A 115,343-nucleotide genomic window follows, 5' to 3' on the forward strand; every position below is an offset into this window, starting at 1 on the left:
AGTAGGTCGCCGCCTTTCTTTAAACCTCAATTCTTACGAATTGAGGTTTTTTTTTGTGCTAAACTCAAAGTAGAATGCCTAACTGTGTGAAAACGGATTATCTGTGACGGTACTCGTTACAAACGAGCACTAGCCTTGCGTGAATCTTTATTTTTTATCGATCTTAATTTATTATAGGTTTACCTTAATTCTATGGAATTGAGTTTTTTATGTGCTAAAATGAAAGCATAGTCTTTTTTTTTATCACATTATATAAAACTATTTAAATGGTCATTTCGACGGCAAGAGATATCTCATATCTTTGATTACAGAATACTTTACATTGTTAGATGATTTCTCTTTACATTGTTAGATGTTTAGTCTTTTGGTAGTATTTAATTGAAGACTAAACAGCTTTTAAATAGTTTTTATATCCTTGCTTTCTTTCAACAACATTAGTTTTCATGAAACATTAACTGATATTGGTTTTTAATTTAGAAAAAACAAGTTAATTAAAAGACAAATACCCTTTATAAATGATCTCGTATTAGTAATAAAACATAGATATGCTTTACTACAAACAAATGGTTAAATATAATTCTTTAGTAGGTCTATTGTATATGATTTGTTATGGGAAACTTATTTTGAATCTGAAGAAGATTTAAAAGAAGAAATTTCATAATATTAGTGCCATTATAATCAGGAAAGACGACAGCAATGTATAAAAACGGTGCAAGAACTAGTAAATTTAATGAAATCTGTCTACGAATTAGTTAAATTTACAGTACTGATTTATTTTTTATTCGCATTGCTACTAATAAACATTTCGTTTTTTTCTTCGGAAATAATAGCTAAAAGTCTTTCGTAATGTTTGAGGGCATCAGAAATTAGTTCATCTTTAGTAAAAAGGCGTACGTCATATCCTTTTCTGTAATCACCAAAATAAGTTATAGGAAGGTACGAACAATCTTCTTCAAACCCTCCAAGGTTGTCTTCATCAATTAAATATTGAGAAACTAATTTTGATTGATTTTTTACACCATATACAAAATTATTAACGACATCATACTTAATTTCAATCTCTACGCTTTTGGGTTTTTCGGAAAAATGAACAGTTGCTTCAATTCCATTATTTACAAATTCTTGTTGTAGTTCTTTAAAGGCTGGTTTAACCGTATTTTCTATAAATTCATTAACAGATTTTTGATCATCATAAGAAATAATTTGTTTTAAACGTTCTTTCCAAAATAAACCAGACCATGGAGTTACTTGAAAATCACGTTTGTAATAATCATTATCTATAGCGAGTGCTTTTACAAGGCTTACAACAAATAAAAGAATTATTATGGAAAACGGTAGTGCTGTAATAAGCGTCATGCTTTGTAAGGCTTCAAGTCCACCAGCATTTAATAAAAATAGAGCCAGAACAGCAAGTAGAATTCCCCATCCTGCAGTTTGCCATTTTGGTGAATTTTGTGAGTTCTTACTAGAGATACTATTCATTACAAACATCCCTGAATCTGCAGATGTTACAAAGAAAATAAGAATGATAGAAATAGCTAATAAACTAATTAACTTAGTGAATGGAAGGTATTCTAAAAAATTAAACATCAAGGCATCAGGATTACTAGATAATTCACTAAGTAGTCCATTTGCGACATTCATATCAAACCAAATAGCACTATTTCCGAATACAGACATCCAAATAAAATTGAATAATGTTGGTATAATTAATACTGCTGAAATAAATTCTCGTATAGTTCTTCCTTTAGAAATTTTAGCAATAAAAAGTCCAACATAAGGAGACCAAGAAATCCACCACGCCCAGTAAAGTATGGTCCAATCGTAAAACCAAGGCAGTGTTTCTTCTTCATAAATATGTGTGTTAAATGTTAGTTTAAAAAAGTTATGAATATAACTTCCCATTCCTTCGGTAAAACTGCTTATTATATAAACAGTTGGGCCTAGAAATAAAACAAATAATAATAAAATAACAACACTAATAATATTAATATTACTCAGTATTTTAACACCTTTATCTACGCCGGTTACAGCAGAAATAATGGAAATAGAAACCAATACACCTACTATTATAATTTGATAGATAAAACTACTTTCGGGTACTATGTTTAGGGTTTCTAATCCGGAATTTATTTGAACAACACCAAAACCAAGTGTGGTTGTTATTCCAAAAAAGGTACTACAAAGAGCGAATACATCAATTGCGTTACCCCATTTTCCTTTAACCTTATCTTTTAGTATTGGATATAAACAGCTTCGTAATGAAAGTGGAAGTTTGTATCGATATGCGAAGTAGGATAATGATAATCCTACAGTACCATAGATAGCCCAGGCATGAATTCCCCAATGGAAAAAAGTATATAATTGAGCATTTTTTGCAGTACTAATGTTACTATTGCCCATTAATACTTCATTGGAGTAATGTTGCATCGGTTCTGCTACACTAAAATACATCAACCCAATTCCCATGCCTGCGGAAAATAACATTGAAACCCAAGAAAAGTAAGAATAGTCTGGTTTGCTATCGTTACTTCCTAGCTTAATGTTTCCGTACTTACTAAACATTAAATAAATTAAGAAAATAACAAATATTGTAACAGACCAAACGTATACCCAGTTAAAGTTAACAAATATGAAGTTTTTAACCTTATCCAGCAGGGTTTCTGTAAATTCAGGGAAAATAGCAGAAATTAGACAAATGGAGATTATAAAAATCAGACTAGGTATAGTTACGCCTTTATCTAAGGTAGTTTTGGATCTAAAAGAATTACTCATATTGTAGTTTTCGTAAAATATATAGGTTAATTTATTTAGTGGCTTGTTTAATACTGTTTTTAAGAGGTAAACTTTAATGTGTAGTCAAGATAAAACTTATAAGAAACAATAAATGTAGAAAAACAGTTGTATGGACGAAAATACAATAAATAATAAGGAATCAAAAATATTTCAGTACTCAATAGCCTTTGTTTTTAATAAAGTATAGTTGATTTTCTTAGTTTTGAAGCGTTTAATATAATATGTATTCAGAATAAGTGGCTGTCTCAATATTATACTTTGTACTGTACCTTTTAAAGATAAATATTATATGCAATTTATATTTTTAGAAAATTGAGTAAAGAAATATAATAGGTCTTATGTGTCTGTTGAGTATCAAAATTAATTATTATGAAATTATAAATATTTCTCACGAATAATATTCAGGATTATTTAATAATGATATTTATATGAAAATATTTTATAGTTTTAAATAGTAATTTTTATGATGCTACAACGTTATAAAGTATATTTGTAAATTGAAACTAAATTAGTTAATGATTAAATTATTTTTTATTTCTATTTTATTTTTTTCTATCTCTTTAACTGCTCAAGTTGGAGGAGAAGAAGTGTATCAGTTTTTAAATATTTCTACTTCTGCGAGACAAGTAGCTTTAGGTGGTGAGGTTTTAACACTTTTAGATGATGTAAACCAACCTATTTGGAATCCTTCTGTGATTAGTGTTGAACTTGATAATAAAATATCTGCAAATTACACGAGTTATTTAGCTGGTATAAATATTGGGTCTTTAGCATTTGCAAAGACTATTTCTAGAAGGTTTGGAACGATACATGGAAGTATTAAATATATAGATTATGGTTCTTTAATAGGAGCTGATGAGCAAGGAAAAGAAACAGGTAATTTTAATGCAAGTGATATTGCAGTTTCAGCTGGTTATGCTTTAAATATACCAGAATCAAATATTTTTGTTGGTGCTAACCTAAGGTTTATAAATTCTAATATAGACAGTTATAGTTCTGTTGGTGTTTCTGCAGATTTAGCCATTTTATACAATAACCCTTACAAACCTTATACATTTACTTTAGTTGCTAGAAATATTGGTACTCAGTTACAAACATATAATGGTGTAAAAGAAAAAATGCCATTTAAAGTTGCATTAGGAGGTTCTTATAAATTAGAATACGTACCATTAAAATGGTATGCAACTATAGATAACTTACAAAAATGGGATATTTCTGTAGCAAATCCTTCTGATCAAATAGCCGATTTTGAAGGTAATGCTACTAATGAAGACGTAGGTTTTATAGGAAATACTTTTAGACATTTTGTAATAGGAGGTGAATTGTTTCCTGAGAGTTTAATTAATTTAAGATTGGGATATAATTTTAGAAGAGCAGCAGAATTAAAATTACAAAACGCTAGAACTTTTAGTGGTTTTTCTTATGGGTTTGGAATTCAATTGAACAGATTAAAGTTTAATTATGCATATTCTAAATTTCATTCTGCAGCAAATACAAGTACTTTTAGTTTATTAATAGATTTAGATAGTAGAAGGTAATATGAATAAAAAAATTATAATAGCTATTGATGGTTTTTCATCAACAGGAAAAAGCACCATTGCTAAATTATTAGCAAAAAAATACAATTATATTTATGTAGATACAGGTGCAATGTACAGAGCGGTTACTCTGTTTGCTATGAATAATAATTTTGTAAGTAAAACTCATTTAGATGAAAAAGGACTTCTTTTAAACCTTAAAAATATTTCTCTTACTTTTCAATTTAATAAAGATTTAGGTTTTGCAGAAATGTTTTTAAATGCTATTAATGTAGAAAAAGAGATTAGAACCTTAGAAGTTTCTCAACTAGTTAGTAAAGTATCTACTATTTCTGAAGTAAGAAAAAAGTTAGTTGCAGAACAGCAACTTATGGGAGTAAACAGCGGTATTGTTATGGACGGTAGAGATATTGGAACAGTTGTTTTTCCGAAGGCTGAATTAAAATTATTTATGACTGCTTCTGCAGATAAAAGAGCTACAAGGCGTTATAAAGAATTAATTGATAGAGGAGATAATGTAAAATTTGAAGATATTCTTTTTAATGTTGAAGAACGAGATAGAATAGATTCTACAAGAGAAGATTCTCCTTTAATGAAAGCGAGTGATGCAATTGGTTTTGATAATTCTGATATGGGAATTACAGAGCAATTTGAGAGAATTTGTACCTTAGTAGATAAAAAACTCACTGATTAGTTATTGTTTTATAAATACGCTTAGCCCTGATTGAAATGGCATCCTTTTTATAGCCTTTTAAATGTGATGATATGTTACCTTAAAGGAGATAGCCACAGTTTACAAAAAAGTAAACCTGGCAATGATAGTTATAAAAAGATATAATGAAAAGCAGGAAACAGCTTCTAATAAAAATATAAAGTACCTGAATATTATGGAATATTCAGGTATTTGTGTGTTTGTAAAGAAATTTTCCATTTTGGATTTTTCATTACATATTCTACAATTTCTGCTGTCATTTTTTCTTTTTTACTCCATTCTGGTTGTAAATAAAGTTGACATTTTTCTCCGACCTTAGCAGCTTCTTGTTCTGCAAAATCAAAATCAGATTTGTTATGAATTATCATTTTAAGCTCATCTGCTTCTGGATAACATTCTGCTAAAGGCATTTTTGTTTTCTTTGGCGATAGGCAAAACCAATTCCATTTACCCGAAAAAGAATACGCACCAGAAGTTTCTATATGCGTTCTAATATTGTTTTTTTGAAGTAAATCTGTAATATAATCCATAGACCACATTAAAGGCTCACCACCAGTTATAACAACGGTTTCTGCATATTTTTTAACATTATCTACAATAGTGTCTGCTAAAGTTGGTGGGTGCAATTCTGCATTCCAACTTTCTTTAACATCGCACCAATGGCAACCTACATCGCAACCACCAACTCTAATAAAATAAGCGGCAGTACCTGTATGAGCACCTTCTCCTTGTATGGTATAGAACTCTTCCATTAACGGAAGCATTATTCCTTTATCTACTAAATCTTTTGTATTTTTATCCATCTTCATTAAAATCTACCTAAAAGGTTTTAAGGGTGCAAAGGTAGTTTTTTGTATATCAACAATAAAAGGAATAATAAATTAATTGTAAAGTGTTATAAATCAAAACATTTTTGTAAATTTGCACTCCTTTTTACGAGAACAGATTTATAAAAGGAATATTTAAAACAATTTATAAAAACAACTCTTTGCGTTTATATCGTTAAAATCTGATAAACAATAAGATACAAAATTATTATTCAGAAATGTCTGAAGAAACAAAAAACACTGAAGAGCAAGTAGTTGCTGCTGAAGTACAAGAAACAGCGACTCCTGCTGTAGATCCAACACAATTTTTAGCTGATTTTAACTGGCACAAATACGAACAAGGTATTGAAGCTGTTGATGAAGAAAAATTACAAGCATTTGAAAAAGCGTTAGAAGGAACTGTAGGTTTTGTAAACGAGCGTGACGTAATTGAAGGAACTGTAATCAGAATTACTGATAGAGATGCAATCATCGATATCAACTCTAAATCTGAAGGAGTTATTTCTTTAAACGAATTTCGTTACAACCAAGGTTTAAAAGAAGGAGATACTGTAGAAGTATTAGTTGACAAAAGAGAAGATTCTTCTGGTCAATTAGTATTATCTCACAAAAAAGCAAGAGTTATTAAAGCATGGGAACGTGTTAACAATGCTCATGAAACTGGTGAAGTAGTTAACGGTTTCGTTAAATGTAGAACTAGAGGTGGTATGATTGTAGATGTTTTCGGAATTGAAGCATTCTTACCAGGATCTCAAATTGACGTTAAGCCAATTAGAGATTACGATCAGTATGTTGAGAAAACAATGGAATTTAAAGTTGTTAAAATCAACCACGAATTTAAAAACGTTGTTGTATCTCATAAAGCTCTTATTGAAGCTGATATTGAATTACAGAAAAAAGAAATTATTGGTCAATTAGAAAAAGGACAAGTATTAGAAGGTATTGTTAAAAATATTACTTCTTATGGTGTCTTTGTTGATTTAGGTGGTGTAGACGGATTAGTACATATTACTGATTTATCTTGGTCTAGAATCAATCATCCAAATGAGGTTGTTGAGTTAGATCAAAAATTAAACGTTGTAATTTTAGACTTTGATGATAACAAATCTAGAATTCAATTAGGATTAAAACAATTATCTGCTCACCCTTGGGAAGCTTTAAACAACGAATTAAAAGTTGGTGATAAAGTAAATGGTGAAGTTGTTGTTTTAGCTGATTATGGTGCGTTTGTAGAAGTAGAACAAGGAGTAGAAGGGTTAATTCACGTTTCTGAAATGTCTTGGTCAACTCACTTACGTTCTGCACAAGATTTCGTGAAAGTAGGAGATAAAGTTGAAGCTCAAATTTTAACTTTAGACCGTGAAGACCGTAAAATGTCTTTAGGTATCAAACAATTACACCCAGATCCTTGGACAGATATTACTACTAAATATCCTGTAGGTTCTACTCACACTGGTACAGTTCGTAACTATACTAACTTTGGTGTATTCGTAGAATTAGAAGAAGGTATTGATGGTTTAGTTTATATCTCAGACTTATCTTGGACTAAGAAAGTGAAGCATCCATCAGATTTTGTAACTGTTGGTGATAAACTTGAAGTACAAGTATTAGAATTAGATGTAGAGAACAGAAAGTTAAACTTAGGTCATAAGCAAACTCAAGATAACCCTTGGGATGCACATGAAGCTACGTATGCAATCGGTTCTAAACATGAAGGAACAATCAAAGAAAAGAATGATAAAGGAGCAGTTGTAACTTTCGCTGATGGCGTAGAAGGATTTGCACCAACAAGATTCTTAGAAAAAGAAGATGGTTCTAAATTAGAAAAAGGAGACAAAATCGAATTTGTAGTTTTAGAATTCTCTAAAGAATACAGAAGAGTTGTTGTTTCTCATACATCTTTATTTAAAGAGCAAGAGAAAAGAAATGTGAAAGTTGCCGTTAAGAAAGCAGCAGACGCAGAAAAAACTACCTTAGGAGATATTGGTGGTCTTGCAGCATTAAAGAAAAAAATGGAAGAAGGTAAATAATCATTTACATTTCTAATATATTTTAAAAGCCGATACAATTTGTATCGGCTTTTTTTGTGCTTTAAAATTTCTAATAACTTTGTAGATTTCCAGTATTCAAAAAATAAATTTTTTGAATACTGGATACTGGATACTGGATACTGAATACTGAATACTGCCAACTCTTTTCTGGGTGTTCCCTAAAAAGGTCGGTCTTTCCACTATATCTTTTTATAGCTGTCATTACGAAGTTTATTTTTTTTGTAAACTGTGGCAATCTCATCATTAATTAACAGTTTGCTTCGTTCCTCGCAATGACGCTTTTTAATAAGTGCTATAAAAAGGATGCCGTTGCAATCCCTAACGCACATTTTTGCCAACCAAAAGCAAATCAAAATTTACTACCTACTAATTTATTTTATCATTTAATAGAATTATATTTGTCCCGCTTAAAAAGACAACCAAAAATTATGACATTAATAAAATCAATTTCAGGAATTAGAGGAACCATTGGCGGAAAAACTGCTGATAATTTAACACCAATAGACGCAGTAAAATTTGCTTCTGCATACGGAGCATTTATTAAGGCTAGAAATCCTGGTAAGAAAAAAATAAAAGTAGTAGTTGGTAGAGACGCTCGTATTTCTGGTAAAATGATTTCTAGTTTAGTTGCCAATACTTTAGTAGGTTTAGGAATAGATGTAATAGATTTAGGTTTATCTACAACACCAACAGTAGAAGTTGCAGTACCTTTAGAAAAAGCAGATGGAGGAATTATTTTAACAGCATCTCACAATCCGAAAGAATGGAATGCTTTAAAACTTTTAAATGAAAAAGGAGAGTTCTTAAACGGAGAAGAAGGAGAGCAAATTTTAGCTTTAGCAGAAAGTGAAGATTTTTCATTTGCAGAAGTAGATGATTTAGGTTCTTATAAAAAGAATAAAAAATACTTAAAGAAGCACATTAAAGAAGTTTTAAAACTAGATTTAGTAGATGTTAAGGCTATTAAAAAAGCAAAATTTAAAGTAGTTGTAGATGGTGTAAATTCTACAGGAGGAATCTTTATTCCTGCTTTATTAAAAGAATTAGGAGTAAAGTGTGTAGAGTTATATTGTACACCAAACGGTGAGTTTCCTCACAATCCAGAACCTTTAAAAGAGCACTTAACAGATATCTCTGAATTGGTGGTAAAGAAAAAAGCAGATTTCGGAATTGTAGTAGATCCAGATGTAGATCGTTTGGCTTTAATTTCTGAAGACGGTTCTATGTTCGGAGAAGAATATACTTTAGTTGCTTGTGCAGATTATGTTTTAGGGAAATTAGGTGGTGGAAACACGGTTTCTAATTTATCATCTTCTAGAGCATTAAGAGATGTAACAGAAAAGCATGGAGGAACGTATACAGCTTCAGCAGTTGGAGAAGTAAATGTGGTTATCAAAATGAAAGAAACCAATACAGTAATTGGTGGAGAAGGAAATGGTGGAATCATTTATCCAGCTTCTCATTATGGTAGAGATTCTCTAGTGGGTGTCGCTTTATTTTTATCGCATTTAGCAAACAAAAAAATATCTTGTAAAGAGCTAAGAGATTCATACCCTAGTTACTTTATGAGTAAAAATAAAATTCAGTTAACACCAGAAATAGATGTAGACAAGATTTTAGAAACAATGGCGTCTACCTATTCTAACGAAGATGTAAATACAATAGATGGTGTAAAGATAGATTTTGCAGAAGAGTGGATTCATTTACGTAAATCTAATACAGAGCCAATTATTAGAATCTACACAGAAGCAAAATCTCAGCAAGCTGCAGATAATTTAGCAGTAAGATTTATCAATGAAATTAAAGCAATAATAGCGTAGTATTTTGAAAACAAAAATAATTATAGGTTCATTTTTATTAATGAGTATCTGCTCTTTTTCACAAGAAAATAGCACAGAGAATATTGATAATTTAAAAAGTGTAGATAAGATTACCAATAAGGGAAAATTCTTTTTTTATTGGGGATGGAACAGGGCTAATTATTCTGATTCTGATATTCACTTTACAGGAGATAATGGTAGTTATGATTTTACCTTACGTAATGTAAAAGCAAAAGACAGGCAAACGCCATTTAGTTTTAACGATTATTTAAATCCGGGTAGAATTACCATTCCTCAAAATAATTATAGAATAGGGTACTTTTTAAAAGAAAATTATACGATTTCTATAGGAGTAGACCACATGAAATATGTAATGGTTGCAGATCAAACTGTAAAAATTGACGGAAAGATAAATGCAGGAACGCCATTTGATGGTGTTTATAATAATGATAATCAAATATTATCTGAAGATTTTTTACAACTAGAACATACCGATGGTTTAAATTATGTAAATGTTGAGTTTAGAAGATTTGATGAAATTGGTCATTTAATAGGTCTAAACCATAAAAACTTTCAAATAAACCTTACGGAAGGTTTTGGTGCAGGTATTTTATATCCAAGAACAGATGTAACCTTATTTAACCAAGAAAGACATGATGAGTTTCATATTGCAGGTTATGGTAGTTCTGCTGTTGTTGGACTAGATTTTACATTTTTTAAATATTTCTATATTCAATCAGATTTAAAGTTTGGTTATATTTATATGCCAGATGTTCAAACAACTTATAATCCAAATGATGGAGCTTCTCAAAGTTTTACTTTTTTCCAAAGAAATATTTTAATTGGTGGAAGATTTAATTTGTAAAAGAAAAAAAAATCTACTAAAAGTGCCAAAAGGATTATAAAAATTCTTTTGGCACTTTGTCTTTATGTTTAAAACGTTTGTGAGACCATAAATATAATTCTGGTTGTTGTCTTATATTTTCTTCTGTTATTTTGGTATATTTATCTGTAATTTTATAATCATCAAAATCTTTAGGGGTTTCAGTTATTAATTGAAATTCAACTTCATAATAACCTCTCTTTACTTTTCTTGCTACATAGTTAATTACAACAAAGTCGAATTTTTTTGCAAGCATTTCTGCACCCGTATGTATTGGTACTTTTACACCAAAAAACTCGCTCCAATAATACGTTTTATGCGGTTGTGGAGATTGATCACTTAGTAAAATATAAGCAGCTTGTAGGTTATTATCAATATTTTTTTGAATATTAAGAATTGTTTCAGAGGTTTTATAACCATCAATTCCAAATCGCTTTCTACTTTTTTTAATAGCTTTTTCGTAATACTTGTTTTGTATTTTAGAGTATGCACCTAAAATAGTTGTTTCTAAAGCAAGTGGCATACTTGTAGACCATTCCCAGTTTGCCTGGTGTGCACCAACAATTATAATACCTCTTTTCTTTTTGTTATAATTATCTACTAATTCAGGATTTAGATACTTATAACGTTTTTTAATCTCTTTCTCACTAATAGAAAAGTATTTAACGCTTTCTACAACTAAGTCTGTAAAATGTTTAAAGAATTTTTTAGAAATTAATTTTATTTCATTCTCCGATTTTTCAGGGAAAGCAAGATGTAAGTTTGCCAAAACTACCTTTTTTCTGTAACGAAAGACATAATATACTAGAAAGAAGAAAAAATCTGAAATAATATATAAAACTCTCATAGGTAAAATAGAGAGTAGTATAATTAAGGGATAGGTAAATGCAAAACTTAAAAACTGCATATTTTTATTATTTATGATGTAGATGCCGGAACTTTATCTCTATGTTTAAAACGTTTGTGAGACCATAAGTACACTTCAGGCTGGTTTCTTATATTTCTTTCCGTTATTTCTAAAAATTTATCTGTAAGTTGGTAATCTTTATATTCTTTTGGGTTTTCTGTTATCAATTCAAATTCAACTTCATAATAACCTCTTTTAATTTTTCTTGTTGTCCAATATACAAAAGACATGTCATATCTTTTAGATAAAGTTTCTGCACCTGTGTGAATAGGTACTTTTACTCCCATAAATTCTGCCCAATAATGGGTATTCTTTATTTGTGGAGATTGATCGCTTAATAAAATATAAATACCCTGTTTTTTATTTACAAAATTTCTATGAAGATTTCTTATCGTGTCTGAAGTTCTATATAAGGTTCCACCAAACTTTGAACGAGACATTTTAATTACTTTTTCAAAATGTTTATTTTGTACTTTGGTATATGCAGCATAGAAATCTGGTTTTTTAATTTGTAAAGGTAAACCGGTAAGCCACTCCCAATTTGCTTGATGAATTCCTACTAAAGAAATACTTTTTCCATTTTTAGCAACCTCTTTTAATAAATCAATATTTTTATATGTAATTCTTTTAGAAATTTCTTTTTCAGAAATTGTAAAGGTCTTTATACTTTCTACAATAAAATCTGTTAAATGTTTAAGAAAACCTTTTTGAATTTTTTTAAGTTCTTCTTCTTCTTTCTCTGGAAAAGCTAATTTTAAGTTCTCTAAAACTACCTCTTTTCTATAGCCAATAATGTAGTAATTTAATAAGTATAATCCATCTGAAATGATGTATAATACCTTCATAGGAAGTTTAGATATTAACCAAATAAATGGGTATATAAGACTAAAAACAATTAAATGCATGGAGTATTATTTTGAGTGCAAATATCCGATATATATTTAAAATGAAGTAGCATTAGTAAATCAGATTTCAGTAATTTTGCTTTATGATGAACAATATAAATCAAGCAGTATTAATACTGATTATTGCCAATGTTTTGGTTTCTATGAAAGGGTTTAAGGATTATTCTTTTTTAGATAAATATAAGTTTCAAGTAGGTAAAGTTTTATCTGGAGAAAAAATAAGAACACTTACCTCTGGTTTTTTACATGTAGACTGGCTGCATTTAGGTTTTAATATGTATGCTTTATATCTTTTTGGAGATATTGTAGCTCATATTTTAGGGATACCAAATTTTTTAATGATCTATTTCGGGAGTTTATTAGCGGGCAGTTTGTATTCACTAAAATATCATAAAAATGAACCTTATTATAGTGCGGTAGGAGCTTCTGGAGCCGTTTCTGGTATTGTGTATGCTTCGATACTTTTATATCCTGCAATGGAATTGTATTTGTTTTTTATTCCAATACCAATTCCTGGTTATATTTTTGGAGTTGGGTATTTATTATATTCAATTTACGGAATGAAAAAGCAATTGGGTAATGTTGGGCATTCTGCACATTTAGGTGGAGCTATTGGTGGTTTTGCAATAACATTGTTGCTAAATCCGTCTTTATTTGAAACAAATAAAATCTTAGTAATCTCATTAGGAATTCCAATTATACTATTATTACTTTTTGGGGATAAATTAAAAAATTTATAAAAAAAGAATCTATTGCTTACTATGAAGAACTGCTGATATAATGATCTTGTTTCTGTATCTTAATGCATTAAATTTTAGTAGTTACAAGAATCTGAAATAAATTCAGATTGACAAACAAAAGTCTTTTGTATAGCTTTTTTTTTAAAGTGGGATATTGATACTATTTTAAATAATCAGAATTTATACCTATTTTAGAGAGAAACCTTTTTCATCTTGTTATTTTTGCAACAAATATACTTTCTGAAAAAAGCGATAATAAAATTAAGTCAAAATAAATAATGAGTTTAAAAATTGGAAATAAAGTAGCTGTTTTAGATGATGTTCTAAAAGGAAAAGTCATCGGGATTAATGGTGATGATATTTCTGTAGAAACTACCGATGGTATGATTTTTAAATTCAATGCATCAGAATTAGTACGAATTGATGTGGAGCAACATGAATTATCTAAGTTTAGTGATATTAATAATTCGATATTAAAAGAGAAGATATCGCAAAATAAACCTAAGAAAAGTTTATTTAAAAAAGAAAAGAAAGAAGTGATTTTAGAAGTCGATTTACATATTAGTAAACTGACTAAGTCTACAAGAAACATGGATAATTACGATATGTTAAACCTACAATTAGATACCGCAAAAAGTAAAATTGAGTTTGCCATATCTAAAAGAATCGCTAAAGTTGTTTTTATACATGGAGTTGGAGAAGGTGTTTTAAGATCTGAACTTTTAAGATTATTAAATAAATATCCTGTGAAATTTTACGATGCTTCTTACAAGAAATATGGCTTAGGAGCTACAGAAGTTTATATTTTTCAAAACCCTATTTAATTTTAAGTTATGAAAACCGTTTATTTAGATAACGCAGCAACCACTCAAATAGATGACCAAGTTATAGATGTAATGCATACGTCTATGAAAAATAATTATGGTAATCCATCCTCTATTCATCAATTTGGTAGAAAAGCAAAATCGGCTGTAGAAACTGCAAGAAAAAATATAGCAAAGCATTTTAATGTAACGGCGAGCGAAATTATTTTTACTGCAGGAGGTACAGAAGCAGATAATTTAATTTTACACAATGCTGTTTTTAATCTCGGCGTAAAAAGAATTATTACTACAAAAATAGAACATCATGCCGTTTTACATACGTGTTATCATTTAGAAAAAGCACATAACATACTTGTAGAGTATGTAAATCTTAATGAATTTGGAACTATTGATACTGTTCATTTAGAGCAACTTTTATCAGCAACAGAAGATAAAACATTGGTTAGTTTAATGTTTATAAATAATGAAATAGGAAATATTTTAGATGTTGATGTTGTTTCTACAATCTGTAAAAATAATAAAGCCTTATTTCATTCGGATACCGTACAAGCGATAGGTCATTATAATATTGATTTACAGAAAATACCGTTAGATTTTATGGTAGCTAGTTCACACAAGTTCCATGGACCAAAAGGAGTAGGGTTTGCCTTTTTTAGAAAAGGGTTTGGAATTTTACCGATGCTTCATGGTGGTGATCAAGAAATGGGTGCAAGGTCTAGTACAGAAAATGTTCATGCTATTTTGGGCATGGAAGAAGCATTGGAAATTGGTGTTTCTAATCTTGAAAAGGATCAAAAAGAAATAGGGGAGTTAAAAGAATACTTTATTTCAGAATTAAAAGGATTTTCAAAAGACATTGAGTTTAACGGACTTTCATCAGACATAGAAAAAAGTAGTTACACCATTTTAAATGTACGTTTTCCTTTTACCAACGACATGCTTTTATTTAGTTTAGATATGGCAGGAATAGCTATTTCAGGAGGAAGTGCTTGCCAAAGTGGTAGCAATAAAGGTTCACACGTTTTAAGAGAGATTTTAAATGATACTGATGCAGATAAAACTTCGGTTCGTTTTTCTTTTTCTAAATACACTACAAAACAAGAAATTGATTTTGTTGTAAATTATTTAAAAGAAAATATTTAGTTAGCAATGCAACTAACGTGTTTGACGATTAAATTATTTATAAAATTTATCCTCATTCCACATTAAAGGGTTGTTTGTAATGTAATTCTGAATGTTATTAAAAGAGATATTATTACGAATAATATGATCATGAAAACGAGATTGCCAACCAAAATATGGGTCAATTTTTCGGGCATTTTTTGACACAACAGATTTATAAGATCGTATAATGGTAGAAATAGAACCTGGTTTTGGTGAAATTTTTGCCATTTGTTCGTTTTTGGCACCAATATTTTTATCCCCCGTAGAAACGTTGCACTGCAACGTTTCAATTTGTTTGTCAATAATTTGTTTGTCAATAATTAGAATTCCATGGGTATGATTGGGCATTATCACAAAATTACCCAGTTCCACAAATGGAAAATGTTCAGGAATTTCCATCCAATATTTTTCTGCCAATTTTCCTATTTCATTCAATTGCATTGTAGGTAAATTGCTGGGCAATTTTTTTACAATTTCACCAAATAAATGTTGTCGATTGGAGGTACAAATTGTTATAAAATATGCACCATTGTTCCTGTAGTCCCAAGATTGCAAACGGGTAGAGGAAACGCGGTATTTATTTTTAAATTTGTCCAATTTTTTTGATTGATGTTTAATTTGTTTTTAATCAAGGAGACAATGCAATGTTTCCAAGAGAGAGACCTTGCAATGCAAGGTCTTTACGATATTATTTCAACTTTAAAAAAGAGATGTTATACTTTAAACCGAGGTTGATAAACGGGCTGCTTAGTTCTCCTCCTTTTGCTTTTACATAACCAGCAGCAGCTCTTAAATTTAAGGTTTTAGAAAGCTCATAATCGAATCCTAAACTTGGTTTAATAATAAATCCTTGTCCTGTACTTATATTTCCTCCACCTGCGGCACCTCCTAAAACTTGTATAAATAAAGAAGTAGAATTATTAAATAAAGGATTCGTTTTTAAACCTGCACCAACTAAACCTTCTGCATAAGCACCTGCATTACCAAAGTTTGCAAAAGAAGTTTGACCAGCAACATATACATTTTTATTTAAATCTAAATTTACTTGCAAAGAAATCTGATGCATATGTTCCGTTGGATCTTCCATTCTTTTTGCATTAAAGTACATGTCTTGTTTTACAATTACCTCTAAACCTTTAAATTTTCCTTGTGAAAAAGAAGTGTTCTCTGTTTTGCTACCATTTCTCTCTATATAATATTTAATTCCCACCCCAAAAGTAGAGGTGTAAAAATCCTTATTCGGAGTTAATAAATATCCCTTATTAACAGAAACATAAATGTCCTTAAATAATTGTTGTTCTATAGATAAATCAGGATATAATAAGAATCCACCTTTACTATCTACACCGCCACCGCCACCTGCACCAATACCAAATTTGGCTAAAATGTTGGTTCTGTTTCTGTTCATTGATAAATGATATCCTCCACCTAAAAGTACATCCATATAACCTGCTCTAATACCATCGTAAGCACCATCTACTTTTAAAAATGTAAACCAATTTTTGTTTAAATAAGAAGTGTATTCAAATCCGGCTAATTTTATGGTTTTACCTTCTAAAATTTTATCATCTGTAGATCTAGCCGTACTTAAAACTTTTAAGTTATTAAAGTGAACCATTAAGGAATTTCTTTTGGGATTTTGATTCCAACTTGTATTTTTAAACTGTTCTAAATCTATTTCTTTTTCTGCCGATTTATAATCTGCATATTCAAAATCTAAAGGAATTTCTAAAGCAACATTTAGTTGATGCCCTTTAATTTCTCCACCATCAAAAAAGTTAACATAACTCCAACCTCCATTTATTGAAAAATCTTTAAAGTCATAACCTAAATTCAAATGAGGTAATATAAAAGCACCACCACCATCTGGAGCACCTGCACCACCACCGCCACCAAAGTGAAAGCCGGTATCTACATATAATTTATTAGAAAAATATTTTTTAAGACCTGCATTTACTCCCAATGTAAAAAATCCGCCTCTAATACCGGAAACAGAACCATAAAGTCCAACACCTGTATAGAATTCCTCACCTAATAATAAATTATAATGAATCCCGGTAAATCCCATGTTTGGCTCATTAAAATTTAGTGGAGTTGTCTCTGTGATAGGCATATCTATGGAAAGGAAATCTATTTTGGCAAATCCTTTTTGTATAATTTTCTTCGGAATATTTTCTGACTGAGAAAATAATAGTTGATTTGAAATAAGAAGTATAAGTAAAAAAGTAATCTTTTTCATAAGGTAATTTTTATCTTTTTTTGATGGTAATAATTACTGTTTTAGAAGTAGGTGTATTGCTAATATCTGCCTTACTTTTTAAAGGGACTAATACATTTGCTTCCGGAAAATAAGTAGCTGTACATTGTTTAGGTATACTATAAGGAATCACTAAAAATCCTTTAGCTTCTCTTTCTTCATCATTAAAATGACTTGTTAAATCTACCAAATCTAATTTTTCTAAATGTAAAGATTTCATATCATCTTCATTCATAAAAATAACTCTTCTTTCATTTAAAACACCTCTGTACCTGTCGTCTAAACCATAAATAGTGGTGTTGTATTGATCATGAGTTCTAATGGTCATCATCATAAATTGATTTTTCTTTAATTCAATTTCGGAAGGTTTATTGATACTAAAATTTGCTTTACCAGTTTTTGTTGGAGTAAAATCATTTTCACGTGCATTATTTGGTAAGTAGAATCCGCCTTTAATTCTTACACGTTTATTAAAATCACTAAAACCAGGAATAGTTACTTCAATTTTATCACGAATATTATCATAATCAGAAATTAGTTCCGTCCAATTTGTAGTTGTATTTTTTATTGTTGCATTTGCAACTCCTGCTACAATTGCAGCTTCACTTAATAAATTTTTAGAACAAGGTTGCAATGTACCATGAGATTGTTGTACAACTCCCATAGAATTTTCTATAGATACAAATTGCTCTCCTTTTGTTTGAAAGTCTTTTTCTGTTCTGCCTAAACATGGTAAGATTAATGCTTTTTTACCTGTAATTAAATGACTGCGATTCAATTTGGTTGATACTTGTACGGTTAAGCTGCAATTTTGCAATGCTTTTGCAGTAAAAACAGTATCTGGTGTTGCGGAAATAAAATTGCCACCCATTCCAAAAAATACTTTGGCTTCTTTTTTATGCATGGCATCAATAGCTTCTACCACGTCAAAACCAAATTTTCTAGGTGCTTTAAACTGAAATTCTTTTTCTAAATTGTCTAGAAATGAAGCGGGAGGTCTTTCCCAAATACCCATAGTTCTATCTCCCTGAACATTTGAGTGCCCACGCACCGGACACGTACCTGCTCCTTTTTTACCAATACTTCCTTTTAATAATAAAATGTTTACAATTTCACGGATATTATCAACCCCATTTTTATGCTGTGTTAAACCCATTGCCCAACAAATAATAATATTTTTATTGTTGATAATGAGTGCTGTAGTTTCTTTAATTTGATCTAAAGTTAGTCCTGTTTGCGGTAATAACTCGGCTATAGAATAGGTGTCTAAATCTTTTAAAAGAGCTTCTAAACCCGCTGTTTTTTCTTTTATAAATTGATGATCAAAAACACTATTTGGCTCAGCATCTTCTTTTTCTTTCATTAACTTTAAGATGATTTTTAACAAAGCAACATCACCATTTATTTTTACGGGTAAAAATAAATCAGTTAAATCTTGACCAGATCCAACCCATTTTAATGGATTTTGTGGGTCTTTATAATTCATTAAACCTACTTCAGGAAGTGGGTTTATGGTAATTATCTTTCCACCTTGTTTTTTTGTTTCCCCTAAAGCTGTTAACATTCTTGGGTGATTTGTTCCAGGGTTTTGCCCCATAACAATTACTAAATCGGCATGATTAAAATCGTCTAAGGTAACAGAACCTTTTCCTATGCCGAGTGTTTGTGAAAGTGCAACACCACTAGATTCATGACACATATTAGAGCAATCTGGTAAGTTATTTGTACCAAACTGGCGGACAAATAATTGATATAAAAAAGCTGCTTCATTACTAGTTCTTCCAGAAGTATAAAAGATAGCTTCGTTAGGAGAGTCTAAAGAATTTAATTCTTCACCAATCATTTTAAAAGCATTTTTCCAAGAAATTTCTTCGTAATGCGTTGCGCCTTCTGGCAAATACATTGGGTGTGTAATTCGTCCACTTTTACCAATTTCATAATCAGAAAATTCTGATAGCTCTTGTACAGAATGTGTTGCAAAGAATATTGGAGAAACTTTGTTTTTAGTAGCTTCTTCTGCAACAGCTTTGGCGCCATTCTCACAATACTCAGCTAAAAAAGCTCTTTTCTCATCAGGATCTGGCCATGCGCAACCTGGGCAATCAAAACCATCTTTTTGATTTAATTTTGACAATAATTTAATTCCTTTTACAACACCAACTTCATTCTTAATATGCGTTAATGCAGAAACAATTGCTTTAACACCAACTGCAGATTTAGGAACGTCTGTTAATTGAATTCCTGTTCGTTTTTCCGGCGGTTGTTCTTTTATTTTTTTAGACATCGCTTTTTGTTGTTTTAACAAATGATGGATTAGAATAAATAGTCATTTTTTGTTCTCTTGTAAAACCTATTAAGCAAATACCAAATTCTTTTGCAAAATCTACGGCTAAAGAAGAACAAGCAGAAACTGCTACTATAATTGGTATTTTTGCAATAAATGCTTTTGAAACAATTTCGTAAGAAACGCGTCCGCTTACCAATAAGTATTTAGCATGCTTTAAATAGTCTTTTATCAACAAATCTCCAATTACTTTATCTACAGCATTATGTCTACCAATATCTTCTTTAACGGTTAAAAACTCATGGTTTTTATTAAAAAGTGCTGCTGCATGACTACCACCAGAGTTTTTAAAGGTATGCTGAAAACTATTCATTTTTAAAAACATTTCATGTAAAACAGTACTAGAAAAAGTAGTTGTTTGAGTTAGTTTTTCTCCTTCAACATTAATATCTTTTAGCTCTTTTTTTCCACAAATTCCGCAGGAAGAAACAGAGAGTAATGTTCTTTTATTTAAATATCCTTTACCTAATAGCTCTTTAGAAATAGTAACGTTTATAATCGTCGGAATTTCATTTTCTTCTTCAACTACTTCAAAAATTAAAGTTTTGTCACTTTTATAAATATCTTCAGCAAAAAGCAATCCTCTTATTAATGCTTTGTCATTATCTGGTGTTCTCATAACCACAGTATAAGGGGCATCATTAATGTTAATTTGTAAAGCAGCTTCTACAACCAAAACATCCTGAATTGAAGTCTGTGTATTTTGATTAATTTTTAGTGCTTGATAAGTGCTTGTTTGCATGTTTAGAAAGTTAAGCTTTCCTTACAAAATTACTGAAAAAAGTAGTGTAAAAAAACAAAAGTCTCGAAAGTGAATTCGAGACTTTTTATTTAAGTGTTTTAAGCCCCTATTCAAAAAACACTTAAAGCATTTGTAAATTTAATGAAAAAAGTTAATAAAATGTTAAATAATTAGGTTAATTTATTAACATTTAGTTGTTTAGTTTGATTTTAATCTGTTTTCTTCTTACAGCTAATAACAATATAATCATTGGTATTGTGTGTGGTGAAAAATAGGTATGAATTTCCGCCGTCTTTAATTTTGGTTTCTTTTCTGATTTGAGCTACCGTTTTTGGAAAATTTCTTGTGGTAATATTTGCTTTGTTTTCTACAACTAATTTTTTAAGTTTCTTTTTATCGTAACTTAAAACATTCTCTATTTTGAATGTCCTTCCAGGAAAATCAATGATTTCATCAGAAGTATATAAATGAGAATGTTGTTGTAATTTAAAAACCTTTAATTGTTGTGAAATTTCATGAAAACCTCCAGATTTTAAAATAGCAGCATTGGGTTCGTATAAATAGGAGCGTGGGTCAGAATATTCAGAATTTACTGCTTCTTTATAATTAAAGTTAAAAGTTTGTATTTCTTTTTTACCAATATTTACGGTTTTAATTTTTATTGGATCACTGTACTCTTTTTCCAATAAAAATAATAATTCTTTCACTTCATTATTCACCGCAATAATATGAATTTCTTTTACAAATTTTAATTCATTTATTGTGCTTGTAATATCTAAAATAGGTGAATTTTTAATGAGTATTTGATTGGTTTTTGTAAAAAGGAAATCGATGTTGTCGGGTACATTCGGCAAACAGTCATTTAGTAAGAAGACCTTTCCTTTTAGATCATTTCTTCTTGATGGATCTATGTAAATACAATCAAAATTTTCTTTGTAATTTTTCAGATATTCAAGTCCATCACCCGAAAATGTAGTTATATTTTTTACTTGTAGTTTCTGATAATTGTGTTTTACAATTTCAGATAGATCTTCATTAATTTCACAATGAATAACTTCTTTAAATTGTTTTGAAAAATAATAACAATCTACTCCAAAACCTCCTGTAATGTCTATAATTGAATTGCCTGAAACTAGCTTGCTTTTATAAGCAGCCGTAATTTCTGAAGAGGTTTGTTCTATACTTATTTTAGGCGGATAATAAATATTTTCTGTAGAAAACCAGCTTTTAAGTTTGTGTTCAGATTTTTGTTTAGCCACAATTTGATTGGCTAATTCTTGTACAGAAACATCTTTAAATGGACTTCCTTTTAAAATCAGTTTTGTAATGTTTGATTTTAAATTATCAGTAATAAATTGCTGAATTTCTGGACTTAAAATGGCTTTATTCAAAAGAAATTAGAGATCTTTAGTTAATGATTTTACTATTTTATTATCAGATAAAAACTCTTTTAAAATTACTTTTAACGCAGTGTATAAAGGTACAGCAGTAATCATACCTACAACACCAAAAAGGAGGCCTCCAATAATTATTATTAAGAAAATTTCTAACGGATGAGATTTTGTTGTCTTAGAAAATATGATTGGCTGACTCGCAAAATTATCAATTAATTGCGCTATTAAATAACCGATCATTACATACATGGTCGTTGGTAAAATTTCCGATTGAAAATCGAGTCCAATATTACTTGTCATCGATAAAATAAACATAATTACAGCGCCAATTAATGGTCCAACATACGGAATTAGGTTTAACAAAGCACATAAAAAAGCAATGACTACTGCATTATCAATTCCAAAAATTAGTAAGATAATTGTGTATATGATAAAGAGGATTGTAATTTGAGAAATTAGTCCGATAAAATATCTAGACAGTAAATTATTAATGGTATCTAAAGATTTAGAGAATCTGTTTTCATTGCCTTCTGGGACTATTGCCATCACGCCATTTTTAAGCAAGTGACTATCTTTCATAAAAAAGAAAGAGATAAATAAAACAGAAAATAACCCAACACTTATAGAACCTACAGCGCCTAAAACAGCATTTAAGAAATCAGGGATTTCTTTAAATTGAGAAATAAAATCTAGATTTTTTAATTCTCCTAAAACATCTATTCCTCTAGAAGAAAAATAGCTTGTTATTTGGTTGAAAATTTCTTGAATATTTGATTCTAATTTATCTACTTCTAACAAAGATAAATTTTGACCTTGCTCTGTAATTAAAGGGATAAACATTACAATTAACCCTGTTAATAGGCTTAACATAAAAATCATGGTAAATACAACAGCAAGGGTGTTAGGAAACTTTAATTTTGTTCTAAGAAAAATAATGATGGGTCTTGCAACCAATGATAAAATACCTGCAATTATAATATAGATAATTACAGATTGAATGGTGTATAAGAAATAGCCAAGAAGAAAAATTCCTAATAGTATTCCTATAGCCCTTAAAATTCCGTTGGCAATTATTTTAGATTTCATTAATTATATCCTTTTACAGCACCCATACTTAAATTTCTATCATTTTCAAAAATATGATTTGTAGGCAATAATGTACCACTTTTTGTGGTAACCCAATCTTGCCAAGTAGCAGAAACCCCGTTCATATTCATGCTTGGTACAAACATTTTATAGCTTTTAGGAATGTAGTTTTTATCTACAAACCAAAGGTAAGAGTCTCCTGGAGTTGTACCACCAGTGGTATATTTCACTAATAAAGCATCTTTGTCATCTACTTTTTGAATAGTTCTAATAGTTCCATTATCAAATAATTTATGAGGAGCAACCAACCAAAAAGAGTCATTATTAAAAATATCCCAAGCTTTTTTTACAATAATTGTATCTGCTTTTTCTTGGTGTATATTATTGATAAACACACTGCTATTTTCTTTATTTCTAGGATATAAATGGACACGAATGCTATCCCAAGAAACGTCTACAATATGTTTTTCTTTGTCCCATTTAAAATGTCTTTTTCCTCCAAAGCTCCATTCTATAAAACGAGTGTTTTTGTAAGCTTTATGTTTTATCGCTTTTAAAATATTATGAGCAAGAATATCTGCTTTACTATTTTCCGACGTTACTTCTCCCATGTCTATTTCTAAACCAAATAAAGAAAGTTTGTGTTTAGTTGGTAATTTGATACCCGTTTTGGTGTCTTTTAAATCAGACCAAGTGGCAGAAACACCACCAATAGGAATTATTGAAGTCCACATTTTAAAAGAAGTTGGTAAATAGTTTTCATCTAAAAACCATAAATAAGAATCTCCTGGAGTAGAGCCTCCTGAAGTGTACGTTATTAATAAGGCATCTTTATCATTGTGTTTTACAAGACGTCTTTCTGTTCCTGCATCAAAAACTTTGTAAGGAGCTACTAGCCAAAAAGAATCGTTATTAAAAAAGTCTTGTGCCTGTTTTATAATTTTTGGATCAGGATTTTTAACCTCAATTCCTTTAAAGTCCACAAGGCTTTTTTGCGGCTCATTTAAGAACAAATGAACGGTGTTTTCATCCCATTTTACAACAACAACATTATTGCTTTTATTCCATTTATAATGATGTTCATTTCTAAAACTCCATTCTAGTATTTCTGTGTTTTTGTAGGCATCAATATTTAATGCATTTAACATTTTATTTGCCAAAGCATCGGCTTCTTTACCTTGTTTTCCTTCTGGTAAAGGCTCATTGCTGGTAAAATAATAGACTCCTGCAGAAACAATTATTAGTAATAAAATAATTCCAATAATTTTAAAAAGCTTCTTCATTTTGTGATTTTATAATAAGTGGCTAAATTAATCTTTTTAGAATGAAGAAACTATGTGTTGCCTTTATTAAAAGTTAAAGAGGTTTTTAAAACGATAGTTCATTAAAAATTTTATTAAATTTCTTTGGAAGTTCTTTTGATATAGAAATTGGTGTTTTTGTAAAAGGATGTATAAAATCTAAAGTTGCTGCATGTAAATACAACCCTTTTCCGTTTAAAACTTTACCTTCTAAAAAATATTCTTTATCTCCTAAAATAGGATTTCCTAAAGAAAATAAATGTTTTCTAAGTTGGTGTTTTCTTCCTGTTTTAGGTGATAATTTTACCAAGTTTAAATGCTCAAAACGTTCTGAAATTACAGATTGTAAAACTTCAAATGCTGTTTCAGATTCTTTTTCATCAATAGGAAGTTTTATGGTTCCTTCTGAGTTCATTTTACCAATAGTAACGGCAAAATAGGTCTTCTGAATTTCTTTCTCTTTAAATAATTTTCCTAATACATTAATTGCTGTACTTGTTTTACCAACTAATAAGAGTCCGCTTGTAGGATAATCTAACCGATGAATTGGTTGTGGTTTTACAGCATCAGCTAAAGTGCTTTTTTTTAGGTTTTGTGCCAATCCATTTGCAATGGTCACAAACTTATTACCACTCACTAAAATACCGGCAGGTTTGTATACTATGGCTAACGTTTCGTCTTCAAATAAAACTTCAATATCTAGTTCTAACCTTTCAAATGTAGATGAGTTTTCAGATTCAAATAATTCTATTTTTTCTCCTCCAGAAATGTATTTGGATGTGCTAGCTAAACTTCCATCAATAAAAATAAGTCCTTTTTTAATCGCTTTTTTAATACCAGATTTTGTGGGGATTGTGTTAAAAATACCAACGCTATATTCTTGAAAACGAATTGGTTTTTCTAGCTTTTCAACAATATGAGTTTCTACTAATTGCATTATTTGAGATGTCTGGTTTAGCACAGTTGAAACGGATTTGTATTTTGTTACTTGTAAATTAACCTCTCGACTGCGCTCGAGGGGACATTTTATAATCTATTTTAAGAACCTTTTTACTTAGCAAATAATTGACTCATATCTTGAAATGCTTTAAACTCTAAAGCATTGTTTTCTGGATCTTTAAAAAACATGGTTGCTTGTTCACCTACTTTTCCTTTAAAACGTATACAAGGAGCAATTTCAAATTTTGTGTTAACAGACTTTAAACGCTCTGCTAAAGAATGCCAATCTTCCCAAGTTAAAACAACGCCAAAATGCGGAACCGGAACATCATGACCATCAACAGGGTTTGTAACAGCTTCTGTTGGTATATATTCTTCTTTCTGATGAATCACCAATTGATGTCCGAAGAAATTAAAATCTACCCATTGTTCTGTGCTTCTGCCTTCTTCACAATTTAAAATATCTCTGTAAAAAGTTCTACATTTTTCTAAGTCCTGAACAGGAATCGCTAAGTGAAATGGTTGTACTTGCATACGTTTAAAAGTTTTGTTGATTTATTATTTTGTCGACAATTTCTTTAGTCTCAATATTTTTACTTTTGCTAACTGCTAACTGCTAACTGCTAACTGCTAACTGCTAACTGCTAACTGTCAATTAAAATCCTACAGCAGTGTCATCTCCACGTTTGTCTGCTCCACCTTCTAAAGTAGCGTCGGGTAAAACCAAAATGGCAGAAACTTTACCAATAATTCTAGAAGTAGTTTCATCAATGGTGTATCCAATGTCTTTTAATTCGGTTATTACTTGTTTATCAAAACTATTCGGTTCCATTTTAACTACATCTGGCAACCATTGGTGGTGAAATCTCGCAGCATTTACAGCTTCTTGCATTCCCATTTTATATTCATGTACATTTAAGATAGTTTGTAAAACAGACGTTATTATGGTAGACCCACCAGGAGTTCCGACAACCATAAATAGTTTGCCGTTTTTTTCTACAATAGTTGGTGTCATAGAACTCAACATTCTTTTTTCTGGATGAATTTCATTGGCTTTTGCACCAATTAAACCAAACATATTTGGGACACCAGGTTTGCTGCTAAAATCGTCCATTTCATTATTGAAAAAGAAACCTAATTCAGGTGAATATAATTTAGATCCATAAGCACCGTTTAAGGTTGTAGTTACAGAAACTGCATTTCCGAATTGATCTATAATTGAATAATGGGTAGTTTCATCACTTTCTATAATTTCTATATTTCCATGAGAAACATCGGCTGATTTTGTTGCTTTTTCAAAAGAAAAATCAGACATTCTTTCTGTTGCATATGCTTTAGAAATTAATTTTTGTTGTGGTACGGTAACAAAGTCTGGATCTCCTAAAAAGAAACTTCTATCTGCATACGCACGTCTTTCTGCTTCTGTAATAACTTGAATAGATTTTGTTGTGTTATGTCCAAATTTATCTACATCAAAAGGCTCAATGGCTTTCATTATTTGTGCTAATGCAACACCACCGCTAGATGGAGGAGACATAGAAATAATTTTTAAATCATCATAGGTAAAAGTAACGGGAGTTCTCCATTTAGCCTCATATTTTGCTAAATCTTCTAACGTGATGATTCCTCCATTGGCTTGAATAAAATCGACTATTTTTTGAGCAGTTTCCCCTTTGTAAAATTCATCTAATCCATTTTGTTGAATACGGATTAACGTTTCTGCTAACGCAGGATATTTAATAGTGTCATTTTCTTTCCAGTTTTTATTAAAAGGAATGGAATCTTTATTTGCTTTTAAAAATAAAGATTGATAATTTTTGATTCTATCTTCTTGCTTTTTAGTTACAACAACACCTCGTTTAGCTAATGCGATAACAGGCTTTAAAATTTCTGACATTGGCATTGTTCCGAATTTTTTATGAGCAGTAAAAATACCTGCTAACGTACCGGGAACTCCAACAGCCATTGCGCCTAGAGTACTTTTTTCATTTACAACATTACCTTCATTATCTAAATACATATCTCTGCTGGAAGCTAACGGGGCTTTTTCTCTATAATCTAAAGCGCCAATTTCTCCATCAGCTTTTCGGTAGACCATAAAACCACCACCACCAAGGTTTCCTGCAAATGGGTATGCAACTGCCAAAGCTAAATCTGTTGCCGCCATTGCATCAAAAGCATTACCGCCTTTTTTAAGAATATCAGAGCCAATTTTAGAAGCTTCAATTCTTGCAGAAACAACCATAGCCTTTTGAGTGATTAAACCTGTAGTATGCTCTTTTTTCTCTGCAGTCTTACAGTTTATCATTAAAAGTGAAAGACTTAAAAGTAAAATTGTTTTTTTCATAAGGTTGGTATTAAGTTCTTTAATTTTTATTTAGATGGTCTTTTTAATCGGCTCTCTGCTTTGATTTTTTTTAGAAGGAATGATACTTCAATTTAAAAATTCTTCGTATTAGTTATGCAAAATGTATTCAACAAATATTACTCTTGAATTTCATTTGTATTAGAAACGCTAGTTATTTCTTTAAACTTATGATTTGTATGCTCAATTAAATCTTTAAAAAATAAGGTAAAATCTTCTTGAAGTTCATCTTCTAAAAGATTTAAATCTTCGATAGCTAAATTCATTTGAGATTTTCCTTTTGTTCTGGTATTCATTCCGTTTAAAACCTTTGCGATTCCTTCTTTATTCTGATAATTGAATAGAATGTTATATTCAATCATATATTTAATAAAGTTTTGAGATTTTATAGGCAATTCGTTAGCTATTTTACCAAACATTTTATTGATGCCATCTGTGTAAACCTCTAGAGGAACGTCTGAATAATCGGACCAATTCTTTGCTAAGAAATAATCATAAAAGATATCGATAATTACACCATCGTAATGTCTGTATCGTTCGTGCAAACGTCGTTTGCTTTTTCTTACAATTTTATGTGCGTCTGTAAACGTGTCTATTTCTCTATGTAAGAAAATACCTTGCTGAATTTCTTTAGAAAAACCTTCGTAATTATTACCTCTAATATGATCTGCAATAAAATTACCAATCATAATATTGGTGTCGTTTTGTGATAAATATAAATGTGCTAGGAAATTCATAAGGTAAATGTAAAGAAAAAACCACAATTAATTTTTAATCAATTGTGGTCTTAAATATTATAGATTCTTGTTTGTACAAGAAAGATATTTTTTTGTAATAAAAAAAGGTGTGTCTTAACTATTCAACATTACTGGCATTACCAACATAGTAACTTGTTCACCTTCGTCTGTTCCATCAATAGGCGTTAAAATACCTGCTCTGTTTGGTAAAGACATTTCAATTAAAACATCGTTAGAACTTAAATTGTTTAACATTTCGCTTAAAAAACGAGAGTTAAACCCAATTTGCATATCATCACCTTGGTAATCACAGCTTAAACGTTCGTCTGCTTTGTTAGAAAAATCTAAATCTTCTGCAGAAATATTTAATTCTGTACCCGCCATTTTTAAACGAATCTGGTGTGTTGTTTTACTAGAGAAAATAGAAACACGTCTTACAGAGTTTAAGAAAGAAGCTCTGTCTACTGTTAATTTATTTGGATTCTCTTTAGGAATAACTGCTTCGTAGTTTGGATATTTTCCATCAATTAAACGACATACTAAAACTACGTTATCAAATGTAAATTTTGCATTTGCGTCATTATATTCAATAGTAACATCACTTTCAGAACCACCTAAAATTCCTTTTAATAAATTTAAAGGTTTCTTTGGCATAATGAATTCTGCAGTTTGATCTGCAGTAACATCCGTTCTAGTGTATTTTACTAATTTATGAGCATCCGTTGCAACAAAAGTTAAGCTTTGTGAACTAAATTGAAAAAACACTCCACTCATTACTGGGCGTAAATCGTCGTTTCCGGCAGCAAATATTGTTTTAGAAATTGCAGTTCCTAAAATACTTGCAGGAACCACTGTTTTACTTGGTGATGGTAAAGAAACCGCTTTAGGGAATTCATCTCCACCAAAATAAGCCATGTCATATTTACCTTGATCAGAACTAATTTCAATTGCATTGTCACCTTCCGTTTTAAACGTTAAAGGTTGGTCTGGAAACGTCTTTAAGGTATCTAATAATAAACGTGCAGAAACAGCTATAGAACCAGAACTATCACTTTCTACATCTATTACAGAACTCATAGTTGTTTCTAAATCTGATGCAGAAACTTTTAATTGGTTTTCAGATAATTCAAACAAAAAGTTATCTAAAATTGGTAAGGTATTGTTGCTATTTATAACGCCGCCTAAAACTTGTAATTGTTTTAATAATTGCGAACTCGATACAATAAATTTCATTGATTTTTTATCTTAATTAGTCTTACAAATATAACCTTATTAAGTGATTCTGAAAATTAATTTATTAACAGGTTATGAGCATTTTGTTAATGAAATTAGAAACGTTATAATTATGTTAACAAATTTTAAAAACCCTCATAAAAAACTACATTTGTTTTTACATCAATCTTTTTTTTAAGATTGTCTCCTCGTGCGCAGATAAGAGATTTCTATTAAGTTTCACCTGCGTGCTACCGTACAACAATTGACCAATATCTAAATATGAAGAAATTTTTACTTTCTACACTAGCTTTTTTACTGATTTCTATTTCAGTATTTGCACAAAAACCTCAAAAATTAACCTCAAATCAGATTTACGAGAAAATTCAGAAACTGAATTTTCTAGGAACTGCGCTCTATATTGCTGCGCATCCAGATGATGAAAACACGCGCTTAATCTCTTATTTATCAAATAATGTAAAAGCAAGAACTGGTTATTTGTCTTTAACAAGAGGAGATGGAGGTCAGAATTTAATTGGCTCAGAACTTAGAGAATTATTAGGAGTTATTAGAACACAAGAATTATTAGCGGCAAGACGCATTGATGGTGGAGAGCAACTATTTACAAGGGCCAATGATTTTGGATTTTCTAAACACCCAGATGAAACGTTAAAAATCTGGAATAAAGAAGCTGTTTTAAGTGATGTTGTTTGGGCAATTAGAACTTTTAAGCCAGATGTAATTATTAATAGATTCGATCATAGAACGCCAGGTACAACACACGGGCACCATACAAGTTCAGCAATGTTAAGTGTAGAAGCATTTGATATGGTGGGAGATTCTACAAAATATACAGATCAATTAAAATATACCAAAACTTGGCAACCAAAACGTTTGTTTCATAATATTTCTACGTATTCTTTTAAAAGTCAGGCAGCATTTAATGAAGCAGCAAAAGATTTAATGTCTGTTGATGTTGGTGAGTATTATGCTTTAAAGGGCCTATCTAATAACGAGATTGCATCTATAGCTAGTAGCCAACATTTAAGTCAAGGTTTTGGGCGTTTAACAACCAGAGGATCTCAAAAAGAGTATGTGGAGTTTTTAAAAGGAGATTCTTTAAAAGTAGATAGTGATATTTTTTCTGGAATTAATACTACTTGGAGTCGTTTAAAAAATGGAGCTTCCATTGGAAAAATTTTAAAGGATGTTGAAGATAATTTCGATTTTGTAAATCCGTCTAAACACTTATCTAAATTAATGTTAGCGTATAGCATGATGAGCGATTTAGAAGATAATTACTGGAAAACAATAAAAGAAAAGCAAATTAAAGAAATTATAGCAGCTTGTGCTGGGTTGTATATAGAAGCTTCTGCAAATAGTTCTTCTGGGACCCCAAATTCTAAAATTGATATCAATTTTGAAGTCTTAAATAGAAGTGATGTAAACATGCAATTAACATCTATTGTTTCTGAATTGGATAGCGTTGAGATTTTTAAAGGATTTAATTTAACAAAGAATAAGAAATTTACATTTAAAGAAACAGTTACTTTAAAAACAGACACGTACACAGATCCTTACTGGTTGCGTAAAGAACCTAGTTTAGGTATGTACACCGTAGACAATCAAGAATTAATTGGGTTGCCAGAAACACCAAGTATTTCTAAAATAACCTATAAATTAATTATAGATTTTATTCCCATAACCTTTACTAAAAACATTGTAAGAAGATATGCAGAAAGAGATAAAGGAGAAATTTATGAGCCTTATGAGGTTTTACCAGAAGTAACTACACGAATTAAAAACAAAGTACTTGTTTTTTCTGATAGCATACCTAAAAATATCAATGTAGAAATTAGAGCAGGTATTAGTTTTGTACAAGGAAAGGTGAGTTTAAAAGTTCCAGAAAATTGGACTGTAACTCCTACAGAAATTAATTTTAATATTGAGCAAAAGGAAGATTTACAAACGGTTTCATTTTTAGTAACACCTCCAAATAATCCATCTGAAGGACTATTAGAAGTTATTGCAGTTTCTAAAGGAAAGAGTTATACGAAAGAATTAGTAGAAATTAATTACAACCATATTCCTAAACAAAGTGTTTTATTAAATTCTGAAGCAAAAGTTGTTCGTTTAAATATTAAAAAAGTAGGAAATATAATTGGTTATATAAAAGGAGCAGGAGATGCGGTTCCAGAAAGTTTACGTCAGATTGGTTATAAAGTAGAGTTGATAAAACCTATTGATATTAATGGCGAAAATTTATTAAAATATGATGCTATTGTTTTAGGTATTAGAGCTTATAATGTGGTTGATGAACTAAAGTTTAAACAAAAATTCTTGTTAGAATATGTAGCAAAAGGAGGAAATATGATTGTACAATACAACACCAACAGAGGTGTAGATGTTGCAGCACCTTATCCTTTACAATTGTCTAGAGATAGAGTAACAGATGAATCTGCAGATGTTTTAATATTGGCAGAAGACAATCCTTTAATGAATTTTCCTAATAAAATTACTAACGACGATTTTAATGGTTGGGTGCAAGAACGTGGCTTGTATTTTCCTAATATGTGGCACGAAGCTTATACACCTGTTTTATCGATGCATGATAAAGGAGAAAACATGAAATTGGGTAGCTTGCTAATTGCAAAATATGGGAAAGGAAATTATATGTATACAGGTTTAAGTTTCTTTAGAGAATTGCCTGCTGGTGTTTCTGGTGCGTACAAATTATTTGCAAATATGTTGTCTGTAGGAAAAGAGGTTTCTAAGTAGGTTTTTAGAGTTTCAAAGGTTCAAAGGGGCAAAGTTACAAAGGTGTTGGAGTACTGAGTTGTAGGTTGAATTATAAGATGTTCCTAGAGCACAGTTGAGAGGTTTATTTAGTGCGCGATTCTGATAGAACTGACGGTGAGTTGGCAAACAGGTTTAGCCCTGATTGAAACGGCATCCTTTTTTGAGGGACGAAAAAAAGATATAGTGGAAAGCAGGAAATAGCTTCTAATAAAAACAAGATAAAATGAAAGGACAGAAATACATTTGGAAAAAAGAATATTCAATGGTTTTAATTGCCAATGTAATTTACATTATTGCGTTTTATTTTATTTCAAATTATTTTACGGTTTAGTCTATGGAAATTGAAAGTAAATTACATTATATAGATTGGATTATTCTGTCTGTAACGCTTATTTTTATTGTGGCTTATGGTACGTATGTTACGCGTAAAAATGACAATGTAACCGATTATATAAAGGGTGGAAGTGACTCTAAATGGTGGACGATTGGTTTGTCTGTTATGGCAACACAAGCGAGTGCAATTACGTTTTTATCTACACCAGGGCAAGCGTTTCATAGTGGTATGGGGTTTGTACAGTTTTACTTCGGATTGCCCATTGCAATGATTATTATTTGCGTGGTTTTTATACCGATTTATCACAAATTAAAAGTCTATACAGCCTACGAGTTTTTAGAAGGAAGATTCGATTTAAAGACAAGGAGTTTAGCGGCAATTTTGTTTCTAGTTCAGCGTGGATTGGCCGCAGGAATTACCATTTTTGCGCCTGCAATTATTTTAAGTGCTGTACTAGATTGGGATTTGTTAACGCTAAATATTATCATTGGTTTCTTAGTGATTATTTACACGGTTTCTGGAGGAACAAAAGCTGTAAACGTAACGCAAAAACAACAAATGATTATCATTTTTATTGGAATGCTAATTGCGTTTTTTATGATTATGAGTCAGCTTCCGGAGAATATTACGTTTACAAACGCATTAGAAATTGCGGGTGCAAGTAATAAAATGGACGTGTTAGATTTTTCTTTCGATTTAAGTAATAGATACACCGTTTGGACGGGGATTTTAGGAGGTACTTTTTTAATGTTATCCTATTTTGGAACAGACCAAAGTCAGGTGCAGCGTTATTTGTCGGGGAAATCGGTTCGTGAAAGTCAATTAGGTTTAATTTTTAATGGATTGTTAAAGGTACCAATGCAGTTCTTTATCCTGTTAATTGGGGTAATGGTTTTTGTTTTTTATCAATTTAATGCATCGCCTTTAAACTTTAGCCCTACGGCAAATGATGCAGTTCATAACTCTGAATATTTAGCAGAATATCAAGAACTAGAAGCAGAACATACCATTATAGAAAACGATAAAAGACTGTTGTTTTCTGATGGATTTCAGGCTGAAGAAAAAGAACGAATTCAAGAATTAAATGCAAGAGATTTAGAATTAAAAGAATCGGCAAAAGAAATTATTAAAAAAGTTGATGAGAAGTCGATTAAAAAAATAGAATCGAACGACAAAGATTATGTGTTTATTCATTTTATTTTAAACAACTTACCAAGAGGATTAATCGGGTTATTATTAGCTGTAATTTTATCTGCAGCAATGTCTTCTACCGCGTCAGAATTAAACGCGTTGGCAAGCACAACTGCTATAGATTTATACAAACGAAATGTAAGAGAAGACAAAAGTGAAGAGCATTATGTAAAGGCCTCTAAATGGTTTACTTTACTTTGGGGAATTATAGCTATTTCGGTGGCTTGTGTGGCTAATTTATTCGATAATTTAATTCAGCTTGTAAATATTATTGGGTCTATTTTTTACGGAAATGTCTTGGGTATTTTCTTGTTGGCGTTTTTTGTTAAATTTGTTAGAGGAAATGCTGTTTTTGTAGCAGCATTAATTACACAAGCATTAATTATTACTGTATTTTTACTTGATTGGTTGCCGTATTTATGGCTTAACTTATTAGGGTGTGCGTTAGTAATGGGAATTGCAATTATTATTCAAACATTTATTCCTGTGGATAAATCCACAAGCTATTCGTAAATTCACAGGCTATTCACACAGATAAATTAAAGATTATATTCAATAGACATGGGCTTTAGCCTGTGTTAACAAAGAATTACATGATATTGGCTTTAGCCAAATTTAAAAATGTCAAAATTTAAAAATGTCAAAATTTAAAAATGTTAAAATGGAAAAAAAAACGATTAAATGGGGAATTATAGGGTTAGGTAATATTGCTCATAAATTTGCTGAAGATCTAGCAACAGTAGAAAATGCAGAATTAGTTGCTGTGGCGTCTAGAAGTCAAGAAAAAGCAGATAAGTTTGCACTAAAATACAACTCAAAAAAAGCCTATGCTTCTTATTCAGATTTAGCGAATGATGCTGAGGTAGATGCGGTTTATATTGCAACTCCACACAGTTTTCATAAGGAGAACGCGATACTTTGTTTACAAAACAAAAAAGCGGTTTTATGCGAGAAACCTTTTGCAATGAATTTACAAGAGGTAGAAGAAATGATTGCGGTTGCCAGAGAGAATAACGTTTTGCTAATGGAAGCATTGTGGACTTATTTTTTACCACATTATACTTATGTTTTAGAAAGTCTTAAAAATGAGAAATTTGGAAAGGTATTAAAACTAGAAGCAGATTTTGGTTTTTCTAGCACATTTGATAATGAGAGTAGATTATTTAAAAAAGAAGTGGGTGGAGGTAGTTTGTTAGATATTGGTGTTTATACAATTTTTGCAGCATTATCTACTTTAGGAGTTCCTAATTCTATAGAAGCAGATGCTACTTTTTTTGATAACGGAGCAGACTCTGCGTGTAATATGTTGTTTACTTATAATAACCAAAAAGCAATTTTAAAAACTACATTGATAGAAGATGCTGCTACAGAAGCAATTTTTACTTGCGAAAGAGGTATTATAAAAATAAACACGATGTTTCATATGCCTACAACTGTAACTATTACAGAAAATGGTAAAGAGGAAACCATCGATTTTAATTACAAAACGATTGGTTATAATTTTGAAACGGAACACTTTAATAACCTTTTAAGAGCAGGTAAAAAAGAAAGTGATATAATGACGTTTGATTTCTCTAAAAACTTGATTAAAACCTTAGATGAGGTAAGAGATCTTATTGGATTAGAATATTAGTATTTTTTTAATATGTATTTTCAATTAGAAGAGCTATAAAAATCAAAAATATACATAATATAATTTTGATTTTTATAGCTCTTTTTAATGTTTTAAAAGGTGTTTTTACCTAAGAAAGTAGTTCTCTAAATTTTAGGTTGCCTTTTTTATCTAAACGAGACATTATTTTTAAAAAGATAATTGCTGTAATAAAAGCATCTCCACTTGCGGTGTGTCTATCGCTTTTAGAAACATTTAATTCATCGCACAATTTATCTAAAGTATAACGCTCTTCTGGCAATGTGTTTTTATAAATAGTATGTTTAGATTTTCTATACAAATACTCTGTGTCTAGCGTTTTGTTTTTAAGACCTGGTAAGTTATTTCTTAACAATATTTGGTTAATCATAGCAACATCAAAACCAACATGATGACCTACCAATACCGAGTTGCCAATATATTTTAAAAACTGTTTTAAAGCTTCTAATTCTGTAATTTTTGTAGTGTTACCTTCCTTTAAAATTCCATGAATGTGTACCGTTTCTGGATTAAATATTTCTTGTTTTAAATACACTTCAAAGCTATCATTTACATTTAAAGTATTATTAATTAAAGCTACGGCACCAATAGATAGAACTCTGTCTTTTTTCTTGTCTAGGCCAGTTGTTTCTGTATCAAAAACTACAAACCGAGTTTCATTAATTGGCAGTTTTTCTGTGTTTAAAATACATTTTTCATATTCTAAAAAGAAGGCAGGTGGCACTTTTTTGTTTTTTTTACGAAACCAATTAAAATTCATAATTATATGATATTGGATAAGTTAAATTTAACGCTAAGTACTTCTTGAATCTCTCTAATTGGTTTAAAGCATCCTTTTAGTTGTAACTTTTCTTCTTTTGTTAAAGATTCTAATTGAATAAATTTACCAGAATCGTTGTGTAATATTCCTTGTTTTGTTTTAAATTTTAGCAAAGCTTTAAAAGCATAAGAGCAAGATTGATACAACTCTTTATTTTGAGGTTCTATTTCTGCTAATCTTTCAAAACGGAGAGCAGTATTGTTAATCTCGAAAATATTATTGGAGAGTGTTAAAAGTCTTGCGGCATTAATTAACGGCATTAAGGCTCTTTGTTTTATATTAAAAGAATCTTTGTGGTCTCCATTATTTTCTAATAAAAATTGTTTAAAAAAGCCTAAAGGCGATGGACTTGCAACGGCTTCTTTTGCTAAAAAAACAAATAAAAGACTCCTTTCATTTAGTGTTTTAAAAATGCTTTTGGTTAGCGCTCTTGCCATTGAGAAGTCGCCATAAATAGCATTAAAATCAAAGAAAATAGACGATAATAAAATGGCTTCTCCATCAATATTTAAAATCCATTCGTTAAATTGATCTTTCCATTCAGACAATGATAAACACCATTTAGGGTTGCTTGCCATCATTTCTGCAGGACAATATTCATAGCCAATCTTATGCAATGATTTAGTGATATGACCTGCTAGTTTTAAAAAATATTCTTTTGTTTCTGCGTACTGTTCTTTGCTAACATCTTCAAAAATAAGAGCGTTGTCTTGGTCTGTATATAAAAGCTGTTCTTTTCTACCCTGACTACCTAATGTTAACCAAGTAAATTTAGCCGGTGCAGGCGTTTCCATCTTTTCTAAAGAAAGCTCAATAACTCTCATGGCAACTCCATCATTTATTTCTGATATTATCTTAGAAATATGCGATAACGGAATATTTAGCTCTAAATAAGATTTTAAAAGTAGGTTTGCTTTGTTTCTAATTTCACGAATTTCTTTCGTTTTTTTAGCACGTTTAATTTCCTTTAAAATAATGATAGGGTTATTCCCTAGTGAAGTTAAAACATCATGGTTCGTTAAAATTCCTAGCAGTTTAGAATTACTAGTTCCATCTGCGGTAATACATAAATGGCCTACCTTGTGTTTTATCATTTGTAACTGAGCATCTAAAACAGTAAGATTTTTAGATTGTGTAATTACTGGAGATGACATAATTTCTTTTACAGAGGTATCTATAGAAAAAAGGCCTGTTGCTATTTTGCTTTTAAGATCTCCATTTGTAATAATCCCTAAAGGAACGCAAGCCTCATCAACCACAATAATATAGCCAATTTTTTGATTGCTCATTTTTATTGCCGCTTCTTTAACTGTAGATTTAATGGTACAGTTTAAAGGTTTTTTGGTGTAATTTACAGAATGTAAATTAGAATAAGCCAAATTATCATTCTCTATATAATCTGTAAAAACATTGTTATTTTGTTCATTTGTATAGGGATCAAAAGAATTAGAAGCAAAAGAAGTTAATAGGTATTTATTAATCTTTAAACTTTTTTCTGAGACAGCTTCAAAAATTTCAATAGGAATAGCATAAACAATAGATTCTTCATTGGCAATTGCGTCTAGTAAATAGTTTTCTTTACTAATTAAGGGTCTTAAGCCAAAAATGTCTCCACTATCACAAATATCTACCAGTACTTTTTTGTCATTAGAATTTTTATACAAGCTAATTCCGCCATTTCTTACAATGTAAAAATGTTTGTGAATTTTATCATTTTCGTTTAAAATAACTTTTCCTTTTTCTAAATAGATGATGGAAACTTCAGTAGCAATTTCAAGTATTTTTTTAGGAGCTAATAAGTTAAAAGGAGGGTAGTTTTTTAAAAAATCATACACACGTTCTGCAATTGAATTTTTCATCTTTTTTTTAGTTTTTGATGCGCTTTTTATACTACAAACAACAATACGTATGAAATCTAGAAGGTTAAATACTTTTGTTTAGAATTCGCTTTTGCTAACGGGTGATTTTTCTAAATCAAAAACAGCTGTAGAAATAGTCACTTCAAACCATTTTTTAAACATTTTGTAATTACGTCTTTGAGGCCATTCTGTTTTGTTTGTATGCCAACCCTCTAATTCGAGCATAAAATATTTATCAAATTTCTTTTTTAGATGTGCCTCAATATCTGCATAACTAGTGCTGTTAATTAAATAGATATTTATATCATTTAAGTCTGTTGTATCAATGGTAGCGTCTGTATAAATAGCATTGTGCCAATCTATAAAAGGTTGCAAGGGTTTAATAGAAATTGCAGATCTATTGATGTAGTTTTCATCAAACTCGTCTTCCGTGAGTTCTGTTTCTGAAGATTGAAGTAACACATTAGTCATGTATGTCTCTTCATTTTCTGTAACTACGGTTATAGAGAGTTTTTTATTTGTTGTTTTTATATCAAAGTCAATTATAAAATTAGAAAACTCTTCAAAATTTAGACTTTTATATGCAATCATCTTTCGCAATAAATCATAATTAATAGCATCATCTTTTGCATTAGATATTATTTCCTCGAACTCATCATTATCAAGAATAGAACTCATATTCCCAAAATTCCAAGCATTAATGGCAAACTCAAAAATATCTTCTTGATATTCAAAATTCACAAACTCTTTTGCAAATGGCGACATAAATTTTTCAAGTAATGCAGAATATTTTACTGCTGCATTTTTAATGTCTTTGTTGTTTCCAAATAAATTGATAACCTTATTTTTTTTCATTTTGATATACCTTTTTAAATGTAATTTATAATTTTATCATAAACCGAACAATAATACGCATGAAATCTAGGGAGTAAAACATTTTCTAGATTTTCGGTATTCTTTAAAGTTGATAAATCATCTAATTTGATAGCATCAACTTCTTCTTCTTGAATAGTTAATGTTGATAAAGGAACTTTTAATTCTGCGATAAAAACATGATGATGCTCGTTATCTTGAATTCCGTTTGCATGAGAAACTTGATGAATTCTTGTGCCAATTTTAATAAGGTCTTTAGTCTCTAATTGTAACCCGATTTCTTCAAAAACTTCTCTTTTTGCCGAGGTTAAAATATCTTCACCAGCAGCAACATGTCCTGCAACAGAAATATCCCACAGACCAGGAAATACTTTTTTTGTCGACGCTCTTTTTTGAAGCAATATTTTTTCATCCGAAGTAAATAACCAAATATGAACCGTGGCATGAAACCAACCGTTTTTATGTGCTTCAGATTTTAAAGCAGTTTTTCCTGTAGGTTGTCCTTCGGGAGTTAATATGTCTAAGAGTTCGTCCATAATTATAAGACACGAATTTCACTAATTATCACTAAATAGAGCTTTATAAGAACCCGTTTGTCATTTCTAAATGAGCTTTTTTAAGCCTTTCTACTTTGCTAAAGATAAACTAATGAGAAATCTCATAACCATTCTATGTAATTATAAGATTCCTCCTCATTCTTCGTTCGGAATGATAAAACGGAATTTTATCAGTGTGAATCCGTGAAATTCGTGTCAGTATTTTATTTATTCAAAATAAGAAAAAGTTTCTCCTCCTTTAATGTTCAATAATGTTTCATAAATCATTTTAATCACATTTTCTACATCATCTCTGTGTACCATTTCTACAGTGGTGTGCATGTATCTTAACGGTAAAGAAATTAAAGCAGAAGCAACCCCACCATTGCTATAAGCAAAAGCATCTGTATCTGTACCAGTTGCTCTAGAAAGTGCAGAACGTTGAAAAGGAATATTTTCTTTTTCGGCAGTTTCTGTAATTAAATCACGTAATTTTTGTTGTACAGCTGGTGCGTAAGCAATAACCGGACCTTTACCTAATTCTAAAAGACCAGCAGATTTTTTCTCAATCATTGGAGTTGTAGTATCATGTGTTACGTCGGTAACAATAGCAACATTTGGTTTTATGGTTTGTGTAATCATTTCTGCACCACGTAACCCAATTTCTTCTTGTACAGAGTTTGTTATGTACAATCCAAAAGGTAATTCTTTATTATTTTCTTTTAATAAACGAGCAACTTCGGCAATCATAAAACCACCCATTCTGTTGTCTAAAGCTCTACAAACAAATTTATCTCCGTTTAAGATGTGAAATTCATCTGGATAGGTAATTACACAACCAACATGAACGCCTAAAGCTTCTACTTCTGCTTTGGTAGCACAACCTGTATCAATAAAAATATTGTCTGGTTTTGGTGCTTGTTCATTTGCTTTGTCTCTTGTATGAATTGCTGGCCATCCAAAAACACCTTTTACAATGCCGTTTTTTGTATGAATGTTTACAATTTTACTAGGTGCAATTTGATGATCAGAACCTCCGTTTCTAATCACGTAAATCAATCCATTATCAGAAATATAATTTACATACCAAGAAATTTCATCTGCATGCCCTTCTATAACTACCTTGTATTTTGCGTCTGGGTTTATAACCCCAACAGCAGTTCCGTAAGTGTCTGTAATAAAAGTGTCTACATAGGGTTTTAGATAGTCCATCCAAATTTTCTGACCTTCCCATTCGTAACCAGTTGGAGCCGCATTATTTAGATATTTTTCTAAAAATGTAAGTGACTCTTTATTTAATATTGATTTTTTTGCCATTATATATGTTTATAAGTGTGAAAAGTATTTAAAAATTAAAATGTCTGTTTGTAGGTTTTCTTTTTATGGATTTGAAAAAGAAAAAGTATGGAGAGCATTTTGTATTTCCAATTGTAAAAATAATACGATTTTTTAGGAATTCCATTAAAATAATCACAAAAAAGTGTAACAAAAGTGCTTACTTTTACACTAATCACCAAACGAATATCACTAAAAGCAACAATATGAAGTTAGTAATTGAAAATTTAACCAAGACTTATAAAAACGGCGTAAAAGCAATCGATAATCTAAGTATCGAAATTGGTACAGGAATGTTTGGTTTGTTAGGCCCAAATGGAGCAGGTAAATCATCTTTAATGAGAACCATAGCAACGTTACAAAGTCCAGATTCTGGTTCAATTACTTTTGGTGATATTAATGTTTTAGAAGACAATATGTCTTTACGTAAAGTGCTAGGGTATTTACCGCAATCTTTTGGAGTGTATCCAAAAATGTCTGCAGAAGAATTATTAGATTATTTTGCTACTTTAAAAGGAATTTCAAAAAAAGACGAGAGAAAAGCGATTGTAAAAGAGGTGTTAGAAATTACCAATTTATATGATGTAAGACATAAACATGTTGCAGGATATTCTGGCGGAATGAAACAACGTTTTGGTATTGCACAATTACTTTTAAACAACCCAAAATTAATTATTGTTGATGAACCAACAGCCGGATTAGATCCTGCAGAAAGACATCGTTTTTTAAATGTTTTACGAGAAGTTGGTAGTAATTGTACGGTTATTTTTTCTACACATATTGTAGAAGATGTAAAAGAGCTGTGTAATGAAATGGCAATTTTAAACGGAGGTAAAATATTAAAACATTCTACACCACAGAAAGCAACAGAAGAATTAGAAAATACTATTTGGACAAAAATTATAGAGAGAGACGCATTGGAAGAAAATGAGAAAAACTACAATATTTTATCTTCTAATTACAATCAAGATAATACGTTAAATATTAGAGTACATGCTGCCGAAAAACCTTCGGATGATTTTATTGCTGCAACTCCACAATTAGATGATGTGTATTTTATCGCTTTAAAACAAGATGAACCCGTAATTGCATAATTAGAATGTCCGTTCGAGCGCAGTCGAGAACTAAAACTAAACAATTTAACAGTTCAACTTTTACATATCAAAATTATGTTTTCAACTATTTTTAAACAAGAATTAAAATACTGGTTTAACAAGCCTGTCTTTTATATTTACATAGCAATATTTTTACTAATTTCTTTCTTTTTATCCGCAACATCTGCAGGTATTTGGGATGGAGTTACAGGAACTACAGGTTCTTCTAGAATTGTAAATTCGCCAATTGGTGTTACAGGAATTATTAATGCATTTACGGTTTTAATATTCTTTTTATTTCCATCAATAATCGGAGTTTCTATTTATAGAGATTTTAAGAGTGAAATGCATACCATTTTGTATTCGTATCCGTTTACAAAAGCCAATTATTTATTCGCGAAATTTTTTAGCGGTATTGTAGTGGTTTCTGCTATTGTTTTGGTGGTTGCCTTTGGGATGATTATTGGTTTTAGATTTCCAGGAACCAACTCAGACATTGTGGGCGATTTTAATATAATGACGTATTTAACAACTTACTTGGTGTACATTTTACCCAATATATTGTTTTTTGGAGCAGTTGTTTTTGCGGTTGTTACTTTTTCTAGAAATGTAGCTGCTGGTTTTATTACCGTAATTATTTTAATGTTTGTACAAGGTGCAATTTCTAGTATTTTATCTGAACCAGAACACGCAACTTTGTTGGCAATTTTAGATCCTTTTGGGGCTTCGGCATCTTCTTATTATACTAAATACTGGACCGTTTCTGAACAAAATGAATTGCAAATTCCTATTAAAGAATTCGTTGTTTATAACCGTTTGCTTTGGTTGGTAATTTCTTCTTTAGTTTTTGGCTTGGTGTTTAAGTACTTTAAATTCAGTCAGAATGCAATTACAATTTCTTTTAGAAAAGCAAAATCAGAAAGAGTTATAAAATCTAACTTTAGGGGAATTACTAGAATTAGTTTACCAAAAGTAACACACGATTATTCTTTTATTCAGAATTTAAAAGTGATGTGGAGGTTGTCTAACATCGACTTTAAATACATCTTTAAAAGTTTACCATTTATTTGTATTCTTATTGTAGGACTATTAATGTTATTTGGAACCTTATTTGTTTCTAGTGAAATTTTTGGAACAGATACACTGCCCGTAACTTGGCAAATGTTAGGCGGAGGTAGTATTTTTAGCTTATTTGTTATAAATGTTTGTACTTTTTTATATGCAGGTATGTTGGTACAAAGAGCTAGAACAGCAAAAATAAACCACTTGGTAGATAGTACTCCAATACCAAATTGGACGTTATTATTCTCTAAATTAATTGCTATTTTAAAAATGCAATTGGTTTTATTGGCAGTCATTATGGTTTCTGGTATGTTGTTTCAGGCGTATCAAGGATATTATAATTTTGAGATTGGTCATTACATAAAAGAGTTATTTGGGTTAAAATTTTTAAACTATGTAATTTGGGCTTTCTTGGCAATATTTGTACAAACCTTATTTAAAAATCAATATTTAGGTTTACTAGTTTTATTGATTGTTGCAATCGGAATTCCGTTTTTAGATTTAATAGGAATTGAGTTAGCTATCTTTAAATATAATGAAGGACCAGGTTTTAGTTATTCGGATATGAATGGTTACGGTTCTGCATTGTCTAGATATTTATGGTACAAATTATACTGGATTTTAGGTGGGTCATTATTACTGATAGCAAGTGTTTTATTTTGGGTTAGAGGTTTACCAAGTTCTTTTAAAGAAAGAATAGAAATAGCCGAAGCAAGATTTAAAACACCTCAAAAAATTAGTTTAGCAGTTATTTTAGTGGCTTTTTTAACTTTAGGAGTTACTATTTATCAAGCAACAAAATCTGATGAAGAAAATACAGCATCTAAACAAGCCGAATTGAATGCGGTAGAATGGGAGAAAAAATATAAAAAATACGAAGATTATAAACAACCAAGAATTGTAGCAGTAAATGCCGATGTTGCTATTTATCCGAAGAAAAGAATGTACAAAGCCAGTGCTGTTTTTACAATGATAAATAAAACGGATAAAGCAATTGATAGTATTTTCTTAAATCATAATTCATTAGAAAGTACGTTTGAGTTTAATAAACCAAACAATTTGGTTTTAGAAGACACTATTTTCAATTTTGATATTTACAAATTTGATAATAGAATACAACCAGGAGATTCTTTGCAATTAACAGTGCATTTAAAAAGTGATAAAAATACCATGTTTCAGCAAAAATCTCCAATAAGAGAAAACGGAACATTTATAAACAGTAGTATGTTTCCTTCTTTAGGATATTCTGCAGGAGGAGAACTTACAGATAATAAAACACGTGAAAAATACGATTTACCACCAAATAATTTACAAGCACAACCAACCGATTCTTCAGCTTTAGGAAATACGTATATTTCTAAAGATTCTGATTGGATAGATTTTGAAGCAACCGTTTCTACATCCGAAGACCAGATTGCAATTGCACCTGGTTATTTGCAAAAAGAATGGACAGCAGAAGGGCGTAAATATTTCCATTATAAAATGGATAGTAAAATGTTGAATTTCTATGCATTTAATTCGGCAAGATATCAGGTTAAAAAAGAAATGTGGAATGGCATTAGTTTAGAAATTTACTATCACAAACCGCATGATTATAATTTAGATAGAATGATGAAAGGGATGAAAGCTTCGGTTACTTATAACGAGAAAAATTTTAGTCCTTATCAGCATAAACAATTAAGAATTATAGAGTTTCCAAGAACTCAAGGTACTTTTGCGCAGTCATTTGCAAATACAATTCCGTTTTCTGAAGGTTTTGGGTTTATTGCTGCTGTAGATGATACAAATGATGATGGCGTAGATTATCCTTTTGCAGTTACTGTTCACGAAGTTGCGCATCAATGGTGGGCGCATCAAGTAATAGGAGCAGACGTTTTGGGAGCAACAATGTTATCGGAAAGTTTGTCGGAATATGTTTCTTTAAAAGTGTTAGAACATCAAAATGGAAAACCTAAAATGCGTACATTTTTAAAAGAAGCTTTAGATGGTTATTTAATGCAAAGAACCATGGAGAGAAAACGTGAAAAAGCGTTAATGTATAATGACGGACAAGGGTATATCCGTTATCAAAAAGGTTCTTTGGTTTTTTATGCTTTGAGTGATTATATAGGTGAAGAAAACTTAAATGGCGCTTTAAAAAAGTATGTAGAAAAAGTAAAGTTTCAAGAAGCACCTTACACAACTTCTGTAGAAATGGTAAATTATATAAGAAAGGTAACTCCAGATTCGTTACAATATATAATTAAAGATATGTTTGAAACAATTACGCTTTATAAAAATAGAATTGTAGACGTAAAATCTACCCAATTAGCAAATGGAAAATATCAAGTAGACATAGAATTTGAAGTTTCTAAATATAGAAATGATGAAAAAGGAAAGAAGTTTTACGGAGAAAAAGTAGGAGATACTTTACGTTATCAAACCGAAAAAATGAGCAAACCAATTTTATCTCTTCCTTTGCAAGATTATATAGATATTGGTGTTTTTGCTAAAGAAGAAGTAGATGGAAAAACGAAGGAAAAAGAACTGTATTTAAAGAAACATAAGATTACACAAATTAATAATAAGATTACAATTATTGTTAATGAAAAACCGGTTGAAGTAGGCGTGGACCCTTATAATAAATTAATAGATACGCAGTCTGACGACAACAGAAGAAAATTATAATAAAATGAAAAAAGTAATATTTGGTGTGCTACTTACAAGTCTTTTTTTCTCTTGTAAAAATACGAAGCAGACGCAGTTAAATTTTTTAGATGAATTTGTTTTAGCAGATTCAATTTCGTTTCAAAATTCAATTATTGGTGGTTTATCGGGTGTAGATTATGCAAACGACGCCTATTATTTTGTGGTAGATGATGCTAGAAATCCGCGTTTTTTGAAAGCTAAAATTAGCATCAAACAAAATAAAATTGAGACAGTAGATTTTGAAAATGTTGTTTTTCTAAACGATACCACTACCTCTTATTATAAAGAAAATGTCTTAGATTTAGAATCTATTTTTGTAAATTCAGAAACCGAAGAGGTTTATTTTGTTGGGGAAGGATCTATTAATACTGATAAAAGTCCGACTATCTTTAAGACAGATCTAAACGGAAACTTTATAGACGCTTACGAACTTCCTAAAAGTTTAAATGATAATAAAAAGATAAAGCACAATGCTGTTTTTGAAGGTTCGTCTAAAAGTTTGGATGGAAAAGGATTTTGGGTGGCAATGGAAGGTCCTTTAACAACAGACGGAGAGGATCCTACTTTTACAAAAGCATCATCTCCGGTTAGAATTACATATTTTGATAAAACATCAAAAAAAGCCACAAAGCAATTTGCGTATCAACTAGAACATATTACAAAACCATCTAAAGGGAACATCAATTTAAATGGCGTTACTTCAATTTTAGAATACAAAGAAAATCACTTTTTTATTATAGAAAGAACGTATCAAAGTGGCTATGGCTCGCATGGTAATATTGTAAGAATATTTGAGGCTGTGATTGATAAGGAAACAACGAATATTTTAAATATGGACTCTTTAAAAGTATCAGCATTTATTCCGCTTAAAAAGCGCTTACTATTAAATTTTGAAGAACTTAATAATCAGTTAACAGAAGGGATTATAGATAACATAGAGGGGCTTACATTTGGACCTAAATTGGCCAACGGAAATCAATCTTTACTTTTAATTGCTGATGATAACTTTCAGGTATATGGTAAGCAGTTAAATCAATTTATTTTATTAGAAATTGTACATTAATAATTAACGTATTTTAAGCAATGAATTTTTTGAAGTTAAAAGAAGCTAGAATCAAAAAAAAGTTTGATAAAAACCTCAAACAAATATCTGAACACAGAATTGTTTCTCAAAAGGAAATTAAATCTGTAGGTGTTTTAACAACTGCAAGTATTTCTTTAAGTGTAGATTTACAAGGAAAAATAGAAGCGACTCTTGGCGTTAAAAATGTTAAAATATATAGTTTTAAAAAGTATTCTAAATTAGATGATGTCTCATTTAAATATTTTTCAGAAAAAGATATTAATTGGAAAGGAGTGTATGTTCAACCTAGTTTTAAAGGTTTTTTAGAAGAACCATTCGATTTATTAATAGGTTATTTTAATGAAGCAAATTTGTATTTAGAAACTGCTATTTTACAATCTAATGCTACTTTTAAGGCAGGTTTTTCTGGTGTGAACCCTAAGTTGTACGAGTTAGATATTTCTGAAAAAACAACACACGTAGATGCTTTTTTATCAGAACTAAAAAAATACCTTCAAATTCTTAAAAAACTAAAAAATTAAACTTTAATAATAAAGTTGTTTATTCTTGGTAAGAATTGTTTTTTTAATGATGAGATTCAGCATTAAATTGTAATTTTACGCCTTATAAAATACATAATAATGCAAAAATTTATTGGAACTGGAGTTGCGTTGATAACACCTTTTAAAGAAGATTTAAGTGTAGATTTTGATGCGCTTATAAAATTGGTGAACTTTAACATCGAAAACGGAACAGATTATTTGGTTATCAATGGTACAACTGGAGAAAGCGGAACAATTACCAAAGAAGAAAAACAAGAGATAATAAATGTTATTATTAAAACAAATAATAAACGTTTGCCTTTAGTTTTAGGTGTTGGAAGTAACAACACTGGTTTGGTTATAGAAGAACTACAAACAAGAGATTTTACAGGTTTAGACGGTATTCTATCTGTAGCACCTTATTATAGCAAGCCTACTCAAGAAGGCTTTTATCAGCATTTTAAAGCGATTGCACAAGCTACAGATTTACCTATTATTTTGTATAATGTACCTGGTAGAACTGCAAAAAACATGGAGCCTGCAACCACAATACGTTTGGCTAATGAATTTAGCAATATAGTAGCTATTAAAGAAGCAGGTAATAACCAACAACAGTATTATACGCTGTTAAAAGATAAACCAGCAGATTTTTTAATTATTTCTGGAGATGATGATATGGCTTTAGGAGTTGCATTAGCAGGTGGTTCTGGAGTGATTTCTGTTATAGGACAGGCTTTTCCGAAGCAGTTTTCTACGATGATAAATCATGGCTTACAAGGCAATAACAAAGAAGGATATGACATTCATTATAAAATGATGGACATTGTAGGTTTTATTTTCGAAGAGAATAACCCTGCAGGGATAAAAACAGTTTTACAAGAATTAGGTATTTGTAGAAATGAAGTTCGTTTACCTTTAGTAAAAGCAAGTGCAGAACTTCAATCTAAAATTGCTAAATTTGTAACGAACTTTAAATAGAAATTATGTTATCACCAATTATTGAAAAAGCATTAAACGAACAGATAAAAGTAGAAGCACAATCTTCTCAAATATATTTGGCAATGGCTTCTTGGGCAGAAGTTTTAGGTTTTGAAGGAGTTGCACAATTTATGTATGCACATTCAGACGAAGAAAGAATGCACATGTTAAAGTTGGTGAAATTTGTAAATGAACGTGGCGGACATGCAAAAGTATCTGCATTAGATGCACCTCCGGTAGAATTTGGAGCTTTTAAAGAAATGTTTCAAGAATTATTTAATCATGAAGTGTATGTATCTGATTGTATTAATGATTTAATTGATATTTGTTTACAAGAAAAAGATTACGCAACACATAACTTTTTACAATGGTACGTTTCTGAGCAAATTGAAGAAGAAGCGTTGGCAAGAAATATCTTAGATAAAATAAAGTTAATTGGTGATGATAAAGGTGGTTTTTACCTGTTTGATAATGATATTAAACAATTAATTACTACAGTACCACCTGTGCAACCATAATATTAACAAACTTTTAGTAACAACTAATCGCTTTTTTTGCGTCTTTTGTGTCATTATTATATGACATAATTTATTGTCAAAAAAAGCGTTTTAGTTTCAGATGTTGTTCTTAATACAGAGTATTTAGAACTTTCATTGAAACAGTTATCTTAAATTTAATTTAAGAGCTAAAAGGAAAGAATTATTTGAGTAAAAATAAATTCTTTTATTATCCATATTTAATCACTAATTTTGCACGATGCAAAAAATTAAAAATTTAGCGTGTTTATTGATGTTCTCACTTGTATTATTTTCATGTGGTGAATATCAAAAAGTATTAAACAAAGGTACTGCTGAAGAGCAGTATAAAATGGCTGTGAAACTTTACGAAAGTAACAAGTTTGGTAAAGCTTTGCGTTTGTTTGATAAAATAACACCAACTTACAGAGGGAAACCACAAATGGAACGTATCCAGTTTATGGTAGCGCAGTCTAATTTTAATGAGAAAAACTATACCCAATCTGGTTATTATTTTGATCGTTTTGCAAAGAATTATCCTAAAAGTTCAAAGCTAGAAGATGCTGCTTTTTTATCAGCGTATAGCTATAAATTGGCTTCTCCACGTTTTAGTTTAGACCCAACAGATACAAATAAAGCATTAGAGGCTTTTCAAAGTTTTATAAATACGTTTCCAGATTCAGATAAAATAGAAGAAGCAAATCAGCATTATAAAGAATTAAGGTATAAGCTTCAGAAAAAATATTTTGAAATTGCGATGACCTACTATAATACAGCAGGGTATGATTCTAGAAATTATAAAGCGGCTATACAAGCTTTTGATAATTTGCTTTCCGACTATTTAGGTTCTGAATTTAAAGAAGAAGCGTTGTATTACAGATTAAAAGCGGCACATGATTTTGTTTTAAAAAGTTATGATAGAAGAAAATCTGAACGTATAAAAGATGCTATAGACGCATATGATAAGTTAAAAAGAAATTACCCAGAATCTCAATTTATGGAAGATTCAAATATAATGTTAGCTACCCTGCAAGAAGAACAGGTAAGAATTGAAGCATTGATTGCAAAACAAGTTGAAGTTCAAAATTCAAAAAAGAAATAATAATTAATTATGGATTATAAAGACACAAAGGCACCTTTAAGTACTATTACTTATAATAAGAATGAAGTAGAAGCTCCTACACAAAATATTTATGAAGCTATTTCTATTATTGCCAAAAGAGCAAATCAAATCAACGGAGATTTAAAGAAAGAATTGGTTGATAAATTAGAAGAGTTTGCTACTTATAACGATAGTTTAGAAGAAGTTTTTGAAAATAAAGAACAAATAGAAGTTTCTAAGTTTTACGAAAGATTGCCAAAACCAACAGCTATGGCTATGGAAGAATGGTTAAATGGTAAAGTGTATTTTAGAACTCCAGAAACAGAATAATGTCTGTTTTAAGTGGTAAAAAAATTCTATTAGGAATTACTGCTGGAATTGCTGCATACAAAACGGCTAGTTTAGTTCGTTTATTTATAAAATTAGACGCAGAGGTCAAAGTTATTATGACTCCTGCGTCTAAAGATTTTATAACACCTCTTACACTTTCCACACTTTCTAAGAACCCGGTTCATTCTACTTTTTATGATAAAGAAGATGCTGAAAATGAACTGTGGAATAACCATGTAGACTTAGGTCTTTGGGCAGATTATATGGTTATTGCTCCTGCAACTGCAAATACTATGTCTAAAATGGCAAATGGTATGTGTAATAATTTGCTGTTAGCAACGTATTTATCATCAAAGTGTCCTGTCTATTTTGCGCCTGCAATGGATTTAGATATGTACATTCATCCATCTACAAAAGAAAGTTTAGAAAAATTAAAATCTTTTGGTAATACAATTATTCCTGCAACATCTGGTGAGTTAGCTAGTGGTTTGGTAGGAGAAGGTAGAATGGCAGAGCCTGAAGATATTGTATCATTTATAGAAAATGATATTTTATCGAAATTACCTTTAAAAGGAAAAAAACTTTTATTGACTGCAGGACCAACTTATGAAGCCATTGATCCTGTTCGTTTTATAGGGAATCATTCTTCTGGTAAAATGGGATTTGCAATAGCAAAAGCAGCGGCTAATTTAGGTGCTGAGGTTTTTTTAATTTCTGGTCCAAGTCATCAAAAAATACAACATTCTTTAGTTCATAGAATAGATGTAATTTCTGCAGATGAAATGTATAAAGCAGCTCACAAATATTTTAAAGAAGTTGATATTGCTATACTTTCTGCAGCGGTTGCAGATTATAGACCAAAAAATGTAGCTACTCAGAAAATAAAAAAGACGACTTCTGCGTTAGAGATTGAGTTAGAGGCAACAAAAGATATTTTAGCCTCTTTAGGAGAAATTAAAGGAAACCAATTTTTAGTTGGTTTTGCTTTAGAAACAAATAATGAGGTAGAAAATGCAAAAGGGAAGTTAAAACGTAAGAATTTAGATGTTATTGTTTTAAATTCTTTGCAAGATAAAGGAGCTGGTTTTGCAACAGACACAAATAAAATTACTATTATTGATAAAGATTTGACTGAAAAATCATTCGAATTAAAATCTAAAGAGGAAGTAGCTAAAGATATTATGAATGAAATTGTAAGTAAAATATCTTAATATTTCTTATCTTCTCGAGCGCAGTCGAGGGGTTTCAATTTAGGTCTCAACTGCGCTCAACCAGACAGTAACACACAAAATGAATGCGTAAACTTATATTCTTTTTTCTGTTCTTATTTTCAGTTTCTTTGTTAAAAGCACAAGAATTGAATTGCTTGGTTACTGTAAACTACAACCAGGTTCAAGGTTCAAATACGCAAGTTTTTAAAACATTAGAAAAATCTTTGTCAGAGTTTGTAAATCAAACCAAATGGACAAATAACGAAGTAAAGCCAGAAGAGAGAATAGATTGTGCTTTTACAATTATCATTACTTCTAGAGATGCAAATAATTTTAATGCAACCATACAAGTTCAATCTACAAGACCGGTTTTTGGTTCTACATACGCATCACCTGTATTAAATTTAAAAGACAACGATTTCAATTTTAAATACAATGAGTTCGACCCATTAATTTTTAATAAAAACTCTTATGATAGTAATTTAATTTCTACCATTGTTTTTTATGCAAATGTAATTTTAGGAGCAGATGGAGACACCTTTAAAAGAAATGGTGGAGAGTCGTCTTTTAAAGTAGCAGAAAATGTAATGTTGCAAGCACAACAAAGTGGTTTAGCATCTTGGCAAAACGTTGTGGGTAAACAGAATAGATTTTTATTAATTGATAGTTTTTTATCGCCAAAACTTTCTGCATATAGAACAGCCAGCTACACCTATCATAGAAGAGGATTAGATGAGTTTTCTTTAAATAAAGGTATAGCCAAACAAAATATGGAAGAGGCTGTAATTTCTTTAGAAAGTATGTATAATAAAACTGTTGGTAATTATTTAATACGTGTATTCTTTGATGCTAAGGCAGATGAAATAGTAAATATGTATTCAGACGATGCTACTTCTAGAAATAAAAATAGACTAGTTGAAATAGTGAAAAAAATATCTCCAAATAACAATGCTAAGTGGAAAAATATTAAGTAAAACATTCCTTATAATTATTGTTTATTCTTGATACAATTTTCCTTAATTTTAGCTTCTAAAACTTAAAGAATTTGTTAGCACAACTTACCATTAATAACTACGCATTAATCAATCACTTATCTATAGATTTTTCTTCGGGATTGTCTATTATAACAGGTGAAACCGGAGCAGGTAAATCTATACTTTTAGGAGCTTTAGGTTTAGTTTTAGGTAACAGAGCAGATTTATCTTCTTTAAAAGATACGTCTACAAAATGTGTGGTAGAAGCAAAGGTTGCTATTGCAAATTATAATTTAGAAGATTTCTTTAACGAAGTAGATTTAGATTACGAGGCAGAAACCATTATTAGAAGAGAAATTTTACCATCTGGTAAATCAAGAGCTTTTGTTAATGATACGCCTGTTACGTTGTCAGTTTTAAATCAATTACGGTCTAAATTGATAGATGTGCATTCTCAGCATCAAACAATGCAATTATCAGACAATAGCTTTCAGTTTACTATTTTAGATGCATTGGCAAAAAATACCGCAAAAATAGCGTCTTACAAACGTGGTTTTAACCAGTTGACTAAATTAAAAAGAGAACTTACCGTTTTAGAAGAGCAACAAAAAGAGGCAAATAAACAATACGATTATAACCTTCATCTTTTTAAAGAATTAGAAGAAGCAAAGATTAAAGTTGACGAGCAAGAAGATTTAGAAGAAAAGTTAGAGAAACTTAACAATATAGAAGATATTAAAGACAATTTATCTGAAGCTTTAGGAATTACTGTAAATGATGAAATCGGAATTCAGAATTTGCTAAATACTTTAGAAAACAGGTTGTCTAAAATTGCAATATTTTCTAAAGAATACCAAAATCTTTCAGAAAGGGTTACTTCTGTAAAAATAGAGATTGATGATATTGTTACGGAGTTAGAAGATGCAAATGAAAATGTAGATTTTAATCCGAATGAAGCAGAAGAGATTAATGATAGATTGCAGTTATTATACAATTTACAGAAGAAACATACAGTAGGTAATAATGTAGAATTGATAGCTATTTTTGAAGAACTTTCAGAAAAAGTAGCACAAGTAGAATCTGCAGATGAAGTTATCAATCTAAAACAAAAAGAAATAGGTGAAGTTTCTGAAAAACTAGACAAAGTTGCAGATTTAATTTCAAGCGCAAGAACAAAATCAATTCCAAAACTAAATAAAGAACTACACGCTTTACTCAGCGATTTAGGTATGGAAAATGCCCGTTTTTCAATTAAAATAAAGCAAACTAAAAACTATTTTTCAAACGGAAAAGATGAATTAGAATTCCTTTTCTCTGCAAATAAAGGTGGTAGTTTTGGTGAGCTTAAAAAAGTAGCTTCTGGTGGAGAATTATCTAGAATAATGCTTTCTGTAAAAACTATTTTATCTGAAAACACACAACTACCAACCATTATTTTTGATGAAATTGACACTGGAGTTTCCGGTGAAGTTTCAAACAAAATAGCAGCTATTATGCAGCAAATGAGTAAGAATATGCAAGTAATTGCCATTACACATTTACCGCAAATTGCTGCAAAAGGTGCAAATCATTACAAAGTGTATAAGCAAGAAGTAAAAGGAGTAACCACAACTAATTTAAAACTTTTATCTACTGATGAAAGAATTAAAGAAATAGCAGAAATGTTAAGTGGTAAAGACATTACGGACTCAGCACTTACCCACGCAAAAGAATTATTGAGCTTATAAATTACAGCGTTTTAAAGCAGCAAAGCTTCAAAAGCGTTAAGAGACAAAACTATGTTTTTCTATGTATCTATGTGGTAAACTTTTAATGTAAGCACTAAAAACGAACAACCAAAAACGAATAACGAACAACTACATGTACAACTTACTAAAAGGAAAAAAAGGAATTATTTTTGGTGCTTTAAATGAAAATTCTATCGCTTGGAAAACGGCACAAAGAGCACATGAAGAAGGAGCAGTGTTTGTGTTAACCAACGCACCAGCTTCTATTAGAATGGGTGAATTGGACGTTTTAGCAAAGAACACAAATTCTCAAATTATTCCTGCGGATGCAACTTCTATTGAAGATTTAGAAAACTTAGTAGAAAAATCTATGGAGATTCTAGGCGGTCAAATTGACTTTGTTTTGCATTCGATTGGTATGTCTGTAAATGTGCGTAAAAACAAACCGTATACAGATCCAAATTACGATTTCACTGAAAAAGGGTGGAATGTTTCTGCTGTTTCTTTTCATAAAGTTTTAAATGTTTTGTATCATAAAAAAGCAATGAAAGATTGGGGCTCAATCGTTGCATTAACCTATATGGCGGCCCAAAGAGTGTTTCCAGATTACAATGATATGGCAGATAATAAAGCCTATTTAGAATCTATTGCTCGTAGTTTTGGCTATTATTTTGGTAGAGATTTTAAAGTGAGGGTGAATACCATTTCTCAGTCTCCAACGCCAACAACAGCAGGAAATGGCGTAAAAGGTTTCGACGGATTTATTAATTTTTCAGAAAAAATGAGTCCATTGGGTAATGCTTCTGCGGCAGATTGTGCAGATTATACCATTTCGCTATTTTCTGATTTAACCAAAAAAGTGACTTTGCAAAACCTATTTCATGATGGCGGATTCTCTAATATGGGAGTTAGCGATGCTGTTATGGATAAGTTTGAGTAACAATATTTTAATATAATTTTTCAGAATAGCTTTAGATAAATGTTTTTATTTGAAGCTATTTTCTACTTTAAGTTTACCTTGAGTTTGGTAGAAATATACTCGCTTTTTTTATTCAGAAACAGCATAAAAAAGAGCTTAAATAAATGCTTCAATCAGGGCTAGGCTAGTCTGCTTATTTTAGTAAAACTCAAAACTTCTAGTTTATGTAAAGCTTCTCAGATAACAATACTATTAGAATTAATGATTACACAATGGTGATTCTTTATTCTATAATTTCGTAATCGATACTTAATTTTCTTAAAGCCCTTAAAGCAGAACCAGCATTTTTATCTACCATTTCAATATCTACTATGTCGCCTTCTAAAAGAATTTCTGTAAGTTCATTAGATAAAGATTCAGATATGCTCACGGAAATTTCTGCAATACATCTAGCAATTGCTCTTTTATCTGGTCTTTGGGCATCACAAGACAATAAGTTTAATTTCATAATATTTATTTGTGAATGCAAGATACAAGAATTGAGATAAGTACAGTTATTACATCTATTGTAATAACAGCTTTTTAAGCGATTGAGGAATCTACTAATTATTTTTTTTATAGATATTAATTTTAATTATAGAAAGGTGAAACTTTATAATTAATCGTTTTAGGTTTAAAAAGTGACAAGTCTACTTAAAATTAATCAAAAATTATTTTAGGTAGACTTGTTTTGATATAAAGTTATAGGTTGTCTATCAATACTTTTTTATTCGTTAAGAACTATGATTGTTTCAATAACTTTATTTTTTTCGTCAACATTAACCTTTGTAATACTTCCATTCTTCATGTAGTTTATAAAAGCAGTTTTTTTAGAATTTTCTAAAGTTACTTTTACATACTTTGTGTCAACACGTTTTAATGATCCGGTTAAGGCATCAACACCCCATCCAATAATACTAAAACCGTTAAGAATACTAACAAGATTGAATTTACTATCCATAACGACTACTTTTTCTTTATAGTTGTCTAATTTAAAGTCAATTCTATCTTCAGCTTTTACTTTTAATTGAACAGGTGTTTCTCCTTTTTCAAAACCATTTACAAAAACCTTTGCACCAGGAGGATCTGTTTCGAACATTACTTTTCTTTTTGCTCCTGTAAAGATTGAAGCACAACTTGTAGACAACAAAATTGTCAGTGCCATTACAATAATTGATAATTTTCTTTTCATTATATAATATATATTTAAATTAGCTTACTCCTGTTTATAGTCTGTTTTCAGCATAATTCCGACTATTTATTTGATGAATAACTAAGGAAATTAGTTTTATTAATCTTAATTTTTTGTAAAAGTACTTACCATTAAATTCTATTTTATACGGGTTTCCGTAAAGTCATTAGTTTATTTATTTTAATAATTATGTTTGTTACTGTTCTTTGTTTATAATTTTGTTATTATGGGTTTAAAATCAGTGATTTAAAATGTTTTTGTTCTTTATTTTTTTTGTCATTCCGAAATGAGCTTTTTTGCGATTGAGGAATCTTATTTTGTAATGATTATAAAGGTTCTCGGTAAGTTTATTATTGTATTTATTAAAATAAAAGCCAATTGTATATAAATTACCGTCTATTCTAAGTATTTCACTGCACTTATCAATAGAAAAAAAGAAAGAATTAAACTAAATTAGAACCCTACAAAATAAATAGACATCGTATTTTTAAATAACATAATGTGTTGTTGTTTAGTGTTTTAATAGAATGTGTAACCGTTGGGTATAATGTATGTAAACGTTTAAAAACGTATTAAACCCATTAAATCGTTATTTTTGGTAGCTGATTATCATTTAAATAATTAAAGAACAAACAAATGGCAAATACATTATTTGACAAAGTATGGGATTCACACGTTGTTCGTCAAGTTAAAGACGGACCAGATGTGTTTTTTATAGATCGTCATTTCATCCACGAAGTTACAAGCCCTGTAGCTTTCTTAGGTTTAGAAAGTAGAGGAAACAGTGTTGTATATCCTGAGCGTACATTCGCAACAGCAGATCACAACACACCAACCATAAACCAACATTTACCTGTAGCAGATCCTTTATCTGCAAATCAGTTAGATGCTTTAGAAAGAAATGCAAAAAAGCATGGTATTTCTCACTGGGGATTAGGAGATCTTAATAACGGAATTGTACACGTTGTAGGTCCAGAAAACGGAATTACGCTACCTGGTGCAACAATTGTTTGTGGAGATTCTCATACATCTACGCATGGTGCTTTTGGTGCTATTGCTTTTGGTATTGGTACAAGTGAAGTAGAAATGGTATTGTCTACACAATGTATTATGCAACCAAAACCTAAAGCGATGCGTATTAACGTAAACGGTAAATTAGGTTTAGGTGTAACACCTAAAGATGTTGCTTTATATATTATATCAAAGCAAACAACTTCTGGTGCAACCGGATTTTTTGTTGAATATGCAGGAGATGTTTTTGAAGACATGTCTATGGAAGGTCGTATGACTGTGTGTAACTTATCTATAGAGATGGGAGCACGTGGAGGTATGATTGCTCCAGATGCTAAAACATACGAATATATAAAAGGTCGTGCTCAAACTCCTAAAGGAGCAGATTGGGATACTGCAATGAAATATTGGGAAACACTGTATTCTGAAAAAGGAGCAGAATTTGATGTTGAATTTAATTATGATGCAACAGATATTGAACCAATGATTACTTACGGAACAAACCCAGGAATGGGAATGGGGGTAACAAAATCGATTCCTTTGGCAGAAAATGTTGAAGGTGGTGTTGAAACTTATAAAAAATCATTGGGATATATGTCTTTTAACGAAGGCGAATCTATGATTGGTAAAGAAATTGACTTTGTGTTTTTAGGTTCTTGTACAAACGGACGTATAGAAGATTTTAGAGGTTTTTGTTCTATTGTAAAAGGAAGACAAAAAGCACCTAATATTACTGCTTGGTTGGTTCCAGGATCACATAAAGTAGTAGATCAAATAAAAGCAGAAGGTTTAGATAAGATTATTACAGACGCAGGTTTTGTTTTAAGAGAACCAGGTTGTTCTGCATGTTTGGCAATGAACGATGATAAAATTCCTTCAGGAAAATTGTCTGTATCAACATCAAACAGAAACTTCGAAGGAAGACAAGGACCAGGATCTAGAACCTTATTAGCTTCTCCTTTAGTAGCTGCAGCATCTGCAGTTAGCGGAGTAGTAACAGATCCTCGTACGCTTCTTGTGTAGTTGCAGTTTACAGTCGCAGTTTTCAGTGAACTGCGAATAACAATTAATATTAAGATAACAACTGCCAACTGATACTGGCAACTGAATACTAAATAACATGGCTTACGATAAATTTGAAGTACTTACAAGTACAGCATATCCTTTACCTACAGAGAATGTAGATACAGATCAAATAATTCCGGCTCGTTTCTTAAAAGCAACTGAGCGTGTAGATTTTGATGTTAACTTTTTCCGTGATTGGAGATACAATGCAGACGGAACACCAAAAGCAGAATTTCCTTTAAACAAAGAAATTTATGCAGGTTCTAAAATATTAGTTGGAGGTAGAAACTTTGGTTCTGGTTCTTCTAGAGAGCACGCAGCTTGGTCTGTGTACGATTTTGGTTTACGTTGTGTAATTTCATCTGCATTTGCAGATATCTTTAAAAACAACTGTTTAAATGTAGGGGTTTTACCTGTACAAGTTTCAGCAGCATTTGCAGATACTTTATTTGCAGCAATTATGGCAGATCCTAAAACAGAAATTAAAGTAGATTTACCTAACCAAACAGTAACTTTAGTTGCAACTGGTGAATCTGAATCTTTTGTAATTAATACCTACAAAAAAGACAATATGTTAAACGGTTTTGATGATATTGATTATTTAAAAAATATAGAAAATGAGATTACTGCTTTTGCTGAAACGAGACCGTTTTAATTATAAAGCATAAACACTATTTTTAACCACATAGTAACATAGGTCATATAGCTATGTTACTGTGTGGTAATGAAATTTTTTCATTACAATTGAAGAATTATTTATGTTTTTAACATTGATAAAATGACCAAGAGAAAGATTGAAATAATGGATACGACACTGCGTGATGGAGAACAAACATCAGGAGTGTCGTTTTCAGTTTCTGAGAAATTAACAATAGCAAAACTATTGTTAGAAGAATTAAAAGTAGATCGGCTAGAAATAGCGTCTGCAAGAGTTTCTGAAGGAGAATTACAAGCAGTAAAAAAAATAACTTCTTGGGCTACAGAACAAGGTTGTTTAGACAAAATAGAAGTGTTAACTTTTGTTGATGGAGGAAAATCTATCGATTGGATGCTAGAATCTGGAGCGAAAGTTCAGAATTTATTAACCAAAGGATCTTTAAACCACTTAACACATCAACTTAAAAAAACGCCAGCACAACATTTTGCTGATATTAAAGCAAATATTGAGTCGGCTGCTACGCATAACATTAAAACCAATGTCTATTTAGAAGATTGGTCTAACGGAATGCGTAATTCTAAAGAATACGTTTTTGAATATTTAGATTTTTTAACAGCTTTAAATATAGAACGTGTTTTATTACCAGATACTTTAGGTATTTTAACGCATGATGAAACTTTTAAATTCATATCTGAAGTTCGAGAAAAATACCCAACAACACATTTCGATTTTCATGGTCATAATGATTATGATTTAGGAGTTGCCAATGTTATGGAAGCTATAAAAGCGGGTGCAAATGGATTGCATTTAACCATAAATGGGATGGGAGAGCGTGCAGGAAATGCACCAATGGCAAGTGTTATTGCTGTTATTAATGATTTTTTAAAGGATGTAACAATCACCGTAAATGAAAAAGCATTAAATAAAGTTAGTAAGCTTGTAGAAACTTTTTCTGGTTTTCGTATTCCTGTAAATAAACCTGTTGTAGGTGCAAATGTTTTTACACAAACTGCCGGAATTCATGCAGATGGAGACAATAAAAACAACTTGTATTTTAATGATTTAATGCCAGAACGTTTTGGTAGAAAACGTAAATATGCATTAGGAAAAACATCTGGAAAGGCGAATATTCAGAAAAACTTACAAGATTTAGGGCTGAGTTTAAATGATGAAGAGCTAAGGAAAGTTACCCAAAGAATTATTGAATTAGGGGATAAGAAAGAAGTTGTTTCTCAAGAAGATTTACCTTATATTATTTCTGATGTTTTAGATAGTAATGCCATTGAAAAGCGTGTTGTTGTAGAAAATTATGTTTTAGGACATGCAAAAGGAATGAAACCATCTACTACTTTACAATTAAGAGTAGAAGGCGTACAATATGAAGCACATGCACAAGGAGATGGGCAATTTGATGCCTTTATGAATGCCTTAAAAAAGTTGTATAAAATACATAGTAAAAGAGATTTACCAAAGCTGATTGATTATGCAGTTAGGATTCCTCCAGGAAGTCATTCTGATGCATTATGTGAAACTATTATTACCTGGAAATTAGAAGAAAAAGAATTTATTACGCGTGGTTTAGATTCAGATCAAACAGTATCTGCAATTAAGGCTACCGAGAAAATGTTGAATATAATTTAGTAGGCAGTTACAGTCGCAGTTTTCAGTTCGAGTGATTTTCGGTTTTTTGAAGAAATTATATCGAGAATATTTTAAAATAAGAATAGAATTTAAACATAAAAATACAGTCATATGTCTTACGTCATAATAAGTCATACGTCATAAAACAAAAACAATGAAATTAAATATCGCATTATTAGCAGGAGACGGAATAGGACCTGAAGTAATTGACCAAGCAGTAAAAGTATCTGATGCAATTGCAAAGAAATTTAACCACGAAATTACTTGGAATCCAGCTTTAACAGGTGCTGCTGCAATTGATGCAGTTGGTGAACCTTATCCAGATGCAACACATGATATTTGTGTGGCTTCAGATGCTGTTTTATTTGGTGCAATTGGGCATCCAAAGTATGATAATGATCCTTCTGCAACGGTTCGTCCAGAGCAAGGTTTATTAAAAATGCGTAAAAAATTAGGTTTATTTGCAAATGTAAGACCAACATTTACGTTTCCTTCTTTGTTAGATAAATCTCCTTTAAAAAGAGAAAGAATAGAAGGAACTGATTTAGTTTTTTTACGTGAATTAACTGGAGGTATTTACTTTGGTGAAAAAGGTAGAAGAGATGGAGGAGAAACTGCATTTGATAATTGTGTTTATACAAGAGCTGAGGTGCAAAGATTAGCTGTAAAAGGTTTTGAATTGGCAATGACTCGTTCTAAGAAATTATGTTGTGTAGATAAAGCAAACGTTTTAGAAACATCTCGTTTATGGAGAGAAACTGTACAAGCTATGGAAAAAGATTATCCAGAAGTTGAGGTTTCTTATGAATTTGTAGATGCAGTTGCAATGCGTTTAGTTCAATGGCCAAATAGTTATGATGTTTTAATTACTGAAAACTTATTCGGAGACATTTTAACAGATGAAGCTTCTGTTATTTCTGGTTCTATGGGCTTAATGCCAAGTGCATCTGTAGGAACTGAAAATGCATTGTTTGAGCCTATACATGGTTCTTACCCACAAGCAACAGGATTAAATATTGCAAACCCAATGGCTACAGTTTTATCTGCAGCAATGATGTTTGAAAATTTTGGTTTACAAGAAGAAGGAAAAGCAATTAGAGACGCTGTAAATAAAGCTTTAGAAGCAGGTTATGTTACTGAAGATTTAGCAGACGGAGGAAAATCTTACGGAACAAAAGAAGTAGGAGACTGGTTAGCTAAAAATATCTAGTGTCCGTTCGAGCGCAGTCGAGAACTTATTGAGGTTTTTAAATCTTAAATAATTTGTTCTACTTTACTCAACGAGACAAAAAAGTACATATATTAAAAAAGGTTCGCAATTTGCGAACCTTTTTTTGTTATAAAATGATTGTTATTATTTTATTTTCTTAGCTCTTTTTACCAATTCTAGTTTATCTGTAGTCGTTTTTGTTGTAAAGAATCCATAATTAATGGTTACTTTTTTCTTGTCTATTCTGTCGATTGTACCCACAGAATTAGAACCAATAACTTTTACACTATCATTAATTTGATAGTTATATTCAGATTTTTCTTTGGCTATTTTAGCTTCCTCTATTTTCTTTTCTTTTCTAACTTCTACTACTTTTTCTAAGACTTCTTTTTCTACTTTTTTAATTATTTCCTGCTGCTGTTTTTCGGCAACTTTAGCTTTTTGTTTTTGTGCTTTAGTTACAGGTACTACAGGTTTTTTCATGACTTGTTTTACTTTTAAGTCTGCAACCCATTTATTGAAATTAGTATTTAATTCCTTTTTGTTATTGGTTTGAAAGTATTTATTAAGTAGCTCATTGGTCTTTCTTCCTAAAGAAAGCATTCTTTGGTTCTGATCATATAATTCTTGAAAACCAGATAATTTATCTTGAACACGTTGTTCTTTTTCTTGTAAATTATCTAAATGCTCTTGTCCTTTAAATTTTTGTTGCTCTAAATTATCAGAATGCTTTTGCAATCTATTACGTTCTTTTTGTAGTTTAGAAATGGTTCTATCTAAACGCACTTTTTCTGTCTCTACACGTTTTTTAGCTTTGTTGATAATGCTAAACGGAATTCCGTTTTTCTGAGCAACTTCAAACGTAAAAGAACTACCTGCTTGTCCAATAAATAATCTATACAGCGGTTCTAAAGTACGTTCATCAAACTGCATATTTGCGTTGGTAACATTCTCTAATTCGTTGGCTAAGACCTTTAAGTTGGAGTAGTGGGTGGTTATAATTCCGAATGCTTTTTTATAATAAAATTCTTCTAAGAAAATTTCTGCTAAAGCTCCACCTAATTCAGGGTCTGAACCTGTACCAAATTCATCAATTAGAAACAAGGTGTTAGGTCCACATTTACGTAAAAAGTTACGCATGTTTTTTAAACGATAACTATAGGTACTTAGTTGGTTTTCTATAGATTGATTGTCTCCGATATCTGTTAAAAAAGTATCAAAAATATACGTCTGACTGCGTTCATCAACAGGAATTAAAATACCACTTTGTAGCATTATTTGCAATAAACCAATGGTTTTTAAAGTGATACTTTTTCCACCAGCATTTGGACCCGAAATAACAATAATCTGTTGTTTTTCATTCAGTTCTATACTTTGAGAAACGGTAGGTAAATCTTGTTTTTTATTTTTTCGCCATAAAATGGGATGATATGCATTCTTAAAAAATATCTTTTTCTCACTAGATATTTTTGGTAAAACTGCATTCATTTCGTTGGCATACTTTGCTTTTGCACCCACAACATCTACATGGATTAAAAACGAAAGATATTCTTCTAATAAATATACATGCGGACGAACAGTTGCAGATAATGCACGTAAAATTTTTACGACTTCTTGCTTTTCGTCATAAATTAAATTTTGATATTCTCTAGAATACGCAAGTGTTGCTTGTGGTGCAATATAAACGATATTACCAGATTTTGAAGAACCTAATAAACTACCAGAAACTTTTTTTCTGTGCATTGCAGAAACAGCTAAAACTCTTTGATTGTCTACAACGGTTTCTTTAATATCATCTAAATAACCTGCGGAAATAGATTTTGATAAAGCACTAGAAAAACTTGCTCCAATTTTTCCACGTACATTATTTATGTCTTTTCTTATTTGTCTTAAAGCGTCTGATGCGTTGTTTTTTACTTCACCAGAAATGTCTATTATTTTTTTTATTTCATCATCTATAAAAGTAGTGAATTCAATTTGTTGAGAAAGGTCGAAAAAAGTAGGAAATTGCACATTAAATTTCTTAAAAAACTTAATCAATTCGTTTACGGTTAAAGAAGTCGTTGCTATTTTTAAAAAAGCATCAGTTTCTACAAAGCTATTTTCTATAGCTAAACGTTTTACATTTTCGGTAATATTATCGAAACTATGGTTAGGAACTCTATTTTCACTTTCAAAAGAAGAAACGTATTCGTTTACCAAATACAACTCTTTAAAAAGTGCTTTTTTATTAACTATAGGTTCAATTTCAGTAACTTTTTCTTTGCCTAAACTAGAAATACAATACTCTGAAACGTGCTGTAAAACCGTTGAAAACTCTAAATCTTGTAAGGTCTTGGATGATATGTTATTATTCAAAAAAAAATATTTTATTGCGAACACAAATTTATAAATTCTTTTCGTTTGGTTTTAGAAACTGGCACTCTTTTTTTATGTTCTAATATAATATATCTTTCATGCTTTAAATGATGTGCTTTTTCTGATTTTATAATGTAAAGTTTGTGAATTTGTAGAATGATTTATTCATTTTTATCTAGTATTTATTTGTCTTATTCTATAAACTTGATTACTTGCTGTCACATCGTTAATTATGTAATTTTTGTATTTATTTGCAAAAAAAAAACTCCCTATCATTTTTAGTGATATGGAGTTTAAAATAAGCGAATCTGGTTTTCTGTTTTCTAAATATTTTTTTTAATTAATCATTAAAAAGGAACCTCATCTTTATATTAAAAGATGAGGTTCACCCTTTTATTATTCTATCACAATTTTAGAAGTCTTTTTAAAGCTGTTTCCAACTGTTTTTAAAATATAAACTCCTTTAGATAAATTGCTTAGATTCACTTTGTTTTCACCATTATTAAGCGTGAAACGTTTTAGTTCTTTACCATTAATGTCATATAGAACACCTAATCCAGCTTCTTCTGTGAAAATATTTAAATTATCTTTTACTGGGTTTGGATATATAGACAATGAGGTCTTTTTATTTTTATCTTCTGTAGATAAAACTTCATTTCCTTTAACGTTTATTTCTCTTAAGATTAGATCTTCTTTATAGTTACCATATTTGTCTTTTATAGATACTTTAAAGTATAAGGTAGCTATATACTTACAATCTGCACATTCTTTAAAGTAAGGTAGGTTATAAGCCAGTTTTAAGTTTTGTTTTTCTTTTAAACTTACACCTTCTTTATTAGACCAAGAAATTTCATTAAAAATAGAGTTGCCTTTATTTTCGTTTCCATAAATAGGATTTTTTAATTCCATTTCTTTATTAGAAATTCCACTTTTTAATGGGGTTAAAGAAACTTTATGAGATCCATCTATTTCTTCTCGTTCTTTTGCAAATTCAATATCTACATACACAAGGTCTACGGTAAAATCTGTTACAAATTCTGAATCTACTGTAAAACTATAATCATCGGATACAGATATAATTTCTAAATCAGCGTAAACTTCGTTATAAAAGTTATCTAATATAAAGGGGCCAATACAACAAGGTGGTTCTATAACTTCACAAGCATCTCCAATTCCGTTTCCATCTGCATCTTCTTGATTTGGGTTTGGATTAGTAATACAATTATCTACAGAGTCACAAATACCATCATTATCTGTGTCTGTATCTCCTTCTGCACAAACAGTTGCTGTTACACAATCTTCACAAGCATTACCCGTTCCATCACCATCCGTATCTTCTTGGTTAGGGTTTGCAATTTCTGGACAATTATCACATAAATCTGGAACTCCGTCTCCATCTGTATCTACAGTACCACAAGGAGTTGGGTCACATACATCACCAATACCATCATTATCTGTATCTAATTGGTTATGATTAGGCATTTTTATACAATTATCACAATCATCAAAAATACCATCTTTATCTGTGTCTATGGAGCCACAAGTGTCTATAATAATATCGCAAGCATCACCAGTTCCATCTCCATTTAAATCTTCACCACAAGGGGTTGGGTCGCAAACATCACCTTCACCATCACCGTCTGAATCTAATTGATTTGGATTGTATTTGTCTGGACAATTATCACATTCATCACCAATGCCATCGCCATCAGAATCTCTTTGTTCTGGGTTTTTTGTATCAGGACAATTATCTTTATTGTCTGGTATTCCATCACCATCAGAATCGTCACCTACAAAATCGTGATCACATAAATCACCTTCACCATCATTATCTATATCTGATTGATCAGGATTAAATTTTTCAGGACAATTATCACAAGCATCTGGCCAACCATCTTTATCAGAATCGGGTCCTTCTACACAGTCTGGATCACAAAGATTTCCAATACCATCTCCATCTGTATCTTTTTGGTCTGGGTTGTATCTTGTTGGGCAATTATCACAATCATCAGGTATGCCATCTTTATCTCTGTCTTCTTTGCCTTCACAACAAACATCGCCTATACCATCATTATTAGAATCTGCTTGATCTGGGTTATATTCATTTGGGCAATTATCACATTCATCTGGTATACCATCACCATCAGAATCTTTGTCTCCTTTACATGGTGGTTCACATTCTGAGGCACAGAAATTATCTAAACTTATAACTTCGTTATTAGAACCATCATATTCAGATTCAAATAAAATACCTGTAACACCAATTATTAATTGATTCCAAGCATTTACAGCAGCAGCACCTGTTAATTGAGTAGTGCTGTTTGCATCAAATAATTGCCAACTACCTGTGTTATTAGTAGGTATTGTATTATTTGAAGCTTCATAGATTGGTAAACAATAATTTCTCCAAACATTATTTGGTAAGGTTTGGTTTGCAGGGTTACCTACAAAAATTGCTCTTAACTTACTATTAACTTGTGTAATAGAGTTAATGGTAGAACCTGTGTAAATTGTTAATTTAGGTGCTGTACCAATGGTAGTACTTGTTTTATCTTTATATTGAATTTTAAAATCGAAGCACATACAATTGCCTGGGTAATTTTTGATCCAATCTCCAGAAAAATCTGAGTTATTTATTAGACTAGACTCTTTTGAGCTATTTACAAAAGAAATATATTTTTGATGTTCTTTGTCTTCTTTATAATAAACATCATTAAGACTATTGTTTATCCAATTTTCTTTTTTGAAATCTTCATCAAAAGTAAAGCAATCATCCTCTTCTGGAGGTGTACAAGTATCTCCTATACCATCACCATTTGTATCTATTTGATCTTTATTTGATAGATTAGGGCAATTATCACAAGCATCACCAATACCATCTCCATCAGTGTCTAATTGATTTGGGTTGATTATCATTGAACAATTATCACAAGCATCACCAATACCATCATCATCTGTATCTGTTTGGTCTGCACTGTCTATTCCTGGGCAATTATCTTTAACTACAACACAAACAGCTGCTGGAGTTAAGTTTTGAGTAGATAAGCCATTGTATTGATCAATAGCAGTATATGTAAAAGTATTACAGATGGTACTATTCAATTGAGCAGTTGTTACAACTGTTGCAGGTATGTCTATATTAATTTCATCTCCATAAACAAATAAGAAGTTACTTAAAGAAGAAACGGTTATTGTATTACCACTAAAAACAGAACTAAAATCTGTAGTGTTTGGAATAAAGTTACTACCTCCCGTTGAAACTGATATTGTTTCTGAATTCGGTGTGAAACTAACATTTGGTAAAGCATCTGTAATTATTAAGTCTTTAAACTCTAAATTACCTAGGTTTTTAATATTTAATCGATATAAAATATTTTGACCTGGTAAAATATTTGGTGTTGTAGTAGAATTTGTCCAAGTAGTACCATTATCTACACTTTGCAATTTAATAACGTTATTACCTGCCAACACCTTTACGTTTATACGTGATTTATTTGATGTTGCACTTGTAGAAATTTCATCTCCATTAACAGTAAAATTATTAAAGTAAGGCCCTGGAGGCGTGTCTTCATTTATTTTTACATCAAATTCTATATAGTTATTATGAGATGTAGAAGTATTACTACAAAGAGGACCAATAGAAGGAATAGTCCATTCTAGGGTATTTGTTTGTGTTGAGTTATTTAATGTTACTCCCCAATTACTGTAGTTACCTGATATTGTTGGATTGCATCCGTTTAGATTGACGTTTCCTGAATAGGAGTAATAGCTTTCGCTTCCTGGAATATAGGTGAAATTGGGGTCTAGTACATCTGTAATAACAACATTATTTAGTGCATCTGTACCTATATTTCTTACTCTTAGTTTATAACGTATGATGTCTCCAGGATTGTGATAAGAATTATATCCTTCACAAACTTGCTTAAACACATCAATTTCTGGTTCAGGTGTTTCAACATTAAAAGACTTACTAGCTGTGTTAAGAATCGGAGTATTATTTAAAAAGTTAAATTCTGTTTCAGCCTCATTAGTAATTGTTGTGCCAGGTTGTACACCGTTATTAATAGTGAAATTAACTCTAACAGTAAAATAATAACCAGCTTCTATGCCAGAGTCTAAACTTACTAAAAGTGATGTTATAGGACTTGTTGGTGTAGGGATATTGAAAAAACTATTTGCACTAAAAGGCAATGGAGAAGAAGAACCATTTAGTGAATATGTACCAGATATTGGCATATGACCAACAGATTGTTTATAAACATAGAAATCCATAGCCGTTACCGTTATATTTTGGGGTAATTGATCTGATATATCAACATTTTGAATGGTTTCTCCAGAAGTTGAATTATTATGAAGTACAATTTTATAATAAAGAGGACAACCAACTGTTTTTTTTCTACCATAAACAGATTTGTAAAAACTATAGTCATAATTAGCAATATTACAATTATTTGTAACACAATAATCACTTATGTAAATACAAGAAACATCTGAACCACTGCTAGCTGTAAAGGTGTTGCTTGCCGTTAAGGAAGCGTAATTTGCAGTAATATCTGCAACATTACCAAAACAAGTAGTTGTGTTTACTGGCAGGTTTGATGGATAGGTTATATCTATATCAATGTAAAATTCGCTAAATGTTTTTGTTGCATCTAAGAAAGTCTGAGGGTTAGTGCTAGTAATAATATTTGTATTTGGATCTAAATTTAATAGACTTAAAGGTATGTTATTATTACCTCCAGTAGCAACAAGATTCATAGTAACATTAGAGGGTTGTGGAGTTTCTAGTATTTGTATGTTTGTTAAATTTAAAATGCCCAAGTTGTCTTGTGGATTTTTTTCTTTAATAGTTATTCTAAACCTAGCAGTTCCTCCAGGTGCAACTATCCATTTACCTGTATTTGGATCTGTTTGTGTGGGTTCAATTATTTCTTTTTTAATTTCCCAATTTAAAATTGCAATTGCAGTTACAGTAATCGGGTTTGTAGTTACAGATTGACCGTTTGTTGTTATGGTTGCAGAATTACTTGCAATGGTTCCGTTTGGAGTTACACCTCCTTTAAATCTAACTGGTATTAGTATTTCAACGGAAGAGCTACTACCATCAGAAGGAGCTTGTAGTGCAACAGTAACTAAATTATTGTTTTGACCTCTTGCAGCGGTATTAGCAATTGATTGAGGTGAAATAGTAATATCTGAATTATTTCCAACAAATTCTAATTCTAGAGGTAATTGATCTGTTATGCTAACAGTACTTCCATCTCCATATAATGTAATGTATAATTTATAATTAAATACAGCGCCTGTTTTTACAGAACTTAGAGATGCAGATTTGTACAAACTATGGTTACCAATATTTACAGTATTAGAAACATTGGTTTGTGCTTTTGTACTAAAAGCGGCCATAAAAAGAATGGCTAAAACAATGCCTTTACATTGGTCGAGTTTTTTTAATCGATAAAATAAATAGTTTTTTTTCATGATAGAAGTTTTTAAAGTTATACAAATTTGGGTCACTATTTTAAAGAGTATTCAATTTAAACATCCCTTATTAATAGTAAATTTCCTATAAAAGTAATACTGTTTAAGGCTAATTTTTAGCTCGTTTGAGTAAGTGCTTGTTTCATTAAAGGAATGGTAGCTTTCATCGATTTATATGTAAAAAGCTATAATTAGGAAGCTTTTTAATAGGGGGAAAGTCCTCTTTTTTTGGATATAAAGTTTATATATCATTTAGCGCTTACATTGGTTTTTGTATTTTTATCACATTATTAATAATGGAATTGAATACTAAAACAATGCACCTAAATCTTACAAAATCTTGGACACCTATTTTACAACCAGAATTCGAAAAACCTTATTTTGAAGAATTAACAAATTTTGTAACATCAGAATATGAAAATCACCAATGTTTTCCGAAGCAAGAAGATATTTTTGCTGCATTTAATTTTTGCTCTTTAAATGATTTAAAAGTGGTGATTATTGGTCAAGATCCTTATCATGACATAGATCAGGCAAACGGATTGTGTTTTTCTGTAAAAGACGGAATGAAGCAACCACCTTCATTAAAAAATATTTTTAAAGAAATTGCAACAGATTTAGATCAAGAAATTCCACAAAGTGGGAATTTAGAAAAATGGGCAAAACAAGGTGTTTTATTATTGAATGCAACTTTAACTGTGAGAGCACATGAGGCCGGAAGTCATCAGAAAAAAGGATGGGAAGACTTTACCGATGCTGTAATAAAAAGTATTTCTGAAGAAAAAGAAAACGTTGTTTTTTTACTTTGGGGTAAATTTGCAGAAAGTAAAACAAAATTAATAAATTTAGAAAAACATACTGTATTTACCGCTCCGCATCCGTCTCCTTTAGGTGCTTGGAGAGGTTGGTTTGGTAGCAAACACTTCTCTAAAACTAATAAGGTTTTAAAGAAATTAAATAAACCTACGATAGAATGGTAGGGAAAGCGGTCTGATTTTCATAAGGTGATAAAATTGCATCTAAAATGTCTTCTGTTGTGTCGGGGTAATCTACTGGAATAAAAACATCACTCTGAATCCATTTGGCTATTTTAAGAACTTGTTTTCTATTTAATTTTTTTAATACAGAAACACCCATTTTTTTGAGTGCTAAAGCATTACATTGTTGTTCATATTGATTTTTCATCGGAATTACCATTAACTTTTTCTTTAAAAACAAAGCTTCAGAAGGTGTCTCAAAACCTGCTCCACAAAGAACTCCAGCAGATGAAGACATACTTTTTATAAAATCGAATTCGTTAATTGGGTAAATGGTAATGTTCTTTTTAAAGATTAAACGTTTATTTTCTTTAGAAAAAATATGCCATTTTACAATAGGGATTCTAGATAAAACATCTACAATTTTGGTCACATTGTAAGAGGGTAAATAAACCGTTATATGCCCTTTGTTGCTTATTTTTTTAGCTCGAATACTTTTTCTTATAATCGGTGTAAAAGTAGCAGAACTATAAGGTTTAAAATGAAAACCAAATCGAAGACTTGCAGGTGCGTAGTGCTTTAAAATTAGTTTTTCTATTTTGTGTTTTCCGTATTTTGGAGAGGCAATATCTAAAACCGCATTTTGATGGCTTAAAGATACAATGCTTATGTTATTTAGCTTTGCAGCCCAAGCAGTAACAGGCTCAAAATCGTTTACAATTAAATCGTAATCATTTATGGTGAAGTTTTTAATTTCATTATAAAAACGAACTAAATTCATTTTTTTGTAGCTTTCCCAAAAGTCAATACCTCCTTTTTTCCCGAAAGTAAAATTTAAGCCATGAAGTTTATATTTTATATCGAAACCAATATCTAAATTATTTTCATTTCCACTAACTAAAATATCTAAATCTCCTTTCTCTTGAAGAATTGGTATAATTTCTTTAGCTCTTGTGATATGGCCATTTCCAGTACCCTGAATTGCATATAATATTTTCATGATTAATTATTTTAGAGGTTTTTGAAGATCAAATTCTTTCAGTAATTCTTCAAAAAGAAAATTGTTCTTTTCTTCTTTATTTGCATTCTTCAGCTCATTTTTACTAAGTTTCTTTTCGGTGTTTTGAGCTATTTCATCATTTGCGTATTCATATAAGCTCCATTGGTGATTTTTGTATTCTAAAGCTGTTAAATTTTCAATCCAATCACCAGAGTTTAGATAGGTAGTTTTTCCTTTTTGGTTTTCAATTTCTCTTATTTCTGGTTGATGAATATGTCCGCATATTACATAGTTATACTCATTTTCAATAGCAATGTCTGAAGCCGTTTTTTCAAAATTGTCAATAAACTTAACGGCGCTTTTTACACTGTTTTTTATCTTTTTAGAAAGTGATAATTTTCCGTAACCAAAGAGTTTACTAATCCAATTTATAAACGTGTTTATTAGAATTAGAAAATCGTAGCCTTTTCCGCCTAATTTTGCTAACCATTTAGAGTGCTTCATGGTGATATCAAAAACATCTCCATGAAAAATCCATGCTTTTTTATCATCAATATTTAAAACTAGTTTGTTTAAAATTTTAAAGTTTCCTAATTGAAAACCTTTAAATTTTCGCAGCATTTCATCATGGTTTCCTGTTATGTAATAGATGGTTGTTCCATTAGATAGGAGAGAAGTAATGTGTTTAATTACACTCATGTGAGACTTAGGAAAGTAACGTTTGTTAAATTGCCAGATGTCTATAATGTCTCCATTTAGTATTAATACTTTTGGCTGAATTGTTTTTAAGTAATTTAATAATTCTTTAGCTCTACAACCATAAGTACCTAAGTGTACGTCTGAAATTACAACATAATCTAACTTTCGTTTTTTTTGTTTTTTCATTTTGTTTCATATAAAGAAAAAGAATTGTTTCTTGTGTACACACGTTTATGAAGAAAATGATTTTCTAAATATATGTAAACAATTATCTTATTTCTAAGTTCTTTCAAACATAAAAAGAGAATGTATTGTAAACGTAAAATAAAAATGAAAAAAAGGTAAGATAAACTTTATGAAAAAGTTTACGAATAGTTAGCTTATTATTAAGAGGTATAGCGGTTTAGAGCAAAAAAAAATCCGCAGTAAACGCGGATTCATTGAATTTGAAATTAAGAAACAAATAGATTTTAGGTTAAATCTACTTGCTTTAAAGTTGTTTGAATAGTTGTTGTATTGTCTGCTAAACCACATGGTTTAGAGGTACTTCTACAAGAAGAAAAACAAAGGATTCCTAAAATACAAACTGCAATAAATACTACTTTTTTCATAGATAATTGATTTTCGTGTTAAATGTACATATTTTTTATGAAATTGCTCGAATTTTTCTTCTCTTCAATAACGTTAAACTGTACCATTTTATTTTGTATACGTGTAATTATGTTTTTAGTAATTGGTTTTCCGTCATTCCATTCGGTGATTTTTAACCACTGCTGGATGTCTTCTAATTGCTGCTCGTATCTAGCGGCCAGAATTTTATCAATAGCATCAATTTGTTTAAAGTCTTTTGTTTTGCCATTAATAATGTCTAAAACTTTTTTAACTTCTTCAAAATTATTTTCTAAAACTTCATCTCTAACTGCAATTACAAAACAAGGCCAAGGTGTAGGGCAGTCGTCAATTAATCTAAAAGTACCATCATCTACCAAAGGTTTTGTGGTAAAATGTTCCCACATAAAATAGTCTGCTTCTCCGTTGGTTAAAGCATCAATTCCGCCTTGTAAATTACCAATTACTTTAAATTTTAAATTTGCAATATTCCAACCTTGGTTGTAGGCATTTACAATAGCCATTAAATGAGAACCAGAACCAAACCTGCTAATGGCAATGGTTGCGTGTTCTAAATCTACAATGTTTTTAAAAGATGATTTTGCGCCTACATGAATTCCCCAAATTAATGGAGATTTTACAAATGTCTGTACAATCTTAGAAGGGTTTCCGTCTGCAATATCTTTAATAATTCCTTCGGTTAAAACAATAGCAATATCTACATTACCAGCACGTAAGGCCTTACACATGGCACCAGTTCCGCCAGGGAAATCTTGCCAACGTAGATTGATGTTGTGTTTTTTGTATTCTTTGTTTTTTAAGGTTAAATACCAAGGATAATTAAAATGCTCTGGAACTCCGCCAACTGTAAGGTTTGTCATTTACTCAATTAATTTTTCTAGTGTGTATTCTATTAAATCGGCAACAACTTTCCCTGGGTTTTCGCTAAAAGAACCATTAGCTCTATTGGCAATAATTGCGTTTATAGAACAAGCTTTGTGGCCCAATAGTTTAGATAAACCATAAATAGCAGAGGTTTCCATTTCTAAATTGGTAATTCTATGTTGGTTAAAACTAAAACTATCAATTTTATGGTTTAGTTCATTGTCTTGTATCGCTAAACGTAAAATTCTACCTTGTGGTCCGTAAAAACCTCCTGCGGTAGCTGTGATACCTTGGTGTGTTTTATCAGATTTTAACCTATCTTCTAATTCTTTGCTATTTTCAATAACAATAGGATATGATTTTTTAGCACTCCAATTGGTATGCTTTACAAAAGCATCTTCAATTTCTGGGTTAGAAATTGCATCAATTTGATAGGAGTGAAGCAACCCGTTTAAATCTAACCCGTGAGAACCAATTACAAAAGAGTCGACCGGAATATCGTCATGCAAAGAACCAGAAGTTCCTATTCTTACAATGTTCAAAGAAGTTAAATTTTCTTTTGGTTTTCTAGTTTTAAGATCAATATTTACAAGTGCATCCAATTCATTTAATACAATATCTATATTGTCTGGACCAATACCAGTAGAAATAACCGTAAATTGTTTGTTCTTGTAAGTACCTGTTGTCGTTTTAAATTCGCGTTTTTGAGTAGTAAACTCTATAGAATCAAAATGTTTTGAGATTTTATCAACTCTATCTTGATCGCCAACAAAAATTATATTTTTGGCAATATGTTCTGGTCTTAAATTTAGATGATAAATACTTCCATCTGGATTTAAGATAAGTTCTGATTGTTTTATAGACATTTAAGATGTAATTTGTAATAGTTTTTCTGATTGATTATTATATAGAAAACTATATTTTTTTGCTCCCCCAAGATACGAATTTTCATTACGAAGTTCGCCATAAAAATTTAGCTGGTTTTTTAAAACTTTTTTCCCTTTTCGAGATAATTTTACGGGATTGAAAGATGTAAATAATTTTTGAAGTTGTGCTATATGATGTTCGTACTGTAAATCTCCAAAGCCATAAACAGTTTGTGTTTTTAGCAATTGCTGTACTAATTGGTTTTTAGAAGAAAATTGTTGTGTATTTGCAGTTTCTAAAATAATATTCTCAACATTATTTAATCCATTTTTAATGGAAGGAAATCTGTGTAAATGTGCTTCTAATGCTTCTACTAGATAAATAAAAGGAGACATTGGGTTAAATTTATAGACAGTTTCTAACCTAAGCGGACTCTCTGAGCAGTATAGTTGCCATATATAATCTGCATATTCAATATCATCTTCAGATAAATCTATTCTGTTTTTATAATGTTGCTGAATTTGATTTTCAGTAAGCTCAGATAAACTTTTTAGTTTTGTACTTCCTTTTATTTTGGCACTGGTTACTAAAGAAATATGATAGCCACTTCTATAAGTTTTTAACCAACTAATAACAGCAATCATATTAATTTGGCAGAACAAATCGTGATCAAACCATAAGACTATTTCTTTAGATTCTTTTTTACTACAAAGGTTTCTATATTCTTTTAAAGTAAAGTCTATAAATTTGCTTTTGCTAATATTATAAGAAGTTTTTAAAAAGTGGAACCTGTTTTTCCAGAAAGTTTCACTTCCTACATCTACAGTCGTTTTTCCTTCACATAACATTTCTCTCCAAGTAATAAAACTTCCGGGGAAATTAAGTTTTTTTAGATAGTTTGTAGTACTATCTCCATTTGTAATATGTAGTATAGACGAGTTCATAATTTATTAATAACGTTTACAGTAATTATTTATTGTAAGAGTACTAAATTTTATCCACCAACTCGCTTCACTTTAAAGCCTTTATCTTTTAGCATGGTCATTATTTGATCTCTAAAATCACCTTGAATAATAATTTTATCATCTTTAAAGCTACCGCCAACAGATAGTTTTGTTTTAATTTCTTTTGCAAGTTTTTTAAAGTCTGATGTTGCACCTGTATAGCCTTCTAAAATTGTAATTGGCTTTCCTTTACGTTTTTCGTATTTGCAAATAATCGGGTCGTCTTGTAACCAAATATCCGATTTTTCTTTTACAGGTTCTACAGTTTCCTTATGTTCTGGAAATAAATTTTTTAATTGATCTTTAAAATCCATTTTTTATTAGTTTACAGTTCTCAGTAGCAGTTTTCAGTTAACTTGTTACTGCCAACTGAAGACTGATAACTGCAAACTATTTTTTTAATCCTAATTCTCTTAATCTTTCGTCTAAAAATTCACCTGCAGTGATATCTTCAAATTGTTTTGGGTTGTTTTCATCGATACAATTTTCTAAAACATCTAATTTCATATCAGAAACGGGATGCATAAAAAACGGAATTGAATAGCGTGATGTTCCCCACATTTCTTTTGGTGGATTTACAACTCTGTGAATGGTAGATTTTAATTTGTTGTTACTGTGGCGCGATAACATGTCTCCAACATTTATCATCAACTCATCTGGTGCTGCCATAGCATCAATCCAATCTCCTTTGTGGTTTTGCACTTGTAAACCTTTACCTTGGGCACCCATTAATAAGGTAATTAAATTAATGTCTCCATGAGCTGCAGCTCTTTCTGCTCCTTTTGGTTCTGTTTGTATTGGTGGGTAATGAATTGGGCGTAGAATACTATTTCCGTCTTTAATATAATTATCAAAATAGGTTTCTTCTAAACCTAAATGCAAGGCTAAAGAACGTAACACATATTTAGCTGTTTTTTCTAACATTTGATACGTTTCTTTACCAACGGCATTAAAGTTTGCCAATTCATTAACAGTAACATTTTCTGGATATTCTTTAGCGTATTTAGAGGCAGCATCTACATACTGACCAAAATGCCAAAATTCTTTTAAATCGCCTTCTTTTTTTCCTTTCGCAGATTCTTTCCCGAAAGAAACATAACCACGTTGGCCTCCAATACCTGGAATTTCATATTTTTCTTTGGTTTCTAATGGTAAATCAAAAAAGTTTTTAATTTCTGTATATAAGCTTTCTACTAATTTTTCATCTAAAAAGTGACCTTTTAAAGCTACAAAACCTATGTTTTCGTAAGCATGACCAATTTCATCTATAAATTGTTGTTTTTTGCTTTTATCCGAAGATAAAAAGTCTGCTAAATTTACACTAGGAATTTTATTCATGATGTTTTGTTTAAAAATAAGGTTGATAAAGTTACTGAAAAATACTAAGTTGTAATAAAATTACTTTTTCTTAAAAGGAATTAAGTAGGTAAGTGTGTAGTTAAATCCGAAACCTGTACCACTATCAAATACTCTATTAAAGCCAGGGGCGTAAAGAGTTTCAAAATTATCTGGTTCTTTTACATTTATTGATACTTTATAAGAACCGCTAAAAGAAACAAAGAAGTTTTTAAACGTTTCTACTTTTAAACCTATTATAAACTCGGTCCAATGTACATTTAAATCTGTAGCCGAAACGGATGAGGTTATTTGGTTTGCAGGGAAATATACTGAATTAACGTTGGGTGTGTAAGTGTTTAAAGTTTGGTCAAAAAGACTAAAACCATAACGAGCTCCTATAAAGATTTCATTGTTCATGTCTAACCAATTTTGGTAGACATTATAGTTAACACCTAGTCTTATATAACTTCCTTTTGATGTAGAATTTGTGTAGTCTTCCGTAGTTGTTTCTTCTTCAAAACCAACTTCTGCAGCAAGGTATAAGTTTTTCTTAATTCTATAATCTCCTACAATTTCTAATCCGGTATAAGAACTATTAAATTGTGCCAAAATGGGTTTGCTAATGTCTACACCAAGTCTTAATCCATATTTAGATTTATATACTAGAGAATCTTTTTCAGCATTTATTAGGGTATCTTTTTTTTGTTCTTGAGCTTGCCCATTAACAAAAACAAAAAGGAAACAGATGCTAATGAAATATTTGTACATGCGCTGTATTTTGACTGTCTATAGTTGTTAATGTTGATGGAGTAAAATCTTTTATCCAATTAGTATTGTCTGATGAAAAAGAAACATCATTAAAGATTACTTTATAACCACAAGATCTAGAAACGTATTCTTCTTCTGGTGTATAGGTTATTGTAAAGGTTGTATAAAGATTATCTACTTCTGCTCCGTCTTCATTATTTATTTTTAAATTATAAATTGTTTCTAATGCTAAAGAATTTAAAGGAATAGCAATACTATCTGTAGTTCTACTGGTATAATCTGCAATGGTATCTTTACCTTCTGCCCAAACAGATAATAATTTAGCTGTTTTTAAGGTTTCTTTATTAGTATCATCATAAAAACGTAATACCAAGTTTGGAGTAACAGGGTTTTTTAAGCAGAAATCATCTTTTGTACAAGAAGTATTTATAAGCAAACCAATTATTAAAACTACTATTATTTGATATCTATTATTCTTCAACTTCTACAATTTTATTGATGGCTTTAGCCAATTTAAAATCTAATTTAGTAACACCTTCTGCATCGTGAGTGGTTAACTTAATATCTAAAGTATTATAGTTGTTTGTCCATTCTGGATGATGGTTTAAAGCCTCACATTCAAATGCAATTCTATTCATTGCAGACATACAATCTTTAAAGTTATCGAACTCAAAATCTGTATGCAAAGCATCGTCATAATAATCCCAATCTTGTAATTTTTCTAATTTTCTATTAATTTCGAAGTCTGTTAGTTTTTTCATTCTTTTTAACTTTTATTATGAGTTACCAATATATAATGATTCTTATAAATATTTATTGTCCATTTTAATAAAATTATCTTAATTCTAATAAATTAGTTTCCTTATTAATAGTTCTCTATAAAATTTGATAAATAAACTTTTTATAAACAAATATCATTTACCCTTTTTCAAACAAAACAACCGTTTCAATATGGCTTGTATGCGGAAATTGATCTACCAAACTAATTTTTTTCATTAAGTAACCAGCTTCTGCCAACAACTCTGTATCTCTAGCTTGTGTTGCCGGATTACAAGAAACATACACCATTCTGTCTGCATTTAAATTGATGATTTTCTGCAGTGTTTTAGGTGCAATTCCTGCTCTTGCAGGATCTAAAATAATGGTTTTTATTTTATCTTGATATTCGGGATGTGCAACTAAGAATTTACCGACATCTGCAGCATAAAACTTTAAGCCATCAATATTATTTCTTTTGGCATTTTTTTCTGCATCTTCAATGGCAGAAGCTACAATATCTACACCAACAATTTTTGCGTTTTCACTTTTAGAAGCTACAATCTGACCGATGGTTCCTGTTCCACAGAATAAATCCATTACCACAGTATTGTCTACTTTAGTTTTATCTTCTAAAACATATTCAATAACTTTAGAGTATAATTTTTCTGCACATTTAGGATTGGTTTGAAAAAAGCTTTTCATGCTAATTTCAAAATTCAAACCTAATAATTCTTCTACAATTTTATCTTTACCATACACTAAATCTAAACTACCTGCAGTTGCAATAGTTCTATCTCCAGTTTCATCATTAATAGTATGTAATAAACCAGCTAAACGATCTCCAAAAATATCTTTTAGAAAAGAAGCAAATTTCTGTAAATCGAAATTCTCTAATTCGGGAGAAGTCGTTACTAAATTACATAATAATTCATCTGTTTTAAAAGATTTTCTCACTACAAAATATCTGAAAAAACCAGTCTTTTTTGGTCCGTGCCAAGGTTCTAAACCAGTGTCTATACAATATTGACGAATATTTTTTAGATTGTCTTCCATCTGTTTATCAAACAAACCAGAATCTTTTTCTAAATTATCTCCCATCCACCAAACACCACGTCTTTTAAAACCTAGTGTAAACTCATCTTTATCTCTTTTTGTTACTCTATCATATCCAATAGCAGAAAAACCATATTCCATTTTATTTCTGTAGTGAAATACGTTTGGCGATGTTACAAATTCATCAAAAAGATCCTCTATATTTTCTACTTTTCCTATTTTTTTAAATAAGGTTAAAGTACTTTCTTTTTTATATTGATGTTGTAAATCGATAGGTAATTGAATATAAGGCGCACCAGGAATGTCTTGAAAAGGAACTTCCACTTCATCTTTAGAAGGTTCTAAAACATCTATTAACTTCGCTTCTGCATAGTTTTTACTAGACTTACTTATTTGTGCTTTTACCAATTGACCTGGTAAGGTATTCGGAACAAAAATAACAAAACTACCTTCTTCAGATTTTATTCTTGCAATTCCTTTTCCGCCAAAAGCGTAATCTTCAATTTTTAATTCTAAAACTTGATTCTTCTTTACAAATTTATTTCGTTCTCTACGTGGCATTCTTAATTGTTTATGGGTTGCAAAATTAGGGAAAATATAGTTTGATGAAACAAAAAAGGCTACTCATTTGAGTAGCCTTTTTATAAAAGTAATATTATGTTTAGTTTTTTGCTTCTTTTTGTGCTTCTTTAATCATTTGTTCATTGGCAACAATTGCAAATTCTACACGTCTGTTTTTACTTCTTCCTTCTGCAGTTTCGTTTGTTGCAATAGGATCATTTATGCCTAAACCTTTGGTTTCAAATCTTGCATTTTCAAGACCTTTAGTTGTTAAATAATCTTTTACAGAACTTGCTCTTTTAGCAGATAAAGTTTGGTTGTACTCAACTTTACCAGTACTATCAGTATATCCGTAAATAACGATATTAGTGTTTTCGTAGCTATTAAAAATAGGAACTAATTTTTCTAAGTTTGCCTGTGCACTTGCAGATAAAGTTGCTTTATTAGTGTCAAATCTAACGGCATTTTCACCTAAAGTTAACATAATACCTTCACCAACTCTTTCTACTTCTGCTCCTGGTATCGCTTCTTCAATTTCACGAGCTTGTTTGTCCATTTTATTACCAATTACACCACCAGTAACACCACCAATTACACCACCTAAAACAGCACCTAATTCAGAATTTTTACCGTTTCCAACATTGTTTCCAATTACAGCACCTAAAATAGCACCTGCTGCAGTACCAATACCAGCACCTTTTTGTGTGTTATTTGCATTTTTAACAGCCTCACAAGAGGTTAGCATGCTTGCAGTTATAAATAATACTGATAAACTATAAATTATTGATTTTTTCATTGTGTTTCTTTTTTAATTATTTTCTTTGAAATGAATAGGTAATATCTTTTGTTTGTCCTGCAACATTAATTTGGTCTACCAGTTGGAAGCTTGTTTCTGTTACATTTATAATGTCTAAAACAAAACCATTATTAACTTCTTTTGCTTTGTAGTCGTTAATAATTTTTAAAACAAATTTACCTTCTTTATTAAGGTACCAAGTTATTGGAGAACTAAATTCTTTACAAGAAGTACTTAGGCTAGTAAGTGCCATTTCTCCTTTGTTGTTATTAGAAACAAAACTCCAGTCACTGCCAACAAAACATTTAGAGTCGGCTATGTAAAAAGAAGTTACATTTAAAAAGTCTGATCCAGGAAAGTTAACAGCAGTAAGTGTAAAATCTCCTTTTAAAATACGTTCGGTTTTATTGTCTAATTTGGTACTAACTGCAGAGGTAGATTTACATGCAATAGCTACTGAGATAAATAAAACAATACATAAAAATTTTTTCATAAGTAATATAAATTAGTTTTTGCAAAGTTAAGAATACTAGTTGGCATATTCTTTGTTTTTATATGCTATAGTTTAAGACACGTTTTTATAAAGATAGTCACTTTTATTGACATAATTTTTGTGTTTTTTATCATTCACTTAAAATAAAGTCTAATCTGTAATTTAAGTATGATTTTGTTGAAGTTCTAAATAGAAACATCCAATTGAAACTTTAATATTTTTTTAGCCTTTTACTGTAACAAACTTATTATTGGGTCGTCTTATTTATATAACCAACCAAATATAAAAATGAGTTTTATAAGAGTATTATTTGCTATTTTCTTTCCACCACTTTCTGTGATAGATAAAGGTTGTGGGTCTTTTTTTATTATCTTTTTACTAACACTTTGTGGTTGGATTCCTGGAGTAATAGGTGCTTTAGTAATTTTAAATAATCCGAAAAATTAATTTAGACAGTGTTATTTTGGTGAATTTTATAATTTTTAGAGACAAGAGACAAGAGACAAGAGACAAGAGACAAGAGACAAAAAACAATTTGTACCTTTTTGAAATAAATCCTATATTTAAGATGATTTTATGTAATTTTTTTAAAATTTCTTAAACCTTAAACCTTTAACCTTAGTTACTATGTTGTTAATTAACCTGTTCTCCGTTTTTAATTTCTTTAGAAGCTTGTAGTAAAACCACATTTCCCGCTGTATTGTAAACACCAATTACTAAACATTCGCTCATGAAATTAGCAATTTGACGAGGTTTAAAATTTACAATTACAGAAACTTGCTTGTTTAGTAAATCTTCTTTTGTATATAAATCTGTTATTTGTGCACTCGATTTTTTAATACCTAAAGCGCCAAAATCAATTTTTAATTGATAAGCAGGTTTTCTAGCTTTTGGAAAATCATTGACTTCAATAATAGTTCCTATTCTAATATCTACTTTTAAAAAATCTTCAAAGGTAATTTCTTCTTTCATTCGTTATTTTTTCTTTCCTAATTTTTGAATGACCCATAAAGGACCAATCAATAAAAATTCTAAATCTTTTAAGAAGGATGGTTTTGCTCCTTCTACTTTATGTCCATAAAACTGTCCAACCCAAGCTAAAACAAAAATAATTAAAGAAGCAAAAAGTAAGTTTACTTGGCTACCTAACCAAAAATTAGCCACAATTGCTATTAAAATTATAAATAACATTTCTATAAAATACCAAAAACCTAAACGTAGATAAAAAACAGAAATGATAATACCCACCATAACAGCCCAATTTTCTAGTATTGGGTTAGATAAATTTAAGGTGTTTTCTAGAAATGTGGTTGGTATACTCATGAGTAAACCAATTACACTAAAAAAAATTAAAGGAACACAAATGTAGTGTATCGCTTGGTTTGTTTCGTTTTGGTGACTTACAGCATATTCGTCAAAATATTCTTTGGCAGTTTTCATAAATTTTCAATTAATAATTTAAAAGATAAGTGTTTTTACAATCTATTTTATTTCCAACCTTCACGAATCATTAACTCTTCTATATGTGCAAAATGATGTTTACTATGCCAAGCATACATGCAAATATTTTCTTTTAAACTAATTTGTTCATTTTTAGAAGGGTGAATAAATGTTTTTTCTAATTGCGCATCCGTTAATTCTCGTAAGAAATATACCCATTTAGAGTGTAAGGCTTTTAAAGCGTCAATTGATAAAAAAACAGGAGCAGATTTAGAGTCTTGTAATGCTGCCCAACGATCTTCATAATATGCTTTAATAACCGGTTTATCTTCGGTTAAAGCCAATTTAAAGCGCGTGTATGAATTATGATGACTGTCATAACAATGATGCACCACTTGCCTAATAGTCCAACCACCTTCTCTGTAAGGAGTGTCTAATTGGTTGTCAGATAATTCTTTAATTAAGAATTCTAGTTCTTGAGGAAATCGCTCTAAAATAGAAACCCAATCTTCAATATTTTTTTTGGTGATATTTTTAGGAACATTTGTTCTTCCTATCGGATATTTTAATTCTTCTAGTGTCATTTATTTTTTGTAATTTTTTTAAAAAAGCGTTCAGAATTTCTGTTTTTATAGCGAACGTTTTTTTAAAGTTGATAATTGCATTAACAGTATCTTTTTTTTAAAAATATGCTTCTACTATGCAATCAAAAACGTTTGATTTATTTGGGTATAAGATAACATTTATTTTTAAAATGTTTAAAGAGATTTTAAAGGTGTCTTTTTGAGAGTTATTCTACCAACTTACTAAATGCAACAATTTTATTTATCGTTTTGTTAGGGTCGTTTTTTCGCCAATTGATAAACAAATCTATATTTTCATTTAGCTCAATAAACCGCACGTTTTTAGATTTAGAAAATTGATAAGAATAAGGCAGAATAGAAATGCCAAGTCCTTTAGCAACTAGGTTTAAAATCATGCCACCAAAATCTGATTCTATGATTGTTTTAGGTTCAAAATTATTTTTTTCAAAAAAGGTTCTTAAAAGTGAAGCGAAAAAAGTGGTCTGATGTAAGCCCGCAATAATAAACTTTTCATTTTTTAACTCGTTAATGTTGTTTAAAGAAGCTTCGGTTAACCAATGATTTTTTGGTACTACAACACAAATTGGTTCAGAATTTAGTTTTAAGGAATCTATGTTTACATGATTTATTTTATCTCTACTAAAAGCAATATCTGTATTATAGTTTAGTAATAATGCTTCATGACTCTCGTCTGTGGGTTCAATCAATTCTAATTTTAAATCAGGTAGATTAGAGTTGATTACTTCTAAAAAATTAGGCAGAAATTTAAAAGCAATAGAACCAGGGTAACTAATAGATACAAAACCCAAAGTACCTTCGTCAATTTTTTTTGCTTGTCGGTGTACTTGGTCCAGTTCTTTTATCATTGTAGACCAGTGGTCTCTTAAAAAAATACCAGCGTCCGTTAATTTTACATTTCTTTTATCTCTTTCAAATAGTTGAATACCCATTTCGCTTTCAAGCGCCTGAATTTGTCTACTTAAAGAAGATTGAGAGATATAGACCTTTTCTGCTGTTTTCCAAAAATGGAGTTCGCTAGCAAGAATTAAAAAATATTTTATTTGTTGAATCGTCATCTTTAATGCGTTTTTTGCATTAATCAACCAAAAATAAGTATTTTTTTAGAGGTTGCAAAATAGTTCCTTTGTATTCAAGTTTATTTTAATATAAAAATATCATGGGAATAGAGAATTTTATAGCTTTTATGTTTAGTGCGTTATTTTTTGTGATTACTCCGGGCATCGATACCGTATTTGTTTTAAACAAATCTATTGGTCAGGGCAGAAAATCTGGAATACATGCTGCTTTGGGTATTAATGCAGGTGTATTAACACATACTTTTTTAGGTGCTTTGGGGTTGACTGTGTTAATTTCTAAATCTGATTTTGCTTTTGATGTGATAAAATATGTTGGTTTTTTGTATTTAGTATCCGTTGGTTTTTTAAAGCTTAAAAACAGTAAGAAGGTAATGGATTTGGGTGATGAAAATACGACTCAAAAAAAAGGTAAAAGTGATTTTTGGTCTGGCTTTTTAACCAATACGTTAAACCCGAAAGTTGCATTATTCTTTTTGGCTTTCTTTCCGCAGTTTATCAATCCATTAGAAATAGAAAACCCAGTACCCTTTATTTTATTAGGTTTAACATTTGCCTTAATTGGTACAATTTGGTATTTAGGATTGTCTTTTTTTGCAAGTCTTTTTTCTCAAAAACTACAGAGCAACCCCAGTTTTAATGTATGGCTAAATAAAATTAGTGGTTTTGTTTTTATACTGATGGCATTTTCAATTTTACTAAGCTAAAGGAGTCTATTTTTTGTTGTTTTTTTGAGTTATTAGCGTTCAATTTTTTACATTTACAAGATCGTTTTAAATTAGTTTAACATTTACAACGTTGAAAATATTTATAATTTGATACTACATTTTTCTTTAATAATTCCAGTTTACAATCGTCCTAAAGAAATAGAGGAGTTGTTAGAAAGTCTTACAAAACAAGATTTTTCTGATAATTTTGAAGTTTTAATTATAGAGGATGGTTCTACGGATAAAAGCAATTTAATTATTGAGAAGTATAAAACTGAATTAGATTTAAAATACTTTTTTAAAGAAAACAGTGGAGCAGGAGCGAGCCGTAATTTCGGTATGCAAAATGCTTCAGGTAATTATTTTATCATTTTAGATTCAGATGTAATTGTACCAGTACAGTATTTATCCGAAGTAAAAAAAACGTTAGAGACTAATTTTACTGATGCTTTCGGAGGACCAGATGCAGCACATAAAAGCTTTACATCCTTACAAAAAGCCATAAATTATTCTATGACTTCTGTGTTAACTACTGGCGGAATTCGGGGTAAAAAACAAGCGGTTGGTAAATTTCAACCAAGAAGTTTTAATTTAGGTTTATCAAAAAAGGCATTCGAAAAAACACAAGGTTTTTCTAAAATGAAAAATGGAGAAGATATCGATTTAACCTTCCGACTTTGGGAGAACGGTTGTGAAACACAATTAATAGAAAAAGCTTTTGTGTATCATAAAAGAAGAAGTACTATTCAGCAATTTTTTAAACAGACTTTTGGTTTCGGAACTGCAAGACCAATTCTGAATAAAAAATATCCAGAAACAGCAAAACCTACCTATTGGTTTCCTTCTTTGTTTATTATAGGGATTGACGTAAGTATTATTTTAGCCATCTTTGGCTACAATCAATTGCTCTATTTTTACGGATTTTATTTTTTGTTAATATTCCTTGATTCTTTAGTGCAGAATAGGGATTTGTACGTTGCTTTTTTAAGTATGTTTACTTCTTTAACCCAGTTTTTAGGATATGGATTAGGGTTTTTAGAGTCGCAAGTTTATCCGAAGAAAAAATAAATTTGGCTAAAGCCATTGTGGTGATAAATTTTATTCACCTATGGATAAATCCATAGGCAATTGAAAAAGATAAAATTTGTTTTGTTTTGAATTGGCATAGGCTTCAGCCTGTGCTAAAATTAATGAGATGAATATTGGCTTTAGCCAAATTTTAAAAGTTTAATGTTAGACAAGAATATGTCTTATGAACTTCTGTTTTAAAATAAAGATTTAGAGTTTACTACCTAAAAAACTCTTTAGATTTTTCCCAATAGACATCCATTTCAGTTAAGGACATATCTGCAAGTTCTTTTCCTTCTTTTTTAGCTTCTTGTTCTAGAAACTGAAAACGATTGATAAATTTCTTATTGGTTTTTTCTAAAGCATTTTCTGGGTTTACACCAATAAAACGAGCGTAGTTAATCATAGAAAATAAAACATCACCAAATTCTTTTTCGGTATTTTCTTTATTTCCTGCTTTTACTTCTTCATTTAATTCAGTGAGTTCTTCTTGTACTTTTTCCCAAACTTGTTCAGGTTTTTCCCAATCGAAACCAACTCCTTTTACTTTTTCTTGAATTCTACTTGCTTTTACAACAGCAGGTAAACTTTTAGGAACACCTCCTAAAACAGATGTGTTTCCTTCCTTTAGTTTTAATTGTTCCCAATTACGTTTTACATCTTCTTCCGTTTCGGCAACAACGTCACCATAAATATGAGGATGTCTGTGTATTAATTTGTCGCAAATAGCATTAGCAACATCACCAATGTCAAAAGCTTTTTGTTCGCTTCCTATTTTAGCATAAAAGACGATGTGCAGTAGCACATCGCCTAATTCTTTTTTTATTTCTGGTAAATCGTTTTCTAAAATAGCATCTGCCAATTCATACGTTTCTTCAATAGTAAGATGACGTAAACTTTCTAAAGTTTGTTTTTTATCCCACGGACACTTCTCACGAAGATCATCCATAATATCTAACAATCTATTAAAAGCGGCTAATTGTTCTTTTCTGCTATTCAAAATGATGTTTTATTAAAGTGTTATTTCGAAACGAGTTGATAAACTATTGAGAAATCTAAAAGAGATTCCTGCTCATTCTTCGTTCGGAATGACAATTGTTATATTATTTTTAGTATTAAATACCACAAACTTCCTCACTGAAAACTGAGACTGAATACTGCTTACTTTTTTTCAGTTTCTAAGTTGAATATTATGTTCAGTTTTTAGTATATCTAATCTGTTTATGAGATTTCTCAATCTCTTAAAAAAGCTCATTTTGAAACCACAGACGTTATATTATTTAGTTTCTAATGGCTAATACTACAAACAGGCTAACTGAAAACTGAGACTGAATACTGTTTACTCCTTTTCCGTTTCTTCAGCAGCAACTTCTTCTACTTTAGGGAACTCCATACCTGCTTTTACTAACATATTAAACCACTGAATTACTTTTTTAATGTTAGAAGCATACACTCTTTCTTCATCATAACCAGGTAAAACCTCAGAGAAAAAAGCAGTTAAATTTTTACTACTTTCTTTATGAGATAACGCTTCTTTACCTTCTGTTTTTTCATACATAGAAGTAAAAATGTTTAATAAAGGTACGTCTTCTTCATACGTGTAAATTGCTATGTTTTCTAACAAGCTAACGTTTTGAGCAGCATTAATTGCCACACGTTTTTTTTCTACTAAAGATTCTGCGATTACTGCATTTTTAGATTGTGAGATTACTTGAAATAATCCAGGTTTACCAGTTACGGCAATAATTTTGTTAAATTCCATTTTTGTATATTTTATTATATGTTATTTCTAGAGCAGACAAATGTGTTCTTAAATCAAAAATGAAAATTTTTTGATTGGACTAGAAAAAAACATGGTTTTTGTTATTTACCTTTTTTAGCATTTGGGAAACGCATTCTATAATCTGCATTAATTTTCCCTTTAGAAATATTTTCTAATTTCTTTTTTATCAATCTTTTTTTAAGAGTAGATAGTTTATCTGTAAATAAAACGCCATCTATATGATCGTACTCGTGCTGAAAAACTCTAGCAGCCAAACCATCTAAGGTTTCTGTATGGGGTTTAAAATCTTCATCTTGATATTCAATAGTAATTTCTGGCTGACGAAAAACGTCTTCTCTAACATCTGGAATACTTAAACAACCTTCGTTAAAAGCCCATTCATCACCTTCTTCTTTCAATATTTTAGCATTTATAAATACTTTATTGAAGTTTTTTAAAGCTTCTCTGTCTTTTTCAGATAAATCTTCATCTTCTGCAAAAGGAGATGCATCAATAATAAATAAACGAATTGCTTTACCAATTTGAGGAGCTGCCAAACCAACACCAGAAGCGTTGTACATGGTTTCTTTCATATTAGAAATCAATTTTTCTAAATTAGGATAATCGGCATCAATTTCTACGGCCATTTTTCGTAAAACAGGATCTCCGTAAGCAATAATTGGTAATATCATTTCTTTATTTTTAAGATTGGCAAAAATACAATTTACAATTACGAATTACGAATTTTTTGAAATTGGATTTTATTTTTTTTTGAAGTTTAGTTTTTTTAACAGTTTTGTCTTTTTTAGAATAAGATAAAAGCATCTAAAAAGAACTTATTATTTAAAAGTGAGTTTCTCATTCTTCGGATGAAAAGCAGAATAGTAACGGTTGCTTAATTAATAGCGTAACCTTTGTGATCAATCTAAAAACTATGCATTTTATTACTTATTGTATAAATAAGACTGTAAAATTATGGTAGCGCTAATTTCATCAACTAAAGCCTTGTTTCTGCGTTGCTTTTTATTTAAGCCACCATCAATCATCGTTTGAAAAGCCATTTTAGAGGTAAAACGTTCGTCAATTCTTAACAATGGAATTTGAGGTATTTGTTTTTCTAATTTTTTTAGAAAGGGTAGTATCAATGCTTCGCTTTCACTGTCGGAATTATTCATCTGTTTCGGTTTTCCTACGATAAAAAGTTCTACCTGATTCTCTGAAATATATTTTTTTAGAAATGGAATTAAATCATCTGTATTTACCGTAGTTAAACCAGAGGCAATAATTTGCAGTTCGTCTGTAACTGCAATACCTGTTCTTTTTTTGCCAAAATCGATGGCGAGAATTTTACCCAAATTAAATGTTTTTTGCAAAAATAAAAGTTATAATATAATAACTACTGTTTAATTGAAATATTATCAATTAGTTAACGTTTTTTTTCTTAATATTTATCGAAAGGCAAGAATTAACACCAATTTTATCAGTTAAAGTCGTAATAATAGTTGGTGTTTTAGTTTCTAACTAATCCGTAATAAACTAACAATTTTGTCAGTTTGAGTATTTAAACATTGCAAAGTACAAGCTTTTTCTAACACTTTTTTTTATCAATTGAATATTCTTCGACAAGTTCTGGAAGACATTTTTGAGTTTTAATTGTTTTACGACTTTATAAAATTAAAAGGGTATAATTTAAATCTACTTCTTTTCATTTTAAAAATCATTTGTTATCACTCACATTTGTTTTTCAGTTAGTTACAATATCGTCTTAGTTCTTAATTCTAAAAAGAAAGCGGTCTTAGAGCTTTTATTGAAGATAAAAGATAATTGTATTTTAAACAAGATGTAATAATCTGTTTAAAAAACGTATATTCGTCCACGTTTTTGTGGATAGATTTATATTTGCGCAAATATACATATTACGATGAAAGAAATTAGAAAAATCATAGAGTCAGCTTGGGATAACCGCGAGTTGTTAAAAGAAGAAAATACAATTAACACAATTAGAAAAGTTGTTGATTTATTAGATAAAGGAGAATTAAGAGTTGCAGAGCCTGTTGATGGTGGATGGCAAGTAAATGAGTGGGTAAAAAAAGCAGTAGTTTTATATTTCCCTATTCAGAAAATGGAAACTTTAGAAGCAGGTATTTTCGAATACCACGATAAAATGCCTTTAAAAACAGATTATGCGGCACAAGGAGTTCGTGTGGTTCCTGGAGCATCTGCTCGTAAAGGATCTTACCTTTCACCAGGTACTATTTTAATGCCAAGTTATGTAAATATTGGTGCGTATGTAGATGAAGGTACTATGGTAGATACTTGGGCTACAGTTGGTTCTTGTGCACAAATTGGTAAAAATGTTCACCTTTCTGGTGGAGTAGGTATTGGTGGTGTTTTAGAACCATTACAAGCAGCACCTGTAATTATAGAAGACGGCGTTTTTATTGGTTCTAGATGTATTGTTGTAGAAGGTGTAAGAGTAGAAAAAGAAGCGGTTTTAGGTGCAAATGTTGTATTAACAATGAGTACTAAAATTATTGATGTTACTGGTGATGTACCTGTTGAAACTAAAGGAGTAGTGCCTGCACGTTCTGTAGTGATTCCAGGGAGTTATACTAAGAAATTTCCTGCAGGAGAGTTCAATGTACCTTGTGCATTAATTATTGGAAAAAGAAAAGAAAGTACAAATAAAAAGACTTCTTTAAACGATGCGTTACGTGAATATGATGTAGCAGTTTAAGAAATTAGGTTACTATGACAAAAATTACAGCAATTATTCCTACTTTAAATGAAGAATTTCATATTACTGATGCTATTAAATCAGTAAGTTTTGCAGATGAAATTATTATTATAGATTCTTATAGTACAGATAAAACAATTGAAATAGCTGAAAAGTTACATGTAAAAATCATCAAGCGAAAGTTTGATGATTTTTCTTCTCAAAAGAACTTTGCAATTGACCAAGCAACACATAGCTGGATTTATATTTTAGATGCAGATGAAAGAGTTACTCCAGAAGTAGAAAAAGAAATTTTAGAGGCAGTTAAAAAACCGAATGATTTTGTGGGTTTCTATGTAAGAAGAACTTTTTATTTTGCAAAACAAAAAATAAATTACTGCGGTTGGCAAGGAGATAAGGTAGTCCGTTTATTTTTAAAAGAGCACTGTAGCTATTCTGGAGTTGTCCATGAAACTATTTTAGCAAATGGTAAACTAGGTTTTTTAAAAAATAAAATAGATCATTTTGGATATAGAAGTTATGACCATTTTATCTCGAAAATAAATCATTATTCTTCTTTAAAAGCGAAGCAACTTCATACCAATGGGAAAAAGGTAACTGCGTTTCATTTATTAATTAAACCAGCGGCTAGGTTTTTTATTCATTATGTAATTCGTTTGGGCTTTTTAGACGGATTAGCAGGCTTAATTTTAGCTAAAATTTTGGCATATTCTGTCTTTACGAGATATATTAAACTATGGTTACTAAATAAAGAGATTAAAGAAAGCTAATTGTTTTTATAAAAGGAATAGTTATTAATAGCTCTATAACTTTTGTAAGTCAGTAAAGTTAATAGTTGCCATAAAGGTCTTAAAACTTCTCTTAATACTTTTTTAAATTTAGGCATACTTTTCTGCTGAATTGTAGTTCCTCCAACATTCTTATCATTGCTAGTTACATAATTTTTATTGGTAGTATAAATACTTACCTTGTGTTTAAAAACATCTTGTTTTAAAACATCTATGGGCGCATAATAGGAAGTTAGGTTTTGAGCTAGTGTTTTTGCGGCTTCTTTACCTATAATTTGTCCGGTAGTTTGCAGTGAAGGGATTAAAAATTTTGATAAATGTTCATTTTTTTCTAATAAAGAAAACCCTTTTCTACCAGCAATATCAACGAAATCGTTTGTTGTAATTAGATCTAGTAAACTTTGTAAATCTTTAAAAAAGTGAGGAGTTAATAAGGCATCGTCCTCTAAAACAATGGAAAATTCTTCTTCTTGTTTGGCTATAATTTTCCATAAATCGAAATAGGTTTTTGTCAAACCAATTTCACCATCATTTAAATTTGGGAAATGTGTAAGAATTTTATGCTGATTTTTTGCTTCCTTTAAAAATTTTTGAGGTAATTCTTTACCATAAACAGCAGGCATTCTTTTAAGCGGAATGTTCAGTTTTTGAAACTGATTTTCCATAAAATTCCTCCTTTCAAGACTTTTATCTAAATTAATATAATATACTTTAAAAGTCTTCATAGTTTTATCCAATTTAAGCAGGCAATTTCATTTTCTTTATCAATATACCATTGGTTAGGAGCGATAACAGTTTTAGTTTTATTTTTATTTAACCAAGCTCCCCACCAAGAAAAACTACTATTTGCGGTAATATTATGATTACATAAACTCATTAAATACATATCTTCATGCGGAATAGATTTAATGTCAATATAGGTAGCATTTTCTATTAATAAGTTTTCTTTTGTCCAACGAATATCATCAGAAAAAACAAAGAAAGTAACATTTGAGTATTTATTACTTATAACTTTTATTGCTTTTTTATAATATTCTAAATTGCAGGTTCCATGAACACTATTTGCTTTTTTATCGGATATATAATCTCCTCTTCTAATATGAAGAGAGCAACTGTTTTTTGCGGCTTCAATTTGTTTAGTTATACTTAGCATTTCTTTTGATGCCTTTTGTTTAATAACAAATTCGGTTAATAATGTATTTCTTATTTCTTTAAAATATTTTTCAGTTTGAAAGTATCCTTTCAAATATTCATTTCCATTTAATAATTTTAAATTATTATCAAACAATAAACTTTTTTCCTTTTTATTTCCTCTTAATCTTATTTTAGCTAAAAGAATTGAAAAAGAATCAGCTTCTTCTAAATTAATATTGTATTTATCTAGCTGATAACCACCGTGTAGCTTATATTTTTTTATCTTTGAAAGATCTAGTTTTACGTTATAACCATTAAGAGATAATGCTCGAGCATACGCATATTGAAACATTTGATTTCCTAACCCTCCAAGTATTCTTACAACTATCATGCTTCTTTTTAAGTTTGAGATAAAAAACGTTTATAAACAAAAGTACGAATGTTATAGCAATTTTCTTTTATCAATTTTAAGTTTTAAAATGTTGAAAAAATAAACTTTTATTTTGTGAACTATTATTATTATTTATTTAGTTTCTTGTTGTTAAAATATAAATACTTTGTAGAATGATAATAGGCAGATAAAAGGCTGTCCATCTGTTGGGTTATAATTGGGTTACTAAGCTTAATATCTTTAACAGAGTTTCCTTGTAAACTATATAAACCAGATTTTTTAGAGATGTTTGTTTTCTCATAGTAATAACCATTTTTTATAAGGCCTACAGCTTTTTCACCTTTACTTTGTGTGTGTATAAAAGCAGCAGTATTTGTTCTAGTGCTATCTAATAAATCTCTTCCTAAAGTATAATTTGTGTAATCTATTTTAGCCAAACTTGTAGCTGTTGGAAAAATATCTATTAATTTTGCATACTTATTTATTTCTTGTGGTTTTATATATTTAGGAGCGTTTATAAAACATGTTGTATGATGTACCTGAATCCCTAAATCATCTTCATTATCTTTTAAGAAATTTAGTTTTTTCATTCCTGCTCTGTGATCTCCAAAAAAAACAAAAATAGAATTGTCATAATAACCAGATTCTTTTGCTCTGTCTAAAAAACGAGCCACATTAAAGTCTAAATAACGAATTCCATTTAGTTGACCTAAAGATCTAAAACCTCCTTTAAGTAAAGTTTTTTCGTTAATTTCATTTTCTAAAATAGGTTTAAAACTTTCTTTTTTATCTGGTACAGTATAAGGCATGTGGTTTGTTGCTGTTTGAATATAAGTAACAAAAGGTTTACCGCTATCATGTAGTTTTTTTAACCTTTTATCTGCTTGCTTAAATAAATCGTAATCATCGATTCCCCAAACATCAGCTCTTTTTACATCATCAAAACTACCTTCTTCATAAATTTTTAATCCTTTTATGTTTGATTGAAAAACACCTCGAATATTTGCCCAATTAGCAGAACCTCCTAGAAAATATGATTTTTCATATCCTTTAAATTGATCAAATATAATTCGTTGATCAATAATCATAGGGTTTCTTGAAGCTGTTTTAACATCTTCAATATCTGGTAAGCCAGTAATGCTTGCAAAAACGCTTCCAGCAGTACCCGGTTTATGAACATAAAATTTTGGGAAACTTATACTCTTTTTAATAATTGAATCCATTTTTGGGGTACAATTAAGTGGGTTTCCATAGATTCCCATAGTTGCAGTTCCTACAGATTCTAACATCACAAAAATAATGTTTGGATTTTCTTTATAAGGGTTTTTAAAAGTTATTTTTTGCTCAAAATTAATAGTATCTAAAGGAAGGTTTAACTCTTTAGCTATTACCGGATAATAGGTTTTAAACTTCTCAACATCTACCCCTTCACTTCTAAATGAAAAACTATCAAAGAAATATAAAACAGGGTTTAAAGCAAATTGGTTTACAATGGTGTTTTTAGAGAAAAAAGCCTCACTCCAGCGCAAAGGATAATGGGTGATACTGTTATAGATACCAAAAGATAAAACGAGTACGGTTAGGATAATAATTACAGCTTTTACTTTTTTTGTTATTTCTTGATGTGCTTTTGAAAATAAATTATAAACAAAATTGGCATATTTATAGATGATAAAACATAAAATTAATAGCCCTATAAGCCCTTTGTAAATAGGATAACTTTCAACTAAAACTTGAGTAGAGATTTTTAAGTTACCTAAAAACCGAAGAGAAGAAGCATCTAGTCTTATTGCTAAATACTCATAATACCCAAGGTCGAACAGGTAAAATAACGTTAAAGTCAAGTAAATTAAAACGATATATATGGATGCTATCTTTTTATAAATTTTGTTTTTAAAAAAACGAAAATTAGTAATTAGAACTAATATTGCTAGTGGAAAAAATGCAATAACGGCAAGTTTTATATCAAAACGTATGCCTAAGGAAATAGCTTTTTGTAATTTTAATGGATCAAGATCTTCTAACTGTATAAAAAGAAGGTAGAAGATTCCTCTAAAAAGTAGTGCGAAAATAAATAGAAAAAATACATTTGTGAAAATGTATTTTATATAACTCGGAATTTTTTGAAACATAGGTATTATATAGAGCTACAAAGATACTATTTTTCGAATACACAGTTATAAACTTCATTTCAATATTTAAAGAAATCTAGAATCCTCTTATCATTTTATAACTATAGGTTTAATACTATGATTTAACAAAGTTGTAGTAGCATTTTTCTGTCAGATACTTTTTGGTAAGAATTTTTAACGGCTGGTTTGCTGTTTTGGTTATTGTATCTGTAATAATTACTTTAAAAATCATTTTAAGAAAAAGTAATTCATTTTTTTGCATAGCATGTTTTATATAGTAAATTTGCCTTAAATTAACAAGAATGTAAAATGACCAATCACTTAAAGATTGTGAAATTATATTCGAACTTTAAGAGCGTAAATTCATGCAAAAGCAATTCTTCAAAGAAGCAATTTCCTCAGAAATATTTAATGTTATATCCAAAGCATCCAAAGAGTTACAAATAGAAAGTTATGTAATTGGCGGCTATGTACGTGATTTTTTCTTAAAAAGAGGAAACTCTAAAGATATTGATGTGGTAGCAATTGGTAATGGAATTGAGTTGGCTCAAAAAGTTTCTAAACTATTGCCAAATAAACCAAAAGTACAGGTTTTTAAGACCTACGGAACTGCAATGTTACGTTATAACGATATAGAAATAGAGTTTGTGGGTGCTAGAAAAGAATCTTATTCTGAAGATAGTAGAAACCCAGATGTTACAGAAGGTAGTTTACAAGATGACCAAAATAGAAGAGATTTAACGATTAATGCCTTGGCTTTAAGTTTAAATGAAGATAATTTTGGCGCTTTATTAGACCCTTTTAATGGAATAGAGGACTTGAAAAGTAAGGTAATTAAAACACCCTTAAATCCTGATATAACCTATTCTGATGATCCTTTAAGAATGATGCGTGCCATACGTTTTACTACGCAGTTAAATTTTAATATTGATACTGAATCTTTAGATGCAATTTCTAGAAATGCATATCGATTAAAAATTATTACTCGAGAAAGAATTGTAGATGAACTAAATAAAATTTTGTCATCGCCAATACCTTCTATTGGTTTTTTATTGTTGGAAAAAACGGGTTTGTTAAAGCAAATTTTGCCAGAATTACTAGCACTAAAAGGAGTAGAGGAAGTAGAAGGACAGAAACATAAAGATAATTTTTATCATACCTTAGAAGTGGTAGATAATATTTCTGAAAATACAGAAGATGTTTGGTTAAGATGGGCTGCTTTATTACACGACATTGGAAAAGCACCAACTAAAAAATTTAGTAAAAAAGTAGGTTGGACTTTTCATGCTCACGAGTTTGTAGGTTCTAAAATGGTGTATAAGTTATTCAAGCGCTTAAAAATGCCTATGAATAACAAAATGAAATTTGTTCAGAAAATGGTTATGCTAAGTTCTAGACCTATTGTTTTGGCTACTGAAGTTACAGATTCTGCCGTAAGGCGTTTGGTTTTTGATGCTGGGGATGATATCAATTCTTTAATGACGCTATGTGAGGCGGATATTACAACCAAAAATCCGAAGAAATTTAAGCGTTATCACCAGAATTTTGAGTTGGTAAGAATAAAAATAAAAGAAGTAGAGGAAAGAGATAGTGTTCGTAATTTTCAGCCTCCTGTTACAGGGGAAGAAATTATGGAAGCTTTTAATTTAAAGCCTTGCAGGGAAATAGGTCAAATTAAGGAAGCAATAAAAGAAGCTATTCTAGAAGGGGAAATACCCAACGAACACAAAGCTTCTTATGATTTTATGATTGAAAAAGGAAAGAAATTAGGATTATAAAAAGTTCCAAAATTTCCATTTTTTTTTCTTTTTTACAAGAAAAGAACTAGAACAATATTCTAAAAGATAGAACCATTTATCTTTTGTTATTTTGGTTTTTTTTGATTTTATTAAATCAACCAATTCATTATTTTTAATTGCAACAGTAGCCAATAAACCTTGGTCACAATTTACAGAGGATTTTTTTGCGTATTCTTTAAAAACTTGATCATATAAAAATATCCATTTTAGCCATACTTTTTTAGTAGCGATCTGAACTCCACCACCTAATCTCACTTGTTGTTCAGAATGAAATATATAGTTAGTATCTAGTTCTTTATTTGTGAATTTTTTTATTAGCAACAAAGTCATTCTTGATGAATTCAGATGAGAAATAACAGGGAAACTGATCTCAATTTTTTTCCTAAAACACCCCGCATCACACCAAATAAACCATTCTGTTTTTTGATAAAGTTGCATTGCTTTTTCAATAAAACGACATTTTTCATTATATAAAACACTTAGCTGCCATTTTCGATTTAAGTTTGGGTCTTTTTTTTGTTGATTTTCCCAAAAATCTAAACCATATTTTTTATAATAATATAGCTCTTCAAAAGGCAAGATTTGATATATAATATTTTTATTATTTGTGTCTAAAAATTCTTTTGATTTATTATCAGTAAAAATAATTATTTTAGTGTTTAAGTTTGAAATTAAATTTTGGAACCATAATTTATATAATTTGTGAGACCTACCAGGTTTAGGCTCAATTAGGTAAAAACAACTTACTACTATTTTATCCATTCCTGGTTATAATTAACTTAAACTCTGCATGGTAACCAGCTTAAAATATTCCCCTTTTTTAGCAAGCAATTCTTCGTGTTTTCCTTGCTCTACAATCTTTCCTTTTTGCAATACTACAATTTTATCTGCTTTTTGAATGGTAGACAATCTATGCGCAATTACTAAAGAAGTTCTGTTTTGCATCATTTTTTCTAAAGCAAGTTGCACCAATTGTTCAGATTCTGTGTCTAGGGCAGAAGTCGCCTCATCTAAAATCATAATTGGTGGATTCTTTAAAACAGCTCTTGCAATAGACAAACGTTGTTTTTGTCCGCCAGAAAGTGTGTTTCCACTATCTCCAATATTTGTATTGTATTTTTCTGGTAAATTTTGTATAAACTCATCTGCATTCGCAATTTTTGCAGCTTCTAAAATAGCTTCATCCGTTGCTTGTTGCGTTCCTAATTTAATGTTATTTGCAATCGTATCGTTAAAAAGAATTGAATCTTGAGAAACAATGCCCATTAAATCTCTTAAAGATTTTTTAGTGATGTCTTTTATATTGTTGTCATCAATAAGTACATCACCTTTATTTACATCATAAAAACGAGTAATTAAATTAGCTAAGGTAGATTTACCACTTCCAGATTGCCCAACTAAAGCTACAGTTTCTCCTTTATTAATAGTTAAGGAGAAATCTTTTAAAACATAATCATTCTTATATTTAAAAGAGATGTTTTTAAATTCTATTTTATTAGTAAAATCTTGTTTAATAAGTGCGTTTGGTTTGTCTTTAATACTGTTTTCTGTATTTAAGACCGTCATAATTCTTTCTGCAGAAGCTTCTCCTTTTTGAATGTTATAAAATGTGGTTGTAATTAATTTTATAGGATTTAAAACCGTGTAAAAAAGTACAATATAACCTAGAAACTCATCAGGTTTTAAAGAACTTGTGTTAGATAAAACTTCCGTTCCTCCATACCAAAGAATGGCAATAATCGTAGCAGAACCTAAAAATTCACTCATTGGAGATGCCAATGTTTGTCTGTGAATTACGCTTGTCATTAACTGTTTAAAGTTAAGTGTAGAATTATTAAACTTTTTAGCAATTACATTTTCTGCATTAAAGCCTTTAATAATTCTTAAACCAGTTAAGGTTTCTTCTATAAATGATAAAAAATTACCGGTTTCTTTTTGTGCTTTAACTGAATTTGCTTTTAATTTTTTACTAATAGATGAAATTATAAATCCAGAAACGGGTAATAAGATAAATACAAAAAGGGTTAATTTAAAGCTCATAAAGAGCATGATGGAAATGGCAATAATTACTGTTAAAGGTTCTCTAACAATAGTTTCTATAGACGTTAAAATAGAGTTTTCTACTTCTTGTACATCCGAAGTCATACGTGCAATGATGTCTCCTTTTCTTTTTTCTGAAAAGTAGGCGATTGGTAATTCTACAATTTTATGATATAAGTTATCTCTTAAATCTTTTACAATTCCGGTTCTTAAAAAGGTGATTACATAAGATGCTAAATATCTAAATAAGTTTTTTAAAAAAAAGAGTGTAATAGCCAAAAGGCAAATAAAAACAAGTGTTTTTATATTGCCTTCTGTCTCTATATAATTAGATATAAAATGATAAAAACTATCTTTTAAAAAATCACCAATTTTAGTAATTCCTTCGTAGGTTGGTTTCAGAGTTACTTTTTTATCTGTACCAAATAGAATTCCTAAAACAGGAATAAACGCCAATACAGAAAGCACATTAAAAATTGCGTAAAGTATATTGAATAGAATATTTAGAATAGTAAATTTTCGATACTTTTTCTCATATTTTAAAATGTCCTTAAAATAGCCCATTAATTTAATTTCATTTCTTTAATAATTCTTTGAATTTTTGCATCTAAAGCAGCTTCTACAGAAGTAGCGTTTTCTTTAGTATCTATAGATGTATTTACACTAAAGTAAAACTTAATCTTTGGTTCTGTACCACTTGGTCTTGCAGCAATTCTTGTACCAGATTCTGTTTGATAAATTAAAACATTAGATTTTGGTAAGTCTATATTTGTTACTTCACCAGTAATTAAGTTCTTTTTTGTTGATGCGTCGTAATCACAAAGAGATTCTATTTGCTCTCCGTCAATTTCTGTAATAGGATTGTTACGCATGTCACTCAACATTTGTTGAATTTCTGCAGCACCATCCATTCCTTTTTTAGTAATAGAAATTAAATGTTCTTTATAAAAGTTGTTTTTAACATAGATTGCTAATAATTCTTCATAAAAAGAACTTCCGTTTTGTTTTGCGTATGCAGCAACTTCACAAGCTAATAGTGTTGCAGTAACCGCATCTTTATCTCTTACAAAACCACCAACCATATAACCAAAACTTTCTTCACCACCACCAATAAAATCTAATTCTGGGAAATCTCTAACCATTTTGGCTATCCATTTAAAACCAGTTAAACCAACTTTGGTTTCTACACCATAACTAGCAGCAACATCATTTACTAATTCGGTAGAAACAATCGTAGAACCAACAAATTGTTTTCCGTTTATTTTTCCTTCTTCTTTCCACTTCTTTAACAAGAATTCAGTCATAACAACCATGGTTTGGTTCCCATTCATTAATTTCATGTTTCCGTCTAGATCTCTAATAGCTACACCTAATCTATCGCAATCTGGGTCTGTACCAATCACAATATCAGCACCAATTTTGTTTGCTAATTCCGTAGCCATTTTTAAAGCTTCTGGCTCTTCTGGATTTGGAGATTTTACAGTTGGGAAATCTCCATCTGGTTCTCTTTGTTCTTCAACAATGTGAACATCTGTGTAGCCTGCTTTTGCTAATGCATCTGGTACAGAAACAATAGAAGTTCCGTGTAAAGAAGTAAAAACAATTTTTAAATTTTTACGATCAATTTTATCAGATAAAGTTCCGTTTTTTACAGAAGCATCAATAAAAGCAGCATCTACTTCTTTACCAATTACTTCAATTAAACTTTCGTTTGCATCAAATTTAATTTCAGAAAAATCTAAGGCATTTACATTACCAATAATTCCACCATCATGCGGAGGAACAATTTGTCCGCCATCTGCCCAATATACCTTGTAACCGTTGTATTCTGGTGGGTTGTGAGAAGCAGTTAAAACAATACCAGCATCGCAACCTAAATGACGCACTGCAAAAGACAATTCTGGAGTTGCACGTAAATCTTCAAAAAGAAATACTTTTATATTATTTGCAGATAAAACATCTGCTACTATTTTAGCAAACTTTTTACTGTTATGTCTACAATCATACGCTATTACTACGCTTAATTGTTCTTTTTTTACGTTTTCTATTAAGTAATTAGACAAACCTTGTGTTGCTCTACCTAACGTATATTTATTAATTCTGTTAGTTCCAGCTCCCATAACACCACGCATTCCACCAGTACCAAACTCCATATCTTTATAGAATCTGTCTGCTAAAGCATCCGGGTTATTGGTAATTAATTCTTGAATTTCAGTTTGAGTTTCAGCATCAAAAGTAGCTGTTAACCATTGCTTTGCTTTGTCTAAAATATTATTCATCGTTTATAGTTTGTATTACTTAGTTGAAAACAAATATACTATTTAGAAATTGAGTTTTTCTTTAATTGTATAGTGTTTTTCGTTACTTTTTGTTTTTATAATGAGTTCTCCAATAAATCCTGCTAAAAATAATAGCGTTCCTAATACCATAGAGGTTAGGGCTATATAAAACCAAGGATTATTTGTAATTAAAATTGTTTTAATGCCGTTAAAAACGTTGTAAAGTTTATAAGCACCAATGTAAAAAGCAGATGTTGTTCCAAATAAGAACATTAAAGTACCCCAAAGACCAAAAATGTGCATGGGTCTTTTACCGAATTTTGATAAAAAAGAAATGGTAATTAAATCTAAAAAACCATTTACAAAACGGTCCATTCCAAATTTAGTTTCTCCGTATTTTCTTGCTTGGTGTTGTACTACTTTTTCTCCTATTTTGGTATATCCTTCGTTTTTAGCTAAAACGGGAATGTATCTGTGCATTTCTCCGCTTACTTTTACAGCTTTTATCACCTCGTTTTTGTAGGCTTTTAATCCGCAGTTAAAGTCGTTTAATTTTAAACCAGATGTTTTTCTGGCAGCAGCGTTAAATAATTTTGAAGGGATGTTTTTAGTGATTACGTTGTCATAACGTTTCTTTTTCCAGCCAGAAATTAGGTCGAAATCTTCCCTAATAATTAAATCATACAATTCAGGAATTTCATCTGGGTTGTCTTGTAAATCAGCGTCCATGGTAATAACCACGTCACCTTTTGCAATTTCAAAACCAGCATCTAATGCTTGAGATTTTCCGTAATTTTTTTGAAATTGTATTCCTTTTACCTCGGTATGTGCAGCGGATAGTTTTTCAATTACATTCCAAGAATTGTCTGTACTACCATCATCTATAAAAATAACTTCATAAAAATAACGATTGGATTGCATCACTTTTGCAATCCAATCGTATAATTCTTGTAAAGATTCATCTTCGTTAAGAAGTGGTATTACTACCGAAATATCCATGTTTGTTCTATTCAATATGTATCATTCAAAGTTTAATTGATATTAAACCTTTAATATTAAAATTTAGTATGTTTCTTCTTCAGTTTTTTTCATAACAGCAGAAGCTATTGCAGAAATAATAAAACCTAAAATTGCAGCACCAATAATTGAAACAGCAGCAATAATACCAGGAGATTGAAATTTCTGAGCTATTTCATTAGCTCCTTCAATTTGTTCTTCTGTCATACCAGCATCTAAATATGCTTGATTTTGAATTTCCATAGCTTGCAGCATAAAGTCTGGCTCTATAACAGTCATAAAAATATATTGATAAATTGCAGTTATTAATGCAGAAAGAATACAGATACCAACACCAATTTTAACACCTTGTCCCCAAGAGATAAAACCATTATTAATTTCTTTGTATTTTTTTATTCCAAATACTACAAAAGCAATAGTTAATGCTATAGATATAACAGAAACAGACCAATGAGGTTTTAGGTGTGCACCCATTACATAGGTAATAACACTTAGTAATATACCAGCGACTGCTAAAATAACACCATAATTTATAATAAGACTTTTACTGTTTGCTTGTTCTTCCATTTTTTTAATTTAGTTAGTTATACAAATATATTGTTTTCATTGTTGATAGTTTTTAATTATTTATAAAAGTTTGTTTACTATCACAACAATACATTAGTATTCAGACTGTTGAAAATGTTACATAAAATTTACACTTTTTTTCTTGTCAATATAAAAATAGATTGTAAATTTGCCTCGGCAAGTCCTACACAACTAGCTCCCTTTGAATCCTCCAGGGCGGGAACGCAGCAAAGGTATTAGGTTGTAGCGGTGTGATGTAGGTAGCTTGCCATTTTTTTTATCTCTATTTAATTCTGAATTTTTTCAGAATTTTTCTTTTTTATAGACGTTATTAATTTTTCCTTTTTAGTTTCCTTCATTTAGTTTTATGATATTTGCCAAATACATATTTATAGATTGAAATATGTAAGATATTTAAAAATAACTTGTTTCAATTTTTTTAACCTTTCAATTATTTAAAAACCAATGTCTAAAGTTGTATTAATTACCGGAGCTTCTTCTGGAATAGGAAAATCTATTGCTATTTTTTTATCTGAAAAAGGATATAAAGTATATGGAACAAGTAGAAACCCTAAAAATATTGCCGATTTTTCTTTTGAATTAATTGCTTTGGATGTTTTAAAGGTGGATACCATTACTACTGCAATCGACTTTATTATTAAAAAAGAAGGCCGGTTAGATGTTTTGATAAACAATGCAGGAATGGGAATTACGGGTCCAATAGAAGATACGCCAACAGATGAAATGCGAGCTGTTTTTAACACGAACTTATTTGGTGCGGTAGATGTAATGAAGGCTGTTTTACCGCAAATGCGCAAACAAAAGTCGGGTACTATTATTAATGTAACTTCTATTGCTGGTTATATGGGATTGCCTTTTAGAGGTTTGTATTCTGCCACAAAAGGAGCTTTAGAAACCATAACGGAAGCAACAAGTATGGAAGTAAAACCCTTCGGAATTAATGTAACGTGTGTTGCACCTGGAGATTTTGCAACCAATATTGCTGCAGGAAGATATCATACCCCAGTTTTTGATAATTCTGCTTATAAAGAGAATTATCAGATGAATTTAAATTTGATGGATGCACACGTAAGTGGTGGAATGGATCCTATAGAAATGGCTAAGGCTGTACATAAGATTATAGAGACAGAAAATCCGAGAATTCACTATAAAGTAGGTGGGTTTATGGAGAAATTCTCAATTGTTTTAAAACGTATTTTACCAGATAGAATGTATGAGAAAATTTTGATGAACCATTATAAATTGTAGTTTTGGATCAAGACCTCACAGGTTTTTTAAACCTGAGAGGTCTGAAAATATCTTTATTTAACTTCTATGAATTGTTATGAACTAACTATCTTTGCGTTAGGGATTAAAACGGCATCCTTTTTTATTTTTATAAAAAAGATATAGTGTAAAGCCCGACCTTTTTAGGGAACGCCCAAACCTTTCGACTGCACTCGAGATATTAATTATTAATATACTAAATATATACAAATGAAATTTTTTATTGACACTGCAAATTTAGAGCAAATTAAAGAAGCGCAAGCTTTAGGTATTTTAGACGGAGTTACTACAAACCCATCATTAATGGCTAAAGAAGGTATTACAGGAGAAGTAAACATTATTAACCATTATAAAGCAATTTGTGAGTTGGTAGATGGTGATGTTTCTGCAGAAGTAATTGCTACAGATTTTGACGGAATGGTAAAAGAAGGTGAGGCTTTGGCTGCTTTAAACCCTCAAATTGTGGTAAAATTACCAATGATAAAAGACGGTGTAAAAGCGTGTAAATATTTTTCTTCTAAAGGAATTAAAACAAACGTAACATTGGTGTTTTCTGTTGGTCAGGCTTTATTGGCTGCTAAAGCAGGAGCAACGTATGTTTCGCCATTTTTAGGTCGTTTAGACGATATTTCTACAGACGGAATGAACTTAATTTCTGAAATGAGACTTGTTTTTGATAACTATAAATTTGAAACTCAAATTTTAGCAGCTTCTGTAAGAAATACAATGCATATTGTTAATTGTGCAAAATTAGGATCTGATGTTATGACAGGGCCTTTAAGTGCTATTGAAGGTTTGTTAAAACATCCTTTAACAGATAGTGGTTTGGCTCAGTTTTTAGCAGATTACCAAAAAGGAAACTAACCAACACAGTTGGTTTTTATATAATAAGGTCAGAAAGTAGAAAAATATTTTACTTTCTGACTTTTTTGTCTTTAATAACTTTTGGACTTTGTAACTTTGCCTCTTTGTAACTTATTTAAATGTACCCTAAAAAAGAACTCGCACAAATTGTAATTTCAGCTTGTTGTCAATTTAATATTGATACGGTTGTTATTTCTCCAGGATCTAGAAATGCGCCTTTAACGGTTGGTTTTTCTAATCATCCAGAAATAGTAGCATTAAGTGTGGTAGATGAGCGTTGTGCTGCTTTTTTTGCATTAGGTATTGCACAGCAAACTCAAAAACCAGTTGCCATTATTTGTACCTCTGGTTCTGCTTTGTTAAATTATTATCCGGCAATTGCAGAAGCTTTTTATAGCAATATTCCGTTGGTGGTAATTTCTGCAGACAGACCAAAACATTTAATTGATATTGGAGACGGACAAACTATTCGTCAAGAAAATGTGTTTGATAAACATATTTTGTTTTCAGCTAATTTAGAGGATATAAACTCGAGTGCAGTAGAGAGCCTAAAACTTAAAAATAAGAACTTAAAACTTATTTCGGAAGCTTTACAGATTTCGGTTTCTCAAAAAGGACCAGTACATATAAATGTCCCTTTTGATGAACCTTTGTATGAAACTGTTGCAGAGTTAAAGAGTTTTAAATTGCCCAATGTTATTGCGAGTGTATCGAAACAATCTGTAGATTATAAAAAGTTAGCATCTATTTGGAATGCATCCACTAAAAAAATGATTTTGGTTGGTGTAAATTATCCTGATGCAGATTTACACAAATTAATGGATTTGTACGCAGATGATGCCTCTGTTTTAATTTTAACTGAAACAACATCTAATTTACATCAAGAAAAAGGCATAGATTCTATAGATCAGCTCATTTTTTCTTTAGATGAAGCTCAGTTTGAAGATTTACAACCAGAAGTGTTAATTACTTTTGGAGGTATGATTGTTTCTAAAAAAATAAAACAATTTTTAAGAAAATATTCACCAAAACAGCATTGGAATATTGATGAATTTAAAAAAATGGACACGTTTTTTTGTTTGTCAGAATTTATAAAGATAAAACCTGTAGACTTTTTTAGTAACTTTAATAGGTTCGTTATCTCTAAAAAAAGTAATTACCAGCAGAAGTGGTTGCAAATTCGTGATGAAAAACGGGTAAAACATAGCGCATATTTATCAAAAGCAACGCATTCCGATTTTAAAGTTTTTGAACAGGTTGTAGAAAGTGTCCCTGCAAATAGTCAGTTGCAAATAAGTAACAGTTCTATTATTAGATATGCACAATTATTTTCTATTGATAAAACAAATACAGTGTTTTGTAATAGAGGAACAAGTGGAATTGATGGCAGTACTTCTACAGCAATTGGAGCCGCTTTTGCAAAAAAAAATCAGACTGTTTTTATAACCGGAGATATTAGCTTTTTCTATGATAGTAATGCCTTATGGAATGCTAACATACCAAAGAACTTTAGAATTGTATTAATAAATAATTCTGGTGGCGGAATATTTAAAATTATTCCAGGACCAGGAACAACCAATGCTGCTAAATATTTTGAAACTCCGCATAACTTAACTGCAGAGCATTTGTGTAAAATGTATAATTTCGATTATTTAAAAGCAGATGCTACAATAACAGTAAAAGAACAATTAGCTGGTTTTTATGAAACATCAGAAAAACCAAAAATATTAGAAATCTTTACGCCAAGTGAAGAAAATAATTTAATTTTAAAAGAATATTTTAAATACATACAATAATGAGTTTACAAGAAGATTTATACGACGAAGAAGAGAACTTACAAGGTGACGAAAACAACTCGGAAGAGGTAGATATGTACTTGAAAGAGGGAGATAAAGTTAGCTTAGTAATTGAAACAGAAACCAATTTAGGATACACGGTTTTAATTAATGAAGAGTTTGATGGTTTACTTTTTAGAAGTGAAGTTTTTCAGGAATTAGAAGAAAATATGGAAGTTGTTGGTTATGTAAAACAAATTCGCGAAGATGGAAAAATTGATGTTTCTCTAAGACCACAGGGTTTTAGAAATGTTATTGACTCTGATGTAGAGAAAGTATTGACAAAACTAAAAGAAAGTAGAGAAGGTTTTTTATTATTAACAGATAAAAGTTCTCCAGATTCTATTCGTTTTCACATGAAAATGAGTAAAAAAGCATTTAAAAAAGCTGTAGGAAATTTATACAGACAAAAACTAATTGTTATTAAAGAAGATAGAATAGAGTTGGTGTAACATAAGTATTCAGTCGTCAGTTAGCAGTAGGCAATAAAGTTGTTTTTATAAAATTTATTTGTTATTTTTTTAACGAATATAGAATTTTTAATTTTGCATACTGCATACTGCATACTGCATACTGCATACTGCATACTGCATACTGCATACTGCATACTGCATACTGCATACTGCATACTGCATACTGCATACTTTTACCTTCCACCCAATCTTAAAATGTTTTCATAAAATTTATCTGCATTTGGGTCTGCAGGATTCATTTTTCCGTAACCAATTTTATACTGTATAATTGCTTTACTAATTTGTTTTCCGCTTTCGTAAAACTTACCAATATAGTAATCACCTAGCGGTGACGAAGGATATAGTTTTAAAATCATTTTACCAAAAGGAAGTAACTGATCTCCATTTTCTTTTTCCATAATTATTTTCTCGATTGCAAAAACATCAGCTTCTCTTATACCTAAACTACTACCAAAAAGAAATTCGATTTCTAGATATTTATTTTCTAAATAAGCAATAGCGTCTGAAGGTGATAAGTCTTTTATGTTTTTATCAAACTCTTCTTTAGAGATGGCAGAATATACTTGAAAAACTTGATTTAGTGCTCTAGGAATTGCTTCACCAATGGCCGATATGCTACTTGACGTGTTAATGGTGTCGTTTATAATATTAAGATTTTTTATCTCTAAAGATTTTAAACCTCCTTGTAATTCTCCTATCTTAGTCTGTTTTTCAAAAGAAAATGAAGTAGAATTGTTTATATATAGGTAAAAAGTATTGTCTTCCTTTTCATATCTCGGTAAATTATAACTTTGCAATTGCTGTCCTATAAAGTCAGAAAAAACAGGATTTATACAGATGTAAGAATTAACAAGAGGAACTCTTTCTCCTAAAAAAAAGGAAACTAAGTTTGCAGAAGTACCTTCACCAATAATAGAAATAAAAGGAGACGTTTTGTAGGTGCTTTCTATTTCAAAAATAACTTCATCTTTTATAAATTGATAAAATTTCTTATTATCTGTCGTTAATTCGCCAGTTGTAGTATTAAAATAGGTGTCTTTTTTACGGGTTTTAGCCATTTCAATTCCAACCACAATTTGCTTTGGTGCTTTGTCTTTAGCAGCAAATAATATAGAATTCCCTACATACATATCAAACAAAATCTCACTATCTAAAACAATTGCCAACGGATAATTTTTGTCCTCATCAGAATCGTAACCTTCTGGTAAATATATTTTTATGTCTCTTTTATCATCTGTGTAATCAGAGATAATTGTTTTATTTATTATTTTTTGTGCATACCCGCTAAGGCAAATCAGCATAAATATTAGGGTGAACGATTTCTTTATCATAAATTTGAATCTTTATTTTTGTAACCAATTTTTTTGTTCTTCTAAAAGAACGTCCAAAATACAAAATTATGATACAACCCAAGTGGAAAACTGTTAAAGAATACGAAGACATTACCTATAAAAAATGTAATGGAGTTGCTAGAATAGCATTTAATAGGCCTAATGTTAGAAATGCTTTTAGACCTAAAACTACTAAAGAATTATACGATGCTTTTTACGATGCAGGCGAAGATGTAAATATTGGAGTTGTGCTACTTTCTGCGGAAGGGCCAAGTACAAAAGACGGTGTGTATTCATTCTGTTCTGGAGGAGATCAAAAAGCACGTGGACACCAAGGGTATGTTGGTGAAGACGGATATCACAGATTAAATATATTAGAAGTACAACGTTTAATTAGGTTTATGCCAAAAGCAGTAATTGCTGTAGTACCAGGTTGGGCAGTTGGTGGCGGACACAGTTTACATGTAGTTTGCGATTTAACTTTAGCTTCTAAAGAACATGCTATTTTTAAACAAACAGATGCAGATGTAACTTCTTTTGATGGTGGTTATGGTTCTGCATATTTGGCTAAAATGGTGGGGCAAAAAAGAGCTCGTGAAATCTTTTTCTTAGGTAGAAATTATTCTGCACAAGAAGCGTATGATATGGGTATGGTAAATGCTGTTATTCCGCATAAAGAATTAGAATCTACTGCGTATGAATGGGCACAAGAAATATTAGAAAAGAGTCCGACTTCTATAAAAATGCTAAAGTTTGCAATGAATTTAACAGATGACGGTATGGTTGGTCAGCAAGTTTTTGCAGGAGAAGCAACAAGACTTGCTTATATGACAGATGAAGCAAAAGAAGGAAGAGATGCTTTTCTTGAAAAGAGAAAACCAAACTTTCCTAAAAAATGGATACCATAGATTAGTAGGCAGTTTCAGTATACAGTCTCAGTGTTCAGCATTAGTAACAAAATGGAGCTTGCTCTAAAAAAGAAAAAATAATTAGAACTCCAAATTACCCAGTTTGTAGTTCCTTCCCTTCGGGAAGGTTAGGATGGGGTGTTTTTATGAAACCACAAGTAGTCTCTTTTTTAATTAAATGTCCAGATCAAAAAGGATTGGTAGCAAAAATTACCACTTTTTTTTATGAAAATGGATTCAATATTTTAAGTTCTCAGCAGTATGTAAATGCTATTGAAAACACCTATTTTATGAGAGTTCGTTTAGATGCAGAGGGAACGGATATTTCTAAAGAAACTCTAGAGCATAATTTTTTACAATTGGCAACGCCATTAAATATTGATTGGTCTGTAAACTATTGCGATAAAAAACAAAATGTAGCCATTATGGTTTCGCACACTAGTCATAATTTATATGATTTGTTAGAGCGTTCTAAAGAGGGGCGTTTAGATTGTAATGTAAAAATGGTTATTAGCAATCATGATAAATTAAGGTATATAGCAGACATGTTTAATGTGCCTTTTTATTATTTACCTGTTACTAAAGAAACCAAAAAAGATCAAGAAGATCAAGTTGTACAATTGTTAGATGCTAATGAAGTAGATTTAGTAATTATGGCAAGGTATATGCAAATTTTATCTTCAGATTTTATCAATCATTATCCAGAGAGAATTATAAATATTCATCATTCTTTTTTACCTGCTTTTCAAGGAGCAAACCCTTATAAAAAAGCATACGAAAGAGGTGTGAAATTAATTGGAGCAACGGCACATTATGCAACAGTAGATTTAGATGAAGGGCCAATTATTGAGCAAGATGTAAAACCGGTAACGCATGAAAGTACACCAACAACCTTAAAAAGAATTGGTGCAGATATAGAGAAATTAGTGTTGGCAAGAGCGGTTAAAAACCACTTAAATCATCAAATAATTGTTTCAGGAAATAGAGCTATTGTTTTTCCGGAAGCAGGGGAATAAAACAGTTGGCAGTTTTCAGTCAACAGTAATCAGTTAACCTAAATATGATTTTAAGTTAATCAATTTTAATAGTATAAAATTAACACAATAGTGTTTCTTCCCTTCGGGAAGATTAAGATGGGCTTTTTTTATGAAAATAATTTGTATTGGGCGCAACTACGCAAAACATATAGAAGAGTTAGCAAATGAAAGACCAGAAAACCCTGTAGTTTTTCTAAAACCAGATTCTGCTATTTTACCAAGAAAAAATCCGTTTTTTATTCCACCTTTTTCTAATGATGTTCATTATGAAGTAGAGGTTTTGATAAAAATAAATAAAGTTGGTAAACATATTGACGCTAAATTTGCTCATAAATATTACGATGAAATTGGTTTAGGAATCGATTTTACAGCAAGAGATATACAGGCAAAATGTAAAGAAAAAGGGTTGCCTTGGGAAAAAGCAAAAGGTTTTGACGGAAGTGCCGTGGTGGGAGAATTTTATCCGAAGGAAGAATTTGATTTAGAGAACTTAAGTTTTCAACTTTTTAAGAACGACGAACTTGTTCAGGATGGTAACACCAATGCAATGTTGTGGAAAACAGATGAATTAATTGCTTATGTTTCTCAATACTTCACCCTTAAAAAAGGAGACATAATATATACAGGTACACCTGCAGGAGTAGGTAAAGTTGTAGAGAACGATAACTTAAAAGGAATTATTGAAGGAAGAGAAGCTTTTGATATAAGAGTAAAGTAGGTTGATAAATTTTACAATACAAATAATAGCCTCCATATTTGTTGGGATTTGTTTTATGTATTTGGCTAAAAGGTTTGAAAAAAATAAGACACTTTACTTTTGTATAGGTTTTTTTGTTTCTCTTGCTATTCGAATTATTTATTTACTTATTTATGGCTTTTTTACAGACTTTAAACTTCAGCAAGATTTTGAATCAAATAGAAATTTATCAGTCTTATTGAGTGTTATTATTTCATATTTCCTTTTCGTTTTTTTTCGAAAAAGATTAAAGAATAAAAATTTAGATTATCAGAATATAAATGAAATAGGCTCATAATGAATGCAGAAATTATTACAATAGGAGATGAAATTTTAATTGGTCAGATTGTAGATACCAATTCACAATTTATTGGTCAGGAATTAAATAAAATAGGAGTTTCAGTTTATCAAATTACTTCCATTCAAGATGATGAACAGCATATTTTAAACGCTTTAAAAGAAGCACAAGAAAGAGCAAGTATTGTTATTATTACTGGAGGTTTAGGACCAACAAAAGATGATATCACAAAAAAAACAATTGCAAAGTTTTTTAAAGATACTGAGTTAATTGAATATCCGGAAGTAATAGCACATATTAAAGAGATGTTTATAAAAGTGAATCATCCTTTTAATGAAGTGCAAAGATATCAGGCGCAATTGCCTTCTAAGGCTACTTTGTTAATGAATAATTTTGGTACTGCACCCGGAATGTGGTTTTATCAAAACGAGACTGTCTTTGTGTCACTCCCTGGAGTTCCTTATGAAATGAAAGGTTTAATAACCGATCAAGTTTTACCTAAAATTCAAAAGCAGTTTAAATTACCTTTCATTATTCATAAAACAATTATGACGTATGGGCAGGGGGAAAGTATGATTGCAGAAAGAATTGAAGAATTCGAAAACAATTTACCACCTTATATTAAGTTGGCATATTTACCTTCTTTTGGTAAAGTAAGACTGCGTTTATCCGCCAAAGGCGATCATAAAGAGACTTTAGAGGCAGAGTTAAATGAAAAAGTAGCTGAAATTTATAAACTAATACCAGAAATTATTACCGGTTTAGATGATGATAGCTCATTAGAGAAAAGAATAGGAGCGTTGTTAAAAAGAAATAAGCAAACAATTGCTACGGCAGAAAGCTTAACAGGAGGTCAAATATCTGCAAATTTAGTATCCGTTGCAGGCTCGTCTGCTTATTATAAAGGTAGTATTGTTGCGTATTCTGCAGAAACTAAAATTAATTTATTAGGTGTTTCTGTAGAAACTATCAAAAAATATAGCGTTGTAAGTAAGGAAGTTGCTTTAGAAATGGCTAGAGGAGTTAAAAGCAAACTACAAACAAATTATGCAATTGCAGTAACAGGTAATGCAGGTCCAACAACAGATCATACAGATAAAAGTGTAGGGATAGTTTACATTGCTGTTATTTCTGATGATAAAGAAATTGTAAAAGAATTTAATTTTGGGCAACCAAGAGAAAAGGTAATTAATAGAACAGTTAGTAAAGCGTTAGAAATAATTTACAAAGAATTAGTGTAATATCTCTTTTAAGTATTCTAATGTTTGAAAGGAAATAACATAAAATGAATGATAAAGAAATTATAGAAACCTCTAATAGTCTTTTAGAAGTTGGTAGTTTGTTAATGGAATCGGGAGCGAGCACGCATAGAATTAGAATAACAATAGAACGTTTGGGTGCTGGTTTAGGGTATAGTTGCGAAACATTAATAACTCATAAAACCATATTTTTATTACTAAGAAATAATACCACTGACGAACTTTATAATAGTTTTAAAAAAACGCCTCCGCATAGTGTTAATTTTACTTTAGTATCTGAAATAAGTAAATTAAGTTGGAAAGTTGTAGAAGGTAAATTATTATTAAAGCAATTACAAAATGAGGTTATTAGAATAAAAAATATTCCTCGTTACTCTTTTATATATGTTTTAATCTTTGTGAGTTTTGCAGGTGCAGGATTTTGTAGATTATTTGGAGGGATGTATTTAGATATGCTTATTGCATTTATAGCTACATTTTTTGGCTTTATTGTAAGGCATTATACGGCAAAAATAAAATTTAATATTTATTTAAGTATTTCTTTTGCAGCATTAACAGCAAGTTTAATTGCTGGTGGAAGTACTTTTTTTAATGATAATAGCACCAATCATTTAGCTTTTGCCACCTCTGTTTTATTTCTAATCCCTGGTGTACCACTAATTAATTCATTTTCTGATTTAATGGATGGTTATACAATGAACGGAATTGTTAGAGGTGCCCATGCCATGCTAATAGCATTATTTATTTCGTTAGGTATGTTTGTAGCCATGTTAATTTATGATTTTTAAACTATGAAAATTCTCCATTTTTTAGAAATGGCAGTTTGGTTAGCTGTTGCTTCTGTAGGTTTTGCTAAATTATTTAATGTGCCTAAAAAAGCATTAATTACGGCAGCTGTGTTAGCTGCTATAGGTGGTACTTGTAAGTTAATTCTAATTCACTTTGGGGTGCATATAACGTTAGCTTCATTAATAGGAGCTATTGTTGTTGGGTTTTTAAGTATACCAGCAGCACATAAACAACATGTGCCTCCTTTAATATTATCTATTCCAGCAGTTATCCCTATGATTCCGGGAGCATTTGCATACGAGGCAATGTTAGGTTTTTTTAAACTTACGTATGAGTTAGATGCAGAAACATACCAAGTTGTTTTAAATCATACTATAAATAATGGCTTAAAAGCTATTTTTATTATTTTTTCTCTAACCGCAGGAGTTTCGTTTCCAATGCTAATTAGCCGTAAAGAATCTGCAAAAAACATCCATTTTTAATCAGTTTAAATGATTAGATAAATAAAAAAGTAAAAAATAGTAAAAATAGTTTTGTTCAGAATTAGAATTAACTGTATATTTGCACCTCGTTTAGAGATAACACTATAAATACTGTCGAAAAGATGTCTAGAGTTTGTGAATTAACAGGTAAAAAAGCAATGGTTGGGAACAATGTATCTCACGCTTTAAATAGAACTAAGAGAAAGTTTGACGCTAATCTAATGACCAAGCGTTTTTATATCCCAGAAGAAGATAAATGGATAACATTAAAAGTATCTGCTTCTGCATTAAAAAATATTAACAAGAAAGGAATTTCTTCAGTTATAAAAGACGCAAGAGCTAACGGATTTTTAACTAAATAAGCTTAAGCAATTTAAAATTTTATACAGATGGCAAAAAAAGGAAACAGAGTTCAGGTAATTTTAGAATGCACAGAGCATAAAGCTTCTGGTAAAGCAGGTACTTCTAGATACATTACAACAAAGAACAAAAAGAACACTCCGGATAGAATGGAAATTAAAAAATTCAACCCTATCTTAAAGAAAATGACTGTTCACAAAGAAATTAAATAATTAAACTGTCTAGAACTCAGAATAGAGCACATAGATTAAAAAACTTAGACAATGGCAAAAAAAACAGTAGCATCGTTACAAACATCTTCAAAGAGATTAAGTAAAGCTATCAAAATGGTAAAATCTCCAAAATCTGGTGCTTACACTTTTGTAGAATCAATTATGGAACCAGAAAAAGTAGATGCTTTTTTAGCAAAAAAGTAATATTTACTACATATATTATATAAAACTACTTTCTTATTTAGGAAGTAGTTTTTTTACGTCTTATAATTCCGTATTTTTGGGCGTTACCTAAAAAGGTCGCGCTTTACATTATATCTTT

General features: G+C 30.3%; 104 protein-coding genes and 1 other RNA gene. 48 read left to right on the forward strand and 57 right to left on the reverse strand.

All coding sequences use genetic code 11. From position 1 onward, the window contains the following. Positions 1-771: 771 nt before the first annotated feature. Positions 772-2,775, reverse strand: coding sequence for a BCCT family transporter (locus GQS58_RS00005; protein ID WP_166381627.1), 2,004 nt, complete (start codon positions 2,773-2,775; stop codon positions 772-774). 536 nt (positions 2,776-3,311) lie between these two features. Between GQS58_RS00005 and porQ the strand changes: the two genes are divergently transcribed. Continuing rightward, positions 3,312-4,334, forward strand: a complete 1,023-nt coding sequence (gene porQ / locus GQS58_RS00010; RefSeq protein WP_166381629.1) for a type IX secretion system protein PorQ — start codon at positions 3,312-3,314, stop codon at positions 4,332-4,334. Position 4,335: 1 nt separating this feature from the next. Then, the gene (gene cmk / locus GQS58_RS00015; protein ID WP_166381631.1) at positions 4,336-5,028 is read left to right on the forward strand and encodes a (d)CMP kinase; all 693 of its coding nucleotides are present in this window, start codon (positions 4,336-4,338) and stop codon (positions 5,026-5,028) included. Between the two features lie 191 nt (positions 5,029-5,219). On the opposite strand, the gene GQS58_RS00020 is transcribed toward cmk, so the two are convergent. Further along, positions 5,220-5,849, reverse strand: a complete 630-nt coding sequence (locus GQS58_RS00020; protein ID WP_166381633.1) for a 7-carboxy-7-deazaguanine synthase QueE — start codon at positions 5,847-5,849, stop codon at positions 5,220-5,222. A gap of 242 nt (positions 5,850-6,091) precedes the next feature. On the opposite strand from GQS58_RS00020, the gene rpsA reads away from it, so the two are divergent. The 3 genes from rpsA (at position 6,092) to GQS58_RS00035 (ending at position 10,609) form a co-directional block, all read left to right on the forward strand. Next, positions 6,092-7,903 (forward strand): 30S ribosomal protein S1, encoded by a 1,812-nt coding sequence (gene rpsA, locus GQS58_RS00025; protein WP_166381635.1) that lies wholly within the window; start codon positions 6,092-6,094, stop codon positions 7,901-7,903. A 449-nt stretch (positions 7,904-8,352) separates the two neighbouring features. Further along, entirely contained in the window at positions 8,353-9,744 is a 1,392-nt protein-coding gene (gene glmM, locus GQS58_RS00030; protein WP_166381637.1) for a phosphoglucosamine mutase, read from the forward strand. 40 nt (positions 9,745-9,784) lie between these two features. Then, entirely contained in the window at positions 9,785-10,609 is an 825-nt protein-coding gene (locus GQS58_RS00035) for a hypothetical protein (protein WP_166382490.1), read from the forward strand. A 34-nt stretch (positions 10,610-10,643) separates the two neighbouring features. Here the strand turns inward: GQS58_RS00035 and GQS58_RS00040 are convergent, their stop codons facing one another. Both GQS58_RS00040 and GQS58_RS00045 read right to left on the reverse strand, forming a co-directional pair. Continuing rightward, positions 10,644-11,534, reverse strand: a complete 891-nt coding sequence (locus tag GQS58_RS00040) for a lysophospholipid acyltransferase family protein (RefSeq protein WP_166381639.1) — start codon at positions 11,532-11,534, stop codon at positions 10,644-10,646. A gap of 11 nt (positions 11,535-11,545) precedes the next feature. Further along, the gene (locus GQS58_RS00045) at positions 11,546-12,439 is read right to left on the reverse strand and encodes a lysophospholipid acyltransferase family protein (protein WP_166381641.1); all 894 of its coding nucleotides are present in this window, start codon (positions 12,437-12,439) and stop codon (positions 11,546-11,548) included. A gap of 83 nt (positions 12,440-12,522) precedes the next feature. Here GQS58_RS00045 and GQS58_RS00050 point away from each other — a divergent pair, with 83 nt between their 5' ends. From GQS58_RS00050 to GQS58_RS00060, 3 genes are all read left to right on the forward strand, one after another. Continuing rightward, positions 12,523-13,179, forward strand: a complete 657-nt coding sequence (locus tag GQS58_RS00050; RefSeq protein ID WP_166381643.1) for a rhomboid family intramembrane serine protease — start codon at positions 12,523-12,525, stop codon at positions 13,177-13,179. A gap of 278 nt (positions 13,180-13,457) precedes the next feature. Further along, positions 13,458-14,003 (forward strand): Smr/MutS family protein, encoded by a 546-nt coding sequence (locus GQS58_RS00055; protein ID WP_166381645.1) that lies wholly within the window; start codon positions 13,458-13,460, stop codon positions 14,001-14,003. Between the two features lie 9 nt (positions 14,004-14,012). Continuing rightward, entirely contained in the window at positions 14,013-15,146 is a 1,134-nt protein-coding gene (locus tag GQS58_RS00060) for a cysteine desulfurase family protein (RefSeq protein WP_166381647.1), read from the forward strand. A 33-nt stretch (positions 15,147-15,179) separates the two neighbouring features. Here GQS58_RS00060 and GQS58_RS00065 read toward each other — a convergent pair whose 3' ends face one another. From GQS58_RS00065 to dnaN, 12 genes are all read right to left on the reverse strand, one after another. Continuing rightward, entirely contained in the window at positions 15,180-15,764 is a 585-nt protein-coding gene (locus GQS58_RS00065; protein WP_166381649.1) for a transposase, read from the reverse strand. 91 nt (positions 15,765-15,855) lie between these two features. After that, entirely contained in the window at positions 15,856-17,406 is a 1,551-nt protein-coding gene (locus GQS58_RS00070; protein WP_166381654.1) for a hypothetical protein, read from the reverse strand. Between the two features lie 10 nt (positions 17,407-17,416). Beyond that, positions 17,417-19,708 (reverse strand): FdhF/YdeP family oxidoreductase, encoded by a 2,292-nt coding sequence (locus GQS58_RS00075; RefSeq protein WP_166381656.1) that lies wholly within the window; start codon positions 19,706-19,708, stop codon positions 17,417-17,419. Beyond that, complete coding sequence (gene fdhD / locus GQS58_RS00080; protein WP_166381658.1) at positions 19,701-20,510, reverse strand: formate dehydrogenase accessory sulfurtransferase FdhD; 810 nt, start codon at positions 20,508-20,510, stop codon at positions 19,701-19,703. Before fdhD ends, GQS58_RS00075 begins: the two co-directional genes overlap by 8 nt. A 209-nt stretch (positions 20,511-20,719) precedes the next feature. After that, complete coding sequence (locus GQS58_RS00085) at positions 20,720-21,901, reverse strand: class I SAM-dependent methyltransferase (RefSeq protein WP_166381660.1); 1,182 nt, start codon at positions 21,899-21,901, stop codon at positions 20,720-20,722. 6 nt (positions 21,902-21,907) lie between these two features. Continuing rightward, positions 21,908-22,990 carry an AI-2E family transporter gene (locus tag GQS58_RS00090; RefSeq protein ID WP_166381662.1) on the reverse strand — a complete coding sequence of 361 codons (1,083 nt, stop codon included), beginning with the start codon at positions 22,988-22,990 and terminating at the stop codon, positions 21,908-21,910. Further along, positions 22,990-24,273: a hypothetical protein gene (locus GQS58_RS00095; protein WP_166381664.1), complete on the reverse strand. Its 1,284-nt coding sequence runs from the start codon at positions 24,271-24,273 to the stop codon at positions 22,990-22,992. The genes GQS58_RS00090 and GQS58_RS00095 overlap by 1 nt, the downstream gene beginning before the upstream one ends. A gap of 85 nt (positions 24,274-24,358) precedes the next feature. Then, positions 24,359-25,228, reverse strand: a complete 870-nt coding sequence (locus GQS58_RS00100) for an RluA family pseudouridine synthase (protein WP_166381666.1) — start codon at positions 25,226-25,228, stop codon at positions 24,359-24,361. A gap of 113 nt (positions 25,229-25,341) precedes the next feature. Then, positions 25,342-25,764 (reverse strand): VOC family protein, encoded by a 423-nt coding sequence (locus GQS58_RS00105; protein ID WP_166381668.1) that lies wholly within the window; start codon positions 25,762-25,764, stop codon positions 25,342-25,344. A gap of 121 nt (positions 25,765-25,885) precedes the next feature. Continuing rightward, positions 25,886-27,577, reverse strand: a complete 1,692-nt coding sequence (gene ggt, locus GQS58_RS00110; protein ID WP_166381670.1) for a gamma-glutamyltransferase — start codon at positions 27,575-27,577, stop codon at positions 25,886-25,888. 137 nt (positions 27,578-27,714) lie between these two features. Next, a complete protein-coding gene (locus GQS58_RS00115; RefSeq protein ID WP_166382492.1) occupies positions 27,715-28,284 on the reverse strand; it encodes an ACP phosphodiesterase in 570 nt (189 codons plus the stop codon). Positions 28,285-28,446: 162 nt separating this feature from the next. Then, the gene (dnaN, locus tag GQS58_RS00120; RefSeq protein ID WP_166381672.1) at positions 28,447-29,565 is read right to left on the reverse strand and encodes a DNA polymerase III subunit beta; all 1,119 of its coding nucleotides are present in this window, start codon (positions 29,563-29,565) and stop codon (positions 28,447-28,449) included. Positions 29,566-29,826: 261 nt separating this feature from the next. Between dnaN and GQS58_RS00125 the strand changes: the two genes are divergently transcribed. The 3 genes from GQS58_RS00125 to GQS58_RS00135 all read left to right on the forward strand — a co-directional run bounded on the left by GQS58_RS00125 (position 29,827) and on the right by GQS58_RS00135 (position 35,501). After that, a complete protein-coding gene (locus GQS58_RS00125; protein WP_166381674.1) occupies positions 29,827-32,322 on the forward strand; it encodes a PIG-L family deacetylase in 2,496 nt (831 codons plus the stop codon). 355 nt (positions 32,323-32,677) lie between these two features. Then, positions 32,678-34,381, forward strand: a complete 1,704-nt coding sequence (locus GQS58_RS00130; RefSeq protein WP_166381676.1) for a sodium:solute symporter — start codon at positions 32,678-32,680, stop codon at positions 34,379-34,381. A gap of 148 nt (positions 34,382-34,529) precedes the next feature. After that, on the forward strand, positions 34,530-35,501 hold the full coding sequence (locus GQS58_RS00135) for a Gfo/Idh/MocA family protein (protein WP_166381678.1): 972 nt from the start codon (positions 34,530-34,532) through the stop codon (positions 35,499-35,501). A gap of 109 nt (positions 35,502-35,610) precedes the next feature. Here GQS58_RS00135 and GQS58_RS00140 read toward each other — a convergent pair whose 3' ends face one another. The 5 genes from GQS58_RS00140 to GQS58_RS00160 form a co-directional block, all read right to left on the reverse strand. Then, positions 35,611-36,279, reverse strand: coding sequence for a PolC-type DNA polymerase III (locus GQS58_RS00140; protein ID WP_166381680.1), 669 nt, complete (start codon positions 36,277-36,279; stop codon positions 35,611-35,613). A 2-nt stretch (positions 36,280-36,281) separates the two neighbouring features. Next, positions 36,282-38,198 (reverse strand): DUF294 nucleotidyltransferase-like domain-containing protein, encoded by a 1,917-nt coding sequence (locus GQS58_RS00145; protein WP_166381682.1) that lies wholly within the window; start codon positions 38,196-38,198, stop codon positions 36,282-36,284. A 78-nt stretch (positions 38,199-38,276) separates the two neighbouring features. Then, the gene (locus tag GQS58_RS00150; RefSeq protein WP_166381684.1) at positions 38,277-39,053 is read right to left on the reverse strand and encodes a hypothetical protein; all 777 of its coding nucleotides are present in this window, start codon (positions 39,051-39,053) and stop codon (positions 38,277-38,279) included. A gap of 14 nt (positions 39,054-39,067) precedes the next feature. Further along, a complete protein-coding gene (locus tag GQS58_RS00155) occupies positions 39,068-39,607 on the reverse strand; it encodes an NUDIX hydrolase (protein ID WP_166381686.1) in 540 nt (179 codons plus the stop codon). Positions 39,608-39,835: 228 nt separating this feature from the next. Beyond that, complete coding sequence (locus GQS58_RS00160; protein ID WP_166381688.1) at positions 39,836-40,924, reverse strand: M42 family metallopeptidase; 1,089 nt, start codon at positions 40,922-40,924, stop codon at positions 39,836-39,838. A gap of 224 nt (positions 40,925-41,148) precedes the next feature. Between GQS58_RS00160 and GQS58_RS00165 the strand changes: the two genes are divergently transcribed. From GQS58_RS00165 to GQS58_RS00220, 12 genes are all read left to right on the forward strand, one after another. Further along, entirely contained in the window at positions 41,149-42,036 is an 888-nt protein-coding gene (locus GQS58_RS00165; RefSeq protein ID WP_166381690.1) for an ATP-binding cassette domain-containing protein, read from the forward strand. Between the two features lie 75 nt (positions 42,037-42,111). Further along, a complete protein-coding gene (locus GQS58_RS00170; RefSeq protein WP_166381692.1) occupies positions 42,112-45,765 on the forward strand; it encodes an ABC transporter permease/M1 family aminopeptidase in 3,654 nt (1,217 codons plus the stop codon). 4 nt (positions 45,766-45,769) lie between these two features. Continuing rightward, on the forward strand, positions 45,770-46,849 hold the full coding sequence (locus tag GQS58_RS00175) for an esterase-like activity of phytase family protein (protein ID WP_166381694.1): 1,080 nt from the start codon (positions 45,770-45,772) through the stop codon (positions 46,847-46,849). 20 nt (positions 46,850-46,869) lie between these two features. Beyond that, the gene (locus GQS58_RS00180) at positions 46,870-47,391 is read left to right on the forward strand and encodes a DUF6913 domain-containing protein (protein ID WP_166381696.1); all 522 of its coding nucleotides are present in this window, start codon (positions 46,870-46,872) and stop codon (positions 47,389-47,391) included. A 99-nt stretch (positions 47,392-47,490) separates the two neighbouring features. Next, a complete protein-coding gene (dapA, locus tag GQS58_RS00185; protein WP_166381698.1) occupies positions 47,491-48,369 on the forward strand; it encodes a 4-hydroxy-tetrahydrodipicolinate synthase in 879 nt (292 codons plus the stop codon). Between the two features lie 5 nt (positions 48,370-48,374). Next, positions 48,375-48,887: a ferritin gene (locus tag GQS58_RS00190; RefSeq protein WP_166381700.1), complete on the forward strand. Its 513-nt coding sequence runs from the start codon at positions 48,375-48,377 to the stop codon at positions 48,885-48,887. 238 nt (positions 48,888-49,125) lie between these two features. Beyond that, positions 49,126-49,986, forward strand: a complete 861-nt coding sequence (locus GQS58_RS00195; RefSeq protein WP_166381701.1) for an outer membrane protein assembly factor BamD — start codon at positions 49,126-49,128, stop codon at positions 49,984-49,986. Between the two features lie 9 nt (positions 49,987-49,995). After that, the gene (locus GQS58_RS00200; protein WP_165730089.1) at positions 49,996-50,316 is read left to right on the forward strand and encodes a DNA-directed RNA polymerase subunit omega; all 321 of its coding nucleotides are present in this window, start codon (positions 49,996-49,998) and stop codon (positions 50,314-50,316) included. Further along, positions 50,316-51,527, forward strand: a complete 1,212-nt coding sequence (coaBC, locus tag GQS58_RS00205) for a bifunctional phosphopantothenoylcysteine decarboxylase/phosphopantothenate--cysteine ligase CoaBC (RefSeq protein ID WP_166381703.1) — start codon at positions 50,316-50,318, stop codon at positions 51,525-51,527. The genes GQS58_RS00200 and coaBC overlap by 1 nt, the downstream gene beginning before the upstream one ends. Before the next feature lie 83 nt (positions 51,528-51,610). Continuing rightward, the gene (locus GQS58_RS00210; RefSeq protein ID WP_166381705.1) at positions 51,611-52,501 is read left to right on the forward strand and encodes a DUF4835 family protein; all 891 of its coding nucleotides are present in this window, start codon (positions 51,611-51,613) and stop codon (positions 52,499-52,501) included. A gap of 71 nt (positions 52,502-52,572) precedes the next feature. Next, positions 52,573-54,228, forward strand: a complete 1,656-nt coding sequence (gene recN, locus GQS58_RS00215) for a DNA repair protein RecN (RefSeq protein WP_166381707.1) — start codon at positions 52,573-52,575, stop codon at positions 54,226-54,228. 133 nt (positions 54,229-54,361) lie between these two features. After that, positions 54,362-55,168 carry an enoyl-ACP reductase gene (locus GQS58_RS00220; protein ID WP_166381709.1) on the forward strand — a complete coding sequence of 269 codons (807 nt, stop codon included), beginning with the start codon at positions 54,362-54,364 and terminating at the stop codon, positions 55,166-55,168. Positions 55,169-55,430: 262 nt separating this feature from the next. Here GQS58_RS00220 and GQS58_RS00225 read toward each other — a convergent pair whose 3' ends face one another. Together GQS58_RS00225 and GQS58_RS00230 are read right to left on the reverse strand one after the other, a co-directional pair. Next, positions 55,431-55,655 carry a hypothetical protein gene (locus GQS58_RS00225; protein ID WP_166381711.1) on the reverse strand — a complete coding sequence of 75 codons (225 nt, stop codon included), beginning with the start codon at positions 55,653-55,655 and terminating at the stop codon, positions 55,431-55,433. 258 nt (positions 55,656-55,913) lie between these two features. Next, positions 55,914-56,378, reverse strand: coding sequence for a PEGA domain-containing protein (locus GQS58_RS00230; RefSeq protein ID WP_166381713.1), 465 nt, complete (start codon positions 56,376-56,378; stop codon positions 55,914-55,916). 636 nt (positions 56,379-57,014) lie between these two features. On the opposite strand from GQS58_RS00230, the gene leuC reads away from it, so the two are divergent. From leuC to leuB, 4 genes are all read left to right on the forward strand, one after another. Next, a complete protein-coding gene (gene leuC, locus GQS58_RS00235) occupies positions 57,015-58,412 on the forward strand; it encodes a 3-isopropylmalate dehydratase large subunit (protein WP_166381715.1) in 1,398 nt (465 codons plus the stop codon). Between the two features lie 97 nt (positions 58,413-58,509). Continuing rightward, on the forward strand, positions 58,510-59,109 hold the full coding sequence (gene leuD / locus GQS58_RS00240; protein ID WP_166381717.1) for a 3-isopropylmalate dehydratase small subunit: 600 nt from the start codon (positions 58,510-58,512) through the stop codon (positions 59,107-59,109). A gap of 123 nt (positions 59,110-59,232) precedes the next feature. Continuing rightward, positions 59,233-60,753 (forward strand): alpha-isopropylmalate synthase regulatory domain-containing protein, encoded by a 1,521-nt coding sequence (locus tag GQS58_RS00245; RefSeq protein ID WP_166381719.1) that lies wholly within the window; start codon positions 59,233-59,235, stop codon positions 60,751-60,753. A 154-nt stretch (positions 60,754-60,907) separates the two neighbouring features. Next, a complete protein-coding gene (leuB, locus tag GQS58_RS00250; RefSeq protein WP_166381721.1) occupies positions 60,908-61,963 on the forward strand; it encodes a 3-isopropylmalate dehydrogenase in 1,056 nt (351 codons plus the stop codon). Positions 61,964-62,107: 144 nt separating this feature from the next. Here leuB and GQS58_RS00255 read toward each other — a convergent pair whose 3' ends face one another. From GQS58_RS00255 to GQS58_RS17325, 3 genes are all read right to left on the reverse strand, one after another. Then, positions 62,108-64,321 (reverse strand): endonuclease MutS2, encoded by a 2,214-nt coding sequence (locus tag GQS58_RS00255; RefSeq protein ID WP_166381723.1) that lies wholly within the window; start codon positions 64,319-64,321, stop codon positions 62,108-62,110. 11 nt (positions 64,322-64,332) lie between these two features. After that, positions 64,333-64,482: a LytTR family transcriptional regulator DNA-binding domain-containing protein gene (locus GQS58_RS17370; RefSeq protein ID WP_410524699.1), complete on the reverse strand. Its 150-nt coding sequence runs from the start codon at positions 64,480-64,482 to the stop codon at positions 64,333-64,335. A gap of 235 nt (positions 64,483-64,717) precedes the next feature. Then, positions 64,718-69,802 (reverse strand): thrombospondin type 3 repeat-containing protein, encoded by a 5,085-nt coding sequence (locus GQS58_RS17325; protein ID WP_166381725.1) that lies wholly within the window; start codon positions 69,800-69,802, stop codon positions 64,718-64,720. A gap of 317 nt (positions 69,803-70,119) precedes the next feature. Between GQS58_RS17325 and GQS58_RS00265 the strand changes: the two genes are divergently transcribed. Further along, a complete protein-coding gene (locus GQS58_RS00265) occupies positions 70,120-70,782 on the forward strand; it encodes a uracil-DNA glycosylase (protein ID WP_166381727.1) in 663 nt (220 codons plus the stop codon). On the opposite strand, the gene GQS58_RS00270 is transcribed toward GQS58_RS00265, so the two are convergent. From GQS58_RS00270 to GQS58_RS00335, 14 genes are all read right to left on the reverse strand, one after another. Beyond that, entirely contained in the window at positions 70,766-71,779 is a 1,014-nt protein-coding gene (locus tag GQS58_RS00270) for a glycosyltransferase family protein (protein WP_166381729.1), read from the reverse strand. The two genes, GQS58_RS00265 and GQS58_RS00270, sit on opposite strands and share 17 nt — an antisense overlap. 6 nt (positions 71,780-71,785) lie before the next feature. Beyond that, positions 71,786-72,664, reverse strand: a complete 879-nt coding sequence (locus GQS58_RS00275; protein ID WP_166381731.1) for a UDP-2,3-diacylglucosamine diphosphatase — start codon at positions 72,662-72,664, stop codon at positions 71,786-71,788. 284 nt (positions 72,665-72,948) lie between these two features. Continuing rightward, the gene (locus GQS58_RS00280; RefSeq protein WP_166381733.1) at positions 72,949-73,089 is read right to left on the reverse strand and encodes a hypothetical protein; all 141 of its coding nucleotides are present in this window, start codon (positions 73,087-73,089) and stop codon (positions 72,949-72,951) included. A gap of 18 nt (positions 73,090-73,107) precedes the next feature. Next, positions 73,108-73,968, reverse strand: coding sequence for a substrate-binding domain-containing protein (locus GQS58_RS00285; protein WP_166381735.1), 861 nt, complete (start codon positions 73,966-73,968; stop codon positions 73,108-73,110). Next, positions 73,969-74,838, reverse strand: a complete 870-nt coding sequence (locus tag GQS58_RS00290) for a nucleoside phosphorylase (protein ID WP_166381737.1) — start codon at positions 74,836-74,838, stop codon at positions 73,969-73,971. After that, positions 74,839-75,783, reverse strand: a complete 945-nt coding sequence (locus tag GQS58_RS00295) for a DUF1835 domain-containing protein (protein WP_166381739.1) — start codon at positions 75,781-75,783, stop codon at positions 74,839-74,841. Between the two features lie 50 nt (positions 75,784-75,833). Then, complete coding sequence (locus GQS58_RS00300) at positions 75,834-76,157, reverse strand: translation initiation factor (RefSeq protein WP_165730137.1); 324 nt, start codon at positions 76,155-76,157, stop codon at positions 75,834-75,836. Positions 76,158-76,233: 76 nt separating this feature from the next. Beyond that, on the reverse strand, positions 76,234-77,181 hold the full coding sequence (locus tag GQS58_RS00305; RefSeq protein WP_166381741.1) for an isopenicillin N synthase family dioxygenase: 948 nt from the start codon (positions 77,179-77,181) through the stop codon (positions 76,234-76,236). A gap of 60 nt (positions 77,182-77,241) precedes the next feature. After that, complete coding sequence (locus tag GQS58_RS00310; RefSeq protein ID WP_166381743.1) at positions 77,242-77,949, reverse strand: DUF6048 family protein; 708 nt, start codon at positions 77,947-77,949, stop codon at positions 77,242-77,244. Next, positions 77,930-78,430 (reverse strand): DUF6452 family protein, encoded by a 501-nt coding sequence (locus GQS58_RS00315; protein ID WP_205860344.1) that lies wholly within the window; start codon positions 78,428-78,430, stop codon positions 77,930-77,932. The genes GQS58_RS00310 and GQS58_RS00315 overlap by 20 nt, the downstream gene beginning before the upstream one ends. Then, on the reverse strand, positions 78,420-78,710 hold the full coding sequence (locus GQS58_RS00320) for a 4a-hydroxytetrahydrobiopterin dehydratase (protein ID WP_166381745.1): 291 nt from the start codon (positions 78,708-78,710) through the stop codon (positions 78,420-78,422). Before GQS58_RS00320 ends, GQS58_RS00315 begins: the two co-directional genes overlap by 11 nt. Positions 78,711-78,867: 157 nt before the next feature. Further along, on the reverse strand, positions 78,868-80,322 hold the full coding sequence (gene rlmD / locus GQS58_RS00325; RefSeq protein ID WP_166381747.1) for a 23S rRNA (uracil(1939)-C(5))-methyltransferase RlmD: 1,455 nt from the start codon (positions 80,320-80,322) through the stop codon (positions 78,868-78,870). A 100-nt stretch (positions 80,323-80,422) separates the two neighbouring features. Beyond that, a complete protein-coding gene (locus GQS58_RS00330) occupies positions 80,423-81,118 on the reverse strand; it encodes an OmpA family protein (RefSeq protein WP_166381749.1) in 696 nt (231 codons plus the stop codon). A 16-nt stretch (positions 81,119-81,134) separates the two neighbouring features. Beyond that, on the reverse strand, positions 81,135-81,611 hold the full coding sequence (locus GQS58_RS00335; RefSeq protein WP_166381751.1) for a lipocalin family protein: 477 nt from the start codon (positions 81,609-81,611) through the stop codon (positions 81,135-81,137). Between the two features lie 288 nt (positions 81,612-81,899). Here GQS58_RS00335 and GQS58_RS00340 point away from each other — a divergent pair, with 288 nt between their 5' ends. Beyond that, the gene (locus GQS58_RS00340; RefSeq protein ID WP_105048061.1) at positions 81,900-82,058 is read left to right on the forward strand and encodes a YqaE/Pmp3 family membrane protein; all 159 of its coding nucleotides are present in this window, start codon (positions 81,900-81,902) and stop codon (positions 82,056-82,058) included. Positions 82,059-82,244: 186 nt separating this feature from the next. Here the strand turns inward: GQS58_RS00340 and GQS58_RS00345 are convergent, their stop codons facing one another. From GQS58_RS00345 to GQS58_RS00360, 4 genes are all read right to left on the reverse strand, one after another. After that, positions 82,245-82,583 carry a tRNA-binding protein gene (locus GQS58_RS00345; RefSeq protein ID WP_166381753.1) on the reverse strand — a complete coding sequence of 113 codons (339 nt, stop codon included), beginning with the start codon at positions 82,581-82,583 and terminating at the stop codon, positions 82,245-82,247. A 3-nt stretch (positions 82,584-82,586) separates the two neighbouring features. Continuing rightward, entirely contained in the window at positions 82,587-83,051 is a 465-nt protein-coding gene (locus GQS58_RS00350; protein WP_166381755.1) for a DUF962 domain-containing protein, read from the reverse strand. Positions 83,052-83,098: 47 nt separating this feature from the next. Continuing rightward, the gene (locus tag GQS58_RS00355) at positions 83,099-83,635 is read right to left on the reverse strand and encodes a YfiT family bacillithiol transferase (RefSeq protein ID WP_166381757.1); all 537 of its coding nucleotides are present in this window, start codon (positions 83,633-83,635) and stop codon (positions 83,099-83,101) included. 206 nt (positions 83,636-83,841) lie between these two features. Then, positions 83,842-84,711 (reverse strand): LysR substrate-binding domain-containing protein, encoded by an 870-nt coding sequence (locus tag GQS58_RS00360; protein ID WP_166381758.1) that lies wholly within the window; start codon positions 84,709-84,711, stop codon positions 83,842-83,844. A 101-nt stretch (positions 84,712-84,812) separates the two neighbouring features. On the opposite strand from GQS58_RS00360, the gene GQS58_RS00365 reads away from it, so the two are divergent. Next, positions 84,813-85,436, forward strand: a complete 624-nt coding sequence (locus tag GQS58_RS00365; RefSeq protein ID WP_166381760.1) for a LysE family translocator — start codon at positions 84,813-84,815, stop codon at positions 85,434-85,436. A gap of 108 nt (positions 85,437-85,544) precedes the next feature. Further along, positions 85,545-86,504 carry a glycosyltransferase gene (locus tag GQS58_RS00370; protein WP_166381762.1) on the forward strand — a complete coding sequence of 320 codons (960 nt, stop codon included), beginning with the start codon at positions 85,545-85,547 and terminating at the stop codon, positions 86,502-86,504. Positions 86,505-86,724: 220 nt separating this feature from the next. On the opposite strand, the gene mazG is transcribed toward GQS58_RS00370, so the two are convergent. From mazG to ruvX, 4 genes are all read right to left on the reverse strand, one after another. Continuing rightward, positions 86,725-87,504 (reverse strand): nucleoside triphosphate pyrophosphohydrolase, encoded by a 780-nt coding sequence (mazG, locus tag GQS58_RS00375; protein WP_166381764.1) that lies wholly within the window; start codon positions 87,502-87,504, stop codon positions 86,725-86,727. Between the two features lie 339 nt (positions 87,505-87,843). Then, a complete protein-coding gene (locus tag GQS58_RS00380) occupies positions 87,844-88,266 on the reverse strand; it encodes a DUF5606 domain-containing protein (RefSeq protein ID WP_165730163.1) in 423 nt (140 codons plus the stop codon). A 101-nt stretch (positions 88,267-88,367) separates the two neighbouring features. Further along, complete coding sequence (gene def, locus GQS58_RS00385; RefSeq protein ID WP_166381766.1) at positions 88,368-88,958, reverse strand: peptide deformylase; 591 nt, start codon at positions 88,956-88,958, stop codon at positions 88,368-88,370. 252 nt (positions 88,959-89,210) lie between these two features. Continuing rightward, positions 89,211-89,621: a Holliday junction resolvase RuvX gene (gene ruvX / locus GQS58_RS00390; RefSeq protein WP_166381768.1), complete on the reverse strand. Its 411-nt coding sequence runs from the start codon at positions 89,619-89,621 to the stop codon at positions 89,211-89,213. 566 nt (positions 89,622-90,187) lie between these two features. Here ruvX and GQS58_RS00395 point away from each other — a divergent pair. Together GQS58_RS00395 and GQS58_RS00400 are read left to right on the forward strand one after the other, a co-directional pair. Further along, positions 90,188-91,003, forward strand: a complete 816-nt coding sequence (locus tag GQS58_RS00395) for a 2,3,4,5-tetrahydropyridine-2,6-dicarboxylate N-succinyltransferase (RefSeq protein ID WP_166381770.1) — start codon at positions 90,188-90,190, stop codon at positions 91,001-91,003. A 14-nt stretch (positions 91,004-91,017) separates the two neighbouring features. After that, complete coding sequence (locus GQS58_RS00400; RefSeq protein ID WP_166381771.1) at positions 91,018-91,773, forward strand: glycosyltransferase family 2 protein; 756 nt, start codon at positions 91,018-91,020, stop codon at positions 91,771-91,773. Here the strand turns inward: GQS58_RS00400 and GQS58_RS00405 are convergent. The 3 genes from GQS58_RS00405 to GQS58_RS00415 all read right to left on the reverse strand — a co-directional run bounded on the left by GQS58_RS00405 (position 91,770) and on the right by GQS58_RS00415 (position 95,160). After that, entirely contained in the window at positions 91,770-92,516 is a 747-nt protein-coding gene (locus GQS58_RS00405) for a glycosyltransferase family 25 protein (protein ID WP_240914534.1), read from the reverse strand. The genes GQS58_RS00400 and GQS58_RS00405 overlap by 4 nt on opposite strands. Continuing rightward, positions 92,513-93,316 (reverse strand): alpha-1,2-fucosyltransferase, encoded by an 804-nt coding sequence (locus tag GQS58_RS00410; RefSeq protein WP_166381774.1) that lies wholly within the window; start codon positions 93,314-93,316, stop codon positions 92,513-92,515. The genes GQS58_RS00405 and GQS58_RS00410 overlap by 4 nt, the downstream gene beginning before the upstream one ends. A 128-nt stretch (positions 93,317-93,444) precedes the next feature. Then, positions 93,445-95,160, reverse strand: a complete 1,716-nt coding sequence (locus tag GQS58_RS00415) for an LTA synthase family protein (protein WP_240914535.1) — start codon at positions 95,158-95,160, stop codon at positions 93,445-93,447. Between the two features lie 653 nt (positions 95,161-95,813). On the opposite strand from GQS58_RS00415, the gene GQS58_RS00420 reads away from it, so the two are divergent. After that, the gene (locus GQS58_RS00420) at positions 95,814-97,226 is read left to right on the forward strand and encodes a CCA tRNA nucleotidyltransferase (protein ID WP_166381778.1); all 1,413 of its coding nucleotides are present in this window, start codon (positions 95,814-95,816) and stop codon (positions 97,224-97,226) included. Here the strand turns inward: GQS58_RS00420 and GQS58_RS00425 are convergent. The 5 genes from GQS58_RS00425 to GQS58_RS00445 form a co-directional block, all read right to left on the reverse strand. After that, complete coding sequence (locus GQS58_RS00425) at positions 97,221-98,009, reverse strand: WlaTC/HtrL family glycosyltransferase (RefSeq protein WP_166381780.1); 789 nt, start codon at positions 98,007-98,009, stop codon at positions 97,221-97,223. The genes GQS58_RS00420 and GQS58_RS00425 overlap by 6 nt on opposite strands. Before the next feature lie 12 nt (positions 98,010-98,021). Next, positions 98,022-99,851, reverse strand: a complete 1,830-nt coding sequence (locus GQS58_RS00430; protein WP_166381782.1) for an ABC transporter ATP-binding protein — start codon at positions 99,849-99,851, stop codon at positions 98,022-98,024. After that, positions 99,851-101,566 carry a phospho-sugar mutase gene (locus GQS58_RS00435; protein WP_166381784.1) on the reverse strand — a complete coding sequence of 572 codons (1,716 nt, stop codon included), beginning with the start codon at positions 101,564-101,566 and terminating at the stop codon, positions 99,851-99,853. Before GQS58_RS00435 ends, GQS58_RS00430 begins: the two co-directional genes overlap by 1 nt. 42 nt (positions 101,567-101,608) lie before the next feature. Beyond that, a complete protein-coding gene (locus tag GQS58_RS00440) occupies positions 101,609-102,565 on the reverse strand; it encodes a glycosyltransferase family 2 protein (RefSeq protein ID WP_166381786.1) in 957 nt (318 codons plus the stop codon). Between the two features lie 63 nt (positions 102,566-102,628). Beyond that, positions 102,629-103,150: a DUF4199 domain-containing protein gene (locus GQS58_RS00445; protein ID WP_166381788.1), complete on the reverse strand. Its 522-nt coding sequence runs from the start codon at positions 103,148-103,150 to the stop codon at positions 102,629-102,631. 175 nt (positions 103,151-103,325) lie between these two features. Here GQS58_RS00445 and ffs point away from each other — a divergent pair. The 5 genes from ffs (at position 103,326) to GQS58_RS00470 (ending at position 107,588) form a co-directional block, all read left to right on the forward strand. Continuing rightward, positions 103,326-103,424, forward strand: an RNA gene (ffs, locus tag GQS58_RS00450) — signal recognition particle sRNA small type. Between the two features lie 191 nt (positions 103,425-103,615). Beyond that, a complete protein-coding gene (locus GQS58_RS00455) occupies positions 103,616-104,419 on the forward strand; it encodes an SDR family oxidoreductase (protein ID WP_166381790.1) in 804 nt (267 codons plus the stop codon). Between the two features lie 228 nt (positions 104,420-104,647). Continuing rightward, a complete protein-coding gene (fsa, locus tag GQS58_RS00460; protein ID WP_166381792.1) occupies positions 104,648-105,301 on the forward strand; it encodes a fructose-6-phosphate aldolase in 654 nt (217 codons plus the stop codon). A 119-nt stretch (positions 105,302-105,420) separates the two neighbouring features. Continuing rightward, the gene (gene menD, locus GQS58_RS00465) at positions 105,421-107,097 is read left to right on the forward strand and encodes a 2-succinyl-5-enolpyruvyl-6-hydroxy-3-cyclohexene-1-carboxylic-acid synthase (RefSeq protein WP_166381794.1); all 1,677 of its coding nucleotides are present in this window, start codon (positions 105,421-105,423) and stop codon (positions 107,095-107,097) included. Continuing rightward, positions 107,097-107,588 (forward strand): DNA-binding protein, encoded by a 492-nt coding sequence (locus GQS58_RS00470; protein WP_240914536.1) that lies wholly within the window; start codon positions 107,097-107,099, stop codon positions 107,586-107,588. The genes menD and GQS58_RS00470 overlap by 1 nt, the downstream gene beginning before the upstream one ends. Positions 107,589-107,782: 194 nt before the next feature. Here GQS58_RS00470 and GQS58_RS00475 read toward each other — a convergent pair whose 3' ends face one another. Beyond that, positions 107,783-108,910: an alpha/beta hydrolase-fold protein gene (locus GQS58_RS00475; protein ID WP_240914537.1), complete on the reverse strand. Its 1,128-nt coding sequence runs from the start codon at positions 108,908-108,910 to the stop codon at positions 107,783-107,785. Between the two features lie 98 nt (positions 108,911-109,008). Between GQS58_RS00475 and GQS58_RS00480 the strand changes: the two genes are divergently transcribed. From GQS58_RS00480 to GQS58_RS00520, 9 genes are all read left to right on the forward strand, one after another. Continuing rightward, a complete protein-coding gene (locus tag GQS58_RS00480; RefSeq protein WP_166381798.1) occupies positions 109,009-109,848 on the forward strand; it encodes a 1,4-dihydroxy-2-naphthoyl-CoA synthase in 840 nt (279 codons plus the stop codon). A gap of 146 nt (positions 109,849-109,994) precedes the next feature. After that, positions 109,995-110,864, forward strand: a complete 870-nt coding sequence (gene purU, locus GQS58_RS00485; protein ID WP_166381800.1) for a formyltetrahydrofolate deformylase — start codon at positions 109,995-109,997, stop codon at positions 110,862-110,864. Between the two features lie 130 nt (positions 110,865-110,994). Beyond that, on the forward strand, positions 110,995-111,603 hold the full coding sequence (locus GQS58_RS00490) for a fumarylacetoacetate hydrolase family protein (protein ID WP_166381802.1): 609 nt from the start codon (positions 110,995-110,997) through the stop codon (positions 111,601-111,603). A gap of 315 nt (positions 111,604-111,918) precedes the next feature. Then, positions 111,919-113,160 carry a competence/damage-inducible protein A gene (locus GQS58_RS00495; RefSeq protein ID WP_166381804.1) on the forward strand — a complete coding sequence of 414 codons (1,242 nt, stop codon included), beginning with the start codon at positions 111,919-111,921 and terminating at the stop codon, positions 113,158-113,160. 44 nt (positions 113,161-113,204) lie between these two features. Beyond that, positions 113,205-113,966: a threonine/serine exporter ThrE family protein gene (locus GQS58_RS00500; protein WP_166381806.1), complete on the forward strand. Its 762-nt coding sequence runs from the start codon at positions 113,205-113,207 to the stop codon at positions 113,964-113,966. A gap of 3 nt (positions 113,967-113,969) precedes the next feature. Continuing rightward, positions 113,970-114,449, forward strand: a complete 480-nt coding sequence (locus tag GQS58_RS00505; protein WP_166381808.1) for a threonine/serine exporter family protein — start codon at positions 113,970-113,972, stop codon at positions 114,447-114,449. A gap of 122 nt (positions 114,450-114,571) precedes the next feature. Next, on the forward strand, positions 114,572-114,811 hold the full coding sequence (rpmB, locus tag GQS58_RS00510; protein WP_158838598.1) for a 50S ribosomal protein L28: 240 nt from the start codon (positions 114,572-114,574) through the stop codon (positions 114,809-114,811). 27 nt (positions 114,812-114,838) lie between these two features. Next, positions 114,839-115,021, forward strand: a complete 183-nt coding sequence (rpmG, locus tag GQS58_RS00515) for a 50S ribosomal protein L33 (protein ID WP_068449915.1) — start codon at positions 114,839-114,841, stop codon at positions 115,019-115,021. 51 nt (positions 115,022-115,072) lie between these two features. Next, positions 115,073-115,225 (forward strand): DUF4295 domain-containing protein, encoded by a 153-nt coding sequence (locus GQS58_RS00520; RefSeq protein WP_105020018.1) that lies wholly within the window; start codon positions 115,073-115,075, stop codon positions 115,223-115,225. The last annotated feature ends 118 nt before the right edge of the window (positions 115,226-115,343 follow it).

It is taken from the genome of Polaribacter sp. 11A2H, assembly GCF_011379025.1.
Lineage (GTDB): Bacteria > Bacteroidota > Bacteroidia > Flavobacteriales > Flavobacteriaceae > Polaribacter.

What these genes read in the sequence shown, in the direction of transcription:
- GQS58_RS00225 (WP_166381711.1), bottom strand. Translation starts at nt 55,655, where the DNA reads ATGAAATTAAACTTATTGTCTTGTGATGCCCAAAGACCAGATAAAAGA.
- GQS58_RS00295 (WP_166381739.1), bottom strand. Translation starts at nt 75,783, where the DNA reads ATGAACTCGTCTATACTACATATTACAAATGGAGATAGTACTACAAAC.
- rpmB (WP_158838598.1), top strand. Translation starts at nt 114,572, where the DNA reads ATGTCTAGAGTTTGTGAATTAACAGGTAAAAAAGCAATGGTTGGGAAC.
- purU (WP_166381800.1), top strand. Translation starts at nt 109,995, where the DNA reads ATGAAACCACAAGTAGTCTCTTTTTTAATTAAATGTCCAGATCAAAAA.
- GQS58_RS00265 (WP_166381727.1), top strand. Translation starts at nt 70,120, where the DNA reads ATGCACCTAAATCTTACAAAATCTTGGACACCTATTTTACAACCAGAA.
- GQS58_RS00280 (WP_166381733.1), bottom strand. Translation starts at nt 73,089, where the DNA reads ATGAAAAAAGTAGTATTTATTGCAGTTTGTATTTTAGGAATCCTTTGT.
- GQS58_RS00060 (WP_166381647.1), top strand. Translation starts at nt 14,013, where the DNA reads ATGAAAACCGTTTATTTAGATAACGCAGCAACCACTCAAATAGATGAC.
- GQS58_RS00155 (WP_166381686.1), bottom strand. Translation starts at nt 39,607, where the DNA reads ATGGACGAACTCTTAGACATATTAACTCCCGAAGGACAACCTACAGGA.
- GQS58_RS00300 (WP_165730137.1), bottom strand. Translation starts at nt 76,157, where the DNA reads ATGGATTTTAAAGATCAATTAAAAAATTTATTTCCAGAACATAAGGAA.
- GQS58_RS00050 (WP_166381643.1), top strand. Translation starts at nt 12,523, where the DNA reads ATGATGAACAATATAAATCAAGCAGTATTAATACTGATTATTGCCAAT.
- rpmG (WP_068449915.1), top strand. Translation starts at nt 114,839, where the DNA reads ATGGCAAAAAAAGGAAACAGAGTTCAGGTAATTTTAGAATGCACAGAG.
- GQS58_RS00430 (WP_166381782.1), bottom strand. Translation starts at nt 99,851, where the DNA reads ATGGGCTATTTTAAGGACATTTTAAAATATGAGAAAAAGTATCGAAAA.
- porQ (WP_166381629.1), top strand. Translation starts at nt 3,312, where the DNA reads ATGATTAAATTATTTTTTATTTCTATTTTATTTTTTTCTATCTCTTTA.
- GQS58_RS00275 (WP_166381731.1), bottom strand. Translation starts at nt 72,664, where the DNA reads ATGAAAAAACAAAAAAAACGAAAGTTAGATTATGTTGTAATTTCAGAC.
- GQS58_RS00045 (WP_166381641.1), bottom strand. Translation starts at nt 12,439, where the DNA reads ATGCATTTAATTGTTTTTAGTCTTATATACCCATTTATTTGGTTAATA.
- rpsA (WP_166381635.1), top strand. Translation starts at nt 6,092, where the DNA reads ATGTCTGAAGAAACAAAAAACACTGAAGAGCAAGTAGTTGCTGCTGAA.
- GQS58_RS00150 (WP_166381684.1), bottom strand. Translation starts at nt 39,053, where the DNA reads ATGAAAAAAAATAAGGTTATCAATTTATTTGGAAACAACAAAGACATT.
- GQS58_RS00395 (WP_166381770.1), top strand. Translation starts at nt 90,188, where the DNA reads ATGAAAGAAATTAGAAAAATCATAGAGTCAGCTTGGGATAACCGCGAG.
- GQS58_RS00200 (WP_165730089.1), top strand. Translation starts at nt 49,996, where the DNA reads ATGGATTATAAAGACACAAAGGCACCTTTAAGTACTATTACTTATAAT.
- GQS58_RS00445 (WP_166381788.1), bottom strand. Translation starts at nt 103,150, where the DNA reads ATGGAAGAACAAGCAAACAGTAAAAGTCTTATTATAAATTATGGTGTT.
- GQS58_RS00135 (WP_166381678.1), top strand. Translation starts at nt 34,530, where the DNA reads ATGGAAAAAAAAACGATTAAATGGGGAATTATAGGGTTAGGTAATATT.
- GQS58_RS00440 (WP_166381786.1), bottom strand. Translation starts at nt 102,565, where the DNA reads ATGGATATTTCGGTAGTAATACCACTTCTTAACGAAGATGAATCTTTA.
- GQS58_RS00285 (WP_166381735.1), bottom strand. Translation starts at nt 73,968, where the DNA reads ATGACAAACCTTACAGTTGGCGGAGTTCCAGAGCATTTTAATTATCCT.
- GQS58_RS00340 (WP_105048061.1), top strand. Translation starts at nt 81,900, where the DNA reads ATGAGTTTTATAAGAGTATTATTTGCTATTTTCTTTCCACCACTTTCT.
- GQS58_RS00140 (WP_166381680.1), bottom strand. Translation starts at nt 36,279, where the DNA reads ATGAATTTTAATTGGTTTCGTAAAAAAAACAAAAAAGTGCCACCTGCC.
- GQS58_RS00270 (WP_166381729.1), bottom strand. Translation starts at nt 71,779, where the DNA reads ATGAAAATATTATATGCAATTCAGGGTACTGGAAATGGCCATATCACA.
- GQS58_RS00410 (WP_166381774.1), bottom strand. Translation starts at nt 93,316, where the DNA reads ATGATAGTTGTAAGAATACTTGGAGGGTTAGGAAATCAAATGTTTCAA.
- GQS58_RS00090 (WP_166381662.1), bottom strand. Translation starts at nt 22,990, where the DNA reads ATGAAATCTAAAATAATTGCCAACGGAATTTTAAGGGCTATAGGAATA.
- GQS58_RS00335 (WP_166381751.1), bottom strand. Translation starts at nt 81,611, where the DNA reads ATGAAAAAATTTTTATGTATTGTTTTATTTATCTCAGTAGCTATTGCA.
- GQS58_RS17325 (WP_166381725.1), bottom strand. Translation starts at nt 69,802, where the DNA reads ATGAAAAAAAACTATTTATTTTATCGATTAAAAAAACTCGACCAATGT.
- GQS58_RS00420 (WP_166381778.1), top strand. Translation starts at nt 95,814, where the DNA reads ATGCAAAAGCAATTCTTCAAAGAAGCAATTTCCTCAGAAATATTTAAT.
- GQS58_RS00040 (WP_166381639.1), bottom strand. Translation starts at nt 11,534, where the DNA reads ATGCAGTTTTTAAGTTTTGCATTTACCTATCCCTTAATTATACTACTC.
- GQS58_RS00115 (WP_166382492.1), bottom strand. Translation starts at nt 28,284, where the DNA reads ATGATTGGTAATTTTATTGCAGATCATATTAGAGGTAATAATTACGAA.
- GQS58_RS00455 (WP_166381790.1), top strand. Translation starts at nt 103,616, where the DNA reads ATGTCTAAAGTTGTATTAATTACCGGAGCTTCTTCTGGAATAGGAAAA.
- GQS58_RS00310 (WP_166381743.1), bottom strand. Translation starts at nt 77,949, where the DNA reads ATGTACAAATATTTCATTAGCATCTGTTTCCTTTTTGTTTTTGTTAAT.
- GQS58_RS00170 (WP_166381692.1), top strand. Translation starts at nt 42,112, where the DNA reads ATGTTTTCAACTATTTTTAAACAAGAATTAAAATACTGGTTTAACAAG.
- GQS58_RS00055 (WP_166381645.1), top strand. Translation starts at nt 13,458, where the DNA reads ATGAGTTTAAAAATTGGAAATAAAGTAGCTGTTTTAGATGATGTTCTA.
- GQS58_RS00380 (WP_165730163.1), bottom strand. Translation starts at nt 88,266, where the DNA reads ATGGAATTTAACAAAATTATTGCCGTAACTGGTAAACCTGGATTATTT.
- GQS58_RS00425 (WP_166381780.1), bottom strand. Translation starts at nt 98,009, where the DNA reads ATGGATAAAATAGTAGTAAGTTGTTTTTACCTAATTGAGCCTAAACCT.
- leuD (WP_166381717.1), top strand. Translation starts at nt 58,510, where the DNA reads ATGGCTTACGATAAATTTGAAGTACTTACAAGTACAGCATATCCTTTA.
- GQS58_RS00100 (WP_166381666.1), bottom strand. Translation starts at nt 25,228, where the DNA reads ATGCAATTAGTAGAAACTCATATTGTTGAAAAGCTAGAAAAACCAATT.
- GQS58_RS00305 (WP_166381741.1), bottom strand. Translation starts at nt 77,181, where the DNA reads ATGAATAAAATTCCTAGTGTAAATTTAGCAGACTTTTTATCTTCGGAT.
- GQS58_RS00505 (WP_166381808.1), top strand. Translation starts at nt 113,970, where the DNA reads ATGAAAATTCTCCATTTTTTAGAAATGGCAGTTTGGTTAGCTGTTGCT.
- GQS58_RS00160 (WP_166381688.1), bottom strand. Translation starts at nt 40,924, where the DNA reads ATGGCAAAAAAATCAATATTAAATAAAGAGTCACTTACATTTTTAGAA.
- GQS58_RS00190 (WP_166381700.1), top strand. Translation starts at nt 48,375, where the DNA reads ATGTTATCACCAATTATTGAAAAAGCATTAAACGAACAGATAAAAGTA.
- GQS58_RS00020 (WP_166381633.1), bottom strand. Translation starts at nt 5,849, where the DNA reads ATGGATAAAAATACAAAAGATTTAGTAGATAAAGGAATAATGCTTCCG.
- GQS58_RS00180 (WP_166381696.1), top strand. Translation starts at nt 46,870, where the DNA reads ATGAATTTTTTGAAGTTAAAAGAAGCTAGAATCAAAAAAAAGTTTGAT.
- leuC (WP_166381715.1), top strand. Translation starts at nt 57,015, where the DNA reads ATGGCAAATACATTATTTGACAAAGTATGGGATTCACACGTTGTTCGT.
- GQS58_RS00210 (WP_166381705.1), top strand. Translation starts at nt 51,611, where the DNA reads ATGCGTAAACTTATATTCTTTTTTCTGTTCTTATTTTCAGTTTCTTTG.
- rlmD (WP_166381747.1), bottom strand. Translation starts at nt 80,322, where the DNA reads ATGCCACGTAGAGAACGAAATAAATTTGTAAAGAAGAATCAAGTTTTA.
- cmk (WP_166381631.1), top strand. Translation starts at nt 4,336, where the DNA reads ATGAATAAAAAAATTATAATAGCTATTGATGGTTTTTCATCAACAGGA.
- GQS58_RS00290 (WP_166381737.1), bottom strand. Translation starts at nt 74,838, where the DNA reads ATGTCTATAAAACAATCAGAACTTATCTTAAATCCAGATGGAAGTATT.
- GQS58_RS00400 (WP_166381771.1), top strand. Translation starts at nt 91,018, where the DNA reads ATGACAAAAATTACAGCAATTATTCCTACTTTAAATGAAGAATTTCAT.
- fsa (WP_166381792.1), top strand. Translation starts at nt 104,648, where the DNA reads ATGAAATTTTTTATTGACACTGCAAATTTAGAGCAAATTAAAGAAGCG.
- GQS58_RS00320 (WP_166381745.1), bottom strand. Translation starts at nt 78,710, where the DNA reads ATGAAAAAACTAACAGACTTCGAAATTAATAGAAAATTAGAAAAATTA.
- GQS58_RS00355 (WP_166381757.1), bottom strand. Translation starts at nt 83,635, where the DNA reads ATGACACTAGAAGAATTAAAATATCCGATAGGAAGAACAAATGTTCCT.
- GQS58_RS00405 (WP_240914534.1), bottom strand. Translation starts at nt 92,516, where the DNA reads ATGAAGACTTTTAAAGTATATTATATTAATTTAGATAAAAGTCTTGAA.
- GQS58_RS00475 (WP_240914537.1), bottom strand. Translation starts at nt 108,910, where the DNA reads ATGCTGATTTGCCTTAGCGGGTATGCACAAAAAATAATAAATAAAACA.
- GQS58_RS00195 (WP_166381701.1), top strand. Translation starts at nt 49,126, where the DNA reads ATGCAAAAAATTAAAAATTTAGCGTGTTTATTGATGTTCTCACTTGTA.
- GQS58_RS00035 (WP_166382490.1), top strand. Translation starts at nt 9,785, where the DNA reads ATGAGTATCTGCTCTTTTTCACAAGAAAATAGCACAGAGAATATTGAT.
- GQS58_RS00245 (WP_166381719.1), top strand. Translation starts at nt 59,233, where the DNA reads ATGACCAAGAGAAAGATTGAAATAATGGATACGACACTGCGTGATGGA.
- GQS58_RS00520 (WP_105020018.1), top strand. Translation starts at nt 115,073, where the DNA reads ATGGCAAAAAAAACAGTAGCATCGTTACAAACATCTTCAAAGAGATTA.
- GQS58_RS00350 (WP_166381755.1), bottom strand. Translation starts at nt 83,051, where the DNA reads ATGAAAACTGCCAAAGAATATTTTGACGAATATGCTGTAAGTCACCAA.
- GQS58_RS00130 (WP_166381676.1), top strand. Translation starts at nt 32,678, where the DNA reads ATGGAAATTGAAAGTAAATTACATTATATAGATTGGATTATTCTGTCT.
- GQS58_RS00500 (WP_166381806.1), top strand. Translation starts at nt 113,205, where the DNA reads ATGAATGATAAAGAAATTATAGAAACCTCTAATAGTCTTTTAGAAGTT.
- GQS58_RS00165 (WP_166381690.1), top strand. Translation starts at nt 41,149, where the DNA reads ATGAAGTTAGTAATTGAAAATTTAACCAAGACTTATAAAAACGGCGTA.
- dapA (WP_166381698.1), top strand. Translation starts at nt 47,491, where the DNA reads ATGCAAAAATTTATTGGAACTGGAGTTGCGTTGATAACACCTTTTAAA.
- GQS58_RS00095 (WP_166381664.1), bottom strand. Translation starts at nt 24,273, where the DNA reads ATGAAGAAGCTTTTTAAAATTATTGGAATTATTTTATTACTAATAATT.
- coaBC (WP_166381703.1), top strand. Translation starts at nt 50,316, where the DNA reads ATGTCTGTTTTAAGTGGTAAAAAAATTCTATTAGGAATTACTGCTGGA.
- fdhD (WP_166381658.1), bottom strand. Translation starts at nt 20,510, where the DNA reads ATGCAAACAAGCACTTATCAAGCACTAAAAATTAATCAAAATACACAG.
- leuB (WP_166381721.1), top strand. Translation starts at nt 60,908, where the DNA reads ATGAAATTAAATATCGCATTATTAGCAGGAGACGGAATAGGACCTGAA.
- GQS58_RS00220 (WP_166381709.1), top strand. Translation starts at nt 54,362, where the DNA reads ATGTACAACTTACTAAAAGGAAAAAAAGGAATTATTTTTGGTGCTTTA.
- GQS58_RS00105 (WP_166381668.1), bottom strand. Translation starts at nt 25,764, where the DNA reads ATGCAAGTACAACCATTTCACTTAGCGATTCCTGTTCAGGACTTAGAA.
- def (WP_166381766.1), bottom strand. Translation starts at nt 88,958, where the DNA reads ATGATATTACCAATTATTGCTTACGGAGATCCTGTTTTACGAAAAATG.
- GQS58_RS00365 (WP_166381760.1), top strand. Translation starts at nt 84,813, where the DNA reads ATGGGAATAGAGAATTTTATAGCTTTTATGTTTAGTGCGTTATTTTTT.
- dnaN (WP_166381672.1), bottom strand. Translation starts at nt 29,565, where the DNA reads ATGAAATTTATTGTATCGAGTTCGCAATTATTAAAACAATTACAAGTT.
- GQS58_RS00360 (WP_166381758.1), bottom strand. Translation starts at nt 84,711, where the DNA reads ATGACGATTCAACAAATAAAATATTTTTTAATTCTTGCTAGCGAACTC.
- GQS58_RS00490 (WP_166381802.1), top strand. Translation starts at nt 110,995, where the DNA reads ATGAAAATAATTTGTATTGGGCGCAACTACGCAAAACATATAGAAGAG.
- ggt (WP_166381670.1), bottom strand. Translation starts at nt 27,577, where the DNA reads ATGAAAAAAACAATTTTACTTTTAAGTCTTTCACTTTTAATGATAAAC.
- GQS58_RS00480 (WP_166381798.1), top strand. Translation starts at nt 109,009, where the DNA reads ATGATACAACCCAAGTGGAAAACTGTTAAAGAATACGAAGACATTACC.
- GQS58_RS00070 (WP_166381654.1), bottom strand. Translation starts at nt 17,406, where the DNA reads ATGAAAAAGATTACTTTTTTACTTATACTTCTTATTTCAAATCAACTA.
- GQS58_RS00230 (WP_166381713.1), bottom strand. Translation starts at nt 56,378, where the DNA reads ATGAAAAGAAAATTATCAATTATTGTAATGGCACTGACAATTTTGTTG.
- glmM (WP_166381637.1), top strand. Translation starts at nt 8,353, where the DNA reads ATGACATTAATAAAATCAATTTCAGGAATTAGAGGAACCATTGGCGGA.
- GQS58_RS00330 (WP_166381749.1), bottom strand. Translation starts at nt 81,118, where the DNA reads ATGAAAAAATCAATAATTTATAGTTTATCAGTATTATTTATAACTGCA.
- GQS58_RS00470 (WP_240914536.1), top strand. Translation starts at nt 107,097, where the DNA reads ATGAGTTTACAAGAAGATTTATACGACGAAGAAGAGAACTTACAAGGT.
- GQS58_RS00345 (WP_166381753.1), bottom strand. Translation starts at nt 82,583, where the DNA reads ATGAAAGAAGAAATTACCTTTGAAGATTTTTTAAAAGTAGATATTAGA.
- GQS58_RS00005 (WP_166381627.1), bottom strand. Translation starts at nt 2,775, where the DNA reads ATGAGTAATTCTTTTAGATCCAAAACTACCTTAGATAAAGGCGTAACT.
- menD (WP_166381794.1), top strand. Translation starts at nt 105,421, where the DNA reads ATGTACCCTAAAAAAGAACTCGCACAAATTGTAATTTCAGCTTGTTGT.
- GQS58_RS00175 (WP_166381694.1), top strand. Translation starts at nt 45,770, where the DNA reads ATGAAAAAAGTAATATTTGGTGTGCTACTTACAAGTCTTTTTTTCTCT.
- GQS58_RS00435 (WP_166381784.1), bottom strand. Translation starts at nt 101,566, where the DNA reads ATGAATAATATTTTAGACAAAGCAAAGCAATGGTTAACAGCTACTTTT.
- GQS58_RS00075 (WP_166381656.1), bottom strand. Translation starts at nt 19,708, where the DNA reads ATGTCTAAAAAAATAAAAGAACAACCGCCGGAAAAACGAACAGGAATT.
- GQS58_RS00145 (WP_166381682.1), bottom strand. Translation starts at nt 38,198, where the DNA reads ATGAAAAATTCAATTGCAGAACGTGTGTATGATTTTTTAAAAAACTAC.
- GQS58_RS00495 (WP_166381804.1), top strand. Translation starts at nt 111,919, where the DNA reads ATGAATGCAGAAATTATTACAATAGGAGATGAAATTTTAATTGGTCAG.
- GQS58_RS00125 (WP_166381674.1), top strand. Translation starts at nt 29,827, where the DNA reads ATGAAGAAATTTTTACTTTCTACACTAGCTTTTTTACTGATTTCTATT.